Consider the following 115,343-nt stretch of genomic DNA (forward strand, 5'->3'; position numbering starts at 1 on the left):
CGCACCCTGAATATGGCCATGGCCGGTATTCGCGATCTATCGGTGATCGCCACCCCACCAGCACGGCGCCTCTCTGTGAAAACCTTCGTGCGCGAGCGCGATGATGCCTTGGTAAAAGAGGCTATCCTGCGGGAGATCTTGCGCGGTGGTCAGGTGTATTTCCTGCACAACGAAGTCAAAAGCATTGAGCGAATCGCGCGGGAGCTACAGGAGATGATTCCCGAGGCCCGTATCGGCATAGGCCACGGCCAGATGCGCGAACGGGAGCTGGAACAGGTAATGAGTGACTTCTATCACAAGCGCTTTAATGTCCTGGTCTGTACCACCATTATCGAAACCGGTATCGACGTCCCCACAGCCAACACGATACTGATCGAGCGCGCAGACAAGTTCGGCCTGGCCCAGCTTCACCAGTTGCGCGGTCGCGTGGGGCGCTCGCACCACCAGGCCTACGCCTATCTACTGACTCCCAACAAGCGCTCCATGACCAATGACGCCGTGAAGCGTCTGGAGGCGATCAGCGAAGCCCAGGATTTAGGTGCAGGCTTTACCCTGGCTACCCACGACCTGGAAATTCGCGGTGCAGGCGAACTGCTAGGTGAGGAACAAAGCGGGCAGATTCAGAGTGTCGGCTTCAACTTGTATATGGAGATGCTCGACAAGGCAGTGAAGGCCATTCGCGAGGGCCGCACACCGAATATTGACGAACCCCTCGAATCCCCTGCGGTGGACGTCAATCTGCGGGTTGCCGCGCTGATTCCCGAGGACTACCTGCCCGATGTCCACGGCCGTCTGATCATGTACAAACGCATTGCCAATGCCACTGACGGGCAGCAACTGAAAGAACTTCAGGTAGAGATGATCGACCGTTTCGGGCTACTGCCGGAATCGGTAAAACACTTGTTCCGCACCACGGAGATCAAGTTAAAGGCCGAGAGTATGGGCATCCGCAAACTTGAGGCCTCTGCGGCAAGAGGGCGTATCGAATTTGCGGAGAATACCCGTGTAGATCCGCTCACTTTGGTTAAGATGGTGCAAACCCAGCCGGGACGCTACCAGCTGGCCGGCGCAAACCAACTGAATTTCAGTCTCAATGAGGAGGGTACTGATCGCAAGCTCCAGGAAATTAACGAAGTTCTGGAAAAGCTTGCACAGTGATACCATCCGGCAGGCAGCAGCGGGAGCTGGCGGCAAAACTAATTAGTCTCCTACTCCCGCTTAAACGGCCTGTCGGCAATGACACCCTCGGCACCCAAATAGAATTGTTTAAGTGGTAAACCCATGAAAAGGATAATTAGCCTCTGCTCAACCCTGGCGCTCACGCTGGCAGCAACCAGTGCCCAGGCCGTCAACTACGCTGGCAATACTTTCGAAATAGAAATGATCGTATTCGAGCGCCCCCAGGGGATGGAAAGAACCGCAGAGACCTGGCCGACGGCACCCCGTCTTCAGTATCCATCAAAGTGGATCGACTTTGACACCCTGCGCACTCCAACTCAGCCAACAGAAGATGAGGTGTTATCGCTTGAAGACATCATCTCGAGCCCAGAAACGAGCGGCCCAGCCGATATTGAATCATCGGAACTTGAGGGCGACGTGTCTACTAGCTTGCAGAACTCTGAGCAAGCACCAAGAAACTTGCTGCTAAGACCTGTACCCAGGCTGCTGGGCAACAAAGCCGCCACAATTTCCAGGGCTGGTGACAGGGTCCTGTTTCACAAGGCCTGGCGCCAGGTTTTAAAAACCAAGAGAAACTCCCCGGCCATTCTGATTGATGGCGGCAGCCAGCTCAGCGGCCACAGCCAGCTTGAGGGATCTATCACCCTGAGTGTCGCTCGCTATTTACATATCAGTACTAATTTGTGGCTCAGCGATTTTTATACGCAACCCGGGGAACACAGTATTCTTCTTCCTCAGCGCCCACAAAATAAAATCGAAAAGCCACTACAAATCCTAACCGGTAATTACAGTGACATTGAAAATTCATATTCACAAAATAACGGGTTTGATATCGAAAATAGTCAGGGCGCAATTAACACAACTGAGCCACTCACACTGGGCGAGCCGGAATTTATAAAAGAAGAACCATTATATGTAGCCCAGGCTGCGAGACTGCAACACGAGAGACGTTTGCGTAGCGGACAACTTCATTATATCGACCACCCTGCATTTGGCATTCTTATTGAAGTGCGCACTGTAGCCAAACCCAAAGAAGATTCGCAAAATATGGATATGCTTAATTCCGACCAAGAAATAGATAACCGCACAGAAAGTTAATTTATTTAAATAATCGACTTTCGCCAATAGCCCCTGCAAATCTTGCCGGGGCTATTATTTTAAATATACCTTTAAAACTCTTCACCTCAAACGAATTAATTTCACCATCACTGCAAGCACACCCCATCCAGCCGATATTTAATCAATTTATCTTTAATCAAAATACAGCCAGCAAACAAGCAAATACCGCCACCCCACAACAACATAAAATTGCTATCAGTGGGGCAATATTCCGGAAGTATTAAAATAATAATTAGCACAGCGGTATTGAGCACAATAAACTCACTCATATACACACAATTACATTGGGGACTTTAGGTGGGGCGGGATATGACCAAATCTACAAAGAGGGACACAAATGCAACTTAAAGAAGAAGAACCTATATCCACTGCAAAGTAGCAAACAAAAAAGCGGATCATAAAGATCCGCTTTTCAGAGGCGCTGACAGGGCCGGCGTCAATTGAGCCGCAGGACCCTACACGACAACAGTTCTTTCAACGAGTGATCTATAAATCACTCACAGGGAACAACATCTTCCGCCAGCAGTCCTTTGTCACCTTGTTGCATTTCGAACTCTACCGCCTGCCCCTCATTAAGGGTTTTGTAGCCCTCGCCGCGAATGCTGCGATAGTGAACGAAAATATCTTCAGTTCCTTCTCCACAGGTGATGAAGCCATAACCCCGTGCGTTATTAAACCACTTCACTGTACCTGTAACGCGATCACTCATTGAGAAAACCTCATTATTGTTATTGCGCCTACCTCTTTTACCTCACTGCTCAATTCGGCAAGAGGGGCAAACGCCACCCCATTGTTAACAAACTGCTCCATGCAGAATGCTATCTTGCTTAATCCGATGAGCATATACCCAAAGGACGTACCCTGATTCTTAGATAAAACAGCGCCAGTGTCTAGTTTTCTATGTGAAATAAATACTACGTTTTTCCCAATATGCGTAATTAACCGTCAAAATCTTCAATAGTGCTCAATTAGAAACTAATCATTTGTACCTTATTGCACTCCCATTCCTCAACTGTCTAACGCGGCCTCTCGCGTTAATGAAGGTATATCGGCAATATGTAATGTTGAGGTTGGGAATGCACAAGATGCCCCATATCCCTCAATTATTTTAAGAATCGTTAATAGAACATCCTGTTTTACTTCATGATAACGAACCCAATCGGTAGTGCGGGTAAACGTATATATAAAGAAATCCAAAGAAGAGGAAGCAAAACTATTAAAATTAACAATAAGCGTACGATTAGAATCAATTTCCGGATGTTCCTGTAACATATTTTTAACATCCGCCACGATTGCCGCCATATGATGGGCATCTTCATAACGAATACCAATCGTTTCAAAAATCCTACGATTTAACATACGGGAAGGATTTTCTACCGCAATCTGGGTGAAGATGCCATTGGGAACATAGACGGGTCGCATATCAAAAGTGCGAATTCTGGTCAGGCGCCAACCGATATCTTCCACGGTCCCCTCAATCTCCTTATCGGGGGAGCGAATCCAGTCGCCCACCGCAAAGGGCCGATCCAGATAGATCATCAGGCCACCGAAAAAGTTTGCCAGCAGGTCCTTGGCCGCAAAACCGACAGCCAGTCCGCCAATACCACCAAACGCCAAAACACCACTGACGCTATAGCCCAGGAACTGCATGACCACAATTCCCGCCGTGATCACGATTGAGGCCCTGACCAGCTTGCCGATCGCACGTACCGTAGTGGCATCCATCGGCTTGCCCATATAGCGCGGATCGCACAGATTGTGTTCCACGCTGTGTGAGAACCGCCAGGCAAACCAGGCCATCACCAGGATCAAGCCTATTTCCCGCGTCGGTGCAGCCAGGGAGAATATCTCGGCACCAGTGGCGTCCCCCGCTCGCTGGGCAGCGACAGTCAAGCCCAACAGCCATACCAATACCTGCCCGGGAGGGGAGAGCGCCCCAACCAAGGCATCATCCCAGGGGTTAACCGTTTTTTCCGCCTTAATGGCCATGCGCTGCACGAACCGGCCAAATAACCAGGCCAACACCCCAGACGCAAGTACTATGAGGAAAACAGAAACTATCCAGACCCGGTTCTCACCAAGCCAGGACAACAGCACGCTCTCAACGGACTCCACTCGACCCCCTCCGCTTTAACCAACAATCAGTAATATCCGTACAGCGCCTTCTCAATAGACGACGGATTTAAACAACTTATTTCAGCGCATTATGGAAGCTAACCACTCCCTGGTTCTGTGCCACCGCGCACTCTTCTCAAGCTCCTCCCAGGAGCCGATCACCGGCCTGCCACCCATGGCCGACAACCGATGAGTGGACTCCGGTTTGGGCACAAAGGTATCCAGTGCCGCCAGCGCCTCAAAAGCGCCGACACGATTGTTGCATACGATACCCATATCACAACCGGCTTCCAGGGCTGCGCGAATCCTATCGCCATAGCCTCCGGCCGCACCCGCCCCTTCCATAGACAGATCATCACTAAAAATCACTCCATTGAATCCCAGCTGTCGCCGCAATACATCCTGCAGCCAATAGCGGGAGAATCCCACCGGCTGGCTATCAATGTTGATGAAGCGGATATGGGCCGGCATCACCGCAGTAAGTTCCTGGGTTCCAATACAATCGATAAACGGAAGTGCATCGGTTGCCAAGACCTGATCCAACGAACGCTTATCCTCTGGCAACTCCACATGACTGTCTTCCAGCACGTGGCCATGCCCCGGAAAATGCTTACCTGTTGTGGCCATGCCCGCTTCGCGCATCCCTTGGATAAAGGGGCGAGCCAGTGCGGTTAACTGGGCCGGATCGGGACAAAAACTCCGATCGCCGATCACCCTGCTGTGACTGTCATCCGCATCCAAAACCGGCGCAAAGCTAAAATCCACGCCTACAGCCAGCAACTCTGCGGCCAGCAGCCACCCCACATCCTGCAATTGCTCGTTACTGGCGACAGCACTAAGGGCCTGCATTGAAGGTATTCGCGTAAAGTCATCGCGAAACCGCTGAACCCTGCCACCCTCCTGATCTACCGCTAGCAGGATCTCTGGTCGCACCGCACGGATGGAGTTAACCAATTGGATAAGCTGCTGGCGATCCCGATAGTTTCTCGCAAAAAAGATCAGCCCGCCCACCATCGGATGCCGAAGCAACTCACAGTCTTCCTCGGTGAGTTCAAGCCCCTCGATATCCACCATGACCGGTCCGGGTGGTAAAGACATATTAAGTTCCTTATCGATTTAAGAGTGCGCCCACTAATTATCTACCTTCAACATGGCCGAAGCAGCGGGTACCAATCGCTCAAGAGTCTGGGTCAGGGTACTGTCAGAACCGAAATCCTCCCGCAGGATAGCCTCAATCGCATCGTGGCTCGACAGTGTGAAAATGGTCGCTCCCAGCATAAAGTAGAGGCGCCAATAGAAAGTTTCTGGGTCCAAGCCCGGTAACGCTTCAGCCAGCAGTCCGGCAAAACGGCGGTAAGTATCCCCGTATCGAGATACGATAAATCGACGCAAATGCCCCTGGAACTGGGTATAGGCCAATCCTAAAAGACGCATAAATCGCTGTGGATCCTTTCCCTCCAGCCCAAGGCTTCCCAACCCAACTCGATACAGGCATTCGATCAGCTCCTCCACCCCCAGGGGCTGCCCCAGGGCAATACGGCGATCAAGCTCTTCTTCCAGAGCATTAGTGAAAGGCGTTAAAAAGCGTTCAAATACCGCCTGTATCAATTCTTTCTTGGAGCCGAAATGGTAGTTAACTGCCGCCAGATTAACCCCGGCCGTGCTCGTAATTGTTCTCAATGAGGTTTCAGGAAAACCCCGTTCAGCAAACAGCACTTCTGCTGCATCGAGTATCCGGCTGACCGTATCTATCTGGCTCATAAGTATCAAACCACCATTTAAAACATACGTTTAATCGACGCCAGAGTAGCACATTCTCACTGATCTAGAGCCCGCCAGCTAAGCTCTCCACTCAGCAAGGTACAAGAGTAAAAATAACAGGGAAAAGTATGTCAGGCGGTAAGATCAATACTGCTGGAGTTGATCTCCCGCCAACTTGTGCAAGTACGCCACCCCATCAGCCTGCATAGCCTTTTAGTCCGGGGGCAGCTTTAACAAAAATAACTTTGAAAATTTTTCGGTATTTTAAGATCACCCGAATAATTATTCTTTCACCTGCATATATTTCATAATCAGGGCCGCAGCCTCCTCCACACTATCAACGATATGAAAAAGGTCGAGATCACTGGCATCAATACAATCGCGCTCTAACACTGTATCTACTAGCCAATCGTACAATCCACCCCAGTAACGCTTTCCTACCAACACAATTGGGAAACGCCGCACCTTCTGCGTTTGTACCAAGGTAAGAGCTTCAAACAACTCATCCAACGTGCCGTAGCCACCGGGAAGTCCAACGAATCCAAGTGCGTGTTTTACAAACATAAATTTACGTACAAAAAAGTATCGGAAGTTCAAACTGATGTCCTGATATGGATTTGCCGCCTGCTCAAATGGCAGCTCTATATTTAACCCAATTGATGCGCCGGGCTGCCCGAAAGCCCCTCGGTTACAAGCCTCCATCAGTCCCGGGCCACCACCGGTAATCACGGGGATCCCTTCAGCCGCGAGCAACTCTCCCAACTTTACCCCCTGCTGATATTCAGGACTATCCTCTGTAAATCTCGCCCCTCCAAACACTGTCACTGCACCACCTAACGCTATCAGCCTCTCTATCCCATCCACCAATTCAGACTGAATACGAAGCACTCTCCAGGCTTCCGGCATTTTTGCATCCAACATTATTTTTCCCTCTTTGTCAGTTCCTTCAACGCTTTCTTCTCTCCTTGCTTTCTCCATCAATGTAGCAGCTCACAAAGACTAAAACCTGAGGATTGCGCGAACAATAAATCTGTATATAATTCCAGCAACTGTATATAAATACAGAAAACTAGGTAAATCTATGACCAATCTCACCGCTCGTCAGTCCCAGGTTCTCGACCTAATCAAGTCCTACCTGGATGAAACAGGCTACCCGCCAACGCGGGCAGAAATTGCCCAGGAGCTCGGCTTCCGCTCACCCAATGCCGCCGAGGAACACCTGAAAGCGCTCGCCAGAAAAGGCGCCATCGAGATGGTTGCCGGCGCTTCCCGAGGCATTCGAATTCCGGATCACCAATCCGGCTTGCCGATTGTGGGTAGAGTAGCTGCGGGGAATCCCATACTCGCCAGCGAACATATTGAAGATTACTGCGACTTGCCCGCGAGCTTCTTCCATCCCCCCGCAGATTATTTGTTGAGGGTGCATGGTATGAGTATGCGAGATGCGGGCATTCTCGATGGAGACCTGCTGGCAGTACAAAAGACCGAGCAAGTGCGCAATGGCCAAATCGTGGTTGCCCGTATCGATGATGAAGTCACTGTGAAGCGCTTTCGCCGCAAGGGAAATCAGGCAACCGTTCAGTTGCTACCTGAAAATGATGACTTTGAGTTAATTCAAGTCGATATGAGAGATAAGAACTTTGTGATTGAGGGATTAGCCGTAGGGGTTATTCGCCAAACGCCTTAAGCCCCTAAAAACGACAACAGCGGCCATTGGCCGCTGTTGATAAGACTCGAACTAACGCTGATGTTAGTGAATAGTATGATTTACCGGCATTAAATCGTCTTCTTCCTCGAAGTAACCAGCCTCAAGATCGTCTAGATTTTGTACGGCTTCAATGCCCGCTTCCAACATAGCCCTTGCCACAGCAACCTTGTTCTTGCGCAGAAACTGAAGGCTTTCTGCAGAAAAAGAAATGCTTACCAAAGGGTCCTCTTTATGGCCAGCACGACGCAAAGCTACATCGCCATTAGCCAGCTCGATTATTTCAAAAGTTTCGGAGGACATTCGCTTTTCCTTCACGGCACAACAGTTTGCGCCCAGTGTACCACAGGCTTGCGATAAGTTTCATTCATCCAATTTGAGGGCTTCTGGCTCCTGACTTTCGAGGCAGTCTATTACTAGTACGCTATATCAAAGAATTACCTAAACCACTCAAGAGATCACAAGAGAAGAGTGAATTGCTTTGCACGTTGCACCGGTTGCGGGTTATGTCGAGTGGGTCGCAACTACTCTATTGTGACTCACTCAAAGGACAGCGGACTTTCCCGTAGAGGTGCACCTAATATCTACAACCTTCAAAATTCGCAGAAATATTACGAACCTATTCAGAAGTTCACCGAGGTCGAGTAAGCGTATTAGTTAACATTCATCCAAGTGAGCGCGCTGCCTCACCACCAACTCACTCAGCGAGCGATGCCACTGAAGCAATAACTCTTTGGACAAGGGTGCAAACTCGGGCTTGGCAACTTCGTTGTGTAGCGGGATTAAATTAACCTGTTGCTGTTTTTCATCAGCACCCACAGATATTTTCTGCTGCTCTTCCCAGGCGTAAAGCATATGGGATAACCAACTCTGCGGGTCGCCGACCAGGCCGGACAGCTCATTGGCCTCTGCACTAGCCCTACCCTGAACGCCCAGCGCATCAATGATCAACTGCGGAGACTCCGGTTCGAATCCCAGCTGAAGCTGGGCGGCCTGCTCTGCAAGAAAAGCCCGATAGGCCTTGCACAACTGCATCAACGCTGCCTCTTCCAGCGCATCGCGCTGGAGAGGCAAGTCCCACGGCTGTTGCAACAACAGCTGGCTCTTGCGTAGAGCCGAAGTGACATGAATCGTGTAAGAGTTACTCATTACCTACTTCTTTGCCGCTGTCTTTCTAGCTGCCGGTTTCTTGCGCTTGGCGGCAGTGCTCTTAGTGGAGGCCTCTACTTTCCAACCACCATCGCGATAAAAAGCACGCCAACCGGTCGCCTTGCCCTCTTCCTCAGATTGAACATATTGCTCCTGGGTTTTGCGGCTAAATCGAACTACGGTATCCCGCCCACTGTCATCTTGCGTTGGTGCAGAGAAGAGGAAACTGTACTTTGGATCGATCTCACTCTGGTGAGGCAGCAGCTCTTTAACCAGGGGCGCGCGGGTCTCACGGTTTTTCGGGAACTGGCTGGCAGCCAGGAATAGACCCGAGGCACCATCGCGCAGGATATAGTGATCCTCCACTTTGATACAGGCCAATTCCGGCATGGGAACCGGGTCCATTTTCGGCGGCGCCGGCTGCCCATTTTTCAGCAGCTTACGGGTGTTTTTACAGTCTTCATTGGTACAACCGAAGTACTTGCCAAAGCGACCAGACTTCAACTGCATATCACTGCCACACTTATCGCACTCAATAATAGGGCCGTCATAGCCTTTAATTTTAAAAGTGCCCTGCTCAATCTCGTAGCCATTGCAATCCGGGTTATTGCCACAGATATGCAATTTACGCTGCTCATCTAACAGGTAGCTATCCATAGCCGTGCCGCACTTGCCGCAGCGGCGCTTCTCCCGCAGCAACCTGGATTCAGCTTCCTCGTCCTTATCCGCATCGACCGCCTCATCACCAGAAACCAGGTTCATGGTATTGGTACAACGCTCTTTTGGCGGCAGTGCATATCCAGAGCATCCTAAGAATACGCCAGTGGAGCCAGTGCGGATCTGCATATGGCGGCCACATTTAGTGCACTCGATGTCGGTGTCTGTCGGCGTATTGCGACGCATACCTGCATCGGCAGACTGGGCTTTCTCCAGGCGCCCGGAAAAGTCCTGATAAAACTCATCGAGCAGTTGCTTCCAACCCTTATCGCCGTCGGCAACCGCATCCAGGGATTCCTCCAGGTTTGCGGTAAATCCGTAGTCCATCAGGTTCTTGAAACTTTCACTGAGACGGTCAGTAACAATATCCCCCATTTTCTCAGCGTAAAAACGACGGTTTTCCAGGCGGACATAACCGCGATCCTGGATCGTGGAAATAATGGAAGCATAGGTGGAGGGGCGGCCGATACCGCGCTTCTCCAGCTCCTTAACCAGGGCCGCTTCACTAAACCGCGCGGGCGGCTTGGTAAAGTGCTGCTTGGGATCCAGCTGTTGCAGGGATAGCTTTTCGCCTACCTTCACATCTGGAAGCACCAGATCTTCATCTTTTTTGCCGCTCGGTGGCGCAACTTTCAGGAAACCATCGAAACGAATTACTCGACCCCGCGCACGCAACTCAAAGTCACCTGCGCTGACCACGATTGAAGAGGAGGTAAATTGGGCAGGCGTCATCTGGCAGGCCACAAACTGCTGCCAAATCAGGTTGTATAACCTCTCCGCATCCCGCTCAACACCGGACAACATATTTGGGGCGATACGAACATCGGACGGGCGAATCGCTTCGTGCGCCTCTTGAGCACCCTCTTTACTGCTGTAGCTATTGGGGCTCTCTGGAAGATACTTATCGCCGTAATTCTCGGCAATATAATCCCGTGCAGATTCCACAGCCTCTTTACTGAGATTGGTGGAATCTGTACGCATGTAGGTGATATGACCGGCTTCATACAAGCGCTGGGCCAGGGTCATGGTCTTCTTCACACTGAAGCCGAGGCGGTTACTGGCCGCCTGCTGCAAAGTGGAAGTAATAAATGGTGCGCTGGGCTTGGAGCTGGTTGGCTTATCGTCACGGGCGGAAACAACAAACTCACTGGACTGAAGCTGCTTGGCAGCACTCATTGCCAGCTCTTCGTTGGTAGGACGGAAAGCCTCACCAGCCTGCTTTTTCACCTCGAGGCGCAGCTTGGAAGCCTTTGCCGTCGCCGTATCGGCAAACAAGGTCCAGTACTCTTCCGGGATAAACGCGCGAATCTCCCGCTCCCGCTCAACTACGAGGCGGACCGCAACAGATTGCACACGCCCCGCAGACAAGCCTCTGGCTACTTTTTCCCACAGTAGAGGGGACACCATATAGCCAACGATTCGATCGAGGAAACGGCGCGCTTGCTGGGCGTTTACCCGATTAATATTCAGGCGGCCGGGATCTTTAAAGGCCTCCTGAATCGCAGACTTGGTAATTTCATTAAACACTACCCGGCGGTAGCGATCGTTATCGCCACCAATTGCTTCACGCAAATGCCAGGCAATTGCCTCTCCCTCGCGATCCAAGTCCGTTGCGAGGTAGATATGATCGGCGCCTTCGGCGAGTTTTTGTAACTCACTCACCACTTTCTCTTTACCCGGCAATATCTCGTAGTGGGCTTGCCACTCGTGATCCGGGTCGATCCCCATACGCTTAATCAGCTGATCGCGGTTTTTCTTCCGCTTGTAAGCCTCTTTCGCCTCGGGGGAAAGCTTGCGTGTTTCCGCTGCACGACGGGCGCGCTCCTTTGCGTCAACCGGCTGTTTATTGCCCCCACCTGTGGGCAAATCGCGAATATGGCCGACACTGGACTTCACAACAAAGTCCTTGCCGAGATATTTATTGATGGTTTTCGCTTTGGCCGGTGATTCGACGATGACCAGTGATTTACCCATAAGCCTTTGATTTCAAATGAAAATTTACTGCTATTGCAAGTCTTTCAAGCCCTCTTATCGGGCTTGTGCTGCGCGAATATATAAGCCTCACTTCAAGCGCGGTCAAGCAAAGCTGACAATTTTCCACTCACAGTCACCAAATTTGGCACTGGGCAGTCCGCCTAAATGCGACTCAGTAGACGCTCTTTTACACCGCTAATACGGCAATCAAGACAGCCCCTCAGTCGCCGCGCGTGAACTCACTTTTCGAATAGCTTCTTCTATTAAGGGGGTGTACTCATCAAGCGACGCCATCAGTTTCTGGAAGGCTTGATTGCCTCCTGACTCCGGCCACTGAATACCGAGACCCACTGGTGTTGCAGTGATCGCACAGGCGTCCCGAGGGATTTTTTCCAGTAGCTCGCGCAAATATTTCCATGCCCCTTGCGGAGCTGGCTGGCCATCAGCCCAATCCCAAACACCGGAAAAATTCAGTTCGTGCTCAATCCGTTGCTTATCCAAAACCCACCCCACACTCAGTCCTTTGCGGTTCTGCCAGCGGTGATAATAGACAGCTGCGGTCCCATCACCCAACGCCACAGGCAGCGCTTGGATTTGTACGGTAATGCCAGCCTGGGCCGCCCGGCTACGCAAGTCTGCAAGACGGCTGTCACGGGCATTGGGCTTGAGCCACATCACCGGCCCCAGCACCAAAGCGATGGCAAATCCGACGATAATCACCGGCAACCAATCAGACATAACCACTCCTCATCAGTGGAAAAAAGTGACTATTGTGCGGTGTTCCGCGTGATCTATGTCAATCGGTTTTTTTTGCGGTAGACTCAAAATAGGTGTCACAAGGGTGCTTTTCACAGTCAATAAAAAGGGATAGGAGCAGGTAAATTATGGCGAAATACCGACACATCCTCGTGGGCTTGGACCTGTCAAAAGAGTCTTCCCAGGTGCTTGATAGGGCCGCTGATATGGCTGAAGCATTTGGTGCAGAGTTAAGCTTACTTCACGCCATTGAGCCCCTGACTTTTGCCTATGGCGGCGACATCCCAATGGACCTCTCCGAGGTACAGGACCAGCTACAGTCCCAGGCCAAGGAGCAATTGCAAAAAGCCGCCGATCGGCTGGATATCCCCGCAGATCGCCAGCACGTAATACTCGGCCAGCCATCTACTGAGATCCATCGCTTAGCCAAAGATATCGAAGCTGACTTAATCATTATTGGCAGCCACGGTCGTCACGGCTTAGCGCTACTACTCGGCTCTACCGCCAACGGCGTTCTCCATGGCGCCAAATGCGATGTTCTGGCGATTCGGGTACATATGGAAGACGAATAATCCTTCAAAGTTGGGGGGGGGGAAGCAGCAATAATTGCAGCTTCCCCTTCAACTTAGTCGTCTCCCCCCTCCAGCTCTGACCAGCGTTCAAATGCCTCTTCGAGCTGGGCTTGTCTTTCCGTCAGGGTGTTCAGCTTAGCCTGCACCAATGCCTGCTCCTGCTGATAAAAACTGGGGTCGGCAACCTCTTGCTCAATAGCCCCTATCTCTTCTTCCAAAGACTCAATCAAGGCGGGCAGGCTATCCAGCTCTCTTTGAAGCTTATAGCTCAGTTTCTTTTTCTTCGCTGGAGCCGCCTCCTGGGACTGGGGCTTTTCCTTTGGTTTACTAGCAGCTGGCTTAACTTCTTTCAGCTCAGCGACAAAGCTGCCACCTTGGCGCACAAAATCTCCATAACCACCCACGTATTCACGGATGCGGCCATCCCCCTCAAATGCGAGGCATGAGCCCACCACATTATCCAGGAAAGCACGGTCATGGCTCACCAGCAGAACCGTTCCGCCAAAGTCCAGGAGTAACTGTTCAAGCAGCTCCAGGGTTTCTACATCCAGGTCATTGGTGGGCTCGTCGAGCACCAAAATATTGGCGGGCTGGCTAAACAATTTTGCCAGCAAGGCGCGATTTCGCTCTCCACCACTCAAGGCGCTGACTTTAGTACGGGCTTTAACACCACTAAAAAGAAAATCGGCCAAATAAGACATTACGTGGCGGCTTTTACCACCAATAGTCACTGAGTCGCGCCCTTCGGCGACATTATCGAGCACAGTCAAATCGGGATTCAGCTGATCCCGGCGCTGATCGAAATAGGCCACTTGCTGCTTGGTACCCAGGCGCACACTCCCCCCCTGGGACTTTAGCTCTCCCAGCAGCAATTTGATCAGGGTACTTTTGCCGACACCATTGGGGCCTATTAGGCCAACGCGGTCTCCACGCATCAGCGTGAATGATAAATCCCTAATCAACGGTTGCTCATCGGGGTAAGCAAAAGTGACGCCCTTCAACTCAGCGACCAATTTGCCGGACATCTCACCGCTATCCAGGGCCATCTTGGCTATACCCTGCTGGGACCGGCGCGCTTCCCTTTGGCGACGCAGTGCTTGAAGCGCTCTTACCCGCCCCTCATTACGGGTTCGGCGCGCTTTAATTCCCTGCCGAATCCAGGTTTCTTCCTGCGCCAATTTTTTGTCAAACAAGGCCTCGTTTTTTGCCTCCTCTTCGAGAAGCTTCTCTTTTTCTTCCTGGTAACGGTCGAACTTGCAGCGAAAAGTCCGCAAGTGTCCTCGATCTAAATCCCATACACTGGTGGCCAAACGTTGTGCCAATGCACGATCATGGCTCACAAACAAAAGAGCGCCACGATAGCTGGCGAGGAAATTCTCAAGCCATTCGACTGCAGCAATATCCAGGTGGTTGGTTGGCTCATCCAGTATCAGCAGATCAGGCTCCACCACCAAGGCGCGAGCCAGAGCAGCACGGCGCTGCCAGCCACCGGAAAGGTCGGCAACCTTTTCGTCTGCATCGAGCCCCAAACGATCTAATACACTGTCCACTTTCGGCAGCAGCTCCCAACCGTAAGCCGCTTCGATTTTGGCTTGTAGCTCTGCTGTGGGGGAGTCCCTGTACGCCGACAAAACAGCGCCTATTTCGCCCAATCCCATAGCCACGTACCCGTAGACAGAATCGGGGCAATCGGCAGGTAACTCCTGCTCCAAAACCGCTTGAACCATACCGCTGGCACGAACAATCTCGCCGCTATCCGCGTCAACTTGCCCCGCGATCAAGCGCAACAGGCTGGATTTCCCCTCCCCATTACGCCCAACAAGGCATATACGATCTCCACGCTCAACTTTTGCGCTGACATTGTCTGCCAGTACCTGGGTCCCGTAACGAAGACTGACCCCATCCAATAGAAGCAACATAAATAGGCACTACAATTATCAAACCCGAACCTCAATCCCGCTGATGAAAGAAGCGAAGTCGGCTCTTTCGGGTTCTGTGAAAAATCAGCTATTTTACGCGTTTTTACCGTATAGTCAGTCATAGCTGGAAACACACGTCCAACTGAGGTAATTGAGATGTCAGCTGACGCAAAAGGAATCGCGCTTCTTTCTGCCCTAATCATCACCTGTCTCTGCACAGCCGTGCCCACAAATGCACAATCTGTTCAGGCAACCGCTATCGCACCGGAAGTATCCGAAGGTGATCGTGCGGCACAGAGAGAAAAGCTCCGCCAGGCCCGGCAGGCGATAAAATACAGGGATCGACGGCAACTTCGAGCACTTAAAGCTGAGCTCAAAGATTATCCCCTCGCTGCTTATATTGACTATTGGGCGCTCAGTGAAAAACTGCACCAACTGCCCTTAAAAGAAGTTGATCAATTCCTGGAGAGCAACAGAGGCACGGCTATTGGCGACTGGATGATGGTCAGGTTGTTGCGCCAACTCGGTAGTCAAAAAAAGTTCTCGACTTACCTGCGCTATTACCAACCTTCGCAACACAGTCGCACCTCCCTCCGCTGCTATTACGCCGATGCCCTATCGCGCCGAGACGGCTATCAGGCAGAAACACAGCAGTTGATATCAGAACTCTGGCTTGTTGGGCGGTCCCAAGTCGAGGAGTGCGACCCCGTTTTTGCCCGCTGGATGAAAAACGGCGGCTTGACGCAGGAACTCGCTTGGAAGCGGCACCTGCTGGCAGTCGAAGAAGGCAATCTCGATTTGGCACGTTATATCGCCAAAAAAATGACGCCAGCCCAAGCAGAGAAAGCCAAACTTCTACGCTCGGTCCATCGCAACCCACAGATGCTTCTCACTGACACCAAGTTCGCCTTCAACCCACTGGAATATCGCGATATCGTGTTGCACGGATTGCACCAATTGGCGAAAAAAGACGCGATCAAAGCTGAAACTGCCTGGCACCGCTATCAGGCCAGCTACTTGTTTTCCGATGCCCAACAAGAAGCCATGTTCAAGCACTTGGCGCGTCAATTTGCTCGCCAGGATAATATGCAGCGCTTGCAACAGCTGGTTGAACATCACACAGTGACAGATGGCCGCACCATCGAGTGGCTAGCCAGACAATCCCTACGTGAATTAAATTGGCAACAGGTCGCGTTCTGGATTGATCGCCTGCCTGAGGAGAAACAACAACTCGACCGGTGGATATATTGGAAAGCCCGCTCACTGGAAGAGCTTTATGGCACAGGAAGTTCTGAAGCCTCCTCCCACCTTTACCGCAAAGCCGCCCGTAATCGCAGTTACTACGGTTTCCTTGCCGCTGATACTTTGGGGCAACAGTACAGCTTTGAGCACCGGCCGGCACCAATCACCCCCATTCAAGTGCAGGAGATGGCAAAGCGCCCCGAACTGCAGAGAGCCCGAGAATTACAAGCGATAGGCGAACTCTTCCATGCCCGAAGGGAGTGGAGCTATGCCACAAGAACTATGGACCACCAGGAATTGCTTGCGGCCGGCAAAGTAGCTAGCGCCTGGGGCTGGTACCACAAATCAATCCAGTCAGTGCTTGCGGCTGACTACCTCGACGACTTGGAACTGCGATTCCCACTCGCCTTTTCCGATATTGTTCACGATGTGAGCAAACAGGTCGGTGCCCAGAGCTCGGCACTAGAACCTTATCTGATTTACGCTGTAGCACGACAAGAGAGCCACTTTAGTCACGATGCAAAATCCAGCTCCGGGGCCCTGGGACTTATGCAATTGCTCCCATCGACCGCAAAAGCTACTGCGCGCAGAGCGGGGGTGCGCTATCGACGCAGCTGGGACCTATTGAGCCCCAACACCAATATTGCACTCGGCAGCTTTTACTTAAGTAGCTTACTTAACCGCTTTGACAATAACCGTTTTCTGGCAGCGGCCGCCTATAATGCCGGGCCAACCCGCGTAGCGGGATGGCTAAAAGAGACCCGAAAACAGCTGCCCTATGATGTGTGGATTGAAACCATTCCATTCCGGGAAACGCGTAATTATGTGCAAAATGTACTTGCCTATTCGGTAATTTACGCCTACCGAAGCGGCACCAAGCTGCAACTATTAAGGGAGAGTGAAGCTGCGAGCCGGCTGTAATTTAAAGCCGCTCCTTCAGCCAATCTTGCAATTGCGCCTGGTCAAACGGCCAACCGCAAACATCGTCGGGGTCTCCAAGGCCAACCACCGGAATGCGGATAGAAAAGCGCTCCATTAACGCTTCATCCTCGGCGATATCCACCTCGCGAAGACGCAAGTTGAATTTTTCCAGCGCAGGCCAAATTTCAATTTTGGCTTTTTCGCACAGGCCGCAACCCAAAGTGGTGTAGAGCAAAAGCTCTTTTATATCGCTCATCCAAAAACCCCCTGGCTGCTGCCCCAGAGATATCCCGCAACACTTAGCGCAAGCCCCACTATTAAAAGCCACGTTTTACTTTTAGCCTTTGGCTTATCGACTCCCTCAGGTACCTCCTCAGACAAACTGGGTTGCACCGCATAGGGGACTGTATCGGCTTCTCCAGAGACAGAGGTAGAACTGGGCAATTCGAACTCCGGCAAAGCCGGGCGTACAGCCGTGCGGTTGTTATCGTCAGCTGGGCCGACAATTGAAAAACTTAAAGTGTCGAGTCGAAGCTCATCGCCCCTGCGCACCCGACTCTCACTAACCTTTCTATTATTGACAAAAGTCCCATTTGCCGAACCTAAGTCAATAACGAACAGTAAGCCCTCCCTTACTTCGAGACGAGCGTGCCTACGCGAAAGATGTGAAAGCGAAAAAGTTATATCACACTCATCGGAGCGCCCAATTACCGCACTCTCTTTCACAGGGAACACCTTTCCTGCAATAGCCCGGTGATTGGCTCTTAGCGCCCAGGCAACGCCCTGATTCGAAGCAGCCTTAGGGGGGCCAGACTTGAGCTTAGTTACCTTCGGGTCGATTACCTGGAGTAAACGGCTGCCCACTTTGACCTGATCGTTTATTTTTAACTGGCACGGTGTACCAGTTGGCTGACCATTAAGCAAAACACGGGCCGCGCCCGACAAATTGTGCAAAGTCAGAACATCGCCATTAACTGCAATTTTAAGGTGCGACTTCGCTACGGAATCATCGGCAATACACAAGTCACTACTCTGCGCCCGCCCCACAGTTACTCCCGGCGATACCAGCCATACGCTCTGGCTGAGATCATTGACATCACAAAGTTTGAGCATCGAAATCGCTCCTAAAGCCAAAATGGCCGTGTGAAATTGGCCAATTATTGAAGACAGTGAGCTTAACTAATGTTAAAAAGCAGCCGAAACACTCACTTTTATTGATAAAGTTGAGTTTATCATGGGCGATATCATTAGCGTGTGATTCGGTTTGCAGCTTAAAATGGCCCAAAGGTCTAGTATTTAACAGATTCAGCGATGACCTACAAAGTGATCGGCAACTTGAATAAGCCGAGAGCACAACAGGGAAGAGGCGTGTGATTACCGGAGGGTTATCACCGTTAGAAAGATTAAATAAATTACAGGTAGTTGCACGCCAGTGAGTGAAGCCAAAGTACGCGAAGTATCACGGCACAGCGGGATAGTTCAGCATAGCAAAGACGCTACACGCAGTGCCGGCGCAACCCATACCGGCTATAAGCGTGAACAGAACGAAGATGCCTATTGGGCTGCGGAAGACAAAGGTATCTGGGTTGTAGCCGATGGCCTTGGCGGTCACCACGCTGGTGAACTCGCGAGCAAAACTGTTGTTGAAGAAATCCAAAAGTCAGCGGAAACTGACAAGCACTACGAGCGTGCCTTGCAAAAAGCGCACGCCCTTTTACTGGGCGATGAACAAACCACAGCCAATATGGGCTCTACTGCGGTCGTTGTTGCTGAAGAGGGTGACTACTTTCATATCTACTGGGTTGGAGACAGCCGCGCTTACCTCTGGGCTCCCGAAGGCACAACAGGGAAGCTCACCCAACTAACCAGCGACCACTCCTACGTACAGATGTTGATGGATTCAGGCGCTATCAACTCCGAAGAAGCCGCAATTCACCCCAACCGGCATGTAATTACCCGATGTATCGGCGGTAGTACCAACCCCAAACTCGAAGTGGACCGAGTCTCCTATCGCTGGGCAGCAGGACAGAGACTACTCATCTGCAGCGATGGACTTAGTTCGGAAGTACCAGCAAATTCAATCAACCAGATATTGACAGAAAACAGTGATACACACAGAGCAACAGAACTTCTAATCGCTGCAGCATTGGATGCAGGAGGCAAAGATAATGTCACTGTTCAGGTCATAGATGCCCCATCCACAGCGCAACCTTCTTCTACCGCATCCCTCAACCCAATTAGCGAGCCCACCCTGCCCGGCTCCACACTCAGAAAGTATCGCCCCTTCATTCTCCTCTTCACTGTCGCTTTAGCCACCGCAGTTGCCTACGGACTTTCAACTCTGCTTTAAGATAGGGAAAGCACTTCATGGAAGTCGTCAATAGCGGCACCTCTTCACTGCAGATACCGGGCTACCGCATCCTCAAGAAGATCAATCAGGGGGGAATGTCCTCAGTCTACCTGGCTATACAGCGCAGTGTGGGCCGGCAGGTGGCACTAAAAGTTATGTCGCCAGTATTGAACGCTGATCCAATCTTCAGTGAGCGGTTCCAGCGGGAAGCAAATATCGTTGGGCAGCTGTCACACCCAAATATCGTCGGTATTCACGATATTGGCCGCTACCGCAGCCTGAACTATATCGCCATGGACTACATGCCTGGGGGCTCGGTTGCAGAGCGTTTAAGCAAAGGTGGGCTTGAGCCTCTTGAGGCGCTTAATGTTGTGCGCCAGATAGCCATGGCCCTAGACCACTCCCACAGCAAGGGCTATGTACACCGAGACCTGAAACCGGAAAATATCCTGTTTCGCGAAGATGGATCGGCCGTGCTCAGCGATTTTGGGGTTGCCCGGGCTATCGCGAGAACCACCCGTATGACTAACAGTGGGATGGTTGTGGGAACCCCTCACTATATGAGCCCAGAACAGGCTCGCGGAGCAGCGGTTGACGGTCGTGCCGACCTGTATAGCCTGGGAGTTGTTTTCTATGAAATGCTCACAGGAGCCGTGCCCTATCAAGCAGACGAAGCCGTCGCCATTGCAATAAAGCACCTCACCGACCCAATACCGCGACTGCCAGCCCGATACGCACTTTATCAGCCTCTACTTGATCACTTCCTGGCCAAAGATCCGGATAAGCGATTTCAACGCGGCCTGGATATCGCCGATGCCGCAGATGATTTGGTTGCAGCCCTCGCCGGAAAGCCGGCCAACCAAATCAGCCAGCTCAACAATTCAACTTTAAAAACTTCCAGCTTGGCAAAAGCACTTGTACTGACCATTTACGGCAGTGTGGCAGACCAACTCGGGAGAGTTGCTTCCAGTTGGAAACGGAAGGAAACGCCCGAGAAGCCAGAGCGTAAGGAGCAGGATACTGTTGTACGCCTGCGGCAGTTCCTCGCTGAGCCAACAAAACACAAGCGCTCCTGGCTTATGAGCAGCTTTATCGCTGTTGGCCTTACCTCAACCTGGGGCCTGTATAGCATCGTTGATCACAAGGCCGGCTGGCAACTTGGACTACCTATATTGGACGGCGCTGCCGATTTTACAGCTGCCACCCTACTAGGTACCGCGGAGCAGCCTGCCAATATTGCTCCAAATTCAAATACAGAGTCTGCGCCAACTGAATTAGCAGCAGATGCCCTAAACTCACAGGTACAAGTTACCCAGCTAAATCTACCTTCCTCGCTCAATGCAGATGCACAACTACCCCTCAGTGGTAATCAGGCACTGATTGCCAGGAGTAATATTGAGCCCCCAAAAGTTCTCACGCCTGAGCCTGCAGAGCCAAGAGCAGAGAACCAACCCAAGCTGTACAGCCTAACGATTAACACAAAGCCGTCTGATGCCCGTGTGCGGATTATGAACATAGCCCCCCGCTACCAGCCGGGGCTTGAATTGAGCCCAGGCAAATATGATGTGGAAGTGAGTAAACGGGGCTTCAGTAAAGTTCGCCAGTGGGTCTTGCTGGAAGAACAAAACCTCGAAGTGGCGATCGAGCTGGAACCTGCCTACTTTATCGGCAAGCGATTTCAATCTGAATTATCCTCCGGTGGCTTGGGCCCGAAAATGGTCGCAGTGGGAGCAGGCAGCTTTACCATGGGCAATAACCAGCGGCGATTGGCCAGCCCTGCGCACAGGGTAAATGTAGAGCAGGACTTTGCTATATCCATCTATGAGGTCACCTTTGCCGAATACGATCGTTTCGCCGAGGCCACCGGCAGTGCTAAACCCAGCGATGCAGGCTGGGGGCGCGGCGATAGACCGGTAATTAATGTGACCTGGCGGGACGCACAAAGGTATGTGAAGTGGCTGTCAAAGGAGTCTGGCAAGCAGTATCGGCTGGCAAGTGAAGCCGAGTGGGAGTACGCAGCCCGGGGAGGTAGTTCCCACCAATACTGGTGGGCTTCCAGCGACATCCGGGGAAAAGCGAATTGCCGCAGGGGTTGCTCTAGCGAATTTACAAAGCTGTTCAGTATCAGTACAGCTCCCGTAGGGCATTACCAGGCGAATCCTTTTGGCCTTTTTGACACTGCAGGGAACGTGGCTGAGTGGGTGGAAGACTGCTACCAAGCTGGATACAACCCAACAAAAACTACTTCAGCGCCTATAAAGATTAACGGCTGCCAACTTCATTCTGTAAGGGGCGGCTCAATGCGTGATACCTCTAGTAAGATTTCTTCTGACTACCGAAAAGGCCTCAATGAAACCGCGCGCTCAAAGGATGTGGGGATACGGGTTGTAATGGATCTGAATGAATAGATCCGAGCTTACAGCGAATCGGGTTTCTGTGGTTGTACCGTCAACTTTCGCTATCTTTTTATTTATGCAAAGTTCTAGCTGAAAGCCGCTGGCCCAAATTAACCTAGAATTGAATTACAAGTAAATTGACACTGGACGGCGATTTACCTCCAGCCTGTAAAATTCCTCAATTTCAATGGTCAAAACCTATTAGACCTTAGGTATCTTAGGCCGGCTATTAAATCAAGCCGGCCATAAATCACTAAAGCGTTAGTACCACCCTACTTCAGCCGGAGCTCCCAAACATTGTGAATTTTTGGGTTGCGCTGAAAGTCCTTATCCAAAAGGTTCAGCTTCTCTACCGAATATTCACTGGAAACGTCCTCGTCCATCTTAAAGCTGCGCAAGTTGTTGGAAAACACCAAGCGACCTTGAGGCGACAACAGGGACATACACTGACGAATCAATTTCCCGTGGTCCCTCTGAATATCTAATACCCCGCTCATCTTCGCGGAATTGGAGAAACTCGGGGGGTCCATGAATATTAAATCGTAATGGCCTTTCCTGTTCTGTTGAGCAGATTCAAGCCACTGTAAACAATCGGCCTCGACCAACTGATGGCGATAAGGATCCATGTTATTAGCACGGAAATTTTGTCCCGCCCAGTTTTGATAGGTTCGCGACATATCGACACTAGTGCTCTGCTTGCAACCACCCAGAGCCGCTTGGACCGTCGCACTGGCGGTATAGCAGAAAAGGTTTAGGAATGTTTTACCGGCAGAAATCTCTCGTAGATATTTGCGCACCGGGCGATGATCGAGGAAAAGCCCTGTATCCAGGTAGCTCCACAGATCTACCGCCAACTCAGCACCATACTCCCCAACCCAGAGCTCCTTTCTGGATTCCGTCTGCTTCTGGTACTGACTTCCACCCTTACCTCCGCCCTTGTGGCTGTGGCGACGGCGTTCTTTAATACTGATATTCGCGCGAGGCAATTCGAGCACGGACTGAAGGGCCCTTAACAAATCGCGCAAGCGCCCCCGAGCCTTCTCTTCCTCGATAGTAGCCGGCGGACGATACTCCTGCAAATGCGCGTACACGGCGCCATCCAGGGTTTTATAGATATCGATCGCCGCAGCATACTCAGGCAAGTCCGCATCGTAGAGGCGGTAACAATCCACGCCACTCCTCGCGGCCCATTTACCCGTAGTGCGCAGATTTTTGCGCAAGCGATTTGCTACCATCTCCGCCTGGGGTGACAACTTCGGCCCAGCAGCTTCACTCGCCGCCGCCCCACTTTGCGCACGAACCTCAAACATCAGCAACTGACTGGGGATACTGCCATTGTATAGCTGGTATTGCTTGTGAGAGCGTAAACCGGTGGCATAACCCAGTTCCGGATTGCCGGTAAACACACCGACCAACCAGCCCGGGAACTCCGCCTTTAACTGCCGCCCCAGTTCAAAATAGGTCTCCCGCAGAGCTTCCTGCTCACCCAAGCGCTCACCGTAGGGCGGGTTTGTCAAAACCAATCCCGCTTTGACTTCTCTATGGCTCGGTACCCTAAACCCTGCTACTGGGCGGCAACTCACTCGCACCTGGCGCTCCAGACCGGCCCGGGCAATATTAGCCTCAGCCGCAAACAAGACTTTCGCATCGGCATCGTAACCGCGAATCTCTGGCAGTTCGCGCGCCAGGCCAACGCCTTGACGCTGCAATGCCTCTTCGCGAAGCTCGTTCCAAATATCGCTTTGATGGTTCAGCCAGCGCTCAAAACCAAAGCTACCCCGCATTAATCCCGGTGCCATATCCGCAGCGATCATCGCCGCCTCCACCAGAATAGTGCCCGAGCCACACATCGGGTCGAGCAAGGCTCCACCCTGCTCAGCAATCTTTGGCCAGCCGGCTCGCAGCAACAGTGCTGCCGCAAGGTTCTCTTTCAGTGGGGCTGCACCGATATGGGTTCGGTAGCCACGGCGATGCAAGCTGTCACCGCTTAGATCGATGGCGATATCCAACTTATCCCGATGCAAGCGCAGGGCAACCGTCAAATCTGGATGATGTTTATCAATACTTGGACGGGCTCCCGACTGGCGGCGAAGGCGGTCGACAATGGCATCTTTTGCTTTTTGAGCACCGAACTGACTATTGCGGATCTCTCGATTGGTCCCAGAGAATTGCATCCACAGTTTGCCCGAGGGGCGAATGTGGAGTTCCCAGGGTTGCTCGGCAACTGCTTGGTAAAGGTCTTCAGCGGTGGCTACATGCACCTGCGCCAAACGCAACATAATGCGGTTTGCCAAGCGACTCCACAGACAGCAGCGGTAAGCCAGCTTCAGGGAGCCGGAAAAATACACTGCCGCCGGCTGCTCCCTTACAGACCCTGCACCCAGGTCGCGTAATTCATTAGCGAGCAGTCCCTCTATTCCCTTGGGACAAGTAGCCGTAAACTCAAATTCTTCGGTTTGTAAATCTGTCAAAATACTTACTCATTAAGCTCCTCCTGTGGAGGAAGTTTTGTGCGCCAATAAAGACCGCCCACTTAAAGCTGCCGGCAACGTCTGCGCCGCCAGTACGCACAAATAAAACTTGGAGGCAAAACCTTTACCGCCCCCAACTAGGGAAATTGAGCATTATCGCCTTGCCCAAAAGAGGACGATTATCCCATTTTGTGGCAGAAGAGAATACGCCCTGCCGTTAATTACTACCTGCCCCATAAGTCATACTGTCAACTAGAGATGTTTTCCGATTCCCACGCAGCCACTTTACTCTTACTAATAAGGTGGATTGGGTCGGTCCGTTCAAAGACTTATTTCCTTCACTAAAATTCATTGAGAGACACCCCCAAATAGAGCCGTTTGCGAACCTGCCGACAAACTGTCCACAGACCGACAAAGTAGAGGTGCCGTATACGATGAAACGCCAAAAACGAAATCACGCCGACAGGGCATTTTACAAGGGCTATTTGGCAGCCCTGAACAACAAGTCTATGGATAGCTGCCCATTTGTCGAAGAGGATCCTCATCAGGAGTGGATCAATGGTTGGCGTGAGGGGCGGGAAGATTACTGGAATGGCTTCGACAGAGTTACCAAGGCGCAAAAACTGGAAATTTATGGCGCCGTTTCTACCGACATCCAATACCCTGACGGGTGGAGTACCATTTAGCGATGGCAAGGGGGCTTATCGTCAAAAGCCCCCCCTTTTCCTAGCAGTCAGCAACCGATACAGCTTACCCTTGCTCTGTTCGGCGACGCTCCAAAGCAATTGCCTCTGCCGCCTCACGAATCAATTCAGGCCCCCGATAGATAAAACCGGTATACATCTGTACGGCAGTCGCCCCAGCACGAATCTTTTCAGCCGCACTGTCACCATCAAAAATACCGCCAACCCCAATAATCGGGATCTGCTTGCTCAACTCTTTCGATAACAGCTCGATGACCTTGGTGGATTGAGCTCTCAGGGGTTTTCCGCTCAAACCGCCCTCTTCGCTACCATGGGGCAGCTTGGCGACTGAAGACTTATCGATCGTCGTATTGGTAGCGATCACGCCGTCGATATCGTACTCACACAGCGCCTCAGCTATCTGCGCCACCGCATCGCCTTCCATATCCGGGGCAATCTTGACAGCGACAGGGACGTAGCGATCACTCTTTTGAGCCAGCTCCATCTGCTTGTCTTTGATGCTGCCCAGCAAGCGATTGAGACTGTCACCAAACTGTAGGTCACGTAGCCCTTTGGTATTGGGAGAGGAAACGTTGGCAGTGATGTAGTCGGCGTAGCGGTACACCTTCTCCATACACTGGCAGTAGTCATCGGCGGCCTTTTCCACTGGAGTATCAAAGTTCTTACCTACATTGATCCCCAAGACACCGCTATAACGGCGCTTTTTCACTCGTTCAATCAGGTAGTCAACACCGAGGTTGTTAAAACCCATACGGTTAATAATCGCATCGGCCTCTTCCACCCTAAACAGCCTTGGCAGCGGATTGCCAGGTTGGGGGCGCGGTGTCACGGTGCCTACTTCAACGAATCCAAAACCCAGGGCTCCGAAACCATTGAAGGCCTGCGCATTCTTATCCAGACCAGCGGCCAAACCAACCGGGTTGGGTAGAGTGAGCCCCATCAACTCGACCGGATCATCCGGCACCGACTTTTTGTACAGGGACATCAAACCGAGACGCTCTGCAGCGCCAATGGCATCAATCGACAAATGGTGGGCCCGCTCAGGGTCAAGCGCAAACAAGGCTTTACGCAGTGTTGAATACATACCTTTCCTTACGTGGGGAGGCGAACCCTTCAGAAAAACGAAGGGCTCTATCTTGTGATGACGATACTACAGGGACCTTTGAGCGGCCCCTGGGCTCTATTCCGCTACTGTTCTGCCAGGGTTTCCCGGTCCGCAGTGGCGTGGGCGAGATACATTAGCTCGCGCAAAGCCACAGTGAACATGGCAAAGTCACCGACAGAAGTAGACTTCAACTCGGCAATCATATTGTGCCAGCGTTGAATTGCGGGCGCCATGATAGCGCTCCAGCGGGACATTGCACCCTCTACATCAAGATTTTCAGCCTTGCCTAAGCGGAGAATGTTCACCGCCAGTGTCGACAACTGGCTGTCCAGGTCATCCATACTGGTCTCCCGGGCCTGCGCCTGCCAGAAGCTGTCTACCGGCAAGTCGACGATCAGATTGCCAAACCAATGCAGGTTCAACTCATCCGACAGCCTGAAGTAAACCGTGGCAACTTCCTCTACGGGCGTATCGCTAGCTCGCGCCGACTCAGAAATACCCAGTGCCGAGTAGAGGTAGGTGGGCGACGCCGACAGCAGGGCAAGGGCCTCTGGTACCCCTGCTTCCAGGAGTTTCTGGTAGCGCTGCTCCCATTCGTTAAGGGGCTCGCCACTCAAGACCTGCGGCAACGCTGTAATAACCCGCTGTACCGGCTCCTGGAACAGCTCGCAGTTGGTAGCTGGCTCCAACTCATTGCGGCGATTGCGCAGGAACCACCGGGTTGCCCGACGCACACGGCCTATCATCGAGTTCAGCAGTTCCGTTTGCAGCTCCGCTGGCACCTTGTAGTCCAGCGCAGCCAGCTGCTCCTGGAAGTCGTGCATCTCGTACACATCGCGAGCGCTGACGTAAGCAGCAGTTACATCATTCACATCGGCGCCAGTAGCTGTACCGATACGGTTGTAGAAGGTGATACCCATACTGTTAACCATCTCATTGGCAACCTGGGTAGCCACAATCTGGCGCAACAGCGGATGGTCATAGACTTGGTCGCGATAACGCTCGACCAATTTTTCCGGGAATGCAGACTCAACCGCAAAACGCACCCGCTCATTGTCGGTGATTTGTGCATTTTGCAGCTCTTCTTTCAACTTGACCTTAACGTATGAAATTAGAACCGATAATTCGGGGCGGGTCAGGGACTGCCCTTTGTGCTCGCGCTCAGAAATCTGCTCGTTGTCAGGAATAAACTCCAGCGCGCGGTTCAATCGGCCGTCGTCTTCCAAAGTGTTGATAGTTCTGCGGTACTCGTCCAGGCGCTTGGCAACCTGATATTCCGCCACACTGAGGGCAAAAGTCTGCTCATAGTTATTGTGCAGCACCAATTCACCGACAGCATCGGTCATCCCATCCAACAGCTCATTGCGCTGCTTTTCAGTCAAATCACCCTGGGCAACAACTTTATCCAGAAGGATCTTGATATTTACCTCGTGGTCAGAACAATCCACACCGGCCGCATTATCGATAAAGTCGGTGTTACAACGCCCGCCATTGAGAGCAAACTCAATACGTCCACGCTGGGTCATACCCAGGTTGCCGCCCTCGCCAAAGACTTTGGCACGCAACTCCCGACCATCAACGCGCAAGTGATCATTGGACTTGTCACCAACTTCGGAGTCCGTCTCGGTAGTAGCCTTAACATAAGTGCCAATACCGCCATTCCAGATCAAATCCACCGGCGCTCTGAGCAAGGCACTAATCAGCTCGTTGGGATTCAGTTGATCCTGTTTGATATCAAACGCTTCTTTCATTTCAGGCGTAATAGCAATGGCCTTGGCGCGACGCTCGAAAATACCACCACCTTTGGAAATTAATTTGCGCTCGTAATCTCTCCAGCTCGACCGGGGCAACGCGAACAAACGCTGACGCTCTTTAAAGCTGGATTCTGCATCCGGATTGGGGTCCACAAAAATATGCAGGTGGTTAAAGGCCGCTTTCAGGCAGATATGCTCAGACAGCAACATGCCGTTACCAAAAACATCTCCACCCATATCGCCAATGCCGACAACAGAGAAGTTTTCTTTCTGGACATCCACCCCCATCTCACGGAAGTGGCGCTGTACCGATACCCAGGCTCCACGGGCTGTAATGCCCATTTTCTTATGGTCGTACCCCTGGCTGCCACCGGAGGCGAAAGCGTCGCCCATCCAGAAGCCATACTCCCCGGCAATGCCGTTGGCAATATCTGAGAAAGTCGCCGTCCCTTTATCCGCAGCCACTACCAGGTAGGGGTCATCCTCATCCCGGCGAACAACATATTTGGGCGGTACAACTTCGCCATCTTTCAGATTGTCAGTGATATCCAAAAGGCCGCGAATAAAGGTTTTGTAGCAGGAAATTCCCTCTTCCATCATGGCTTCGCGGCTGCCATCGGCAGGCGGACGTCGAACGACAAATCCACCTTTTGCACCACTGGGTACAATAACCGCATTTTTCACCGCTTGGGCTTTTACCAGGCCCAGAACTTCTGTGCGGAAATCTTCCAGTCGGTCAGACCAACGCAGGCCCCCGCGAGCGACTTTACTGCCGCGCAAGTGCACACCTTCCACGCGAGGGGAGTAAACAAAAATCTCAAACTCCGGGCGGGGTTCGGGAATGCCGGGAATATCCCGGGGACTGAATTTGATCGAAATATAATCCTTGGGCTGCCCTTCATCATCCACCTGGAAGAAGTTAGTGCGCAGGGTCGCCAGGATTAATTCCAAATAGCGGCGCAGAACCAAATCTTCATTCAGGTTATCAACCGTATCCAAACCGTCGTGAATTTTAGCGATCAAGCGCTCGACACGGGGCTGCTCCTGCTTACCCGTGCTTAAACGGGGATCGAACATCGCCCTAAACAAGGCTACCAAGTTGCGGGTGATATCCACGTGGCTGGCCAGGGTAGCGGCAATATAGCTCTGGCTGGCACCGGACTTCGTTTGCTTCAGGTAACGGGCGTAGGCACGAAGCATGGATACTTCGCGCCAGTTAAGGCGGGCGGCCAGTACCAGGCGATTGAAGGCATCGCTTTCCGCCGTGTGATTCCAGATCGCCGCGAACGCATCCTGGAACAGGCCACGGGATGCCTGCGCATCAATTTTGGTGGGCAGACCAAATTCCAGATGGAATTCGTGCATCCACACATCGGTATAGCCACGGGGGCGAATCGTATAGGGGAATTCACCAATAACCCGCAAGCCCAGATTTTCCAGTACGGGAATCACGTCGGAGAGCGTCAGGCCGCTGCCCCAGTTGAATACCTTGAACCGCAGGCTGCCCTGAGCGGCCCCCACCGGCTGGTAGAAACTCATTGCCACCCGGTTATCTTCACTAAGGCTCTGAACGGCTGCTACATCCTGCACCGCAATACGAGGCTCAAAGTCTTCACGGTACCCCGCCGGGAAGGCGCGGCCAAAAGTACGATAGAGACGACTGCCCTCTTCTTCCCCGCTATTTTCAATTAGTGATCTTTGGAAAACATCTTCCCAGGAGCGGGTAATATCCACAATTTGCGCCTCCAGCAGCGCGACATCAAAATCAACAGGCTCATCGGGGGACACGCGGAAAACAAAATGAACCCGCGCGAGAATGGATTCGGAGAAGAAAGTGGTGAAGTCCGAGTCCTTCGCATTAATCGCTTTGGCAATATGCGCGCAAATCACCTCGCGCACATCACTGTTAAACAGCTCACGGGGAACGTATACCGTGGCAGTGACGAATTTACCAAAGGGGTCGCGACGCATAAACAGACGAAGGTGAGCCCGCTCATTTAACTGCAGCACCCCCATTACCACGTCAAACAGCTCTTTGGTACTGCCCTGGAATAGTTCATCCCTCGGGAAGGTATCGAGAATCCGGCGCAGGGCTTTGCCATCGTGCCCCTGCCCGGAGAGACCGCTAGACTCGATGATCGAGGCCATCTTGCGGCGAATAATCGGAATTTTCGCCGGGCTCTCGGTGTAAACCGGCGAGGTATAAAGCCCCATAAACGCCGCTTCACCAATCACCTCACCCTCGGTGTTGTAGCGCTTAATCATCACGTAGTCCGAATAGGCCGTGCGGTGCACCCGAGACTTAACGGAGGACTTGGCAAATGTGAGGTAATTGGGCCCTTGGTAGAAACGCTGCTTGCCCTCACTAAAAGAGGTTTCCAGCATCGGCGCGGCTTCTTCCAGCTTTTTGAAAATACCGAGCCTGCGGTCTTCAACTTCATTGAGGATTTTTTTATCCCCGACAACACTGAACTCGTATTCGCGATATCCCAGGAAGGTGAAGTTACCGTCGCGCATCCACTGCAAAAATGCACTGGCTTCCAATAGGTTGGTGTCTTCGTCTGGAAGTCCCGCCTGTAACTGCCCCTCCATTGCGCTGCAGGTTTCCAGCATCGGGACATAGTCGTCCACTACCAGCTCCACATCGCCGAGTACGTCTTTTAAGCCAGTCATCATGCCTGAAGCGAACTCAGATGAAGTGTCGTGATTAATCTCGACATAAATCATCGCTTCGTTCGTGATGCGCTTCCCTTTTGCCTGCGGCTTTTCACCCAGTAACTCTTCCTCTGGCGGCAACAGGCGAGTCAGTTTCCCCTTGGCATCGCGTTCGACTCGAACTACCGTACTCTTTATCGAATGAGTCACTGTATTTCGGCGATTGATCTCCATGCGAATGGAGTCCACCAGAAATGGCATATCCCGCTGCAGCACGCCAATGACCGTATGCGAGCACTCCCAACCATCGTCTTCGAGGCGGGGGTTAAAAACCTTCGCCTTGGGTAGGCCGCCCGGGCGCTGTTGAATAAAGTTCCACCAGGTGTATATGCAGCCATAGACGTCAACAAGACGACGACCGGCCAGATCCTCTAATGGGTACTGATTGAGGAACTGCTGGGCAAAAGCCACAACGGGTTCGGCTTCGCTGGTCAGCTTGTCACGAATCAGCTCGCAAATCTGCGCAACTAATTCTTCACGGCTGTCGGTAATAACCGTCGCCATATTCACGGGGAACCTCCCAATCTCATTTTTGTCACATCGAATCCAAACACTGTAGATCCGAAAAGGTCATCATCTCAGCCCATACGCAGCTGCAGGGTCGAGTCCTAAAAATTACACTTTCAGTCAGACAGTGAGGAGAAGTCCATTCCACCTCAGAATCTAGTCGGCTCGGCAGAGGCCTACGTCTCAAGAGTTGCCTCTTCATTTGGTGCCGCTAAAATCATCAGTCGCCACCTTCTCGGCGGCGACTATATATAGATGGTAGAAAGCCAGCCAGGTCCGTGCGGCGGCTAAATTCTCAGAAGAAGAGATACTATGGAAGCAAACCAGACTATTAGGGATCATATCGCCGCTTTGGGCGATTGGTTGGAAAAGCAGATTATCGGTCAAGAGAGATTGGTTAACCGATTGCTGATCGCCATGCTGGCCGATGGCCACCTTTTGGTGGAGGGAGCGCCAGGCCTGGCCAAAACCAAGGCCATTAAAACACTGGGCGAAGCTATTGAGGGTGACTTCCATCGCGTTCAATTTACGCCAGATCTGCTTCCGGCGGATATTACCGGCACCGACATTTACCGGCCGGAAACCGGAGAGTTCCATTTTCAACCAGGTCCAGTGTTTCACAACCTGATACTGGCCGATGAGATTAACCGCGCGCCAGCCAAAGTTCAGTCGGCGCTGCTCGAAGCTATGGCAGAACGGCAGATCAGTGTCGGCCGAAAAACTTATCCCCTTCCCCAGTTATTTTTGGTAATGGCTACCCAAAACCCTATTGAGCAGGAAGGGACTTATCCTCTGCCAGAGGCACAATTAGATAGATTCCTAATGCAGGTAAATCTTGCCTATCCCAATGCGGAGGCGGAAGCAAAAATCCTGCGCCTGGCCAGATCCGAGGCTAGCCTTGGCGAAAATCGCCCCACTGAAATTATCAGCCAAGAGACCATTCTTCAGGCGCGCAACCAAATTCTGGAAATGCAGATGGTTGAGGCCGTGGAAACCTATACTGTCCAACTTGTCATTGCTACTCGCGAGCCGGCGAAGTATGACAGCGAGCTGGCGTCATGGCTAGATTTTGGTGCAAGTCCGAGAGCAACAATTGCATTGGATCGCTGCGCGCGCGCTCACGCCTGGCTCGCCGGGCGCGACTACGTCACCCCAGATGATGTGATGAATGTCGCTCCCGATATTTTACGCCACCGACTCCTGTTGAGTTTTGAGGCGGAAGCGGCGGGAATTACTACCGACCAGGTAATTGAGCGATTACTTCAACAGGTGCCTGCGATCTGATGTCCGCTGAAGCATCCCCAACTGAGCTCGAACTGCGCGGGGCTTACCCTGAAGTAACGCCGCTGGTGCAAATGCGTTACGCCGCACGGCAGCTGCAATTATTCAAACCGCGCCTGGCCCGCAGTGATCAGGCCGGCAGCCTGCTCACTCGCTATCGCGGCCGCGGCATGAATTTTGAGGAAGTGCGGAACTACCAGGCAGGCGATGATGTGCGCTCCATTGACTGGCGCGTAACAGCTCGAACCGGCCAAACCCACACCAAACTTTACCAAGAGGAGCGCGAACGCCCGGTAGTTATCCTGTTGGATTTGCGCTCGCCGATGTTTTTTGGCAGCCAAAGGGCATTTAAATCGGTGACGGCAAGCGGCATCGCTGCAGCCCTGGGTTGGGCTGGCTTACAGCACAGTGATCGGATCGGGGCGCTACTTTTCTCCGACCGGGAAATAGATACAGTGCGCCCGCGCCGCAGCCACCACGCCGTACTTTCGATGATCCACAGTACGGTTGCCCGCGCTGCGGAACTGAACAGCCCCATCCCCGAACAGGGCAACCAAACACTGAAAACATTGCTGGAGGAAGCGCGAAGAATCGCACGCCCCGGTAGTGCGCTCTTTTTAATCAGTGATTGTCACGATCTCGACGAGAGCTGCTCACAGCCACTCTATCTTTTATCCCGCCATGCCGACCTCCAGGTACTGAGGGTATCGGACCCGCTGGAGCAACATCTGCCCGGCCAATCCCTCACTATATCTGACGGTCGCCAGCGCACATTCCTTCATGCCGGCAATCGGCCGGTACACGAACATTTTGCCGAAAAGCAAGCCCGCGCCCGCGCCGAGGTTGAACAACTGTGCCGGCGTTATCGGCTGCCATTGCTGGACTTTGATAACACCCAACCGCTTATTCCAGCACTGATGTCCGTCTACGGCTCGCGGCAAAGAAATAATGGCTGGCAAAATACGAGAAGGCCCAAGTAGTAATGAGTTTGAAAGTGCAGAAAAAGCTAGTCGCCAATGTTTTGGCGAACCAAGGAGCGAAGGCAAAACGCACTGGCAATTTAATTGAGGGCCAGTCGTGATAAAAGGAAGTCTTCTGGCAAAACAAATGCAATCCCCAACACCGCAAGCGCCTTCGCCCGAGGCCCAGGAATTGTTATCGCAACTCCGCGATATACAAGAGCCCAATGCGGTTAATTGGTGGCCACCCGCTCCAGGCTGGTGGATGTTGGCCGTATTAATTCTTGTCTGTGTGGCCGCCGCTGCCTTATGGTGGCGGCAGCGGCGCAAAAAAATTGAACGCAATCGCTATCGTGTTGAAGCAGCCTCACTGCTCGCCGCAGTAAATACTGAGGAGGCGGATGCAGTACCAGAAATTAATGAAATACTTAAGCGAGTGGCAGTTACAACCTATAGCCGTACAGAGTGCGGCAATCTTATCGGCACAGCATGGGTCGAATTCCTGAAAAAGTCAGCCCCACTCGAGTGCCCCTCTGATGCGCAACAAGCACTCATTGAAAACCTCTATCGCGGCAGCTGTGACCCAGACAAAAACCGAGTGCTACAGGAATATGCCATTTTATGGGTGAAGCAGCACGGACAACCCACCAAAAACAGCCCACAACACCAGGGCGGGGAGGCCGCGCATGTTTGAATTCGCCTGGCCATGGGTTTTCTTTTTAGCCCCACTCCCGCTACTCGCTCGCTGGCTGCTACCCCGCTCCAAACCCATGAGCAGCGCCCTGAAGGTGCCATTTTATTCGGAGCTATCCCAACGTGGCGGCGGTGAACAAAGCAATCTGCTCAATCTGTTTTTGCTGATTCTGATCTGGCTGCTTTTAATTAGCGCCGCAGCCCGCCCCCGGTGGTATGGGGAGCCGATATCTCAACCCAGCAGCGCAAGGGACCTCCTTATTGCCGTAGATATTTCAGGCAGTATGGAAACGCCCGATATGGTAATTAATGGCCGACCGGCGATGCGTATCAATGCAGTAAAACAAGTGGTTGGTGACTTTGTTGAACGGCGCAAAGGTGACCGTTTGGGGCTGGTACTGTTTGGTACTCGCGCCTACCTGCAAGCCCCACTTACCTACGACAGAGAGACGGTAGAAACTCTACTAAAAGAGGCCCAGATCGGCTTTGCTGGACAGGGAACTGCCATCGGCGATGCCATTGGGCTATCGGTCAAACGCCTGACCCAACGCCCCGCAGAGCAACGCGTGCTGATACTCCTCACCGATGGCGCCAACACTGCGGGGGAAGTCTCCCCACTCAAAGCTGCCGAACTGGCACAGCAAGCGGGCATTACCGTTTACACCATCGGTGTTGGTGCCGACGAAATGGTTCAACCCGGCCTTCTGGGGAGCCGTTTTGGCAGCCGCAGAATTAACCCTTCGCGAGACCTCGACAGCAAGACACTCAAGGAAATCGCCGACAAAACCGGGGGCCGCTATTTCCGCGCCCACAACCCGCAGGAGCTGGCAGAAATCTATGCCGAACTGGATAAGTTAGAGCCTGTCGAACAAGAAGCGGAAAGTTACCGCCCCATGAAGTCCCTGTTCACCTTGCCCCTTAGTATCGCCCTACTACTGGCTGGAATTTGGGCCTTGATTCCCCTGGCGAGCAATTTTCAGCTCCCTGCCAGACGAGAAGAGATAAGTCGTAACAATGGAGGTCAAGCCCAGTGAATATGCTCGACCTAATCCAATCCTTCCACTTCCTGCGCCCTGGGGTTCTGTGGCTGCTAATTCCCGCAGCACTACTCTGTTGGGGATTGGCAAAGATGGTGCTCAACAGCGCTCAACTGCAAAAGGTCATAGACCCAGATCTGCTGCCCCACCTTCTACTGCGCGGTGGCAGTAAAAGACCCTGGTTATTCGCATTAATATTTGCGCTGCTGGTCGCGATGATTATCGCTCTGGCCGGCCCTGCCTGGCGCAAGCTGCCAACCCCGGTGTACAGCAACCAGGATGCCCTGGTCATACTGCTAGACTTGTCACCGTCCATGATGGCGACAGATCTATCACCCAATCGACTAACCCGCGCCCGCCTTAAAATTTTGGATATTTTGCGCCAGAGAAAAGACGGCCTCACCGCACTCGTCGCCTATGCTGGAGAAGCCCATGTCGTCACCCCTCTTACCGAGGACACGGCTACTATCGCCAATCTGGTACCCGCGTTGTCGCCCTCAATCATGCCCGTCCCCGGCAGCAATATCGAAATGGCTGTCGATACCGGGATTCGCCTGTTAAAGGATGGAGCCGCAGGACGCGGGCAATTACTTGCCGTTACCGACGGCATAGACTCAATGGCCGCCGATGAGGTCGCCAAAGCTCTGTCCAACGCAAAAGTTGAGATGAGCATACTCGCCGTGGGCAGCGGCGAGGGCAGCCCCATCCCACGGGGGACTACCGGTGGATTTGTGACCGATAGTAAAGGGGCCATCGTCATCTCCAATTTCGATGCCAGTGAGCTTCGCCAGCTCGCCCAGTCCAGCGGAGGGCGTTTTGCCAAAATTACGGTAAATGACAGCGATATCGACTACTTACTGCCTCAAACTGACAGCCCGCAACAAGCGCAGCTCACTGAAAGAGAGTTCGACCAATGGCGGGATGAAGGGCCGCTATTACTACTTTTAATACTACCCTTTGCAGCTCTACTCTTCCGTCGGGGAGCTCTGGCATGCGCCCTGCCCTTACTGCTGCTAACTGGGATTTCAAGTGAAAGCCAGGCTATTGAATGGCAGGATTTATGGCAACGCAAAGACCAGCAAGGCCAGCGCCTACTGGAAGAGGGACAGCCGGCAGAGGCCGCACAAGAATTTCACAACCCCGAATGGAAAGGCACTGCCAACTATCGCGCAGGCAATTACGCAGAGGCCCAGGAAAATTTCGCCCAAAGTAATAATTCACAGAGCTTGTACAATCTTGGCAACAGCCTGGTGCAACAAGGGGACTACGACAAAGCTATCAAAGCCTACGATGAAGCCCTGCAAAAGCAGCCCGAGTTTGCCGATGCCGAGCACAATCGAGAAATTGCTGAAAAGTTGAAAGAGCTGCAAGAAAAACAGCAGCAATCCCAACAGCAGTCCGGTGAACAGCAGCAAAGCGAGCAGGAACAGAACCAGCAGGGCCAGCAGCAGAGCCAGGAGCAACAGCAAAACCAAGAGCAGCAAGCTGAGAACAACGAACAGCAGTCCAGCGAGCAACAACAGGGCAATAATCAACAGCCCTCTGGTTCACCAGAGTCCTCTGAGCAACAGCCCCAAGGTGAGGAGCAGCAGGGCTCCCAAGAAAAGGGCCAGGAAGAGCAGGAGAGCGAACAACAACAGCACGGTGAACAACAGGGTGAAGAACAACCGCCGCAAGGGGAATCGCAACCTACTGGCGCTGAAGAAAGCCCACTCGACCAGGAAACCCAACAAGCCCTGGACCAATGGCTCCGTCAAATTCCCGATGATCCAGCCGGCCTGATGCGCGAGAAGTTCAAATACGAGAGCCTGCAAAGGCGCCGTGCCTATCGCAGCGGAGAGTGGGAGCCACCGGAAAATGGGGCGACACAAAGATGGTAAAGAACAGTAGAACAATGTCGCTGGATTCAAGGACACTGATTTCAAAAATGCCTATGGACGCAATCATTAACAACCGAATAAAACTTTGGAGCCTCCCACTCAGCCACGCCTTCGCTTTGCTACTTCTTGCAATAGCACTTTGTCTGTCGACACCGGTTTTAGCAAGCGATCTCAGCGCAACGGTCGATAGAGATAAGATTGGAATTGATGAGACAGTCAATTTACGTGTGCGCTATTCAGGAGACAAAAGTGGTGGACAACCGGACTTTGACTTGTTGGAACAGGATTTCGATATTCTCTCACGCCAACAGTCCAACCAGTATCGCGTTATCAATGGCCGTGCAGAGAGTTTTGTCGAGTGGGTACTGGCGCTAGCCCCCAAACGGGAAGGCAAACTGTTTATCCCCTCTTTTAACTATCAAGGAGAGGTTTCCGATGCAGTTCCCGTCACGGTCACCGAGGCGCAAAGTGGACCTAACGGCGGTGAAAAGCAGGCTTTTCTGGAAGTAACACTCGACAAGGAAAAGGTCTATGTCCAAGAGCAACTGCTGGTAAAAATTCGCCTGTACACCACTATCGGCTTACACGATATCGCAACAGAGCCTCTCAAGGTTGCCGGCGCTCATGCAGAAAAAGTCGATGAGCAGCGATATGAGCGCAAGCTCAATGATGTGAGCCATGCGGTTTACGAAGTTACCTACGCCGTTTTCCCAGATAGCTCAGGCAAGCTCAGCATTCCCGCACTAACCTACGTGGCCATCGCTGGGCGCAGGGACCCCTTCTCCCTATTTAATCGCAACAGTCAAAGGCTTCGACTTCGCTCCCAGGAGAAGTCTATTGAAGTGCTGCCAAAACCCGCTGACTACTCTGGCAGCCAATGGCTGCCCGCTGCCAGTCTCGGCATTGTTCAAAGCTGGAGCCAGGACCCGGACACCTTTGCCGTAGGCGAACCTATTACCCGAATTCTTACCGTACGTGCCGAAGGGCTCAGGGCCGCACAGTTGCCCCCACTTCCCAAACTCAACGTGGATGGCCTTAAAACTTACCCCGATCAACCGCAACAAGAAGACCAGGTTGGGCCCAACGGCGTTACCGGAAGCCGTATTGAGACAACCGCGATTGTGGCTACACAACCCGGGGACTACGAGCTTCCTCCCGTCACTGTGACCTGGTGGGATACAAAAAGCCAACGACAACGCACCACTCAACTACCGGCATTTCGCTTCTCAGTTTCCGGTACTGCTGCTGCAGTAACCAGCGACAATGAAACCAGTGCTAAAGTACCTCAGTCAGCTACACCCACCGAACAAGTCGGTACTGTGAGCCATTTTTGGCGCAACCTGGCTATTATCGCGATTGCCTCTCACTTACTGTGGGTGCTGTACTTTTTCTTTCAGAGGCGCAAACCCGCCCAGCAAATACCTAGCAACCACACCCAGGCTCCCGACTTACAACGTGAAACCCGTGCCCTTAAAAAAGCTCTGGAGAGTGAGAACCCCATCCATATCCAGCAAGCCACTTTAAAGTGGCTTGCTGCAAAGTGGCCGCAAGTAAATGAGAAGAGCTTGGCTGAAACCGCGAGGCAACTGAACATCCCTGAGCTGGATCAGCTCCAAGCAGTTCTGGACGCCGCTATTTACAAGTCACCAGCTAGTCCTTTGGACATCAATAAGGTGAAAGCAATAGTCGACTTACTACTGAACGCGAAACCTGAAAGTGAATCCCGTGAAGCGGATAGCGCCCTGCCCTCACTGTTCTCTTAACAGGAGCCACTTCAAATCAAACAGGGAAAGGTTGGCCTTCACCGTCTATGGGTAAGGCCAATTCCTGTGTATTCGAGCAGTTTAAGAGGTACTTTAAATAGAATCAGAAAAAAGTTTGTGTAGATATGATTTTCTTTGCAAGCCCTAACAATTTCCAGATTTTGATGAATCCGCCCCCAAACACCCTGGGAACTAACACCCCCTTCACGCATTTTCACAATACATTTTGGCAAGCGTCTGAAGCTGATTTTATCCCGATGAAGAAAACGAGCTAGCAATTCAAAATCTGCTGCAACACGGTAGTTGGTTTTATATAAACCTAGCTTTTTATAACAGTCACGCCGTACAAAAAATGTAGGGTGGGGTGGCATCCAGCCCCAGCGAAATTTAGACACCCTAAATTTACTGGAGCCATAAAAACGCACTCTTTGGCTTAGATTATTGCGAGCCACAATCTCTAGGTCTGCATAGACAGATTGGGCTCCCGAAACTAAAAATTCGCTAACAACATTTGAAATTACACGACTATCAGAATAGACATCATCAGAGTTAATTGTGCCGACTATATCGCCAGACGCCAGGCATATGCCTTTATTCATAGCATCATAAATACCTGAGTCTTTTTCAGACACAACTGACGCGACCTGGTCTTTAAACTCAGATATTATCTCTAGCGTGCCATCAGTAGAGCCACCATCAATAATTATATGCTCAATATTTGCATAATCTTGAGCCAACACGGATAGTATTGTGTCGCGAATGGTGTCAGCACTATTTAGACAAACCGTTATCAGGCTTATTTTTATCACAAAAAGTCTCAAGTTGTCGTTTCGTGAAAAGTAAAACCTCTCTTGAGAACTTTAGTACAAATTACAATATCTGACATTCGATCAACGTAAAATACTTCTATACCAGTCGTACGTTTTCTTTAACCCTACCCCCAAGGAAGTCTGGGAATCCCACCCCAACTTCGATAGCTTTGAGGTGTCTAGCAACTTCCGCGGCACACCATCAGGCATTGACCTGTCAAATGTAATACTTCCCTCAAACCCAGTGATCTCGGCGATTAAATAAGCCAGCTCCTTGACAGTGCAATCCACCCCAGTACCCACATTTAGGTGGGAGCACATAGGCTCTGTCACGGATCGATATACTCGATCTTCCAAACCCATTACAAACACCAACGCATCAACCATATCCTCTGCATACAGAAATTCTCGTCGAACATCACCACTCCCCCAAATCCTGACATTCTGCAGCCCTTCATTTTTGGCCTTATGGAAACGATATATTAATGCAGGGATAACGTGTGAATTTGCAGAGTCAAAGTTGTCATGTGGACCATAAAGGTTTGTCGGCATAACACTGCGATAGTTACGTCCATACTGCCTTGAGTACGATTCGCACAACTTAATTCCGGCAATCTTGGCAATAGCATAAGGCTCGTTAGTCGGCTCCAGACTACCACCAAGCAAGTCCCGCTCCCGTATCGGCTGGGGGGAATTCCTTGGATAAATACAAGACGACCCAATAAACAGCAAATTTTGGATATCAGCCTTATGCGCCTCATGAATTACATTGCACTGAATCATCAGATTCTGGTAAATAAAATCAGCTGGGAGTTTGCTATTCGCCAATATGCCCCCCACCTTTGCCGCAGCCAAATAAACAGTATCAATCGATTCCGAATTAAAAAAATCAGAAACAGCATTAGCATCTGTCAAGTCCAGCGAATCTCGAGGGCAAGTAATGACCTCACAGTTTTTTACCGGTCTCAGCCTCCGAATTAATGCCGAACCAACCATGCCCCGATGACCTGCGATAAAAACTCTCTGGGAGTATTTCACTAACTACTCCTCAAAAATAGGCTCAGTGCGATAACCATTCCCAGCCAACAACAAATTCCGCTTCGCTTCCCTCAAATCATACTTAACCATCTCCCCAACTAAATCTTTCAAGGTTGTTTTAGGTGCCCACCCCAGCTCTTGCCGAGCCAATGAGGCGTCACCTACTAGTGACACCACTTCTGTCGGGCGAAAATAACGAGAGTCCACTTTAACAATTACATCTCCACACTTAACTGCTGGAGCATCTTCTCCCACAATTGAAGCAACAACACCTACCTCTTTCTGCCCCTCTCCATGAAACTCTATCGCTATCCCCAACTCTTGAGCACAATTACGAACAAAATCTCGAACGGAGTATTGCAGCCCTGTAGAGATGATAAAATCCCTAGGACTTTCTTGCTGCAACATCAACCATTGCATTTCAACATAGTCCCTAGCATGACCCCAGTCCCTCAGTGCATTCAGCTCCCCCAAATACAGGCACCGCTCTAAACCTTGGGCAACATTTGCCAAACCCCGGCTTATCTTTCGAGTAACAAAAGTTTCACCACGCCGTGATGACTCATGATTAAATAAGATTCCATTGCAAGCATATAAGCCATAGGCCTCGCGGAAATTGACCACAGTCCAATAAGCAAATAATTTTGCTATTGAGTATGGAGAGCGAGGGTAAAAAGGAGTGTTTTCATTCTGAGGGGTAGCTTTGGCAGCACCATAAAGCTCCGATGTTGAGGCTTGGTAAAATCTGGTTTTATCCAACCCCAGAAGACGCATCCCCTCTAGTATTCTGAGGGTTCCAAGCCCGTTCACATTTGCAGTATATTCAGGGCATTCAAAACTGACCGCAACATGTGACTGAGCGCCCAGATTATAGATTTCATCAGGCCGCACCTCCTGAAGAATTCGGGTCAAATTGCTCGTATCGGTAAGGTCTCCATAGTGAAGAAAAAACCTTCTACTGTCATCTTGCGGCCCTTGGTACAAGTGATCTATGCGGCTCGTATTAAATGAAGAGGACCTTCTTTTAACCCCATGAACCTCGTACCCTTTCGCCAATAAAAATTCAGCTAAATAAGAGCCATCCTGGCCTGTTACACCGGTTATTAATGCTTTTTTCATGCCTCAGCCTGTTAGAATTATTGGTATACAAGCGCACCACCTTTCCACATCCAATACCGTCCAAACAGTTACAAAGATCAATGTCGCTCAGGTTTCGCCCCTAACATCAAGCGAGCCATCTCCCGTATTTCAACCCCCCACAACCTTATCTGAACGAAAGTTGCCAACAATCTATAACCAATATAAATTTCCCTTTTCCGCCAAAAAAATACGACCGACCTTACCGGCGGAAGAAGGGTATATAGGATCAGCTTAAACCTCCCTGCCCCTTGAGAGAGGAAAAACTGCCCTCCCTTTATCCGCCTTGCCTTTGTCGCTACAGATTGCCAGGAGCATCTAACTCGATGATGAACAAAAGCAGATTTCAGAAATAAGACTTGGTATCCTCCCACCCTCAACCTTCTGCAAAACTCAAAATCACCACTCGAAAAGGAATTCTCACTAAAGCCGCCAAACTTCAGGAACAAAAACCGATCAACTACCATATTTGCTGTAGCCGCAACTCCTGCAGATACGTAAACCTCTTGTGGTATCCCTCTCATAAAGTCATAGACTTCATAGATATTGGAAAATCCATGTTGCTTTTGACTTCGCACATCACCGGCAAATAACTTTACACTCCCCCCCCAACACCCAACCGCCCTATCAATTCCGGCTATCCACTTTGAATCCGGCAGGCAATCAGCATCCGTAAATATAAGCCAATCTCCTTCAGCTAACTCTGCCCCTCTGTTTCTTGCCGCATAAGATCCAGGCTTTTTGCACTTTCCTCTCTTAACCTGAAAACTTCCCCCCTCTAAAAAGGATGGAGAATTCCCGTCATTTGATATCAGTACAAGTTCAAAAAGGTCTCTTGAAATGACCTGAGACTCCAAACAACAAATCAACCCCTCAATGAATTGCCACTGCTGATAGACCGGAACAATCACGGAAAATTTAACCCGCATAGCAGCACCAATTGCAGATATTGTTAGACATTTGAATCATCACGCACTGACTAAACGATTAGCACAACACTTGGAATTAGCAACCTACAATATTGGCCAACAAACATGATGGGCGGGGATTTCAACAACTGGGTCAGGAGAGAGATAGATGGGAATTTCGATAGGAACCAGGGCAGTTAGAACCTGACAACCTCAAAGGAGGACCGAAACAATCAATAAGAAAATAAATTTGGATAAGCCTTAAAGCCCCACAAACTTGAAACTACAGAAAACAAATATACAGTGAGAATTAGCAAGAGGCCTACCTAAATAGAGAATGGTGTAGAAGCTAACGCTAAACCAAAGCCAGCTATCCGTTGATAGCAGCCTCCTCCAACACCGTCAAGGTGGCTTCCGCTGCCCGATCCCAAGAAAACTCATTTACCCTAACGCATGCAGATTCCTGAAGACTATGGACCAAATCCAAGTCTGAATGCAGCTGATGGATACCATTAGCCATACCAGAAACCGAAAGAGGGTCGACTAAAATAGCTCCACCTCCAGCCACCTCCCGCATAGCTCCAGTATTAGAGGTCAAAACCGGCGTGTTCTGCGAAAATGCCTCAACAATAGGCAGCCCAAACCCCTCATAAATCGAAGGGATAAGCAAAGCTCTGGCATTATGATACAAGCCACTTAACTCGTGATCAGGCACATAACCCCGCACCTTTACCATTTCCCCTAAACCCAGCCCCTCAATAACTTCACTTAAACGAGGCAGCCCCCAGCCTTGTCCACCGCAAATATAAAGTGGCAATGCTCCTTGAGTAGCCATATCCAAGTAAGCTCGATATGCGGCTAGCAAGCGCTCCAAATTTTTCCGGGGTTCCAGGGTACCAACGAAAAGGAAATACTCCCCATCAATACGGTCGCCAGTATTTTCCAGGAAAGGTGCTTCGGGAATAACAACGGTCTTACTCACAGACTTTGGCATTAGTTCTGTGAGCTCATCGGCAGTAAATGCTGATACTGCAATAACCGCTTGCGCCGAACTCACAGACGGGGGCATCAACCCCCGTTCGAGATATTTACCAAATACAGACATGGTTTCAGGAAAGCGCGCCCAAACCATGTCGTGAACAGTCACAACCCGGCCTATCGAAGATGGCATCATCAGTGGTAAATGATGCCTGGGGGACCAGAACACCTGCAAGTCATCATACCTAGCCCAGGATGGGAAGCGGGCTTGAGCAAAAAGAGTACCCAATGATTTACGCCCAACCTTCCCTGTCCGTACAACCACATTAGCTGCCTCACAGAACCTCTCAGGGAGCGGCGCATCACTATAAAGGAACCATTCATGCCCGCTTTTTACCATACGCTCAATGAGGGCTTCCGTATAACGGCCTATACCTGTAGTGACAACTGACAATGGCCTGGCATCAACACCAATCCTAAGCACAGGAACTCCTGTCGGAGTCAATCACCTCACTACCAACATCAGACCCTAGAACTTCCCGATAAAGCTCTTGATACGATTCTCGCATCTTCTCGCCCGTGAACAGGGTCTCATAACGCTGGCGGGCTGCAGCCCCCATCATCTTAGCTCTTTCAGGGTTGGAGCTGAGGTCATTCATAGCCGCCCGGAGCGCGGAGCTATCCGCTGGAGGTATCACGTGGCCAGTTACACCATTCTCATTTACAAAGCTTGTACCGGTGCCTATCTCACAACTTATTAGCGGCTTACCGGCCATAAGTCCTTCAATCAAAGTGACCCCGAAGGCTTCAGAACGGAGATGGGAAGGAAAAACTACAGCACCACACAGTCTATACAATGCGGCCTTTTCTTCATCGGATACAAACCCCAGAAATTCAATGTTATTCAGACCTAGCTTAGAAACAAGAGCGCGCATACGCCCTTCTTCTGGTCCCGCCCCTGCAATCAATATGCGGCAGCCGGCCCCCTCAGCTGCGCGAACTAGGTATTCAAGGCCTTTGTAGTAACGAAGAACACCAACAAAAAGCATGAAACCCTGGCCATAGGTGTCCTCAATACGCTTCAAGTCGTCTTCACGCGGGGGCGGCAAGGTATCCTCATCAACCCCCAAGGGAATCACAGAGACCTTATGCTTCCAGCGCTGCAAAACAGGGCTTGTTGCCACATACTGCTCAGAAGTAGCGACGATACGATCCGCTTTGGCAAAAAAACGATTCATGAGAGGGGTATAAAGCTTCAGCAGCCACCTCTGCCTCACCACATCAGAATGATAAGTCACAACCAAGGGGCGCCGCTTGCCTGCAAATAGGTAGGCAAGATCACCAAAAGGCCAAGGAAAGTGCAAGTGCAACACTTTCGCTTTGCTACGCCACATATCCAGTAGCAAACCCGGTCCAAAACACATTGAATTGAAAGAAAACCAGCGGCGACTAGCCCGAACTTGCAAGCCGGGCTCAATCTCATAAGAGCCGGGCTTGCAAGAGAGGGCTAATACCTCACCTCCGGATCGAGCCATCTGAAATATGGCCTGTTCCAGCCCTCCATGAGTTTCAGGAAGGAACGTCCTATAACAGTGAGCTGCGGTTACTTTTTGTACCAAAACATACGGCCTTTACAAATTCAACGTACTAGTTTACAGCATGTAAGCTGTTGTTTCTAAAGCTTTTACTGTATATTTGGCGCTGCTGTGCCTTTATAATGCCACTCCTATTTGTAACCGTAACACCTGGATGCTTAAGAATCATTTCAATATTGTTTGGCTCAGGGGCGTAAACGCCTTAAAAGCGGACATGGAAAATACCTATCTAGGAACTGTCTGGTGGGTAATGGAGCCACTTCTTCTCACAGGGCTTCTCTACTTCGCATTCGCATCTGGATTCCGCGGCAACCAAGCTGGGCCAGAGTTTTTAGCATTCCTGCTGTGTGGCATGCTCCCATTTAAATGGTTTGCGTCATCCATCAGCAATAGCGCCGAATCGATAGTTAACAACAAAGGGATACTTGGCCAATTTTACTTGCCCAAGTGGATATTTGCTTGCTCGATCAATCTATCTATGCTCTTGAGGTTTGTATGCGTCCTACCAATACTCTTTGGTGCGCTATGGCTCTCAGGGTTTGCCCCCTCCGTCGCATGGCTAGGACTTATCCCTGTCATTTTCTCCCAGCTTGTCATTAATCTCGGGCTAAGCTTGTTAGCTGCGGCTACTATACCTCTAGTACCCGATTTACGACATCTTGTACCCCTATCCGTAACTGGCGTACTTTTCACATCCGGTATTTTCTTCGATATAAGTAGCCGCCCCCCAGAGGTTCAGGAACTTCTGTTTCTCAATCCATTTGCTGAAATTTTTGCTAGCTACAGAAAGGTTCTTCTAGAGAACCAAATGCCAGCAACTTGGGATCTAGCCTACCCTCTCATCGTTGGAACTGTATCCCTTATCTCCGCACTGGTCCTGATGAAAGCGCTGGATAGAACTTACCCAAGAGTGTTGCTATGAGTTCTCCAATATTAACATTCTCAAAAGTAGGCCTTGCCTACCGTGGGCGGTTGAGTCTATTCACAAAGCCGAACTGGGTACTCAAGGATATCTCATTTGAACTGCTACCTAGCGAAACACTTGGCGTTATTGGGCGAAATGGTGCTGGCAAATCAAGCTTGCTTAAACTACTTGCTGATATTATCGCTCCCAACAGTGGAAAAATTCACAGGCAACCCCAAATTAAGTCGCAACTACTATCACTTGGATTAGGATTCAATAAAAAACTGAGCGGTATTGATAATGCTCTTATGGCGCTGGTAACCCAAGGAAGCAGCATCCGTGATGCTAAAGAGTTAATTCCAGTCATTATAGAATTTTCAGGTCTTGGCGACACAATCAAAGAGCCCGTTGGTACATTTTCTGCTGGCCAAAAAGCTCGCCTCGGATTTGCCACGGCAATTCACGCAACGCCAGATATATTACTACTTGACGAGATCCTAGGGGTGGGCGACAAAGATTTCAAACGGAAATCAACAAAAGCGCTAAAGGAAAAAGTGCAGTCAAATCAGACTGTAGTTCTAGTATCCCACTCCATCCAAACATTAAGAAAACTTTGTGACAGAGTGCTGTGGATAGAGAATGGAATGGTTAACGCAATTGGGGGAGCCCAAGAAATCCTAGATATGTATGAAACTGAGGCAGTATCCGCATGAAGATTTACGTACATATTGGTTCGGATAAAACCGGGTCAACCGCTATTCAAACCACTTTGTACCAAAATCGAGAAGCACTAAGAGCACAAGGTATAGAGTACCCTCAACTTCTAAATCAGGAAAACCACCACGAATGCCTGTTTCGAGAGCTCCGATCAGGCAAAAAAGGCGAAGGCTGGATTGAGCTGGATAAAATAATTTCCAGCAATCCCAAACACCTAATCCTTAGCGCGGAAGCTCTCTGCAATTTGAGGACCTCAGAGATAGCCCTATTTAAACAATGGCTAAACCACTCTGAGACCTATGTAATAACTTACATTCGCAGAGCCGATGAGTATCTAGAATCAGGGGTAATGCAAAGACTAAAAACCGCAAAATCATATACAGCATTTAAGTGGCAGTATATAGCGGCGAAATATGTCCCCACCTTTCTCGACCCTAACGTCTATAACGCCGCATTCAAAACGCTATTTGTTAAGCGCTGGGAAAAAGAGTACTCCGGTAAGGTAACTGTCCGCCCATATGACAAAAATCAGTGGGAAGACCAAAACCTTATCTTAGATTTTTTAAGTAGCTTAGGCCTTTCGAGGGCTCAAAATTCAATCCGAACCGACAAAATTAGCAGAAATGTTACTCCGAGCATTGCGGGTATTTACGCAAGCTCAATTCTAACCCGAAATAAACTTTTTGGACTAAGACAGCAACTATATCGAAGCCTTGCAAATGATCCTTTACGCAAAAAGAAAGGCGCATTTTTAAGCTGGAATAAACGTGCATCTGCGCGACTGATCTCCCAAATCTTTAACCACTTAATAATTGGCGCTCAAGGGGTCAGCTTTTCTAGCGAGAAAACCCCTAAATCGCTTGGGCTTCCAAGCCTGCCCGAAATAATATCTGCTTCCGAAGATACTATTGCGGCCCAATTAGCTGAAATAAATAAAAAACACACCAATCTTCGACGCCGATTAAAAAACAACCAATCTGTGCTTAACGAATAATCAACGGCTCATTCCAACTTAAGGCTAATATTAAAGTTAGCGGATTTACATTCGGTAATTTAGACAAGTGAGCTTCTGAATAATTGAATAAGATTAAATTAAAGATCTCTGATCAAACGGTATAGTTATACAAGAAATAACACAGTGAACACTCCTATACCATCCTAGAGAGGCACACCCCATCACTCGTATCGATATGACAGACAAATACACACCAAGGTCGACAATCCTATATTAATGGCGACATAAACGTCAATTATAATAGACTAAAAGGCCTCAAGGAATATAGTAGGAAGCCCCAAAGAGTTTTTATAATTAATTAGATAAAGATGCCCACAAAGTATAAATTAAGCCCTATTTATGCCGCCAACCCTTACCTAAAATATTTTGCAAAATGAGGCAGCAAAATAATACCTTTTGTTATTTAAAGCACTTAAATGGTCTAATCCTATACTCAAATAGAACCTGAGTATAAGAGCTCGATCAACTCTACGGAAAGATCTAAGTAGAGCTTTACTTCAAGCTTTAAATCTAGCTCTTACCACAGAGTCTATGAAATGAAAGTATTGACAATCCCTGAATTTGCAATGTAACCAGGCCTTTTACATTCGTGAAAATTCATATACATATCGGCTCAGATAAGGTTGGATTTATAGCGATTCAGTTTGTCTTAGGTCAAAATAGCCCCCCCTACTTCAACAAGGAGCCTCTTACCCAAAACTTAAGGGAAAGTACATTAACCATGAAATTTTAGTAAAAAAGTGCAGAGCGGAGAGAAGGGCCCCAGCTGGCTGAACCATTAGGATACTGGAATAACTAGCTTGCATACGTAGTTCAGGCCAGCACTTAGAGTTCGGGGTACTTCAACGCTTAAAGGGAGCCTCATTCAAGAGAGAGTATAGGTTGTCATTCTACACTCCTACACTATTTGACCGAAATATCTTTGCAGCAGCATACAAATCCAAGGCTTCTTGCTAGGTGGAATTTAGTATTCCCATATTCAGTGATTTCGCTCCCCTACGAATGATCACAATGGGAAAAAACAAGACATTGCTAAAGATCTCTTAAACAGCTTTCTCCCTCCAAAAGCTGCTAAAGAGCCACCTACCTTCAAAAATAGAAATAATGTGACTCCAAATATGTCCGGAATATACGTTTTATCAATATTGAATATAAATCAACCACCTGAGTTACAACACTCCCTACAAGACAGCCTCGAATCTTTTTTTGGTAGAAAAACTAGACCTATCTTAAACAAAAGAATAATTACAAGGGCTTTAGCTAGGCTTTACAATTAACGTTACCTACGCTCGCTAGTACCAATAATTTCACCTCCGCCAATAGTTCCCAAGGTCACCCAGCTAAACATGAATACCATAACCAATGAAACAGAGAATCTCTTTATTTAATAATTATCCAAAAAATAATACTAACAAAAAAGCAGAAACCGAAAATAAAAAATTGGGACACCAACCTGCCCCCTAGCGTCCGCTCTGTTTTTTATACACATCATTTAAAGCCTCCGCTGCCTCCATATAATAGACTGGTATAGCGTGTCCCTGCCAGACAGCTTTAACTACGAGTTCACCATCGCCGCCCCACCCCAGAAAGTTTCCAAGGCTTACCAGCATACGAGCTACATCTCTTATATTTGGAAGTTAATTTGGTGGGGGAGTTTTAGCCTGTTTTTTCCCTTCATTCTTGACCCAGCCCTGTACAATTCTCCAGGAAAATCTGTAACTCTTATTACACGCAAAATACAACCCATTGATTTTTATTAAAAGGTGGAAAAAATGTATAAAACCTAGTAGCCACCTATATCGCTACACGGGGAGCAACCTGCTTATCAATATTAACTTCCCAAGAAACTCAAAAGCTAGACCGCTTGACCCTTAATGTACAAAGCAAGCGATCAGAAATAATCCAGCTGCGAAATTTAAAACAAACTGTAACAACTAAAACGAAAATTCTAGGAGACAAGTTTTAGAAAAAAATTCCTAATCCTGGATAAAATTCTCATAAAGTGAAACCCGACCCCCAACCTAAACCCTAAAGGCTGATTAAACTCCTGATACCCCTCTATTTTTAACGAATATATCTCAGCCATATCCCGCAACGCAGTTCCTTTCTCTGCTAGCAGAGACGAATGGCGGGAAATCACTGGCAACTGATCAAAAGAATATCCACTAAAATGAAAACACCGAATAACCATGTCACCAATTTTAAACACACCCTTCATAAACTTGATTTCGTCTACCTCACCCAGTCTCCAGTGGCCCACATTTAAGCCCCCGTCATCAGATATCTTTACCCCAGAAAACAGGGTGGGCACAAGATCTAGCCATTTCTGATCAGCATTCATGTTTCTAAAATAATTTATGGAACAATCAGTATTTACACAATCTATCCAGTAATTACAAAAGTCCTTGCCAGTCTTTCCTACTTTCACCGCAAAGAGGCCGGCATTATAAGTACCTGACTTCATCAAGGTAACCCATTCAGAGATATCTCTTTGACTGGCCGGCGTGAGATGAGGAGTAAGTAATATGTCCCAATCACCCTCTAAAAAATCAAGGTTGTCGTTGAAGAAATATATATCTGAATCCGCATAAAGTAGGGAGGTATTCTTATTGTCACTTAGGTTTAACATATACTTGAGGGCATACACCTTCAAATAACAACACTGCTCAGTTAAAGAAAGAAGCTTATATCGTCCTCGATAATGAACCCCACCCTCTATCACTTCTTGGGATGAAATAAATTCTACTCTTGGGTCAACTTCAAACCTAAAGCCAGACATATCACCAATATAAAATACATAAAACTTTGAAAAGCTAGTATCTTTCAAAGAGTCAAATAATGCCAAGGCGCCATTTAGGCGATCCGTGGTACACACTGTAAAAACTTGCTTATCCATTAAACCTTATACTCAGGTCAAGCGCAGTCAAAAAACCACATCCCCAGACTTCCAAAATGATTCGGCAAGGGTGATTTCACCAAAACCATGGGGGACAAAAATTAAGAATCAAAATACGTGTAGTTACTTACCACTTAGAAACATGCCTCCAAAAAACCCTAAGCGACCCTGCCAGTACTCCATAATTTTACGATCAGAAAAAATCAAATCACCTAAAAATGGCATGCTTTCGATTATAAACCTCTCTAGATGCGAATCTGGAAGTTCTTCACAGAGATTTCCCTCTCCAGGAAAATAGACAGCTACTTCTGAAAAGTTATTTAAAGTTCTAATTCTATGTTCCAACAGACGCCAACATAACAAGGAGCTTACAATAAAAATTTTTTCGGGCTTAAGCTGTATTAGCAAACGTTCAATTAAACACCCCAGATCAACAAGACCCAAATGCAGGCTACCAATATTAATCACATCAATCGAAGAGCAGGAAGAAACTAAATGAGGGCTTTGTTCCTTCTCCATCACCAAAAATAAAGTATCGCCACTTTCAACACCCTGAACCTCACCCCTACAACATTTTGATGATAAATCAATCGCCAACTCTAAACTTGGGGAAATAAAAATATAAGTGTATGATTTTTTTTTCAAAGACGACTTCAGAAAAAAATAATTACGCCCGACCTCTTTATCATATAAGGGTAAATCGATATACAATATAGAAGAGGCACATTTTCCATTTCCTGAAACACTTATATCAATCTCTTTAGATACTGACATGAGATCAACGGCAGCCCACTCTGGAATATTTTTAGAGAATCTCGCTTGAGCCGCATAATAAAAACTCCTTGTATAACTGAAAAGCCTCTTAACTCTATCCTTTAGCATCTCTACAACTCTAAAATAACCAGAAAAGTTTACTAATTCCAACCTTCAAGGAATCTTACTACCTCAAAACTACACATTATAGCCTTAATCAAATATTTTTGATTTTTTTATGGTGGCCCCTCCTTCCTCGTGGGACTTACAGAGCGATCCAGTCGCTTTCCTCCTCTCATACCTAATCGTCTTTGGGGGCGTACGGTGAATTTTTCCTAACGCCATAGTTTCAGCATTCCAATGCCAATCTTCAAATCCAAAACCTGACTCAATCGCAACTGGTTGGTATGGAACCTCTTTTGCTAATGCCAAATTAGTTACCATGCAGGCATTCCAAGGGTTGAACTTAAGTAGAACCTCTTTTTCAACGCAATCCGAAAGCTGGTCAGGTTGACGCCACCATTGTCGTTCTTTACCAAATGTTATGATAATCTCCGGGTGACAAATATATAGCTCATTCATAGCTGCTAACTTAACTGCCTCAACTATCCAGTTTTCTGAAAAATAATCATCCCCATCAAATGTACCAATGAAATCAGTTTCAGCAGCACCAACAAGATAATTACGAGATTCACCCAGGTCTCCCAGGTCCACCTCCACCACAGAGTCCTCCCCTCTAAGAAAAGGAGAGGAACGAAGAGTCCTTACCGTTAAAGCATCTGCCTTGTCAGCCGAGCATAAAATCCTACATGGAATGCCATGATCCTCAGCAAACTGTCTGCACCGATCAATCGATTTGAGGGTTTTATGGGCAAACAAACCCTCCCTATGGAAGGTAACTAATGCCGTAAAACTGGCAATAAAATTTCGCAAAAAATCACCATATTTTAGTTCTAATACAGGGTCGCACTAACGCCGAGGTCATATCGCCAACCTCACACAGCGAAGACTATATTCATTCGCCTTAAAGTTGAACATCTAGGTTGACTCTCATACACTTCAATGTGTCAACCAATTGCTCAATTACGCTTCTATCCACTGTGGCCTAAATTTGAGGACCACAATTCAGTTAAAGTGGCAACATGGTCCTCAGTAACGTCCGAGTTATAACTAATACAGTATTAGTATGCACCTAAAACTTTCTTTTCAAACTCATCCGAGGTCTTCCTTACATAACTAGCGGCATCAAAGTTCACGAAGGAGCTTTTACCTGCGAGGGCATCCTTAATCCCACTCGCAACTCCTGAAATAGTATTCTCAACCAAAGTGCCGTAGTGATCCCCGAGTACGCTGCGGTTACCCGCAATATTAGTTGCAACTATTTGTTTGCTCAGAGTTAAAGCCTCAAGTAAAACCATGGGCTGCCCTTCATAATTTGAAGGCAATACAAAGATATCAGCTCTATTCAAAAGTGGGAACGGATTGGATAACTGCCCAATAAAAAAAACATAATTCTCCAGGCCTAGCGTATCACGTAAAACCAATAACTCTTCACGCAAAGGGCCCTCTCCAGCAATAAATAACTGTATTTGTACCCCATCTTTAGCCAGCTGAGCCACCGCATGTAGAAGCTTCTTATGATCCTTTTCTCCTGATAAGCGTCCCATAGTAAATACGACTGGCAGAGCCTTGTTAATGCTTACTCCGTCCAATGCGGCTCGCCTTTCCCTATCACCCAAAGAGTCAGAGTTACATGCAAAAAATACACGTTCATCATCAAGCTGGAAACTAGAACCTTTCTTTGCCGCTTCTCTAATTTCCTCTGGAACAATAAAATTCGGGATAAAATCAAATTTCTCTACCAGCCCTTCATATAAAGGCTCTAAACTGCTTTTATTTAGCTCCATAGTCTCTTTAGAGACAGAAAGGATTCTGTCGAATAATCGATAACTTGCAAACACACCAAATAGGGATCTATACCTTATATTTGCCTCAGATAGCAAATCATTATGCTGATAAATAACCCGCCTCTTGGCTAGTATCGATCCCATCAGTAAGGACCAATAAGGAGAATAACCGCTAAAATCTACGGCGACATCACAACACACCCCTCCTAAAAACCTTTCAGCTTCCCGTTGGAAACAGGCTCTTAATATTCTCTCCGCTTCCTCGTCCAATAGGTTATTAGATTGGAATTTACCCCATGCAAACTTCTCTTCGTCTGTAAATGCTATCGGACCTGCTTGATGTAAAACATGAGCTCTAGTGTCAAACTTTCTTACTATATCCCTAGCGGCATCAGACTTATCTATAAAAGCGCCCGACGTTAAAATAATCAGATTATATTTTGAGTAATCGAAATTTCGAGTGAGATTAATCGCAGAAGTTGATATACCATTTGGGCGCAATCCACCCAAATAAACAACAATATTTTTCCGCCTATTCAGGGCACTATAATTCCCTTTTATAGTATTTCCTTCTAAAAAGATATCCAAGATCAATTCTTTTGTACACTTCAAAGATCCTTCGAGAGAAAAAGCTTCAAGCTCGCTAGGGCCAGGATAGTTTTCGCCTTCCTGGTCTAAATTTTGGTTTAAAGCTTCAACTAACTCATCAATAGAGTGACAACAAGGGAAAGGTAAGTCATCAAAGTTTAAGTAGCACCCTCTTGTACTTAAATATTCAGCCCGATCATATACGTATAAAAGTGTCTTCACACCCAAATTGGCCGCATCAAACATTATGCTGGAATAATCTGTAATTAAAACATCGCACAATGCAAGAACTTCATTTGAATCAACCCTTCCATCCAAAATGGATAATCGCGGAGAAAGTTGAATATCAGCGGAAGCCATATTATGCACAGACAAAATTACATGGTTTGAAGGCTCATTCAATAAAGCTTCGACCACTTGGCCAATTTCAGACGACTGAGCCCTCCCTGCCCCTAACTCTCCGCGCCAGGTGGGTGCGTAAAAAATAACTTTTTTCTCGCCGGATATTCCAAGATATCTTCGTAACTCATCAACATTCGCTAAGGATGCCAAACATTGCCTGGCAGGCACGCCCAAATGAATTTGAGCAGAAACAATCCCTTCTAGCCCGGATGACCGCAATAGCTTTTCCGCAGTATACTTGTTAGGTAAAAGGAGATGTGTCGAATGGAGAAAATTCTTTGCTGAATTCCTATGTAGGGTAACCTTTTTACTTTCATCCATAAACATTTTCTTCAAAGGCACGCCATGCCAAGTATTAATATATACTTGCTCAGACCTTCGATTAAAATACGTAGGGAATGTAGAATTGTTTACCAGATATTTGGCTTTTGCCAAGAGCGAAATATATTTTTTGCTTCCAATCCTAACAAAGGATACTTTGTTCAGATTAGCAAGATTTCGTGGGATTTTCACAGAAGGCTTAATGGCAAATACATGCTTGAAACCCTGACAACCAGACTCGTTAGACAGCACTTTAAATATACCGTATGGGCTACACCCTATTGAACTCCCATGAAATGATTCATATAGAATGGTATTCTCTTCTATAGCTTCACTTTGCCTAAGTTTTACATAGAGATCTTGTGGGTACTTAATTTCATTATTAAAGACTATTGAGATTATCTTTTGCACGAGGGTTTTACCATAAACCTTTCTTGCCAAGGGTAGCAAGCCGGCACTTGATAATACAGATTTTAATAGACTTCTAAATTTATAATATTTCATCACAACACCAAAAACCGACAACAATCTGCAGCTAAATTAAGCACACTCTTCAACAAAATTCTCGCCATACTTCAGCGTATCAAGATCTAAATTTTCAGCCACAATTTTCTTAAGCTCTGACAACTGAATTTCATCCTTGTTTATAGCAACTGGCGTATACCCAAAAGCTTCAAAATCCATCTGATAAAAAGACTGCACCAACTCTATCGTCTCTCGCGTTAAGGTAAGCTGCTGAAGCTTAGATTTATTTTTCGCCTCAACCCCGACTGAATCATCCCAGTATATATTTAGTGCCTTGTAGGCAAACTTAAAAACATCGGACATACCCTTCTCCAAATAAAAAACTTTTGTTTTCTCCAGCAAAAACTCTACTTGCGGACGAATATGATTATCACAGGCATAAGAATTACGCTTGTATTTATCAAAAAAACCACATATAGCTTTATTTGGCTCCGGCAGTTCCTTCCCCTCGGAAATACACTTTCGGTTCTGCCAGAAATATTCAGATACAGCCCTCATTAAAGGATGCCTAACAACCGCAAAACTTGTCATGTTTTTAGGTCTCTTGAGGGAGACTCTTAATAATGGAGCATGAAAATGCTGCGGACAACATGGGAGGTCTCCCTTTCTAGGGTTAAATAAGTGCCCACCAGAAGCCACCTCAAGCAAGTGTTTTTCTATCGTGCTGCCGCCACACTTAGGAATGTGGATAAACAATAGTTCTTTGTCGCCCTTGAAATAAATTGGCATTTTTTAACCTCTACAAACGATAGCAAATAATACTATTAGATTTCAAAATCGACCTACCTAGCCGAATCTGAACACTCATAAAAAATAAGCCTCTGGCAACGAAATCAATTAATTAAAAACATAGAAAATAGATATGTAAGCATACTCAAACAAAACCCCATCTTATTTTTATGCTGCCAACAATCTATCTATCAAACCTTTCACTCTATTTACAGCCAAACCATCACACTGAGTAAGAAAAAGTTTCTTAAATTCCTCATAATCCTCGCTATTAATATCAGCCCCTCTTATGGCGTCTAGGAAAAAGCTTGCCTCAGCCTGTTCAACAAGCTGGCAAGGTAATTGATTCCTATAATCATAACTAAACCCTCGCTCTAGTTCGAAGTAATCTATATCCTCAGCAAACAAAACAAGTTTCTTATTTGCCAAAATGCAATCAAAAATAATTGAAGAATAATCTGAAATCACCACATCAGCTGCTGCTATTAATTGATCGATAGAAATGCTGCTGGCATCTATTATTTTCTCATGTATATATTTAATGTTATGCTGCCCACTATACATATTTAATGACGGGTGCAACTTTACCAAAAAGCACTCATCATCTCTCAGCAAATCCGAGAGCTTATTGAAATCCAAAGCAGTATTATAATAGACGTCAGCCGGCCACTCTCCCCTAAATGTAGGCGCAAACACATATATCTTTTTTCCTTGCAAATCTGGATTGCTTTTGAAAAAGATATGCTTCAAGCAGTTTTGACTATCTTTGCGCAGCAATATGTCCGTTTTGGGGACCCCCAAAGCGAACACGCGCGCTAGATCAACACCGAAACTTTGGGCATATAGCTTTCTCTGGTTCTGTGACGGTGCAATAATATAATAATTTGTATCGACGCCAGCATAAGAGCGGTCAGCAAACTTCTTGACGGCCCCACTGGCATGCCACAATTCGATACGGGCTGCCCTCTTATTTAGGTTTAATTTTGCTGCGCCTCCTGCAGTCACGATTACTTTCGCTCTAGCGATTCGAAGGCTATCCATAAAGCCAAGTGGTGAATCTTCAAAAAAATATTTTGAAGCAACCTCGCCCCCGAAAACAGACCTCATATCGTTGAAACCTGGAACATCAATAAAAACAACATCCACGCTTGGGAGGGGCTGAGCGATTTTTTGGATTGCCACCCATTTCACACTAGAAATTTTTTCTCGCACGATCTGTTTAAGCCGAGAGGTGGCCTCTCGGCTGCCGAATGATTGCATCAAAAAACAAGCAATAGCCTTACATCGATTCAAAAGCCTCACCGCTTTAATGAGCCTGTAACGCCTCAATGTTACTAAGGTAGACTTCCAGTTATTAGCATAACGATTTTTAAGCGAGACCCCCCATAAAAAGGCTTGATCTGAAGCTATCTGACTCAGTTGATAATCCAGTTGTTCTCTTTGTGTAAGGTCTTTAGTACTATCAAGGCACGTACCAGAATCTTGAGCGCTACGAACTGTTTCCCTTATAAGCTTATCCCACTTATCAAAGATATCCTTCCTATTATATCTGTTACTACTTGTTAGCGATCCTTTCGATAACTTTGAAATGTAAGCGGGGCTGTCAAATAAGGTCCCTAGAGACGCGGCCAGGCTTTCTGGGTCTCTACGCTGGACGAGAAGTCCATCTCGCTCATGTTCAATCATTCCTCGAATTGCGCGGCAATCAAAAAAGCCTATAGCAGGCAAGCCTATAGCCTTGGCCTCAATTAATGTTAAAGGGCAACCTTCAAAAACCGAAGGGATACAGAAGATCTGACCTTCTCGCATAGCCTTTTCGGGGGTCTCCGTGAGACCCATCAAAAGTACAGTTTCTTGCAAACCCTCTTTTTTTATTAGCTCCCTATAGTAGTTTCTATCAGGACCATCTCCGTATATAAAAAGCCGCCAATCCTTATGCTTTGACTTGAGCAATGAAAATGCCAAAATAAGGTAAGAGAGTCCTTTTGATGCCTCCTCCAATCTTCCGATAGAAATTACAACTTTAGCTTTAGGCAACCCCTCTAAATTTTGCTCAAATCCAGCAGGTAAAGGGTTCTCTATACAAGTTACTTTCTCTCTAATGAAGCCCGGCAGCTCTTTTACATATTCAGGGTTCAATACATGCAATTTATCTGCTGCGTGAAAGCAGACCAGCCTTCCATTCGCCTTCTCACTCAAGGAGGACCCTAAGTACCACCACTGCTTCAAATAATGCTCAGGATCATTATGTTCTGACAATAAAAGGGGAATCCCTAACCCTTTAAGAGCGGATATAAAAATACTAACTATCGAATTACTAAATAAGGGAAGAACCAAATCTGGATTTTCCAGACAAATAATGTCACGAAGCCTGGCAACATTACTACTCCGGTAACTTTCTAGAACACTATATACTCTTGTAGATGCATCTAAACCTAAACACTTGCTGTCAAGCTTGCCCGGTGTGGTAATAAAGAAAACTTCATATCCTCGCACCTTCAGCTCGCTACATAAATCGACCGCAAACTTATCTATCCCTGTAACTTGCCGTTTAAGGCTGAGAGTAAATATACAAATTTTCATACTGCTCATAGCACCACAGAAAGTAAGTTATACATACAAGCGTCAATGACACCACCCTTGATCAATAAGTATGACTACTTTACTACCATCTAAATTCAATTAACATCAAAGAAAAATCTAAACCTTGTGTATGGTCACCATATATTTCCAGCACTTAAAATTAAGCTAAATCTTTTACCTGACTAATTACTTCCGTCGTCGAAATACCTTCTGTCCTTGGGAAATATTTTACAGAGCAGATACTGGAAAATTGATCAAATTTCCCTTTCCAATCATCCCCCATAACAAGAATGTCCGCCTCATAAGTATTTATATATTGTCCCTTTAAATCCAAAGATTCTTCAATAAAAACCTCATCGACACAATGTAGGGATTCGACTATCTTCAATCGATCTTCTTGACTATAAATAGGGGGACGCCCCTTCTTGCTAATATTTAAAGCATCCGAAGAAACACCCACTATCAGATAATTCCCCATTTCCTTAGCCCGCTCTAATATATTCACATGACCAATATGAAAAACATCAAAGGTTCCAAATGTAATAACTCTCATTCTGACCACTCATCTAATAATTTGTTTTAAAGTTTAACTTTCTATTCTGCCCAGCCCAATTTGGAGCGACATGTTTCATAAAAGTTATGATCTATTGGGTGAATTAGTGTAAGCCGGTGGGGTTTCTTATGGATTCGGATGATATCTCCCGGTGCAGTAATAACTTGCTCATGACCATCACAGGTCACATGTGGTTTTGCAATATTGGAGTGACCTATTACAAGTTTAAATTCACTGCTCCCTTCGACAACAATCGGCCTGCTGCTAAGAGTGTGAGGGTTCAACGGAACCAAAACGATCGCGTCTAATTTGGGGTGCATTATCGGACCGCCGCCGGATAGCGCATACGCTGTAGAGCCTGTCGGCGTAGAAATAATCAAGCCATCCGATCGCTGGGTATATACAAATTGCCCATCAACATAAAGATCGAATTCGATCATTCTTATAAACTCGCCCGGATGTAGTACTACATCGTTTAGCGCTGACCCATGCCCTATAGGCCGCCCATCGCGAGTAACAGACATATCCAGTAAGAATCGACTTTCGGCCATATACTTACCGACCAAAACCTCACCAACCTTCTGCTCTACTTGATCAGGTGTAATATCAGTGAGAAACCCTAAACGCCCCCTATTAATCCCCAAAACTGGAACGCTATATCTGGCTAAAGCTCGTGCGGCCGCCAAGAGGCTCCCATCCCCACCTACCACAATTACAAGATCACAAAGCTCCCCAAGTCTGCTTTTGGCTGAAACCTGCATATTGTGGTTTGACACAGAGGCAGCTGTATCCTCCTCCAAAATGACTACATAGCCTTCATTTTCAAGAAAAGCCATCAAGCGCTTCAGTGAGACAACTGCGCTCTCGCTCTCTGTTCGACCAATTAGTCCAATATTTTGAAACTCTGACACATCTCCCCCGCATCACACTGACTGCAACATCTCCGCATGGCAGCAACCGAACCGCGTCCAGCACTACTTGTAAAGCCTGCTATTATGCCGGACAGCAGCAACTGAGTCGAATTCACGACAGATTTGTGACCACTTGGTGCAGAGGGAAGTCAAAAAGGAAGGTTGACTTCAAGGATATCCACGCCTTCCCTGAAGCCCGCCAGAGTGAAGTACGAGCACTTTACTGCCCCTGGGGACCCACCCCTTCATCACACACTGAGATAGCGCCAGAAACAACTTGCTTGTATAAATCGGGTCAAGAGGTAGTCCCGTCTCTTTTTCCATATCAGACTGAAATTTTTGGAGATATTCTGGACGCTTGGCGTAACCACCACAATGGAATCCATTTAACAATGTAGACCTAGCCACACCAGAACACTCAAAATTTCTAAGCTCACGCCCTCCCCCCCTTACTGCAGCATCCGCTGCTCTCCCCATTTGACACTGCCACCTCGAAAAATCGGTTGATATGCTTGTTCCCGCCTTCAGTACTTCAACGCCGACCAGAAGCCCCTCTTGAAGGCCGGCGGCCAACCCTGAAAAGGTGGTGCCAGTACCACAAGCAGTCCAAACTTGATCGAATTTAACAGGAGAGCTTTGGTTAACGACTCTCCCTAGTAGTCTCCCACCATGAACCCCCCATATGTTTGCGCCACCCTCAGGAACGAATAATGTTTTATTTACATCAATACCTACCTCATCTAAAAAACATGGCAACTTTCGCCGCCGATATTGATCCCGACTTACAAAACATAAATCCATCCCGAAGCGCCGGGCATCTTCCAAGGTGGCGCTCAAACTATCCGAACGCTCACCCCGAATAATTCCGACCACATTAACACCAAAGCGCGCCCCAGCTGCTGCTGTTGCATGAATATGATTCGACCAAGCACCACCACAAGTAACGACATGATTTAACCCCCGCCGCCCGGCTTCTGCCAAGTTCGGAATTAGCTTATAAGCCTTATTCCCAGAAATTAGGGGGTCAAGTAGATCATCTCGGCGCACCCATAGATCGATACCTGGAAAAAAAACACTAGCGACCCGCTGATAAGGAACTTTTAAGGCTAGCATCGCAAAAGCATCAACTTCCACACAACCAATGTACCCGGACATCACTTCCTACAAATACTCGACAACATTTATTCCAACTTAACTCATATACTCATTAGACTCTGAGCAAACAACCTTCATAGGGTAATACAGATAAATGCCGACCATACACCCCCCGCTTCTCCCTAAGCTATAACTTCAAGCTTCTATCAAATAACAGTACGTCTTGAAGACACCTATATTAAGAGTCTATTTATACCCGCAATCGCTGGATCATAAGGGCTACAGGGCGAGAAAATCAGGAAAAATACGATTTAATAAGAACCCTTAAATTAGAAAACTCAGTCGCAATGGATGTAAAAGACCCTCAGCAGGTTCTAGTCCGCCTTCCGATCCAGAGATTAGCACCCACTATATTTTTTCTAAGCGGGGCCTACCAAATCAATAAATAACACAATCTACCTGAACAAACATCAGAAAAATGTGTCATGACACACAAGTTTACTTGAGGCAGCCGTCTAGCACATTAGCCCATTAGGCAACAGCCTCATTACAACCTATGATGAGGAGGTGAAACCAGAGCTACCCACCACGCAAACAGCAAGGTTTAAACTATAAAAGATCTAAGAGTTGCCCGAGGTCGACGAAAAAACTAACGGCTAAATGACGGGTTTGCCAACGGGAATTGAAAAGGGCCTTAGGTTAATCCACTCTAAAAGAACCGCAAGATCCAATAAAAAACAACCAGATACAAAAAAGCCCTCACATGTGAGGGCTTTTTTGTATCTGGCGGACCGGACGGGACTCGAACCCGCGACCTCCGGCGTGACAGGCCGGCATTCTAACCAACTGAACTACCGGTCCTCGGTAGTAAACTTCCTCTATGGAAGTTGGTGGGTGGTACAGGGGTCGAACCTGTGACCTACGGCTTGTAAGGCCGTCGCTCTCCCAACTGAGCTAACCACCCGGTGCTCTTTGCTATAGGGGCCGTGCCCCCTTGAGCGAGGCGCATATTACCCGACTGTAGATTCCTGTCAACAATTTTCACGCCAAATAATCACGTCCGATCAATTTCCATCCGATTCGTCTGGTAAAGAGACAGGAACCCCCCTCATTTCAGCCTCTTCAGTACTTGCTCCCTGCAAGACCTTACCCTGCCGATAGTCTGGGTCTAGCAGATGCCCAGCTATCTTCACTGGGATCCCCCTCGGTATCAGCTGCTCTTTGGGGCGGGCCAAGTCTTGCTCGTTGTAATTACACACACCGGTAGGAAATATTTTCTTTAGATCTGCCACACGACTGGAAATTTCCTCAGTGAATGGACCGTAGATCCCCTTCGCCAACGCCCGCTCAACCGGCTGTAGAGCGCACTTAAAGACATCATCGGTCACCGGTGCCCCCGCCACCTGCCTTGATGTACTATGAATTGGGTATACCCTCATACACTTCCCGGGAGCTTGGCTATTCCAGGGGCCATCCCAAACCTTATCTCCAGACGCAAGTAAATTTCCTTCTTTGTCGAAGCATCGGTCATTGGCATCATCCGGGCGGTTTTCCACTACACCTTTACCTGGGTTTTCTATGATGTTCTGCATCCAACGGTCGACTAAATCCAGCGCCTCATGCAATGGGTTGTAGCCTTTGTCACTCATCCAAATCAGTTGGTTCTCCGCATGTCCACGGGCACGCCGAATACGCTCGCGTGCGGAAAAAGAGGCTGAGCTGTGGTGCATATCAGGCTCTTTATCGAGGTAGTGCCGCAAATCAATAATGGGGATCTCTACATCCCCCAGGAAAACGTGCCCGGAACGATATATTCCATTAATAGCCTCCAGACTTGCGCGACTGCGCTTCGCCGGCTTTTGGAGGGTTCCCATATTGAGATTTTGCTCACTCCAAAGGGACAAGCGAACCGGAAACATATTCCCATTCATAAACCACAACTGCTCTTGGCTCTGGTCTTCTGGTGCTTTCCAGCCACCTACAGCAGCATTGACACGTAAAAATGTATCTATATTGATTTCGCCGTTCACCAGGGCTTTCAGGCCGTACTGCACCCCCTCATTGTCCCAAGAACTATTTGCGTACCCTGATGCGTTTGCACCATAAAATTGGCGAAGGTCCTCCCAGTGCGTCCAATGCACTTTTGGGACAACCTCAGCAGCGAAACTCTTAGCAAAGTGAACAAAGTTAGGGTTATTAACCAACGGTACTAAGCCTCGCCACCCTTCGACGCATTCAGTGGTTCCCTGCATCCTATCTCGGTAGCGACTATCAAAAATCCCAGCAAAAAAGCTCAACACTCCAAATTTACTTGAACCATTCTCACTGGCAGCTAACCCCTGGATAACCGTGCGCTCCTCTGCTTTTTTCCAGCGTTGATTCTGCCTATCCACAATGTCAAAGAAGTACTCCAGTGGCTCACAGTCGAAGGCATAGATTGTTTGGGACACCATATCTGGGTAGGAATACAAGGGGATAGCGGCATCTAAGACGCCCGGAGCATTCTGCGCAAATAGATACTGCTGGATCGCTCCACCTGACCCCCCAATGCCAACGGTGTACATTGGATCCCCGTATAACGATACAAATTGCTTTTTCACCCTACGAGCAGTGTCTTCTGCCAGCCACATGTTGTAGTGGTTTCTAGTCTGATTGGCGGTCGAATAGACAATCGCATAACCGCGCGCAAGCTCATCCATTCGCCGCGTGGTGATATCTCCTTTGTTGATTTTTCCCTGGCGCCCTCCAATGCCTACGCCACCACGAAACTGATAGATCAGCCGCTTATTCCAGTTACTACCACTTGGCCCACCTGCAGACTCACCCTCTCCCCTTAATACTGCTATTGCATAAAAGTGACGGTTGATCGTGCCTGTCTCTACACGAACAATAAAATCTACCTGCTTCCCGTTTACCGTCACCTTATCGATATCATTTCTGGCCTCATGCAGATAGTGAAACTGGCCATCAGTGGTACTACGGTAAAAATAGGTAACCTCTGTAGCGTGACTGCAATCCCGGCTATACCCAATAACCTCTTTTGTCTTCCTGCCCTTATCATTTAGAGCAAAGATAGGCACCCCTTCACCATCCTGGTTGTCTACCAGGGGCTGCTTATTTGTAATATTGTTTTTCCCGCAATATAGAGGGTACCTGGCTGGGCCACTGAATAGAGTCTCTACAGGCCCGACTTCTCCCAAGCCAATAGGAAATGGGAAATATTCAGGCGGGCGGGACATCATTCGGGGGTGAGGGCCGGAATAAGCTGGCGCAGGTTGATAGTCCAGCACCCCTTCAGGAACCTTCAACACCGGAGCATCTACGCTCCCGTGGACTTTTGGCAGCTGGTTATACCCATACCAAGCTGCTGCCCCCAGGCCCACTAGCACCAAGAGCAAAATAGAGAGTATCCAGCCTCTCCTAACGGACATAAGCGCCTCCACAGGAAACATCACTTTCTGTACAGCTTGAGTATATGAACGGATGTCCCAGGCTACTGGCAGTTGGCGCCAAGGAAGACTTAAAGAGAGGCAGGACTTGTAGAGCGGTGCGCAGAAGCGCAAATATCTTTAGGACAAAAACAAAAAAAGGGGATCTAGTGATCCCCCTTTCGAAAGCAGTACCGCCTAGTCTTTAGCGATAATGCCTTTCTCCTGAAGAGTGGAGAGAATCACTTCTACTTCCTCTTCAAGAATCATTTCAGCAGTATTCAGGTGCAATTCTGGTGAAACAGGTGCCTCATAGGGATCATCAATACCAGTAAAACCTTTGATCTCACCTGCACGAGCTTTCTTATACAAGCCTTTGGGGTCGCGTGCCTCAGCCTCTTTCAGTGGGCAGTCTACGAAAACTTCCATATACGGAAGATCACCTGCTTCATGCATCTTTCTTACTAAATCACGATCTTCACGGTACGGACTGATAAAACTGGATAAAACAACCACGCCAGTATCCGCAAACAACTTGGAAATTTCGCCTACACGTCGGATATTTTCCTGGCGGTCCTCAGCTGAGAAGCCAAGGTTAGAATTGATGCCCAAGCGGATGTTATCGCCATCCAAACGGTAACTGAGCACGCCACGAGCAGCCAGAGCCTTCTCTACGGCAACAGCCACAGTGCTCTTACCAGAGCCCGAAAGGCCGGTGAACCATAGGGTCACGCCTTTGTGGCCGAGGATACTCGCCCGGTTTTCGCGGGTCACATCACCCTCATGCCAATGGACATTGGTCGCTTTTTGCTCAACTGTAGCTGTCACTGATTACTCCAAGTCTTGAATACAATCCTAGTGTCACAGGTGTCAAGCATTTCATTGCACTTTGTGCCAATGCCTGCCTGTGATATGGGCGCTAATTATCGAGTATTTGGGCGGTAAGCGTAAAGCCCTCTGTTATAACGTGTCTATTCAACTCAAAGTCTTGAGTGCATAAGCAGCAAAGTGGCATTGTTCTAATAGCGGGGCAGAATGGGCAAAATAACGCTATAGACAGGACTTTTTTGCTTGGAATCTGCTCCAGTGGTACTACTGCAGGCAGCATCATTTTAACCATTCTGCCACTACCATCCCTTCGTTACGCAAAGGCTGAGTCAGACATCAGGGTGTTACACTAATCTATCTGTAACTAGGTACTTCTATTAGCTATTGAGTGAAATAAAGAATGAAGCAAGAAGTATCACTAGTCACAAACGCTCGGAACCAATACCCATCTACATATTTTATAAATCTATAAATTCTCACCGGAGATGTAAGCTCCTTCCGTCAGCTCCTTTTACTCGCTCCAATGAACAATATGCCGTTGAATCATCATCAGCTGAGAAGCCAAAAACAGGTAGGAAAATTTGGCAAGGAGGCTCCTATGCAATGCTACTCTCCTTGACCTCAAGCAAAGAAACTTAGGAGCATCGCTACCCTATTGGACTAGCTAAGCAAACTAAAGTAGACCATTCAAATCCATAGACAATTGATTATTACAGTTAACACAAAAAACTATTATTCCTTACAACCCGAATACAATAAAATTGCATGAGCTTAGACTTGCTCTTGTCACCTGCCGATAAAAAGCGTCATTTAATTTCAAATCATCGATACTCTCAACTTTCTCACACGAAGCAAATAACCCCCCGACAACTGCGCAGGTTTTCTCATTCATCATATTTGCGGCCGGCTACCGAGTGACGCGCTTTAATCTAGTTAAAAATACAAGTTCCATGGTAATCTGTGAACCGGAATTGAGAAAAAACAGCCCTATATTTCTTAGGGTTTATAGCCAGTAAAGGAGGATGCTCAACGATGAGTAAAGGGGTTTTAAATAGATTTAAAATTCGCAAAGGAAAAATTTTTGAAGCCCCGCTAGAAGAGGCATTTGGTCGCCTGGTTACTCCTTTTGAGGAATTTATTCATCGTCAAAGCAGCAGTGGTATATTACTAATGCTCTCTGCGCTTATCGCTTTGATTGTTGCTAACTCTCCCTTGCAAGAGGCTTACAAGCACCTACTTCATATGCCTATTGCGATAGGTGCAGGAGACTGGACATTTTCCCTTTCCCTACATCACTGGATCAATGACGGCCTAATGGCCATCTTTTTCTTTCTAGTCGGCTTGGAATTAAAACGAGAGTTTCTTGTGGGAGAACTCTCAGATCTCCGCCAGGCAGTACTACCTGTGATGGCCGCTATCGGCGGCATGGTGGTGCCCGCCCTACTATACAGCTCCCTTAATTTAGGTACCGAAGCCGGTCCAGGCTGGGGTATCCCGATGGCAACAGACATTGCCTTTGCGGTAGGCTGTATTGCACTACTAGGCAACCGTGTACCACGAGCAGTAGTGACCTTTTTGGTCGCACTGGCGATCGTAGATGACTTAGGGGCAATTCTCGTTATTGCCATCTGGTACACAGAGCAAGTAAACATGACAGCGCTCATCGCATCAGGTGGCCTGGTTGTAGTGCTCGGGCTGCTCAATGCTGCGGGTATTCGCCGATCCGCAGCCTATGTCTTTGTTGGAGGTCTATTGTGGTACGGACTTCACTCAGCCGGTGTCCACGCTACTCTCGCTGGTGTCATTACCGCTATGGCATTACCTGCCAAGCCAAAATACGATCCTGTAGCATTTAGCACCTTCGTAAAAGATATCATTCGCAGCTTTGACCGCTGCTTCCGCCCAGGTGACAAGATTATCGCTAACGATGATTTACGAGCTCGCGTAATGGGCTTGGGTAATGGCGTGAACTTAGCCCAATCTCCGCTACAACGCATGGAGACTCGCCTACACATACCGGTCGGGTTTGTAGTGATACCCATCTTTGCACTAGCTAACGCGGGAATTCCGGTCGACAGCTTCAGCAGCTCCGAAGCAGTACTCAACCCGGTAACTCTCGGGGTTATCTTTGGCTTGGTGGTCGGTAAGTTACTTGGGATTGTAGGGGCCACTTGGGTAGGTTGGAAGCTAGGCTGGGGCCAATTACCCAAAGCGGCGAATTTCCAACATATTGTCGGTGTAGCATTGCTCGCAGGTATTGGGTTCACCATGTCCATTTTTATCGCAGAACTAGCATTTAGCTCACAAAATGAACTGCTTATTCAGGCGAAAGCCGGCATTCTGCTTGCATCGGTTATCGCTGGGACAGCTGGCTTTTTGGTGCTGCGTAATGCTCCCGCCTCAGAAGACAATGAAGCCAATGAAGCCAAAAGCGAGGAGTCAGATTACCCGGCCCAAGCTACGTCCAACTAAACAGCAACATTCAAAGTAGGCCGGGCAAACTCCGGTTGCCCGGCCTGCAAAAAGCGTCATCACGAATAAGGAACGAATAGAAGGCAAACTTTGAGTCAACTATGTCCCTATAATTTAGATTCGAACCAAAGTTACATCACAATGTGCATAGTTCACTATGCTATTAGCGGTAGAACCAATCAGGGAACTCAAACCTTTCTTGGAGTGAGTTCCCAGAACTATCAGATCCACCTTCCTTTTTTCAGCTTCCTTACAGATAACCTCATAAGGCTTTCCCACTTTAAGGGCCCGATTTCTCTTGCTAACCCCAAAGTCTTCCGTAATCTCCTCAAACTTCGGAATTGCACTCTCTTTCAGCTCTTTTTGATAATCCTTGGGCAGGAAGCTATAAGGCAGTACATTTAAAACTACTAGCTTGCTATCAAATTTCTTAGATAATTCTACCGCTTTAGACAACACATGCCTCCCTTCTTGAGACGCTTCTATAGCGCAAAGGATAGTATTGTACATATTCCCCCTCCAGTATATTTGACTAATAACAACTGAACTTATCGAGCACCACTTCCACCACAGCTTAAATGAAAAGAGTTCGAAGCACAAAGAGGGAAAATTAAAAAATCAACCTAATACCACCTATTATCTATTCAACCCGAATGGACTAAAGCCTCGATTATGGCACAACTCTCAAACAGCCATAGGAGGTCAGAAGTTATCATTTTCTTGACTAAACCTCCTGCGAGCTCTAAAAAATTAATACTAAACGATGAACATCTTTATCCGCGCAGATGATATCAATAAAAGAACTATCAACTTCAGAAAAATGTATACCTATTAACATCTCATTTACAGCCCTAGTTCTCTCCTATTTTGACACAAGACAATCGCACAAAAAATCCATTACCAGAAGATATCAATTACAGGGCTTTCTGTTATTTTTAAACTGTCAACTTATCGCTTTCAACAAGTCTCGCCCATAGATCTTACTGTATAACTTAAGGCAACTATGACATTACATTCCCAGCCCTGCACCCGAAACAAAGCTTCATTTCAGAAGCCAATTGTTTCTCCAACAGGATTTGCATTACAAAGCACGGTGTCACTCAAAGGCCGAAAGAAATCTGACATGAAAGCCTCATGTGTGGCGGCTATGACTTTTTGTTAGCTGTCTACGCGTTAATGAGATTTACTAGAAAGAAAGGGGGCTCTTTTGGCTTGCACAATGGTAGTAGTAAAGATTCAACGTGGTAGTTGCAAATATCCCTATGGACTAGAAGCCACTCCCAATTCCCTCTCGACTGTATATGCACGCGGTAATATTAGCTTACTTAAGTAGCCTAGCATTGCAATAATTAGATCCAGAGATACGACAAAAACGGAATGAAAATAGCTCAAAAAATGGTCAGCCATATTACTTCTAGAAACAATGTCATCGTCAGTGGGATAATTCTAGGGGTTGACACAGCAGCCTGCAGGAAACGCTAGCTTCTAAAGGTGGAACAATTGCAACCTCACCTACGGATTGCATACAGCAAACCCAAGGTCAAATTATCAACTAGCAATGTAAGTATTAGAAGGTGGAGGCCTGTGGATATCAGAGCACACCTCCCCAACAGCACTTTTTGTATGCCGGAATAGATTGCAGCTAGGCCTTTCCCAACCCTCTCTAATTGTTGAATCTGAAGCTTCGGGAGGCTCAATGAAGTATGTAGATTTCTGTCTCCAGGCTAAACACAAACTCTTTGCGTCCTACTTTTGCCCATAAAGAACAATATTACCTTCTCCTAGAACCTTAAAAAGCCAATAAAGCACTGACTTTTTAAGGTTGAAATTATCAAGTTATCACTAATCTCACTATTCTTTTACAAGAAAATTTTTGTACTCGGCAATTCTGACCCACATCTAGAAAAATTACCGTTCTCCAGCACTCTCAAGTAGTTGATAAACTCGCCCAGGGAAATCGCCAATAATCCCATCTACACCAAGGGATATACTCCGCTCAATATCATCTGTATCGTTAACTGTCCAGAGATCGACGGCCACACCTTTACTCTGAAAAAAGCGAACATAGGGCTTAGTGGTAATACTGTATGGCAGTTGGGCAACTTCAAAGTCCGGTCTGAAAGCCCATCCAAAGCCTGAACTCCAGGCTAGACTGGCCTCTATAAGTTCACCGATTGTTGCACTCGTTCTAATCTTTCCCCCACTGATATCACGAAAATGCCCCATAGCCCTATTGTACTGGCTAGCCACAGTAACTTGCTGTTCCATTCTGTAGTCAACAATTACTTGCCATAGTATTTCTGATAAGACCTTATCATTTGGTTTAATTTCAATGTTAAATATGGCATCAGGATAGCGCTCAAATAGTTCATTTAATGTTAAGAGGACGAGCCCTTGGTTTCGGAATGGGTAACTATCACCATTATCTAGGGTAAACTCATATCCAGCATCCAATGCTTTTATTTCTCCCAAAGTCAAATCTTCTATTTTATCCGAGACACCTGCATTTTTTTTAAGGTCTGCATCGTGATTGATAATAATGAACTGATCTTTCGACAAATGTATATCCAGCTCTAGAATATCTGCCCCCTGCTCCAATGCCATATCAAAAGCCAGGGTGGTACTTTGAGGGTACTCACCAGAAGCTCCTCTGTGAGCAAGGATATCAATAGCCAAAACCTTATTGTAAGCCATCATAGATAAAACCAGACAAGTAACGATCTTGAGCACGTTGTTCATTTAGAAGTTTCCTATGTTTTAAGAGAAGAGCTATTACTCAGACACAAACAAAAGCCAATCCAAAATAGATACTACAGAGAAATAGTATTGGGTATACTATTTCTCACACATATAAAGCACGAATTAACTCATTTAACCTACTTAAACTATATAAGAGATACAAAAGTAACTCTTACAGCCTTCAGGGCTCTTTTTGTTCACGTATACCCAACCAAAGAATCAACCATTAAAGTACTTAAATCTGATTGATAACCCACTCTAAATGCACCCATCTATTTTAAGCAATATAATACATTTAAATATTAAGCACTAATGCACAAATCTAGAAAATATCGCCACCAAATTCATTAACTAAACAAAGCTTCCATTATCAATTAAGGAAATATCGATCAAGCTTCTGGGTTGGAAATTCTATCCTTTAAGCTAAAACAAAACATTTAGATCAAGCAAGGAAGGTTAAGAGCGGCCGAGAGGGCCTGAAAATCCTCCCCCTTCATCTATACAGGCAAGCAAAAATAAAAATATATCGAACAATATAAAGCCTAGAGGAATTTAGGCCTATTATTCTTGCACAAACATGTTGCAGATCACGACAAAAACCCTCCTCAAAATGCAAAAGCATATACTGGTTAATCTTCTATACATAAACAAAAGGGTTAGATTAGAGTGCATGGTTAGCATGTAGGTTTTTAAAAGATAAAACATACTTCTAGCCAGGCAATTAGCCAACGGCACTTCGGCGTATTTAGCCGACAGCAACTACTCAAGGCTACCGACTCGAAGCCTAGATTTATAAATTTGGAGAATCCCATGGAAAGATACGCATTATTTACCGGTACTTATAACCTACTTATGGGTGGAATAAAGGACTTCAAGCGATCATTTCACAATGAGGAGGACGCCTATAAAGAAATAGAACAGATTGCCAAAACTGACCCATTTACTCACTGGGCACAGATATTCGACAAGAGAACTGATAAGGCAAGAATTTTTAATATTGTCGATGAAAATGTGGTTGAGAGTAAAATCAATGACTGCCCGAAACAATCTGCTAAATCAATGGTGAAGGCTGTAACTAAGTTTTGCTAAATAGTATTCAGCCAGCTTGTGAGCCCGCGTAAAGCAGGCTCGCAAACCCTCGCATATTTATTAGCAGTATCGAATAGCAGATACCTATGTGGCTATTCAGTGAATAAAGAGGTTCTTACTTTCCAACAATACCTGTGCGCTATCAATTCTGCGGGTATCTCTACCCCAAATTACTAATAGCAGCAAGTATAAAGAAGAAATTACTCCGATCTTAAAGCTACTCATATGATTCGGAAGGGTAGCTTCGACACAGGCGTATCCCAGTCTACAAAAATTTATAGCGCTAATAGTAAAACTGCGCTGTCCATAGGTGTATCTCGGTGAAACGGAAACTTCATGAAAAACCACTTACATGGACTAGCTCAATCTTAATCTGAAACACCCTATGAAAAGGAAGTGTTTACCGGTTTTGCTGCAGGAACCTAGACCTAAAACCAAAGATAAGCCCGATGATCCATACTAATAATCGCATTATCAAAGAGGCTCAATCCAGTAAAAGAACTCGGAAATATATCCTAAGCTGGTATGATTCAGAATGTATCGAGAGACACCTTGGAAACCGTTTCAATTCGCGACGTAGACGCCCATCTTGAGAATAATCGATGGGTATCCAACCGTAAGAACCATATTGACACAGCCGTTAAAAAAACAGCCTTGACTTATGCCCTCCTCTAGGAGCCTACCCATCGACAGATTCGAGTCATCAGTGAACTACGTAAACGCGGTTCACTTGTGTGTCCTCGTGGCGTTCGAAGCATTTGGCTAAGATCAGACTAAAAGATTTCAAACTGAGATTAAAAGAGCTTGGGGCTAAGATGGAGAAGGGACTCACCCTCACCGAGCCACAAGTTCAGGCCTTGGAGCGAAAGCAACAAAGGAACAGCGATTAGAAATTTCTATCTGAAGTTGGATAACCAGCTTGCTTCCAAGCTACCCATAATAAATCTTCATATCGTATGACAAAAGGGAGCAGGATCAGTTGAGCTTCTTCCCAGTCTCTCTCTTGACAACAAATTCTATCTGCTACTCTTCACTGCCTACCATCATACTCAAAAGCTCTATGATCGGCTCCAGTATACACACCTAACTAATATTTGAATCTTTTAACGGGATACCGAGAAACAAAGCATTAATATAGATTAAGGCCCAAATTGCCACACCGAAACAGAAACGAAAAAATTCGTATAGGTGACTTTGTAAGTCCTTAATAAACAAGGACGAATCTGGGATGGCCGACGGGGATCGAACCCGCGACCAAAGGAGCCACAATCAAACCTAAATCCATTTAACTATCATATAGTTACCGCCTATCGTGTGCAAAAGGCAAGATAGTTTACCTCCGCTCTAAGCCCCGTGGTTACTCAGCTCCTCAAGTTTTGGCACACACAAAGACTGTATATTTTCACAGAGTTCATATTCCGATCTCCAGCAGTTGACCCCACTAAAAGGTACAGGCTACAGAACAAAGTTCCTGCCGCATCTTCCCTTTCACATGGGTATCTTCGGCACCAAGAATAGAGCCCCTGATCGAACTTGTGGTATCCGAAAGGGATAGCTGGGACACGAAAGCATCCCAACTTACCGGCAGCTTAAAACTTAGTCTGCACTTTTAGTGAAATACAGGCTATCTTTTACTCGACTACCGGTGCCTGGATCAGTGATATACCAAATTAGCTCATAATCTCCAGCTTCGAACCAAGCAGGTATGTTTAGATAATTTCTAGTGTAATCTTTCGCCTCAGAATAATTTAACACCACCTCCCTTGAATTATGAATGGGGTAACTATCTCCGTTGGGGAACTTGAGTACACTCCACTGCTCGAACGTAACCAATGACTGCGTAGAGTCTAAATTACGAATACTTGCATCATAATTGACTCTCCCACCATAGGAAGGAACTGTGAACTCAGTAGGTTCGTCAATATCAATCGCCAACTGAATATCAGAAACGTCTCCCTCAACTACTAGCTCAATGCCCCAGAACTCTACATAGCCAGCCAGTACACCGAGCTCGATTTCACTTTCTCCATCAAGAAGGTTCTTTAGCAACAAAGCATTTCCTTCTGCACAGATGCTAAAATTTTGCAACTGAGGAATAGGATTGGGATTTTCCGGAGTTGGCAAAATGTCGTCATAAATCAGAAACGCCGGATATAATTGCGCGTCTCTCCTAGGGGGATCTACAAATTCATTTTCCACCACAGAATGCGCTGAACTCGCATTTCCATCTTTAACCTCAGCATTAATACAGACCCTTTCAATACTATCGAATTGATAACCAATATCTACATCTACGTGATATTTAACTCTATCTTCCATTATGAAGGGGTACAGCTCAGCCAAGTCTATACTTGTAGTAATCGTATCCGCCTGAACCAATGGCGATACCCAGATGAAGGTGATACTAGCGATAAAATTTTTCAACACAGCCCTGTGTAGAGGTTGATTTATAGTCAGCTTCTTCAAAGTTACAGTCCATTACATATATTATGGGGTACAACAACCCTTATTAATTGAACGGTTAAGATACGAGAGCGGCTCGACCTACCAGCAGCCTAAATTTAGTCAGCGCTCTTTATAAAATACAGGCTATCTTTCACTCTATTCCTAGTGCTTGGATCAGTGACATACCAAATTAGCTCATAATCTCCAGCTTCGAACCAAGCAGGTATGTTTAGATAATTTCTAGTGTAATCTTTCCCCTCAGAATAATTTAACACCACATCCCTTGAATTATGAATGGGGTAACTATCTCCGTTGGGAAACTTGAGTACACTCCACTGCTCGAACGTAACCAATGACTGCGTAGAGTCTAAATTACGAATACTTGCATCATAATTGACTCTCCCCCCATAGGAAGGAACTGTGAACTCAGTAGGTTCGTCAATATCAATCGCCAACTGAATGTCGGAGACATCACCCTCAACAACCAGTTCAATATCCCAGAACTCTACAAAACCACCAGATACAAAGAGTCTAAACTGACCCTCCCCATCAAGGAAGTTATTTGCAAAAAAACTATCCCCATTTTCACAAAAATCGATATCTCCAATTTGGGGTACTGGATCAGGGTTTTCTGGTGTTGGAAGGTCGGTTAGCATCGACATTTTCATAAATTCGTTAAAGAAACCGTCAGGCCCGACTGTTTCACTTCTAAACCCATAGCCTGCAAATGAGGCATCACCATCTTTAGGCTCAGTGTTGATACAAATTTTCTCGATAGAATCGAACTTATAGCCGATATCTAACTCCACCTCGTAATCAAATCCACTCTCCATCTTAAAGGGGTATGGTTCACCTAGATCTATTTTAGTACTTATCGTGTCTGCTTGAATCAATGCCGATGCACATACTAAGGTGACACCAGCGATAGATTTTTTCAACACAGCCTTGTGCAGAGTGCAGCTTGCATTCATTTTTTTCAAAATCACATTCCATTAGATACATTGAGAGGCACAACAATACTTCAGACAGTTTTTTTTAAATTCAGCCCTAATAGTGCAAAGCCCGTAGCTATATAGGGACAACTGGGACACATAAGCACCCCAGCCTGCCGGGAGCTTAAGGCTTAATCGGCACTTTTAGTGAAATACAGGCTATCTTTCACCCGAACCCCAGTGCTTGGATCGGTGACATACCAAATTAGCTCATAATCTCCAGCTTCGAACCAAGCAGGTATGTTTAGGTAATTTCGAGTGTAATCTTTCGCCTCAGAATAATTTAATACCACATCCCGTGACTTATGGATGGGATACTTATCCCCGTTGGGAAGAGTGAGTACGCTCCATTGCTCAAATGTAACCAATGATTTCGAAGAGTCTAAATTACGAATACTCGCATCATAATTGACTCTTCCTCCGTAGGAAGGAACTGAAAAATCGGCAGATTCATCAAGCACGATCGCCAGCTGAGCATCAGAAGGATTACCTTCAATAACCAGCTCAAAGTCCCAAAAATCTACATAACCACCGGACACAAAGAACGTAAATTTACCTTCTCCATCAAGAAAGTTACTCGCCAAGATACTGTTTTCACCTGCACAGAAGCTGATATTTTTCATCCGTGGAAGCGGATCGGGATTTTCTGGAGTTGGAGCATCGACAAAATAAACCATGGGCGTTCCAAACGATAACTGTACACTTTCAGAGCCAGGAACAGGTTCACTTGCCACACGATAGAATGCCGCAGAGGCAAAGCCTTCTTTAACTTCAGTTTTAATACAAACTTCTTCAATGCTATCGAATCGATAGCCAACATCCAAATCTACCTCGTACTCAATTCCATCTTCCATCCTGAAAGGGAACGGCTCACCTAGATCTATTTTTGTGCTGATTGTATCTGCCTGAGCCAGTGCCGATGCGCAGATTAAAGTGATACCACCGATAGAATTTTTCAATACAGCCCCGCAATGGGAGTATTTATTAGTTAACTTCTTCAAAATCACATTCCATTAGATACATTATGAGGAACAACACTACTTCGGACAGTTTTTTAAAATTCAGTCCCAATAATGCAAAGCCCCTGGCTTGAGAAAGGGAAAACTGGGACACATAAGCGTCCCAGCCTGCCGAGAGATTAAAACTTAGTCGGCACTTTTAGTGAAATACAGGCTATCTTTCACCCGAATCCCGGTATTTGGGTCAGTCACATACCAAGTCAGCTCGTAATCTCCGGCCTCAAACCAAGCAGGTATATTTAGATAATTTCGAGTGTAATCCTTCGATTCAGAATAATTTAATATCACATCCCGTGACTTATGGATGGGATAGTTATCTCCATTGGGAAATTTAAGTACACTCCACTGTTCGAGTGTCACCAAAGATTGTGTAGAATCTAAATTACGAATACTTGCATCATAATTGACTCTTCCCCCGTAGGAAGGAACTAAAAACTCAGCAGGTTCGTCAAGTACAATCGCCAACTGAGTATCAGAGACATCACCCTCTACAACCAGTTCAAAGTCCCAGAAATCTACATAGCCACCGGACACATTGAATGTAAATTTACCTTCTCCATCGAGAAAATTCTGTGCCAAGACACCATTTCCATTCCCACAGAAATTTATGCTTTTTTGTAGCTGTGGTTCGGGGTTTGGATTTTCCGGCGTTGGGCTAGGCATGCTAATTGCGAGCGTTTGCGCAACAGACTCAAAACGTGGGAAAGTGAAAGGCCCTGCAGGTTCACTTTCTGCTGAATAAAATGCTGAGCCAGCATTTCCATTTTTAACTTCAGTGTTAATACAAATTTCTTCAATGGTATCGAATTGATAGCCAATATCTAAATTTATCTCATGCTTAACTCCATCTTCCATCCTAAAGGGGAATGACTCACCTAAGTCTATTTTTGTACTAATTGTATCTGCTTGGACCAATGCCGATGCGCAGATTAAAGTGATACCAGCGATAGAATTTTTCAACACAGCCCTGTGCAGAGGGGAGCTTATAGTCAGTTTTTTCAAAATTAAAATCCATTACATACATTATGAAATACAACTTACTTCGGACAGTTTTTTAGAGCCGAATCCTGATAAAGCAAACCCAGTTCCTTGACAATCAAGCATTTATCAAATGTCTTGGTAGTTTCAATCTGGGAAAAATAACTTTATCGGTTTGCTAGGCTATAACTGTCCGAAGCATTGTATTTTACCCTTTCCCATCCCTACAAAATTTTTTCCTACCTAATCGTACCAGATACAATAAAAACTGAAGGCGACACTACTAATCAATCTGAATATCCCAATAAATATCTTTACGCGAATAAAAATTGCGTAAACACCTCAGCCAAGTTTATGCCTACATCCCCGACAACCATCAGTAATAACTCCAGGCGGTTAGCTCCTAACTGTTTTAGTCACCCGCTAGGAGTCGCAATAGAACCATGAAAGGCTAGGTGATTCGCTTATCATACAACCTAAATAGGGCAGCCAGGACGCAAGAGCATCCCAGCCCGCAAAAAATCTAAATTTTAGTCAGCACTTTTTGTGAAAGACAGGCTATCTTTCACTCGAACCCCGGTATTTGGGTCAGCCACATACCAAGTCAGCTCGTAATCTCCGGCCTCAAACCAAGCAGGTATATTTAGATAATTTCGAGTGTAATCCTTCGATTCAGAATAATTTAATATCACATCCCGTGACTTATGGATGGGATAGTTATCTCCATTGGGAAATTTAAGTACACTCCACTGCTCGAGTGTCACCAAAGATTGTGTAGAATCTAAATTACGAATACTTGCATCATAATTGACTCTTCCCCCGTAGGAAGGAACTAAAAATTCAGCAGGTTCGTCAAGTGTAACTGTTAACTGAGTGTCAGAGATATCACCTTCAACAAGCAATTTCAAACTCGACAACTCTACATTGCCACCGGATACACTGAAATCAATCTCACCTTTTCTGTCAAGAAGATTCTTTGGCAATATATTATTGCCATCCATACAGTGATTGAAGTCTTGCAACCGGCTAATAGGATCAGGATATTCTGGAGTTGGGATAAAAATGGGATAAAGTAAAGGTATCGAAATCCATTGACCAGCTATAGGCGGGAAACCTGGGGATTCATTTTCTGCTTTGAAAACTGCATAGTCCGCATCTCCACCATTAACTTCGACTTCAACTTGAATACAAAGCCTTTCAATACTATTGAATTGAAAGCCAATGTCTAACTTGACCTTATGAGTAATTCCATCCTCCATCATGAAAGGATACGGTTCATCTAGGTCTACTTCGGCATGGATCATGTCTGCCTGTACGGATGCCGATGCGCAGATCAAGGTGAAACCAGCGATAGAATTTTTCAATACAGAATTGTACAGAGAGTGGTTTATAGTTAGTCTTTTCAAAATTAAAATCCATTACATACATTATGAAACACAACTTACTTCGGACAGTTTTTTAGAGCCGAACCCCGATAAAGCAAACCCAGTTCCTTGACAATCAAGCATCCATCAAATGTCTTGGTAGTTTCAATCTGAGAAAAATAACTTTATCGGTTTGCTAGGCTATAATTGTCCGAAGCATTGTATTTTACCCTTTCCCATCCCTACAAAATTTTTTCCTACCTAACCGTACCAGATACAATAAAAACTGAAGGCGACACTATTAATTAATCTGGTTAGCCCAATAAATATCTTTACGCGAAAAAAAATTGCGTAAACACCTCAGCCAATTTTATGCCTACATCCCCGACAACCATCTGTAATAGCTCCGGGCGGTTAGCCCCTAACTGTTTTTGTCACCCGCTAGGGATCGCCATAGCCGCAATAGAACTATGCACGGCAAGCCGATTGGCTACTTCAACAATACAGTCAGACACTAAATCTGCGGCCTCATCAACGACGCTCACGGTCTGACCAGAATCCGTGGTTAACGTCTTTGTAGTGACATAAACGGTATCCATAGAATCGCCGGCCGCATCAATCTTCACATTATTCTGGCTATCAATTACGGCAATAACGCACTTGAGCACGGCCACAGCCTGGGCTTCGGCGTTCGCAGGATCTGTTTTTTGAGTAATGGTTGCTCGCACAATAGTGCCGGCGCTATGGCCATCATCAATGGTGTAGGCGAACTGCCAAGCCTCAAGGCTGTCGATAGTTATTGGGGAAAAGCTGGGCATTCCACTCTCCTTAGGGTTTATAAATTGCATTATGGGTCGCGATGGTTAGGCCTGATTTTCGCCCAGCAAAAAACATACGATTACCAAAGTCGGGCTTTAGTACTCGGCGTACACCGAGCTTTTGCAGCTTAGAAACAACAGATAGCTGGGCAGAGCCACTACTAAGTACGTACACCGGTTTACCTAGCATTTCTGAGGTGTGCACTATGGAGCCGTCCGGCAAATCCATAGGAGTGGACTTTGACTGCCATATCTCGGCACCTTCGGGAGCTCGCAGGCTATAACACTCTTCCTCACCTTCGCCCATCGCACGCAGCGGAAACTCACCGCGTTTCCCAGTGCGCACATCTATGCACTCGACTAGTTCTCCCGGTTGCAGATCTCGCACGTAGCGGCCGTCAGGTAAGACGGTGTCATAGTCCACGCAAAAGGGATCAGTTGGGTTTGTCGTTCCCCCACCATCAGCAGGAGTAGTGATAGTACCGATTGCTCTACGGCCAATACCGGCAGCCAACTGCCAAATCTGTGTAGTTGCGTAGTAAGTAACGCCGCCACCGGCATAGCTGGCATCATCCACGTAGACATAATAGGTGGTAGAAAAATTCAGCCCGGTAATGGAGCCGCTGTTATAAGCAACAGTGAAACCTGCGTACTGAACAGTGTGAGCAGAGATAGATATTTTTGCAGAAGAGCCGTTGTCAGAAGCGGACAGTACGGAGCTGCTAGTTGGCAGACTGGCAATGCTACCCATGTTTTGCTGTAAGCTGCGCTGGTCGGCAATCTGCCCGGACTCATTGAGCCCGCTCATGTATTGAGCAAAGCCAATTAGCGGTCGAGGATTTTGGTAAACGCCACCACTATCAACCACCTCAGTCGCCGAGAGATAAATCTCCCCGACAATCAAATGCTTTTCCGTTGGTGTAAATGGAACGCGCTTGGTGGTAGACCCATCCCAATAGTGATATTGGTACTGTCCGCGCTCAATAGATACCGGCAGCGCTGAGCGGCTTGAGGTCCAGGAGCCATCCGTATCTGTGACAATATAAAACTGCCCCGACAAGCTTGGATTCAGCTGAACAGCCGGAACGGCCACCCTCTCTCCATCCCAGATAAACCAGCCTGGCAAATTGCCACCGGGATTGCCGTTGGAATCAAAGCCGCACAATTGCGCCTCGCCCGGGTTCGCATCATCCCCCAGGGTCGATCCACTATTTATTTTCAGGTAAAGACCACTCCCTGTAGGCTCAACCTTATCAATGCGAACATAATCCAGTTGCGTTCGCCCTACCTTATCGCCACCATGATTGGCAATAACAAATGGGGAAAAATAACGCACATCAGCATGTAGCTTTGCAGGCTGCGCAATCGTATTTTCGCCCGTCGCATTTATTTCAGCATCAGCGCTAGCATTACCTTGAAAATAACCGGTGTACTCCTGCCAACCGTCCCCCGCCGCAGATACTCCCGAACACGCCACAAAGTGCTGGTTATCATATGAGTCGGCTCCCGTGCGGTTACAGCTGGAGCCGTCAGTACGATAGCCGCTGAGCCCTACATACAACTTCCTGTCTGTATCACCCTCATTGCCTACCCATACTCGCGCCTTGATACGGTAGAGGTCACCGGGATCAAATGGGAAGCGCTCGATGTACTCAATCCATGCCTCGCCATCAGAAGCAAAATTTCCGCTAGCATCTCCACCAATACGCAACACATTGCCGCCAACTCGCGCCCCTGAATCATTAGTATGCAAATAATAGATATTGTCCGAGGAATTCCCTCTAACAATGGGCCAATCATTCTTTGCTGTGGTATCCAGAAATGCATCAATAAAAACTGAAGCGGATGCCTGCTGCGCACGCAGCTGGGCACGGCGCACGCTCTGCATTGAACCAATCAGTATGCCCTCATCGGTAAACTGTCCAGTGGTCTCATCGTATCCGATAACATTGCGGGTAGCGTAAAAGGCCTGCTCACGATTTGCTTCGACAACAGCTTTTAAAAGTGCCATTTTTTGATCATAGGCATACTCCCAGTTGCTATCGAAAATGGTGCGGCTGATTGAGGTATCGTCCTGACGACTATCCCAAGCCGGCACCAATCCCTGCAGGTAACTAGTCAGCGCAGTTAAGGCATTCGTAAATGCCGCACGCTCCGCATCGAGCGCAGTGCCGAAATTACTGGCCAGCGTATCTAATTCGGTTTGATCATTGACCAACTGGTTATATTCGCGGATGAGCTGCAGCTTTTCGTTCTTGTGAAGTACACCGTCGGCAGAGATATTGCCAAGATCTTCAAGTGCGGCTTCTGCATCCTGAGAGGCCTCTTCTGCTGCATCCAGTGCGGCCTGAAGATCAGGATCTATTGCCGGGTCTTCATGATCCGGGTAAGCAATACGGGATTTGGGCGCAAACAGCAGGCGCACAGCGTTAGCACCTAGACAGGTGCTCCCCAACCCTGCGCGCCCGGGACTATCCGGGCTATCGCCATAGCAGGCAATGATTTTGCTATTGGTAAGCACCGGCATCGGGTTATCAGTGCCGTCCACTAAAAGAACAACTCCACCCGGTGCGCCGCCACCACCACTTCCACCATAGTCTCCAGGAGTGCCGGATAACTTTGTGCCTGAATCGCCATCTTCGCCAGAGTTATCTATTTTTCCGCTGACACCCAGCGCTATACCACGGGCAATAACTACTATCCCCGCACCACCGTCGCCACCTTCTCCCCCTATCCCGCTGTCTTCATAAGTCCTGTCTCCCCATTGGTAGTAGTAAGAGGCTCCACCCCTAGCGCCACCGCTTCCCCGCAGGTCATCGGGAATACCCTGTAAATCACCACCATAGTTTTCAATATTGAGCTGCGGCATTACCTCGTTGCGACCAGTAACCACTTGGCCACGGCAAGCCTTTGAGGTTTGGCTAGAATAAGGATCTTTACCCGATAACTTACCGGATCCACCGCGACAAGAGCCTAAAAACCCTGCGTTGCTATTACTTGGGACACCGCGCAGTTCCCCCTCAATCTGCAAAACACCGCGAACACGCAGCTCTACATTGTCACTAACAGAAAGGGTTCGCTCTGCTGGAATTGTGAGGTCACCGGCATGGAAATAAATCACTCGGCTGTTAGTGTCGCCAGTTAATAAGCCGTCGGCACTTAAAAAACCGCTGGCATCAATGCTGAGGCCGGCAGCCGCCATTGCAGTGCCCTCACTCTCATACCACTCATCTGGCAATTCAGCGCTGGTGCTTTCGGATTGATCGGCAATCATGCCGGCAGGTTGGTAGCTTCCGAACAAGTCAACACTGACTGCACCCGTCACCTGATTAATGCTAACTCTCTGAACCTCCATAGCCCGGTCCAGACTGTACTCATCTAATCCTAAAGTGGGGACTAGCCGGATGTAGTCCAGCTCATAGCTATAGTCTGCTGTGTGGTCATGCCCTATATCGATACGGATTGGCTCGATATCACCGCCGGTCCAGTCATTCTCTTGGGATAGATCTAATACAAACTCTTGCCATTCATCTTTAGCACTGTTGAGCCGCTCGATAAAATCGAACATCTCATCAGCGCCCGCAGAAATATAACTGCTACTCCCTGTGTGTTTGAAAAACAGTTTACTGCCGGTGCCTGCAGCGATCAGCTCGTCACTAGTACGACGTGCGCGCATTTTTATATAGGGCAAATCTGCACCGGAAAAAGCGGGCGAAAAATTGCGGCTAATCCAGGGATTCTCACCAACGACATTAACCGCCAGCACTCCATCTTTCACACTGGATGAGGTGATACCATCGCGAGGTGTCCAACCCTCGTTATCACTGGTAAAGTTAAATTCATAGGGGCGATCCCCTCGAATCGAGTGATCGCGCAGCTGCGGTAAGCTCACCCGCACTATATCCCCTACTTCCAGGTCATTCTTACTTGGGAGTAAACCCAAGCGCAGACTCAGCGGCGGACCAGCAAAGCGATCCCTAAGCGCATCAAAAGTGTTTTTAATCGTAGTGTAGGTATGGCGTGAATTATGGAGCCCTCTAAATGCCAAAGTGTGCTGTTTTGCCTCACCGTGTACAGCGATTGAATCAGCATCAAGTACGTGGTTTGTACGCAGATACTTGCCGTCAAATCCAGGCTGCTCAAACCAACTCCACTCAACAGAAAATACATTCCGCACACCCGCCAAGCTATATTTCAGTTCACCAAGGCTGGTAACATCATCAGGACCAATTGTCGCTACACTTCCAGAATCGGCGAGTACTCCAGCCATACGACGAAACCCCAACTGGCCAGCAGCATTAACTGGCATAAATGCACCGAGCAACAGATTGATTTCAGTCTCGATAAACTTCTTGCCATCCGTTTCTTCGAGTCCGTCGAATCTTAAAATCTTACCTTTGGAGTGGTCGCTGGGCTTGTACCAGTCTGAACCTATATTTTCGAACTGATCGCGGACCACATAGCTAGGATCTATCCCTAGATGCCAATTGCTGGGCAGTGCATCATCGGTACCTAAGATAGTGCCAGTAAGGAGCGCATACGCCAGCTGAGGGCCTGGACCTTCCAGGTAAACAAACTCTTCTACTTCTAACCCGCTTTCATCATCGCTGTCTTCTGGGAGTATATGGTCACGGGCATAGGTACCGAACAGACCTCGAGTACAGCCAGTAAAGCTACTATCGGTTTTACCGGTAGCCCGAACAATTTCGAAACCATCCTGATATTTAATTTTCAGGTAATAAACTGATTGATTCGGGGCATCGCCATAGGCTGAGGTGTGCGGGCTTGGTTCGAAGCTGCTTGCATCGTAAACTTGTAGGATAACGTCAGATTTAGAGAAGTCTGCAGATAAGCGCGTACTGTTAAGTACAAAAATATCACTGCGCATTTCCCGCTGAATATCCCGGCAACGCACACGGTAAATACCGTTCGTGTAAGAAATAGACTCCTCAGCAATCTGAGTCTGCTCAAGCCTAAAATTCTCCCAAGCAAGGCCAGCAAAACCTTGATATAAGCGGACTGTACTTCCCTTAATACCGCGCCCCTGCTCCAGCTCATCACGCAGTACATAGGATAACTGAGCGGCGATATCGACCACTTCAAAGGAGATTGCTCCTATCTGTGCCAACCCCTGCTCAGGAATAATTTTTTGGCTGGTGGAACTGCACTTCTTTAAGGTCCCAAGAATCGCATTGGCAGGAAGCCCGGGAATATCCGTATGACTACTGATATAGAGCGGCATGTCATAGCCAATCTCAATCACCAATCGCAATTGCCGCTGCGGAGCCTGGTTATGCAAATCAAATATTTCAGTGTTGTTGCGCATAATTAAGCAATCACTTGAACCGTGGTAAACGAGAAGATAAAGCGACCATCTTTCTGCCGCTTTTCTTTGAAGGATTTAAATTTGAGCTGCACTTGTTGGGGATCATCAGCAAGCGCTAACGTTCCGTAAGCATCGAAAGTAAAGAACTCACCGAACGCGCAGCTTCTTTTGAACTCACGCCAGCGTACGAGTTCTGTACTGGTAAGCTTGAGCGGCACTGTCTGGCAAACGTATTCCTCTTCGAGGCGATAGACCGTGTACTCGCTTTGTCCACTGAGCGCTTTATGTTCTTTACCTTCAAGCCGGTCACTGCTGTCATAGCGCTTCAACTTCGCTTCAATCTGGAAGTCACTACCATCACCAACTAGTGAGCGAGTTGGAGTGTATTGAATCAGCATGAGCTACTCCTTTATCCAGTAAGCTCTAGAGCTTGACGGCTGTTCTTATCGAACAGCACCAGTTCTCCCTCACTCATCTTGGTTTGAATTTCTTCTATAAATCGTTCACCGCTATCGCCAACGACATCTCCCTGAATCTGGATAATCACTTGAGAAGCTGGTTGTTGCGATTCCCCTTCGACTACCTCATCAATACCAGACACACCGGGGCTCTCCACGGCTGAACCCGTTGTGCTGATACTGGGTGCGGCAGCACCACCTGAAACGCCTCTGGGCGCTTGCAAATCAGACAGCATCCCAGCTATTTGAATGCCCTGACCAATAGCCCCGGCGATCATGGGAATATTTTGTGGGTATCCAATTTCAGAAGCTTTTGCGATATTTTTTACAAGGGAAACCCCGGTAGAGAAAACGGCCATTGCCATCTCTGCTTTCGCAGCTTTTTGGTTATAGGCCGCTGCTGCAGATAGCACTTGGCTAGCTCCAGTAACAAACAGTTGAAGTCTGCTTTTATTGGATGCCTTCTCGAACTTTTCACGCTGCTTTCGATGTTTGTTTTCTAAAAGGGTGAGATTGCGCTCATAGGTATCGTGCGCAATTAACTTGCTGGCGAATGCCTGATCCAGCAGTGCCATTTCTTCATCTTGTTGTACCTGCAGCTGTTCCATTTCGGTAAGCCAGGAAAGCTGCAACGTCTCCAAGCGGGCAACCATGCGTTGGCGTTCTGCTTCAGTTAAACCATCCTCACCGATCAGCCCCTCTTCGCCTTCACCACTGGCTGTGCGTGCCTGCTCTTCAGCCATGGCCAATTGGAAGCGCTCTTTCTCACGCTCAGCATATTCAGTACGAAGTGCCTCAATGGATTCAAATCCTCGCCTGGTAAGCTCTTCCTCAGCAATTTGCAATCCAGCTATTTGCTGGAGCCGCTGTTCATGATCCAGCTTAATTTTGCCCTGTTGATTGGCCAGGAACTGATCCAGCTGTATTAGTTGAGAAGTGCCGGCCTCCTCTGCCATTGCACGCTGCTGAGCTATACGGTCACGCTCAGATTGCTCTCTCGCAGCTGCCTCGGCTTCTTCGGCTCTCCTCTCTTCATCCTGCCGCTTTTTTTGCGCGGCTATTTGTTCACTCTGTAGCTCAGCAAGTTGGTCGCGTATCATTTCAGATCTGTTGCGATGGATTTCGACCTGAACCTGAATGCCTTCGGCTTCTGCCTTGGCTAGCATCTGCTGATGCCAAACATACTGCTCATGCAGTTCAGCAAACTGATTGCGCTGCTTTTCCTCATCGGTAGGCGCGAGTCCGCGCCGCAGGGTATCCACGGCACCGGTTAACTTATTAATACCGGATGTCGCAATACCGGTGGAGCCTGCAGTTTCACTGAGCCCCTCCAGAAACTCCTGCCAGGACTGCGCCAGGGAATCGGTAGCACCGGTGAGACCACCCGCTTCAGCAGCACCGGCACCGCCCACCTGCTGCTCAAGCTTTAACAGAATCATGCGCTGAGCTTCGGCGACACGTCCCGATTGCTCCAGAGTCCTGATCTGCTCCTTTTCTGCAGCCGTGAAACTGACACCGGCACGCTTCAGTGCGGTGATTCCGGTTGAGGGTTCCTCTAACGCTTTACCTAACTGAAGTGCCGCGTTCTTTGCATCGCCTCCCATCACCGCTGCCATATCCTGGCTGAGGCGAATAGCATCATCGAATACCGGGCCTTGAACACCTTTAAAGGTGAGCAATATGCCCTGAGCTTCACGGATACCAGTAACACTAGCCAGGGTTGCGCGGGCCACTGAACGGGCTTGTTCATCCAGCTGCTCTGCAGTTCGACCACTGGCACTACCGGTCGCCTTCAGCAGTGCCTCAATCTTGAGCTGACCCCGCTCCATTTCTTCACCAGCACGAATACTTTTGTACATCACGGCTGTGACACCAGCGATCGCGACACCAAAAGTCGCCCATGCCAAGTTCCCACTGGTAAGCAATCCATTAAGCGCACCGACTCGACCAGAAACACCCCCCAAGGGACCATCGATAGCGGCGACACCCTGTGCAGCTCCGCGCATGGAACGGCCAAACATATCCCCCGCTGAACTGGTGGACTTCAGTTCTCGGGTTAGCTTTTTATTGCGTGCAGTAGCTTGGTCCATCTCCCGCTTATATTGAGTGGAGCGCAGCTCCAAGTTGGCCACCATCGTGGCCATGGATGTTTGTTTAGCCATTGCTCAACTCATGGAGTTCCAGAATGCGATTTGCTGCTGCACGGTTTTAGGTTTGTGCGTCTGAGGTAGGTATTGAGAGACTTTGCCTCCCAAGGTGCCAGCGGCGATATGGGCGAGTTGCCATTGCTGGACTTCGGTCTGTAAGGGCCGCTCGGAGTGGAATTCATACCAGTGATCAAACTCGGTAGAACTCATCGAGCGCAACATGTTGAAATAGTCAGGGCGATTAAAATCCCGCGCGAGCTGCCGGGCAAAGTAGAAACCCGGCACTAGCCTTTTTTTTCGGTTTCCTCGCTTTCTGTTTCGCTATCCGCCTCTTCAGTTTGGACATCGACAAACAGCCCGGATAGCTTAGCTGCGGGAATATAGAGCACGTCGATTAATTTAGGCGTAACACCGCGGATCAGTCGCTGATGAATATCTTCCAATGAATCCTGACAGTCCGGCTTCATCCAGATGGCATAGGCAACCAGCAGCAGTTTCTTACTCACCTCCCCCATGCGAAAAGCCCAAAGCTGGCCAAAGGTCTCCAGCTGAGTTTCCGGCAACTCTTCATCTTGGGGCAGTGGAATATCTTCAGTAGTTTTTTGCAGATACTCACAGCGGTGGTAGGCACTCAGCTCAAAAAGCTCGACTTCTTGTTGACCGAAAGGCACGGTTTCGGATTCTAAAATAGGCGCAGGAACAAAACTCATGGTTAGCTACCTGCGGTCACTGAGGGTTTACCGGAAATCTTAAACTTCACGGTGCGGGTGATCTTGTCATCCTTGGGTACCGCCTTACCCCAGCCGGTAATATGGCCGATGAATTCCACGGTAGTGCCTTCTGGGTATTCAACCTTGTAATGCTTATTGGTATCGGAGTCGTAATCTGCGCGCAGTGCCTGCTGGCCGCTGTCGGTCTCTTTCCAGATCAAGGTAATTGAAACCTCGCCGGCATCACGCAAGCCGGAGGGGTCGTAGTCCATATAGCCGCTGGTGCCATCCATCGGGGTCATGTCGACAGAACCGCGGGACTCTTCACCGGGTTCAAGATCCAACATGCCCGCCACCGGGGAATAGGAGCTGCCATCATCACTGCGATAAAACTTGGTTTTATAACCTTGTGCCATAGTCATAACCTCATCGGGTTGTTTCGTTAAAAATCTGTAGGTTCAGTGGAATACTTGGCGCTATACGTCAGGCGCACTTCACCTAATGGGTGATCCTGGTCCAGCGCAAACTCGGTTTGGCTGAGCAGGAACAAATCACACACGTCCTCCAGAGAAGCATCCTGCAAAGCCCTTTCAATATCTGCTGCTGCCTGGTCTAACGCGGCATATACATCACCGCTAGTTTTCACTACCGCAGCAACCGTCAGATCCAGTTGCCGCTCGGTACCGCCATGCATTTCGTGTTCGGTGTTCTCAGTTGCAAAGCCCACAACAATCGCCGGCAGTTTTTTTGATTCAATTTCTTCTGTGGTGCCAGGAGGTGGGAACGTGTAGCCGGATAGAATTTGCAGCTTGTTTTGTACAGCATCGCGGATTGTGATGCGCTGGGTCATTGGATAGTGCTCTAGAAATTTCGGACATAAAAAAACCCGCTGGTGCGGGCTTCAAGGTATATTTTTGCGAAATTCTACCTCTATAATTACAAATTACGCTCTTTCTATCGTATCGAAATTTCTGATGATGAAGAATTAGAGTGAGGAACGTAGTCCAAAGCAGTTAAAAAAAACCTTGAGGCACCCCATTTACAGGAACAATCTCTAGTTCAAAATTCCCATTGTAATAAACATGATACATAGGGCTAAAAGCCTGCTTAACTTGAACATTAAAATGAAGTACATCCGCTTGGGCCCAAACCTCAAAATTAGCATGCCAAGTTCCAATAATCCTAAAACCAAATCCATAAGGGTCAACGTATGCTCGATTAATTATTCTCTCAAGAAGACTTTCGTCTACTGGATCTCCATTCTGGGGCATTGGGTATGCTTGAGGCTGATTTTGTGGTGGAACAAAGACCGCTGCATTGGGATTGAGTAGTGGCGCTCCATTGGGATTTTGTGGTGGAACAAAGGCCACTGCATTAGGATTGAGTGGCGGCGCTCCATTGGGATTTTGTGGTGGAACAAAGGCCGCTGCATTGGGATTGAGTGGTGGGTTTTGTGGGTTTTGTGGGTTTTGTGGGTTTTGTGGGTTTTGTGGGTTTTGTGGGTTTTGTGGCCCTATTTGAGAGGGTAAATTATTGTTCACCAATTCCTCCTGCCTATTCATTATTTCCTATTCTAAGCGGACTCTTAATTAAACTTTAGTCGACCAGACCTATAGTGAGCAACGAGAGGCCCGCATATCAATATAAGCCAAAATTAATAGAATATTTTTCTTTATAATTAGATCTATTTGCTTAAACTATTTTCACAGCCTTCGGTTACCCAACCACCAGTGCCCACCAAACAAACCCATCATCCGCCAACCGCTTGTGCACCGAATACTCCACACCATCAAGGGTAACCACCGCCTCTGAGTTATAAGCCCCCACCTCACTCAACTCAATACGCGGCTCCTGCACAAGCTCATCAACCTCCTGATCTTTTATCACGCGGCAATCAGTAGGCTCAGCACCGCTACCATCATCATAGGTAGCGGCTTTGCCCTATTCCGCACAGAATGAGCAGAGCATTGGGCGTCCCGCTGAGGCTCGAAGGGCCAGAGAATTTTGCTTGCGATTGTTATGAATTGCGCTGGCACTTATGTTTGGGCTTAAACTCCAAGACTTTGTTGTACGTCTCACCTACAACGTAAGATCCTTCTTTAAACCGATATTTACTTAGTGTTTTGATAGCAGCCCTATTGAATATTTCCGTATCTGCCTCGACGACCTTTATGTTTATAGCTACTCCAGCTTCGTTAATTTGATAGGCGAGCTTTACCAATCCTGATAGTTCTCTACAAACTGGAGACATTGGGGCAATAGGCTCTATCTCCTCAACTGCCTCTTGCGCAACCGATATCGCTGTAGAAAGGACCAAACTAAGTGTAAGTACGAATTTTTTCATTATTGATGCATAACGCCTTAATAACGGGCAGACAAACCGAAGGGTTGGCTGTCCAGCTGCAGGCGATCGTTGATTAATTTGTTAAGCCCATTTTTGATAACCATTGTTGATAGCTTAGCTCTAGTTCATTTGGCTTACGACAACGAAGGTATGAAATTGCAGCATTCGTACCTTCCTTATTGTAAATTTCCCTCAGTTTAGTTCGGATCTTATTGTAATTCTTTATTTGTGCTTCTATATTTGTTTGCCGCAAAGGTATTCTGCTAAACGGTAAGCGAGCTAGATACCCTTCAAATTCTCTTGCCTTGGCAAATAAAAGATCATTGCCTTGACTCTTTTTTCGAAGCCTCATAATTGCGGCCTTAACACTCCATTGTTCTGAACTTCTTCCCTCCACTCGCTTAAGAAATTTAAGCATGTACTTTTCGGGATAAGGTGTTACTAGAGCAATCCATGCTGCCCAGCTTATCGACCTCCAGCAATGGCGAACCAGATCCTCATAAAGATACTTATCCATTGCGCATATTGTTCTATGGGTTTGATATAAAAACTCTAATGGCTCGCATTTAATACCTGGGAAATACTCAATAAATTTTTCATAGGGAGTAATTTCCGATAGTTTAAACGAGAGAAACGACTCACCACCTCTCAATCTTGAGAGAGACATATACGGTGTGTGAACCATATAGCAGTGTGAATCCATGTAGTGAGGTGTATACATTAGCACTATATGGGCTTAACCCCGCTAGCAGCGACCGTAGTATAGGCGCGAAGCGCCGAAACGGAGGTCCAGCCCACGTAGTGGGCGATACTGGCTAGCCTTGTTAAAGATGGGTTCAATCCAAACCTCCTGAGCCCGAAAAATCGTTGCTAGAATCTAATTCTAATCCGGTAGAATCGCTATTATTCATGGAGATGACAACAGATCCAATCTCTTTCCTAGCCTCGATTGAGGTAAGGCTTATGTTAGATTCTGTACAATATTTATCAAACTGCTTTTTTTCTGACCACATGTATATTGCGTACATTTCATACTTAGATAATTTGGGGTAGTGGCTTTGAACACTATTAGTTACTTCAGAGGCCAAATATTTCCTCTTGTTACCCCAATCATCTGACAATTTACGCCTCAAATCCCTTTTGAAGATCTGTATGGCCTTGCGCTTACTTGTAAATTTTAAGAGCCACACTATTGAGTACCTTTAACGCTTCAAGCACCGGCACGCTTTAGCGTGTTGGTGTGCTTTGACTTGTTAGGCGATTCAAACGGCACATCAACTTTGTGTGTAAACCCACCCATTTGAAATATGAAACTCTCCAAATCAAATTCATCTTCCGATCCACCATCCTTACTTAGCTCCTCGTATAGAGCCTTATACTCAGAAGTACTCTTGAACACTTTAAATTGACGCGTTTTAAAATCCAGGTATTCATCAGAATTCATTTGAGCTGACTCGACTATTCGCCCACTTTTTATGCGAATTACAAGATAATTTTCATAGCGAGACGCATATGAAAGATGAACATAGCCTGTTCTTTTACCAAGAGGAACGACGAGCAAGCCTGAAAACCAATCCATTTTCCTGGCAGATTGATTTGGAAATACCTTTTTAAGCACTGACTCCGTCAAATAGTTATGCTCTTTATCTGGATCACGTTTTTCGATAGTGATATCACTAACAGTTAAAAATCCTTGCTTGATTTCAAATGTTGCGATGTATCCTCGCCAATTGCCCGTGGACATTACCCCACCTTTAGGCCTCAACTCTTTTTTCTTTTGAAACAGCTCTTCAAGTGGATTTACATGCAAACGATGCCGCTCTTCTTTGTAAATCAGATAGTCCGGTGCCTGCGCCGTGGCGAATACGCTGATAGGAAGCAATACAGATGAGAGTAATATTATTATCCGAAGCACTTCGATTTCTCCTTCGCCTAACGCCGCAAGTAACTGCGGCTTTGTAGTGGATTGGTTTGCGGTAGCGTAGCGTTAAACCGCAAAACAAGGAACGAAAAAACCGTCAGGCTGGCTTGTATTGTTATGGTCTAGCATATTCGAACTTGGATACATCTAGCTGTTGAGATTCCAAATTTATTAAAACTGTGTAGTAATCAGTGTACCAAATATTACCCCTAGAAAAGCCTTCAGTCGAAGAGATCTTTACTATGAATAGATCACTGGAAAGGGCATCCAATTTGTCGAAAGGCGTGTTTTCTGATCGATATATCTCATGGCCGACAAATACAGAAGAAAGATCTACACTTTTTAGTTTTACGAGCTGCTCTTTCGGCACCGAGAAAGTAAGAGCACCGACATTTATTTCAGCTTTTGAAACACTGCGATTACCTTCGAGTAAAGAAATGCTGACCTTAAATGAACCGTAAGGCATAGGCAGCGATCCACTGAGATAGTTTTCATGAACTTCAGCAACTTTAGTTTCACTAGATATAGCAAGTTGTGAGAAAACCAGTAAAACTATAGCGAGATATTTATTCATAGTTACCTTAGCCATAATCGGGATAGGGAGGCACCTCACGATGCCCCTCCTCCCACACCACCAGGCATACGGGTCACGTACCATGGCGGTTCAATTCTATTCCCCTTCCTATCTGCCAATTCCGGCAGCCCCAAGTTCCTAAAGTATCTATTTGGCAATGCTCTGTAAAGGGCAGGACTTTTGCTTAGCCTCCATGGTCCATGTGCTGATTTGGCCGTGTTCCACGCTAAAAAACGATCAACGCCCAGCCTTCTTAATCTGCGGTAACCACTACGTCCCCATTGCTTCCATAAATAACATCGCAACTTCCGCCTTATCCACTTGTCCAGATCTTTCAGAGGGCTCAGTACTTCACTGATGTCAAAGTACGCTTTCCAACCAAGCAGGGACTTCTTTAACTCTTCTATGATCTCAGTAAACTTACGGCCTCGTGTTCGGCGGGTGATCATTCTGATCTTTGCCTTCAATTTATTAATCGATGATTCTGATACCTTTATCCGGGCATCCTTCTTCAGCAATCTAAATCCTAGAAAGCTCCGCTTCCAGAAGTGATCCTCTGCACTCTTCTCAGTATTTACTGTGAGCTTCAGCTTACATTTGATGAAGTGCGTAAGGCTTACTTTTATCCGCTCTGCAGACCGATGACTTCCCACCAGTATTTGGAAATCATCGGCATATCGTACAAAACTGAGTTGCCGCTTGTGCAGCTCCCAGTCCAGTTCATTAAGCACAATATTCGCTAGAAGCGGAGATAACGGCCCACCTTGCGGGACGCCTTTTGTTGTAGCTATTACCTTGCCATCGACTACCGTTGGCGCTTTTAGGTATCGGTTTATCAACCCCAGCACATCAGCCGGTATTCCGCTTTGCTTCAGTGTTAGCATGAGCCTGTCATGATTCACTTCATCAAAGAAGGATTTCAAGTCCATATCGATCGTCCAGCGCTTTCCTTGCCGGACAAAGTTTTGGACCTGTCTAATCGCCTGGTGTGCCGATCGATTTGGTCTAAAACCAAAACTAAGAGCATGAAACTTCGGCTCCCATTGCTCACTGAGTATCTGTGCGATAGCTTGTTGGATCAACCTATCTTGCACAGTGGGTATACCCAATGGACGCAGGCCTCCATTGCCTTTTGGTATAAAGACGCGTTTCACCGGTTGAGGACGATAGATACTACTTAACACCTTTTGTCGGGTAGCAATCCAAGTCTGCTTAAGATGTTCCGGCAACTGTTTTACCGTCATACCATCGAGACCTGGCGCACCCTGGTTACGAGAAACTTGTTGTAATGCTCGAAACAGATTATTCCTATCTAGAATTCGCTGCATTAAAAGAGATGGGAAATTGGACAATGTATGATTAAGTTTCCAGTTTGATGTTCACCCAGAAAAAAAATATTTTTTTCCTGGCAACTCAGTTACTTGTCAGATGCAGTCATCAAGCTCTGCATTAATAATACTGTCCAGAATTGTTCAGGCCTTCAGTAGCACGAAATCTACCTACTATGCCCTCTGCTGACTTCTATGGGTCGGTCAAAACCAATCTCTCAGTTTTCAGTTACTCCATTAACAACCCATAGACCTCCCAGGGTAAGACATTTAACCTTCTTCACGTAGATGCTGGATTTATAAAACGTAGGCCAATTGTGGATGGAGAGCTTTATGGTCACGTGCCCACTGGCTCCGCCTACGTCACACCTCATATCCAGTTCTTGTTCATCACCCCGTGAATTTGCGTTGAGCTTCCTCCAGCCAATACCTCGCGACATTAACCTTGCCCTTTCGCTAACCTTCGGCTCCACGAATACCTGGTAAGAGGACTTTCACCTCTCTAGTTAAATGCCATGCCTGGCACACACGCTCTAATAACCGGCAGCCGAAGCGCCGCGTAGGCTGTCCGGCGCGCGCCTTTCGCGCGCGAAGTTCATTAGCTTGTTAAGCATGGCTACCTAACAAGCTCCAATGCTCGACGGTTATATGCTTCTGCAAAATGTACATTCTCAGAGCACGTAGATGGATCCAAACTTAACCCTAAAGATTTACACCCTAGAGGGTCCGTGACATACCCGATTTTTACAGAGCCACCTTCCAGTGAGCGTAGAAATTCGAGCGCATCCTTACGATCCAAGCCATAGAGATAGAGTCGATTACTTTCAATACGGCCTTTGAATACTATGAAGCCTTGATCGAAATCTGATTTAGCTTCCTCAGCGCCCATCTCGGCACCAGCTTCATTAGAAGAAACCTCCTCAATAACCTTCTTACTACTTTGTATTTGTGTAAATAACACAGCCGAAAGAGTAAGAAGAACCGCTACCCCCAAAATCACTATATTCTTGGACATATGCTTAACGCCCGGCTTAGGGGCGGATTTGTAGCAGCGAAGCTGCGGAAAAGCCGTCCCAGCCATGCAAAGCATGGCGACTACAGCCGCTTGTTATACGTTGCGCTTTGTAACATGTAATGTACGTCTTTCTTTTGCGCTTATTACCACGTTGTTAAACTCAGCCTTCCAGGCTCCGAACTTTACGAAATTGCTTCTCGCTTGACGAAGACTCATATCATCGTTTAAATCAGATGCCGCATCCCAATCTGGGTTTTCTGGATCAAGACAGTCGTCTTCCCAGAAGCAGACTGGACATACTAGGCATTTGCCTCGCTCCGCTAGTGAATAATAATCACAGCACGGACACTGCTTCATATTTTCACTCATGGGGAATTCCTTTAATTCCATCGCTCGGTCTCGACTTACGTATAATCGGGATAGGGAGGCACCTCACGATGCCCCTCCTCCCACACCACCAGGCATACGGGTCACGTACCATGGCGGTTCAATTCTATTCCCCTTCCTATCTGCCAATTCCGGCAGCCCCAAGTTCCTAAAGTATCTATTTGGCAATGCTCTGTAAAGGGCAGGACTTTTGCTTAGCCTCCATGGTCCATGTGCTGATTTGGCCGTGTTCCACGCTAAAAAACGATCAACGCCCAGCCTTCTTAACGCGACATTAACCTTGCCCTTTCGCTAACCTTCGGCTCCACGAATACCTGGTAAGAGGACTTTCACCTCTCTAGTTAAATGCCATGCCTGGCACACACGCCTCAATAACCGGCGCAGCTTTACTGCGTCCGGCGCCGAAGGCGCGTAGTTGATTGCCTTGTTATACCTTACTCGTATATTTTTCCAGCGTGTAATATTTGGGCCATACGTTTCCAAGGATTAACCTCTTTAGGCATGAGTGGCAAACCATTAATTGATGAGTTTGCCCATGCAGCGGACGCATCAAGATACTGCCCAATAGTCTCATGCTCCCATCCATTATGACCTCGGCCATATGGATTACTTGGACTGGCCTTCTCATGTTCTTCCTCATCTAGTCTGTCAGCAGCAAGGGCTTCCAAGAATAGAATGAAAGTTTCTTCGTTTTGTACTTCGTCTTCGAGCTTAGCTAAATCTTTCATAAGGTATAACGCCGTTAGCACCGGAGCAGCGTCAGCTGATTCCGGTGCCTGACCTGGTTATGTGTTTTACTTGAGTAACGCACTTTTTAGCTGCTCCTCGTCCTCGCCATATTTTTCTACGAGATACTCTACCAACTCTACAACACTAGCGCCAATTCTTTTAATGGAATTAATATCATCTATATAGTAGGTGATAAAAACTGGACTTGCGTTTTCTAAATAGAATCCCGTAATACTGTAATCACTCTCCCAAAGAGGAATAACATCGATACCTTGGGGAGAAAAGTCTTCGTTTTCTAGAGAATACTTTAAGGGTGCGAATCTATATTCCAAATCTTCGTGAACGAACTCACCATTCATAAGACTATGAATAGCATCAGGGAAATCAAGATTTTTGATTTCCTTATCTCTTTCTTTTCCGATGATTATCATCTGATCTATTCCTTACACATAACGCCCGCATTTGCGGCTGGTTTGGAGCGCAGCGGAAAACCAGTCCGACAACATGCGCTTGTTACGTGTTTGCTTGCATTTGAGACAGTAAGTCATATTTCAGTTCCAGTGCCTCTTTAATAGGTACAAAACCTCTATGGCTAGAATTGCAGTTACCTTGCTTAGACCATAGTGGCGGATAAAATGAAATGCACTGATTAGTTGTGATGTTTTGCATATCACTTTGCCAGCCATCCCATCTAAGCCCTTCATAGAAACTGCTTAAATCTCCTGAAAGGAGCCAACCCAAAAAATCTGAAAACAATAAATCAAGTGGCTCCCACTCCATTGAGTCTGGTGCCCAATAGTGAACAGAATTCATTTTCCCCGAAAAAGCACCGCCATTAATTGCATAGAAACCACCAGCTGCATCATCAGCTACCAAATAGATTCCTTGCCTAATAGGCTGGTTCCAGTTATGGACATCCCTAGTAAAGTGCTTGCTTCCTGACCCCAGTATTCTGATCCACCCGTGATCAATCAGCACTCCGCCAGTATGATAAATAAGTGACCCAAGTATTGAGTGTGTTGTTACTTGAACATCCAATAGGATTTGATCACGGTTCCCGGAGGGCGGAAGCATTTCTACATGATTCTTAGCTTTAGAAATCCATTCATTCATAATATTTATGAACGGCTCTTCCCTATCAATTAACTCTTCCAATGTTTTCATGTCGTGTACACGTAACGCCCTACGCACAGGCGAGCGAAACATAGTGTAGCGAGTCCAGCCCACGCTTTTTGTGGGCGATTTTGCCGCAGCTTGTTATGAGTTTGACCTAGCTGCTCACTTCGCACCCAGGTACTAAACAAAGTAGAACCAGTGCTATCCTGCAGTACCGATACGATAGAACTCCAAATATTAGTGCGGATACGACCCCCCAAGGTAAGTACTGCCATAGAATTTCCTCGATAGATCCTAGCTCTGTTGAAAATGAAAATGCACGGATTATAAGACCTACAAAGAATCCGATTATGGAATAAACGAGTACTCCAAGAAAAACATTAGCTGTGTTTACTGCTCCATCTGAGTGAGCTTTGCGAGTATCCTTTACTGACTTTTCTGGTTCCATAGTTTTACTCATAACGCCTGGCACAGCGGGCGACTTGGAGTGACAAAGGAACGGAAAGGAGGTCCGCCTGCTGCCACTCGTTTAGTATTATTCTGCCGGTTCGATTTGCCATGTGATCTTACTAGTACCTTCACTCTCTGAAATAGTGTAGATAAACCCAAATTTGTAACCTACCGGCCGATTTTTAAGGTAATCACCAGATTTTGATATATATACCTCGGTCGGATTTTCTTTGACTGACTGGCCATAAAAATATACTCGGTGGATTGCACCAGCTTTCATGGTTCTGAAGCTTCCCTTGCATTGAGTACCCTCGGCAACTTTTAAATCGATAAATCGCTCATTGGTAGCAACCACATATCCTTCGCCTAAACAAACTGCGACTGTGCTAGCAGAAACCGATGATGTATATAGAAAGATTAAAAGTGCTATCAGTTTATACATAAGCTTAATACTTAACGCTGGCCGCACAGGCGAGCCACGCAGTGGCGAGTCCAGCCGCCAGAGGCGGCGAGGTGCCGGCCCTTGTTAGCTCTGTATCAGTGGGCATGGATTTTCTATGCTCGAATCAATCAGCGTGGCGACCTCTTTGAGATCTCTATCTATATTCGTATATGCAGATTCATTTTTGTAAATGTAACTTTCCAGAGGAATTTTATTTTCCTCTACCCCACGCAATACATCAGAGTATAATTCAACCAGGAAACACTCCAGACCTTCTTTCTCACTTATATGCTTGTTTATGGCGCTAGTGCGATAAAAATGTACAAAATCAACTAAATCAACTAACACATTTCTCCTAGCTCCCTCATAGATTACGATTTCTCTCTTCTCTGCAATATTCAGGTTGGCTATATAAGTAACTGCCCCACCTAAAAGGAGGCCGGACAGAAATGTAAAGGGTATTGCGTATCTCATAAATCACTACTTGGGGAGCTAACGCCGGCCACACAGGCGAGCGCTTTTCGCGAGTCCAGCCAAATGCGTTTTTCGCATTTGGCGATTGTGCTGGCCCTTGTTAAGCGCTACAGGTGGACACATTACTAAACCTCGCTTTTGTAATGATTCCAGACAAAACACCTAATATTGATTCTTCGTCTGAAAGCTTATTTTTTCCCGTAAGCACCTGGACAATAGAGCGAGGCTTTGTGACCATAACACGCCACTCACCATTATTCTTACCCTCAGTCTCTGGTGTGCCACCAAGGCCTATAAAGTATTTATTACCTTTGAAAGAACAGCTGATTTCCCAGCCCCAATCCTCCTGGTAGGTATCAAGAACCTCAATGCCGGCTGATTCCATTTGAGGTTTAAACCAGTCAGCAGCATCTTCGCCAAAGCAGCAAGGATTAATAAAGTTATCCTTCTCTTCAGTAAGATTGAAAACATCAGTTTCAAACGTAATTTCTTTCATGGGATCGCTTAACATTTATATAGTGGTCATCATGACCACTATTATCTTGACTACTATTTCTGATACAAATTTACGCCAACACGCCATCTTCTTCCACTAAATCAATAGATTACGCTTACTTGGCACCAACGCCCCATCTAGAAAAATGATCAACTTGACCACTATCCCCATTTTCAACCGATCTTTTAAGTCAAGGATTTTAAAGCATTTTCCTGTATGTTTGAGCAACTCAAAAAAATAACAATCACAATGATCATAAATCCTGTGCTGACCTACCAACTCAGGCTACACATCCACCAGCACTCGCCAAACAACCCCATCATCCGCCAATCGCTTGCGCACCGTATACGCCACACCATTTAGCGTAATCATCGCCTCTGAGTTGTAAGATCCAACCTCACTCACCAGCAGGCTCAATTCAACACGCGGCACCCGCACACGCTCCTCATCATCGAAGTCATCAATCTCCTGATCTTTTATCACTCGGCAATCAATAGGCTCACCGCCGCTACCATCATCATAGGTAGCGGCTTTGCCTGGAACCCGCATTCTCAGCGGCAAAGGCCGTTGCACCGGTGATATCGCCAGTAGTTACAGTGGCTGCGTTGTTATCGAATGAGCTGGAGGCAACCACCCAGGTGAGAGTTTCACCCTGATCGATCTCTGCGGCGGATACCTTGGGCACAGTGAATACGCCATCAATAGCAATCACACCGGACTCACCCACGGCGATATCATCCATTGCTACACCCAGCACCGCACCGACCGGTACCACCTGGCCAGAGGTGATATCCGCGCTGGTGATGTTGGTGTAATCCAGCATGCGGCCGTCTTGTACAAAATTAGTAGCCATTCTCTTTCCCTCAATTGGGTTTGTAACTTAAAGCAAAAAGGCCGCGCGATGCGGCCTATTCAAAGAACATTATCGGAGCTAACGGTTAGCTGGTTTTTGGGGTCTTCACCATGCCTTTGGGGTCCCAGGCTTTGGCTGCGGCATCCAGGCGCACTTTGAATTCCACCCCATCAATACTCCAACCATTCTGCTCTTCCAAAACTGGAGCTTGCTGACCATCCAGATAGAGTACCTCGATAGTGTCATACGCTACTGGGTCGGCATTGAGGTACCACGCATTGTGGCCACTAAGGCGCGCATCAGAGAGCACTTCGGCAATGTTGCGTACGCTGTTCGGAGTGGTGTTATTTTTGGTGGATGCACCCACTTCGAATTCAGATTCCAAGGCAACCTTTGCGCTGCCTTCATCAGCAATATCACAAAGCAGGAACTTGGGCCGGATATTGAGCACCGCATCGCCATCCTTTTGCTTGCCCATCAATACCCGCGCAGCATCAATACTGGCGGTATTGATAGTTGCAGTGCTGGCTAGGTTTTTATGATCTGCATGGAACAAGGTTTTCCCATCTGCCATCTCGGGGTTGTTAAGCAGAATGCTAAATACCAGATCACCCACCGTTCGCACGGCGGCGAGGCCCATCTTTTGTGGGATTCGGGTAAAGGCCCCCAGGTCGTCATTAATAATCGCCTGGCGGTTAATAGAGAAGAGTTCCCCGTATGTGGCCAGAGCGGCAGTCTCGGCCCGTTCGCCGATACTCACATATTTAAATTCTGCCCCGGGTGCGACTTGGCGCAGTGAGGGGAAGCTGCCCAGGTCTGTGCGGGTTGTTAGTTTAAAGTCACTGAGGTTGCCGACACTGGTAAAGCGCGGGAAGATTTCCTGTGCTTCTTCATAACCTTTGAGCATGGATTTATTGGCGATATTGCCGAGCACCGTTGCGAAGTCACCCGAGCTATGGGTAAAGGCTGCGGCAACCACACCCATTCTATCCAGTCCGGACAGGCTTTGGCCGTGGGCCTGCATCAGAATCCGGGCAATTTCCATCATGCTGTAGCCGCTGAGTTCATTGCCCTCCGTGCGTTTTTCACCGAGGGCACGTACAGCAATCGCATTTTCTGCACCGGCTTTCATTCGCTTAATGCCTTCACCTTCCTGTACCACCACGCTGTAGCTTTGCACGGGGGTTGGGGTTTGGCTGCCGAGGGCTGTGAGCAGTTTGTCTTTGGCTTTTTCGGCGGTGCAGTCCATATCATTGAGACATTCCTGCATCACAACACTATGCGCGTCGAAGCCTTTAAATACGGCCTTGATATCGTCTTTGCGCTTTTTCTCATCGGCGGCAAATTGCGCTTTGGCATCGGCAGCAATCTGCGCTTTCATTTCTGGGGTAACCTCGGGCGCAGCGGTTGCAGCTGGCGTGGTGGAGGTGGTTTTAGGCATGGCTTGCGCTTCCTTGGTTTGGGTTTGGGTTGGATTGCCTGCAACCGCAGACGGGAATCTAAATTCAGTGGGCCCCTGCATAACCAATGCACTAATGGCTTGCGGGGTGTTTTTGAACTGGGTTAAGTGATCGGCACTGAAGCTGGCAGCCATCTCGATGGCTGCGGTGGTGTCGGTGGCGAAGCCGGCCTCTACCGCTTCGGTGCCGGTATACCAAGTCTCGTCATCCATCACTTGGCTGATGTCCTCATCCGACATTCCGGTGCGTGAGGAATACAGGCTTTTCATGGTGGCTTTAACTTTGGCCAGCAGGCTCTTGGTTTTTTCCAGAGCGCGCTCATCACCGCGAACACCGGCACTGGGGTTGTGCACCATGTAATAGGCGTTCTCAGCGATATGGACAGTATCCCCGGCGAGGGCGATCACGCTCCCCATACTGGCTGCGATGCCTTCAATCCAGGTTTCCACTTCGGCTTTATGGTCTTTAAGCAGGTTATAAATAGCCGTGCCGTCGAACACATCGCCGCCGGGGCAATTGATATGCAGATTGATCTTGCTGACATCCCCGAGCGCTTTCAGGTCTCGGGCAAAGTCTTTTGCCGTCATATCCCAGTAGCCGATGTAGTCATACAAATAAATATCGGCTTCACTGGTATTGGCGGCAGCGGTGATGCTGTACCAGGATTTATTCGGCATGGCTGCCTCCTATTCAGATTCAGTTTCTTGCGCGGGTACGGCTTCGCGTTTGGTTGGGGTGGTAATGTCGTTTTGTTTGAGCTTTCGCTGCCAGGCAGCGGTTTGCTTAATCACATCGTCCGGCTTTTTGCCTCGGCGGCGGATGGTCTGCTGTGGGCTGGCCAGTACATTTTCCAGCAGGGTTTCATCGGCGCTGGCTTCATGAACCGGATTAATCCAGGGCATCACCGGGGTAATAAAATCGACGTGCATTAATGTGGATGGATCGACATCACTCGGCACTTTGAAGGCATCCGCCAGTAAACCCATCTGCACCCAGCGGCGGGTGGCCGGCTCTACAATTTCCTCACAGAATTCCAGGCTGAGGGTTTCGTAGTTTCCCCACTGCTCTACCAGCTCCTGACGTTGCGAACTATAAGTACCGTTGTAGTTTTTGCTGATGCTGCTAAAGCTGGCCATGGTTCCGGCGGCAGTCATGCGGTGCATGGTTTCTAAAAATGGCGTTAGTAGACCACTGGGGCGATTACTTTGAATGGTGCCGACAGATTCCCCAGGGCGTAGATTGTCGTAGATAGCACCAGCGCGAATATCCAGGGTCCGATTTCCTTCATCATCAACGTCGTTCTGCGAGTAATCATCTGGACTGCCCTTTTGAATAAAGCCGACCATGGCTGAGGCAATCTTGGCGGCAACACGCTCATTTTCTTCATAGTCTTTAATATCAGTAAGGCGATTCATTACCGCTGCAAAGATGGAAGCCCCTCGGGTCTGGTGCAGCCTGCGTACAAATTTCAGGTGCTCGATATTTTCCGCGCTGTGGAGCCTGCGTTTCATGCGCCAGTTAAATGGGGCCCCGGGGTGTTCGTCGTACAACCAAAACCCTGATGGCTCGCCCCAGGCAGATTTTTGAATACCTTGCACAATACGCTTGCTAGGGTCGTTGTAATCCACCGGCAGGAAATCTGGCTCTAGGCATTCGATGGTGTAAGGCACCGGGGTGCGGTGTTTTAAGCCGGGCACTGTGCCTTGCAAGTGCCGCATTAAAGTTTCACCATCGCGCAGCCAGGTATTGCACAAAAGCCGCTGGGCTTTGCCCCAGCTGAACTGCCGGGTGCATTCCGGGCGCCGCGCCCATTCCTTGTGAGCGTCATTCATTTGGCTGGCAAAACCATCGTGGATATCGCCATCCCAGGTTTTGGGTTGGAACTCCACATCGATGCCGCGTGGGCCGACGATGTTGTTGACCAAGGTGGTGAGAATGCCAAAGGCAAAGTCGTGGTTTTGCTCCAGGTGTCGGGCTTGGCCGCGCAGGGTTTCCACACTGCCTTCCAGCACCAGATCACCGCTGCGGTTATCACCGGGGTTTTTGCGCAGGCGACTGGGGCGCGCGGCTTCATAGGCGGCGGCGATCTCCAGGGCACGCCGAGCTTGTACACGGCGCAAGGCAGCCTCGGGTGCAAAAAACCCGATGACAGAATCTAATTTATTCATTAATTAAAGTTCGCGTAGGCGGGCCCTGGGCGTTTGCCGGCGGCCTTTAAGGTTTCAGCAGTTGCGCGGCGCTCCCACTCCTGACGGCCCGCGCGGATTTCCTGCAGGTTCTCGGCAGTAAATTGGCGGCCATTAATCACCGTGGTTTTTCCGGCGAGCACGTCTATCTCGGCCTCGATATAGAGGTCGACCATTTCTTGAGGCGTTTTAGACATTTAACTATCCAGTAAGGAACCAACAGGCTGTGCTGGCCGGAGTGGCTTTTTAGTGGTGTGCGTTGATTCAGAGCCCCGATCAGACTCACTAAACAAAGTGCGCTGACCTAAACGCGCTTCAAGAGTTGACCATTTTTTCTCAGTCTTTTTGTGTATTTCCATGGCGTAAGCTGCGTGTAGGGCATAAACCTCGGTATCTGTGCCCTCATTCGGTCTCCCGGGTCGCTGCTGCCAGGTCTCTCTACCTTTGTGTTTTTTACTCGGTGCTTTTACTTCAGCAGTTACCTGCTCCCAGTAATCCTGTCGCACATGCTTACAGCTGTGCATATAGGCACTGGTGCCTAGTAGTCGCCTGGCAATCAGATCTTTGGCCTTGTGAGTACCTACCATGTATACCTTCACTTCATGGCGGTCTGCTTTAGTAGCGCGCGTAGGATTGTTAACTTCAGCTTTCTTTGGATGGGAAAATATTTCTTTACTACCAAAGTCTCTACTGTCGCCCTTAATCGCCATCACAAGAACGCGACGATATTTTCTTTTTCTGGTTCTTACCCACTCATATACCGCGCCGCTGGTAGTTCCGTCAGAGGAATCGATACTCACCGCAGATGCGTAAATCTCACCAAATCGCTCATGCTTAAAGCTTTGAAAAACTAACTTATCCAGTGCATCCCAGCAGCTATCACGCTTATCAACCGTGTCGCCATCAATTTCGCCCCAGTACATTTGCCAGCTTTCTTCATTGCGACCAAATGCGCGGATGGTGATTGCCAGTCGATCGTGCTGGACATCGACACCGGCAGTCACCAGCAAACCTCCAGCAGGACAAAACAGTTCTGGGTAGTCTTCAGCAGCTTCTTCCAGTTTCTCGTGGTCCAGTAACCGATTGGCAGCATATTTATAAGGTCTGCCTAACTTGTTGTTTTGGAATACGATGCGTGCAGATTCATCGCCGCTTCTGGCTTCGTGCTCAGCCTCTAAGAAATCCCTAACGACCTCCGCCAATCCTGTGCCAGGGATACACACATAAAGCTCCGATAGCTCCATAAACGTCTCTATCGGCTCTATCTCATCCTGCTCATAGTCTTCGCCACATTGGGTTTTAACCCAGCCGGCAAATTCATCACCGTTTTCACGCGCTGTTTTACAGGTCTGCAATATGTTGGCTTGGCGGCGGTAGTCATCCCATTCACTGCCACACTTGGGGCAACCGTAAATTGCGGTTTCTGGCTGATTCAAGCCGAATACCGGGTGCGGTGTGCCTCCCTCTTTTTCCAACCAACTGACGTTTTCCCAATCCAGTTCATGAGAATCACCGCAGTCATGGCAAGTAACCGGCAATACACGCATGGTGCCAAGTTTGGTGTAGTGCTCCACCTGGGAAAGATCCGCAACTGCAGGGGTGCCGCCGATAATTAATTTCTTATTGCGCATTCGCTTGAGGCGTTCGCGGAGGTGGCGAATGGAATCGCCCTGATCACCAACGTCTTTATTAGTATCGTCCGGTTCCTCCACATAGCCGCGCTTGGCGGTCGTGGATTTAACATTGGAGACGGAGTTAGAACCGACTGTACGCACTTCCCCACCAGGGAATACTTTTCTGGTAGATCTGTTGCCTAGCTTGCGACTAGTGGAGACATCAATCACACGCGCTACATTCGGCGAGCCCTCAACAATCTTCACGAACTTTTCGTCCATGAAGTTCTGGCCTTTTGAATCCTTAGGAAAGAGCATCAAAACCCGCGCGGGATCAGTCACCGCCACCTTACAGATATCTGCCGCTAACAGTACCGTCCAGCCAATCTGCGCCGCTTTTTGCATTACCACCATCCAGGAGACTTGGCTATCGAGCGCGTACATTACGCCCCAGAAATAGGGCACAAAATCTACTCTGTAATATCCTGCGTTATCGCTATCTTCGGATGGCAGTTTGATATTTTCTGGCAACCACTCAATCAGCGGGATTTTAGGCTGCGGTATCCAGGTCTGGCGTACCTCCTTCACCAGCCTCTGTAAATTCAATCTCGTAACCGCCAATAGTTCTGAGGGCAGCTTCAATGTTTGGCTGTAGGGGTTCTCTGTCGACGGTAATGGCATACTGACTTTCGATAGCAATAATGATGCTCTCTACCGCTCCTATAAATTCATTCTTTCCAACGGTGGACCACTCCACCATCGCCTTGCGCGTTGACTCAACATCAAGGATTAATTGATCCTCTCGATACAGTTCGCGCATTTTTAGTTTTGCATTAACTTCAGACTCAATCGCCTGGGCCATATCGCGACGATTTCGGGCCTCATTCGCCTGGCGGCCTGCGGCCTCGGTTCGCAGTCGCTCGCAATATTCATGAAGCCAAACTTCGTAACTGGCGCCTACGGTAAAAACCTCAGCCTTGAAGTGTTTGGCAATAGCAGGTTGAGTAGCACCAACCAGGCGAGCAAAACCAGACTGAGTGGCCTGATCATCAAGTGATAGGTTGTCAGCCAAGGTATAACCCCCTAGGAAATTTCAGATATCTGTTAAAAAAACACGGTCCGAATTACCCGTGTGCTACCCCCACTCAGGAGGACCCATTCAGCGCCTCTTCGCGGTCGCAATCGCATGATCCATGGCTTTATCAAGTTCTAATGGCAAATGCCTACGAGCTATGCCGTCAGCAATTCGAAAGAAAGGAAAGCGCTTGCGGTAGTCTGGCTTTCCCTTTAGGAAAATAAGAATGGGCTTTACTTTAGGACGTCTCTTACCCCCAGCCCTTTTCCAGACACCCAACACTCCGTTTACCTTTCCTACAAAGTGCTTGCCTGTGGGCCCTTGAGCACTATTTGCCCCGCCCTTCTTGGTACCTGAACCAGCACGGAGTTCTGCCAGAATCTTCTTATAGGTACCGACCGAGATATTCCCATGCCGGTTTAGCCTTGCTGCTTTTCCATGCACGGCATACATACCCGCAGGCAGTACACCTAAATGCCGCAGGGCACGCTCAAATCTCTTATCGTTGCGCTTTACATCGATAACCGACGGTGCCAATTATTAACTCGGTGCTGTGCCGTTGGTTGCTTGATCACGGATAAAGATCTTCGCAACACCTGAGCGCTTAGTGGCTTTCTTCACCAGTACAGAGTTCTGTGTTAGCTTCGCTGGACTTGTAAAGATGCGTCCAATTGCTGCGCGCTCCTCTCCGCGTATACGAAAGGCCACGTTATTTAAGGCAACCGAACTGGCATAAGGTAATTGCTTCTTCAGTTCAGCAGCTGCTCGATCGAACTTTGAGGTATCGAGCTTTACATTAACGTCCATCTGAAAAATATTCCTACGTTATTTGAACCTCTAAATTATTTCCTTAAAAACAAGCAAACCATATAGAAACCGTATCACCTAAAATAAAAAACCCGCACTAGGCGGGTAAAATTAACAATAACTTAATTAAATCTCAGAACCTAACATCTATTTACAGAGATGATGCATCCCCATAAGCATCATTCAACAACTGCTGCAAAGGTAAAGTATCCGATATAAATTCTTCACCGTCCTGGTTTATTGCCCGAACACTAACAAAGTATTCATCAATTTCAGAACCAGCATCTTTTGATATTATAAGATCAACAGGCTTCATATAAAAATCATAAACCCATTCTGTAGGAATAACCAACTGTGCCTCTCCCTTTCCAAACCACAGAGAATCAATAATAATGCCGCTATCACGACTGGTTGGCAGACCAGAAATATGATTCCTTAGGGATAACTTTAGTGTACTATCATTAACTTTTAGTTTTTCTATATCAACTATCTTACTTGGGGTCACATCAATAAGGCGACCCGAAATCTCAAATAGCGGTTCACCTAATTCATCTGATCTACCCGCACCTGTGAAACTATCACTTTCTGATACAAAAGCTATAAACTCAAAGTCATCAAAATGCGAATATAAAGGTTCCAAATGAGGTATCTCAAAATTAAGCTGTCGATACACCCAAGCATTATTTACAGATCCTCGATAGTTTCCAGCAGCCCCGCCCCAATGGTATTCATGCAGCCTGAATTTTTTCACTACCAACTTGGCTGCTTCAATAAAGTCTATTTCGAGAGACACAGACGCAGACGCAGAATCAGACTCTGGATGCTCAACATCTACCGTCAAAACTACAGAGTTAATATCATTTCCAAATGGTAGGTGATATAGACCAAAGTTGGATACACGCGCGTCCTGCACCTCATACTTAAATGTTTTTGCTTGTACATTTACAACTAACAGGGCTGCAAAAATTGCCGCAACCTTCATGGCTTTTATAAGAATCATAAAATCTATTCAATATCAAAAATAAAAAAACACACAAATCAAACAAAACCACAAAAGAGTAGTTTTATTTAATTTAAACCAAAATAGAGCAAAAAATCTTACATTAGATTATGAATTAAGTACACATTGTTTTTTTGGAGGATTACTTGGTACAGAATCCCAAAATACGGATAATCCTTAACAAAAAATACGTATTCGCAAATAGAAATACTGCATCTAAGAAGAAAAACACAAACCCTCAGATAACATCATGATTCTCCACACTCTCTTTCCTGCAGCTTTAAACGCTTGTGGTTGTAATACCAATTAACCATCAGGCCCGCCGCAGCTATCAGCACTCCAGCAAGGCCTAACCAGTTATCCGCGAGCCAACCAGCGAGAGTTCCAGCACCAATGGCAGTCATATAGCCAGCCTTATCTGCTAATTCTCTTAGGGTATCGTGAAGTGTCATGACTGCTTCCAGGCAATAGTTGCCTTCTCAACGCTGCGCCCCACGACATAACCACCGAGGCCGATTTTTACTATTTCCAGAAGGGCGAGAGTCTGGTTCTCGCTGAGGTTTGGCGCTGTCCACCCCAACCAATGAAAGACGATCAGCCCCACGAACGTGAGCATTGTTACTGGCCGCCAGTTTCTTTGTAGCCATGACTCTCCTGAAGCCTCTGAAGTAATTACCTGAGTAGCTGCTTTCAGCTCCTCCAGATCCATCACAATCAGCTGTGAATCTACTTGAGCTTTTAGGCGGTTGGCCTCAGTCTTGTCTGGAAAGGCTTTGTCTATGACTTTGCCTATCAAATTGGAAATGGCTGAAATCATTAGTAACTCCAGACAGTGGGGCGTATACACTTACCAGGAATTGAATCAAGGTCATCCAAATGTATAAACCGCTTTTTGATCGAACCCTTTTGCTTCACTCCTATCCCAGTGAAGCCCTCCTCTAAGGCAATATTCAAAAGCTTATGCGCCCCACTCAAAGCCACTGAAACATCAACAGCTTGTCCGGTGGCGTGGGTCATAGTGGCATTTAACCGAGTGTTTTGTGCTGGACAACGATAACCGGAGTTGACGATCATCGGATTACCATAAAGCTCTCTGACTCGAACCAAGCGCCTGAGGGTTTTATCTTTGAAATTGTTTTTGCCACAGCAGCGACAAGACAATTCCGCTTCTGTGAAATAATCGTTATCAAACATGAGAGCACCAGAAACAAAAAAACCCGCACAAGGCGGGTTAATTTTTATGAAATAAGTATCGCTACTGAGCGACTATCTAAGATTTCTTAACTGATTTTAGCATACAGCACATCTTAAACCTTAAGTCAAAACTTAAGGATGCGTTTAGAAGTCGTAAGCTTCACTCAGCATATCTTCAAGATATACATCATGAGTTTCAGACTCCACACCTTCCGCGTCTTTAACTTTAATAACTATGGATGTTTCATCACCATCAGGACCAGGTGATGTTGAAGCTTCTAGCTTATATGCTTCATAAAATTTTGATTCACCACCAAAAGGTGCGTGAAAATAGTAAACTTCTTTCCCTTCCCCAAACCACAGCAATTCGACAACAAATGCCATTTCAACATTATCACCACCGTTTGAATTTGGATCAAAAGTTGGGTTATCTCTTAGAGATAATTCAACCTGCTTACCGTCAACTGTGAACGATGCAACATCAACAATCGTGCTTGGAGTCGCATCAACCAACTGCCCATTAACGGTAAATAGTCTTTGGTCAAAGTTCAGTGAACGCTCTGCCCCAATAAAATTTTCAGCCTCAGAGACATAACCCTCAATGCTGATCATTGTATCAATTGAGCTTTCGGCGTCCAGGCCATCTACTACAACATCAAGCTGACGATACACCCAGACGTCATCAACGGTCGCTTCATGTCTCCAACCTTCGTCATCCACCTGGAAATTGCTTACTGACAGACTGGGTGCATTAGGAAAGTTAATTTCCAACGAAGTAAGTATAGCGGGGGACCATTGATCCTCCTGATCAACAGTCAAAGTTACAGAGCTAGCGCCTTCTAAATCTAGGCCAGGGTACTGTATTTCACCACTAGATGAATCTAGATCTTGAAGTTCGTATTGGAACGTTTTAGCTTGCGCGCCGAAGGCCAGCAGGGCCACAGAAACAGCTACTGTTTTGACGGTATTTCTAAAAAACATAAAAACTCACCAAAAAATATATTGAATATACTAGTGAAAAAGGAAGTAAAACTTACAGTACACCTTAAACTAAGTAAATTAAATTGAACTTAATTTAACATCCTTTTCCAGTACGATATTACCAAATAAAGAAACTCAAAATTTCACAAGCAACATCTTTCTCATTCACTCGAATTAATACAAACAGAGCGCATAAAAACCCAGCACCTGATCACACTTTGTAAAACAGCCACTCAAAAAAATACATAAAGTGCGATTAAAGCTTGAAGAAACTTACTGAGCTGACCAACTTCCAGGCACAAAAAAACCGGCTCAGTGGCCGGTTTAATTTTGCAAAGCAGAAAAACTGCACGCTAGGAAATTTATACCCCCTCAGGACAAAGCTGTCAACGAGCGGCTTTAAGCCGCCCTCTGTACTCCTGTACAACTTCAGAAATAGACCCTAAAGCCCTTGCAGGTAAAGGGTCCAAGCGCCGTTGCAAACGTTTCCAAATTTTTACCCACTCCCTATCCCACCGCTTTTTGTCACACCCTAAAATTGTCCGCGCTTGGCCCAGGTCTATTAATCGGCCATTTACATCACGCAGTGCACACGCATTAATACAAAATAGCGCTAGCTGGATAACCTTTTCTCGCGGGTGCGGTTCCTGCCATTTGTCGAACTCACTCATCAAGTATTTCAGTAGTGCCGCTCGCTCTTTGACTCTTGAGGCTGGCGGGGCGTAGGCGGCCATGCCCCAGCAGTATGCCAACGGATCACTCACTCTCAACTTTGCGACTGTATCTTGGATTAATCCCTTTTCACAGGCATCCATGATGCGGTTGCCGCTGTCCTTGGCACCGGGGGTTTCTTTTGCAACTAGTGTTGGGGCTGCAACCCGGCAAATAACTTGGTTGGCCCTACCCTGCACTTCTCCGCGAATTACAACTTTTCGCCCTCGCCCAGCTGAGGTAACCGTACTTCTGCCGCCCATGGCTTCATAATCAAATGCAGCGGTGGAGCTATCAAAGGCGTCGTGCCACGCTTGTCTAGCACTTTCGAATTTCATGTCATGCCCCCCAAGCAATTTTCAAGCAACCAAAAACCAACCAGACACCCCGTCAAGCAGCCTTCGGCATACTCTCGTAGTAATCCTGAAATCGCCTTTCAGCTGCGTGCAAATTATCGCGGTGATAGGTGCCCAGGTAATTTATGTGGCCCTGGTTTATCCAGAATTGGGTAACCACCGTATTCGCGAACACAACCTCCTCAAGGTGAGCGGACTTGGTTATGAGAATCGTAATCTGAGCGCAGAGCCTTTTGGCCGCTGTCGCTCTCTTTCCAGATCAAGGTAATAGAGACCTCTCAGGCATCACGCAAGCCCGAAGGGTCATAGTCTATATAGCCACTGGTGCCATCAATGGGAGTCATATCAACAGAACCACGAGACTCTTCACCGGGCTCAAGATCCAACATGCCCGCTACTTGAGAATAAAAACTGCCATCATCACTGCGATAAAACTTAGTTTTATAACCTTGTGCCATAGTCATAACCTCATCGGGTTGTTTCGTTAAAAGTCTGTGGGTTCAGTGGAAGACTTGGCGCTATACGTCAAGCATACCTCACCTAATGGGTGATCCTGGTCTAGTGCAAACTCGGTTTGGCTAAGCAGGAACAAATCACAGATGTCCTCCAGAGAAGCATCCTGCAAGACGCTTTCAATATCCACCGCTGCTTGGTTGGTCTAACGCCGCATACATATCGCTGCTAGTTTCCACCACCGCAGCAACCGTCAGATCAAGTTGCCGCTCGGTACCGCAATTCATTTCATGTTCGGTGTTCTCAACTGCAAAGCCCACCACAATAGCCGGCAGTTTTTTGGAATCAATTTCTTCTGTGGTGCCAGGAGGTGGGAATATGTAGCCGGATAGATTTTCCAGCTTGTTTTGTACGGCATCGCGGGTTGTTATGCGCTGGGTCATTGGAGTGTGCTCCAGGAATTTCGGGCATAAAAAACCCGCTGGTGCGGGTTTGTGTGTCAATAACACAGCAACGCCTTACTTTACCAGCCATTTTCGTTTGTTTCGGACTCAAAGAAGCTTAGGGGTATATCTTTTTATCGCTATAGCATTAACAGCGTGATCTACGGAGATTTAGGTATACTAATATAAGATTTATTAGACACACTTAATAAGATATTTTAAATAGCTACACATGCATAAAAGCTAAGAAAAATCCATCACATCAGTTTGTAAGTCTTTCACCTGTCTACTCAAACGTTTTTTGAACTCAAAATTGATCTCATCTTCTTCGAGCTTCCCGATGTCCAACTCAAAATAATCAACAAGAACTCTCCCCTTCTGCTCAATATCATACCTATCAAAATTGGGGATATAATTCGTTTCATATTTACGATGGGTTAGCTCCTTAAATGCTCTTACAAACTTTTTAGGTTTAACATTAACTTCAAATCGCCCTGACAACCTTTTAACATAGTGATCCAAAGTGTGCAAGAGACTCTCATCGCTTATTTCTGAAAAGAAAAACAGCCACCCCTTACTCTTGTTTTCATAGATGCACCCAGTAATCCTAAGATTCAACCTCCACAGCAAAAACCCTTTACTTTTTCTTTTTGAATATTTGTAGCTTGTAAATATTGAAACCAATGACTCTTTAAGTCTTTCAACTGATGCTGCTCTGGCAGTTACTAAATTGGGAGAGAATTTATAGCCTAAATATTCAAAGCCATCACTAATCGGACCGATACTAGATTTCTCTGGAAACTTCTTAGGATCATGTATTTTTAAGCCAACTCTTTTGAATTTACCAACAACAAGATCAATTATTTTATAAGCGTCTTTTAGCGAGCAGAAGATTAACACATCATCGACATACCGATAATATTTAACCCCCTCGATAGAACGCAGATTTTTATCAATATTGGATAAATAGATTGCGGCCAAAATATTAGAAACAGCTAAACCTTGAGGAATCCCTCGCTCCAAACGAAGATCTGACGGCCTGGAAACACTAACTGTGGGGGACGATATTGCTGAAGCAATAATTCTTTTTATATTTTGATTTCGTATCTTCCTTCCTAAACGAGAAATCAACTCAGCATGCTTAACTGATGGGTAAAAATTAACCACATCCAGCTTAATGCATGCTTCATAACGGTTACTTTCTATATCAGCTTTCACCTTCCTTACTACGTTCTGAGGTAGGTCAAACCCAACACTATCTTTAAATATTTCCGAAATAAAACCACACAGTGTACGCAGAGCAATTCGATCTCGCACAGTGGGGATTGATATTTCTCTTGGAAGTTTTCCACGACCTTTACTTATGAGCTTTAATTTATACTTTGTGAAAGTATAATTCCCAGATATTACCTTCCTTGAAAGAATTTCAACCTGCTCATCCAACTGGGACCTAAAGGCATACTGATCCAAATTATCTATCCCTGTAGCCCTGGAATAAATAATATGATCTACAAATACTTCTTTAAGGTTTTCTTCAGAAAAATACCACTTAAATTTATCGCTAATATTCACTTTAGGAGCACTTATTATCTGAAACAAAAAGCAACAAAAAAATAAAAACAGGCAAAGCGTATAAAAGTGAAAGCAAAATCAAGCGCAGCGTAAACCAGCAACCAACTACCGACCAATGAAACCAAGTAGGGCATCGATCTAAACCTTCCTTAAGGCCAGATTCTTTATCTGCCTTTCCTTTTGTTGAGATATGCTCTATGCATAATGCCCGATAATAATCTCTACTTAAATGGTTTTCGCAAACGCCTAGAAGTTGATCATATTCATCATTCAACTTAGAAATATCTGAATTTTGGTTTTTCGATTTTTTATATAGGCTATTTATCTTCTCATAGCACTCTTTTATTAGCCCAGCCCTTTTCTCAAAAGAGAGACCATTAATAAAGCCTGACATACACAGAACTAGCACTGAAAATACAACCCAGGCTATTTCAGAAGTTTCCGAGGCACCATTAGCTGATTTTAAATAATATACTGCTGAGGCGACACTAGAAAATGAGTACCACAACAACAGAACCCGTGACTGAAAAGCATTAGATAAAAGCCGATTTTCAGCTTGAATTTTAGCCTTTCTTGTCCACCACATATTATCTGAAAATGCCATCCCACCTCCATTGTAAGATGTCCCAGGGTGTCATCGAGTTACATAGAGTTAACACCCAGTTTTGGGCAAGCCACTAAGGCTAAGAGGCGAGCCTCTTCAATATTAGTTGCACTCACAAGTGAGTGGACAGTATAAACTGCCACACCCTAGGACCAAACCAGTTTATCATCTAAACCTTGATTACAAAACTAATCCATAACAGTTAATTCAAAAATAGTATTTCTGTGCATTTTTTACCCTTCCAGAAAATTTTAACAACTTATTCGCTGCGAAGCTCTATCTTGACCTGAATATTTTAAAACCATTCCGGCTTCGATATTGAAAATAGACCCTCTACCCATATACATTCACCCGCCAAACAATCCCACCGTCCCCGAGCCGATTGCGCACCGTATACGCCACACCACCAAGCGTAATAATCACCTCAGAATTGTAAGCCCCCACCTCACTCACCAGCAAACTCAACTCGATACGCAGCACCCGCACACGCTCATCTTCCTCGAATTCGTCAACTTCCCGATCTTTTATCACGCGGCAATCGAAATGCTCACCACCGCTACCATCTTCATATGCTCCATTTGCGAAACGCGCGCTCTGCAGCCCTCTGATCTAAGCCCATGATGAGTTAGGGCTTCACTATGCCCGGTACGCCGGTGAATTTAAGCGCAAGGCTGGCAGCACCTGCGCCGGCAGCTTCAGCGGCAAAGACCATTTCGACGGTGATATCACCAGTGGCTGCAGTGGCTGCGTTATTATCAAACGACTTCGAAACAACCATCCATGTGAGAGTTTCACCCTGATTGATCTCGGCGGCGGATAGCTTGGGTACGGTGAATAC

General features: G+C 47.4%; 106 protein-coding genes and 2 tRNA genes (2 of these 108 cut by a window edge). 20 read left to right on the plus strand and 88 right to left on the minus strand.

The window, feature by feature from the left end; all coding sequences use genetic code 11:
* Positions 1–1,158, plus strand: the end of a protein-coding gene (gene mfd / locus ACJJI1_RS22030; RefSeq protein ID WP_444958032.1) for a transcription-repair coupling factor. 2,322 nt of this gene lie to the left of the window's left edge; the window shows 1,158 of its 3,480 coding nt (coding positions 2,323–3,480); its start codon lies off the left edge, out of view; it ends in the stop codon at positions 1,156–1,158.
* 123 nt (positions 1,159–1,281) lie between these two features.
* A complete protein-coding gene (locus ACJJI1_RS22035; protein WP_444958033.1) occupies positions 1,282–2,277 on the plus strand; it encodes a CsiV family protein in 996 nt (331 codons plus the stop codon).
* 514 nt (positions 2,278–2,791) lie between these two features.
* Here the strand turns inward: ACJJI1_RS22035 and ACJJI1_RS22040 are convergent.
* The 5 genes from ACJJI1_RS22040 to ACJJI1_RS22060 all read right to left on the minus strand — a co-directional run bounded on the left by ACJJI1_RS22040 (position 2,792) and on the right by ACJJI1_RS22060 (position 7,095).
* Positions 2,792–3,007 (minus strand): cold-shock protein, encoded by a 216-nt coding sequence (locus ACJJI1_RS22040; RefSeq protein ID WP_020413094.1) that lies wholly within the window; start codon positions 3,005–3,007, stop codon positions 2,792–2,794.
* 299 nt (positions 3,008–3,306) lie between these two features.
* Complete coding sequence (locus ACJJI1_RS22045; protein WP_413662432.1) at positions 3,307–4,413, minus strand: mechanosensitive ion channel family protein; 1,107 nt, start codon at positions 4,411–4,413, stop codon at positions 3,307–3,309.
* Between the two features lie 81 nt (positions 4,414–4,494).
* Complete coding sequence (gene nagZ, locus ACJJI1_RS22050) at positions 4,495–5,511, minus strand: beta-N-acetylhexosaminidase (protein ID WP_444897698.1); 1,017 nt, start codon at positions 5,509–5,511, stop codon at positions 4,495–4,497.
* Positions 5,512–5,544: 33 nt separating this feature from the next.
* Entirely contained in the window at positions 5,545–6,174 is a 630-nt protein-coding gene (locus ACJJI1_RS22055; RefSeq protein WP_282932323.1) for a TetR/AcrR family transcriptional regulator, read from the minus strand.
* 282 nt (positions 6,175–6,456) lie between these two features.
* A complete protein-coding gene (locus tag ACJJI1_RS22060; RefSeq protein WP_444958034.1) occupies positions 6,457–7,095 on the minus strand; it encodes an LOG family protein in 639 nt (212 codons plus the stop codon).
* Positions 7,096–7,255: 160 nt separating this feature from the next.
* Here ACJJI1_RS22060 and lexA point away from each other — a divergent pair, with 160 nt between their 5' ends.
* On the plus strand, positions 7,256–7,861 hold the full coding sequence (gene lexA, locus ACJJI1_RS22065) for a transcriptional repressor LexA (RefSeq protein ID WP_444893501.1): 606 nt from the start codon (positions 7,256–7,258) through the stop codon (positions 7,859–7,861).
* Between the two features lie 63 nt (positions 7,862–7,924).
* Here the strand turns inward: lexA and ACJJI1_RS22070 are convergent, their stop codons facing one another.
* From ACJJI1_RS22070 to ACJJI1_RS22085, 4 genes are all read right to left on the minus strand, one after another.
* Positions 7,925–8,182, minus strand: coding sequence for a hypothetical protein (locus tag ACJJI1_RS22070; RefSeq protein ID WP_282932320.1), 258 nt, complete (start codon positions 8,180–8,182; stop codon positions 7,925–7,927).
* A 354-nt stretch (positions 8,183–8,536) separates the two neighbouring features.
* Positions 8,537–9,028 (minus strand): DUF6586 family protein, encoded by a 492-nt coding sequence (locus tag ACJJI1_RS22075; protein WP_444911030.1) that lies wholly within the window; start codon positions 9,026–9,028, stop codon positions 8,537–8,539.
* 3 nt (positions 9,029–9,031) lie between these two features.
* Entirely contained in the window at positions 9,032–11,719 is a 2,688-nt protein-coding gene (gene topA / locus ACJJI1_RS22080; RefSeq protein ID WP_444958035.1) for a type I DNA topoisomerase, read from the minus strand.
* A 207-nt stretch (positions 11,720–11,926) separates the two neighbouring features.
* Entirely contained in the window at positions 11,927–12,457 is a 531-nt protein-coding gene (locus tag ACJJI1_RS22085) for a hypothetical protein (protein WP_444958036.1), read from the minus strand.
* A 146-nt stretch (positions 12,458–12,603) separates the two neighbouring features.
* Here ACJJI1_RS22085 and ACJJI1_RS22090 point away from each other — a divergent pair, with 146 nt between their 5' ends.
* Positions 12,604–13,047, plus strand: a complete 444-nt coding sequence (locus tag ACJJI1_RS22090) for a universal stress protein (protein ID WP_282932316.1) — start codon at positions 12,604–12,606, stop codon at positions 13,045–13,047.
* A gap of 53 nt (positions 13,048–13,100) precedes the next feature.
* Here ACJJI1_RS22090 and ACJJI1_RS22095 read toward each other — a convergent pair whose 3' ends face one another.
* Positions 13,101–14,966 (minus strand): ATP-binding cassette domain-containing protein, encoded by a 1,866-nt coding sequence (locus tag ACJJI1_RS22095; protein WP_444958037.1) that lies wholly within the window; start codon positions 14,964–14,966, stop codon positions 13,101–13,103.
* 156 nt (positions 14,967–15,122) lie between these two features.
* Here ACJJI1_RS22095 and ACJJI1_RS22100 point away from each other — a divergent pair, with 156 nt between their 5' ends.
* Positions 15,123–17,129: a transglycosylase SLT domain-containing protein gene (locus ACJJI1_RS22100; protein ID WP_444958038.1), complete on the plus strand. Its 2,007-nt coding sequence runs from the start codon at positions 15,123–15,125 to the stop codon at positions 17,127–17,129.
* A 1-nt stretch (position 17,130) separates the two neighbouring features.
* Here the strand turns inward: ACJJI1_RS22100 and ACJJI1_RS22105 are convergent, their stop codons facing one another.
* Positions 17,131–17,385, minus strand: a complete 255-nt coding sequence (locus tag ACJJI1_RS22105) for a glutaredoxin family protein (RefSeq protein ID WP_444941402.1) — start codon at positions 17,383–17,385, stop codon at positions 17,131–17,133.
* Positions 17,382–18,242, minus strand: coding sequence for an FHA domain-containing protein (locus ACJJI1_RS22110; protein ID WP_444958039.1), 861 nt, complete (start codon positions 18,240–18,242; stop codon positions 17,382–17,384). The genes ACJJI1_RS22105 and ACJJI1_RS22110 overlap by 4 nt, the downstream gene beginning before the upstream one ends.
* A 319-nt stretch (positions 18,243–18,561) precedes the next feature.
* Here ACJJI1_RS22110 and ACJJI1_RS22115 point away from each other — a divergent pair, with 319 nt between their 5' ends.
* Both ACJJI1_RS22115 and ACJJI1_RS22120 read left to right on the plus strand, forming a co-directional pair.
* Positions 18,562–19,479, plus strand: a complete 918-nt coding sequence (locus ACJJI1_RS22115; protein ID WP_444897702.1) for a PP2C family protein-serine/threonine phosphatase — start codon at positions 18,562–18,564, stop codon at positions 19,477–19,479.
* A gap of 17 nt (positions 19,480–19,496) precedes the next feature.
* The gene (locus ACJJI1_RS22120; protein WP_444958040.1) at positions 19,497–21,887 is read left to right on the plus strand and encodes a bifunctional serine/threonine-protein kinase/formylglycine-generating enzyme family protein; all 2,391 of its coding nucleotides are present in this window, start codon (positions 19,497–19,499) and stop codon (positions 21,885–21,887) included.
* A 260-nt stretch (positions 21,888–22,147) separates the two neighbouring features.
* Here the strand turns inward: ACJJI1_RS22120 and rlmKL are convergent, their stop codons facing one another.
* Positions 22,148–24,346, minus strand: coding sequence for a bifunctional 23S rRNA (guanine(2069)-N(7))-methyltransferase RlmK/23S rRNA (guanine(2445)-N(2))-methyltransferase RlmL (gene rlmKL, locus ACJJI1_RS22125; RefSeq protein WP_444958041.1), 2,199 nt, complete (start codon positions 24,344–24,346; stop codon positions 22,148–22,150).
* Between the two features lie 434 nt (positions 24,347–24,780).
* Here rlmKL and rmf point away from each other — a divergent pair, with 434 nt between their 5' ends.
* On the plus strand, positions 24,781–25,032 hold the full coding sequence (gene rmf, locus ACJJI1_RS22130) for a ribosome modulation factor (protein WP_108733677.1): 252 nt from the start codon (positions 24,781–24,783) through the stop codon (positions 25,030–25,032).
* A gap of 64 nt (positions 25,033–25,096) precedes the next feature.
* Here rmf and ACJJI1_RS22135 read toward each other — a convergent pair whose 3' ends face one another.
* Both ACJJI1_RS22135 and ACJJI1_RS22140 read right to left on the minus strand, forming a co-directional pair.
* Positions 25,097–26,134 (minus strand): quinone-dependent dihydroorotate dehydrogenase, encoded by a 1,038-nt coding sequence (locus tag ACJJI1_RS22135; RefSeq protein ID WP_444958042.1) that lies wholly within the window; start codon positions 26,132–26,134, stop codon positions 25,097–25,099.
* A gap of 104 nt (positions 26,135–26,238) precedes the next feature.
* Positions 26,239–31,128 carry an NAD-glutamate dehydrogenase gene (locus ACJJI1_RS22140; RefSeq protein WP_444959410.1) on the minus strand — a complete coding sequence of 1,630 codons (4,890 nt, stop codon included), beginning with the start codon at positions 31,126–31,128 and terminating at the stop codon, positions 26,239–26,241.
* A gap of 315 nt (positions 31,129–31,443) precedes the next feature.
* On the opposite strand from ACJJI1_RS22140, the gene ACJJI1_RS22145 reads away from it, so the two are divergent.
* From ACJJI1_RS22145 to ACJJI1_RS22170, 6 genes are all read left to right on the plus strand, one after another.
* The gene (locus tag ACJJI1_RS22145) at positions 31,444–32,415 is read left to right on the plus strand and encodes an AAA family ATPase (protein ID WP_444897706.1); all 972 of its coding nucleotides are present in this window, start codon (positions 31,444–31,446) and stop codon (positions 32,413–32,415) included.
* Positions 32,415–33,392, plus strand: coding sequence for a DUF58 domain-containing protein (locus tag ACJJI1_RS22150; RefSeq protein WP_444941396.1), 978 nt, complete (start codon positions 32,415–32,417; stop codon positions 33,390–33,392). Before ACJJI1_RS22145 ends, ACJJI1_RS22150 begins: the two co-directional genes overlap by 1 nt.
* A gap of 127 nt (positions 33,393–33,519) precedes the next feature.
* A complete protein-coding gene (locus tag ACJJI1_RS22155) occupies positions 33,520–34,065 on the plus strand; it encodes a DUF4381 domain-containing protein (protein WP_444941395.1) in 546 nt (181 codons plus the stop codon).
* Positions 34,058–35,098: a vWA domain-containing protein gene (locus ACJJI1_RS22160; RefSeq protein WP_444941394.1), complete on the plus strand. Its 1,041-nt coding sequence runs from the start codon at positions 34,058–34,060 to the stop codon at positions 35,096–35,098. The genes ACJJI1_RS22155 and ACJJI1_RS22160 overlap by 8 nt, the downstream gene beginning before the upstream one ends.
* A 2-nt stretch (positions 35,099–35,100) precedes the next feature.
* Positions 35,101–36,981, plus strand: a complete 1,881-nt coding sequence (locus ACJJI1_RS22165) for a vWA domain-containing protein (protein WP_444959411.1) — start codon at positions 35,101–35,103, stop codon at positions 36,979–36,981.
* A complete protein-coding gene (locus ACJJI1_RS22170; RefSeq protein ID WP_444958043.1) occupies positions 36,975–38,744 on the plus strand; it encodes a BatD family protein in 1,770 nt (589 codons plus the stop codon). The genes ACJJI1_RS22165 and ACJJI1_RS22170 overlap by 7 nt, the downstream gene beginning before the upstream one ends.
* Positions 38,745–38,782: 38 nt before the next feature.
* On the opposite strand, the gene ACJJI1_RS22175 is transcribed toward ACJJI1_RS22170, so the two are convergent.
* The 6 genes from ACJJI1_RS22175 to ACJJI1_RS22200 all read right to left on the minus strand — a co-directional run bounded on the left by ACJJI1_RS22175 (position 38,783) and on the right by ACJJI1_RS22200 (position 45,149).
* On the minus strand, positions 38,783–39,553 hold the full coding sequence (locus tag ACJJI1_RS22175; RefSeq protein ID WP_444958044.1) for a glycosyltransferase family 2 protein: 771 nt from the start codon (positions 39,551–39,553) through the stop codon (positions 38,783–38,785).
* A gap of 81 nt (positions 39,554–39,634) precedes the next feature.
* Positions 39,635–40,591 (minus strand): GDP-L-fucose synthase family protein, encoded by a 957-nt coding sequence (locus tag ACJJI1_RS22180; protein WP_444958045.1) that lies wholly within the window; start codon positions 40,589–40,591, stop codon positions 39,635–39,637.
* Between the two features lie 3 nt (positions 40,592–40,594).
* Positions 40,595–41,710, minus strand: coding sequence for a GDP-mannose 4,6-dehydratase (gene gmd / locus ACJJI1_RS22185; RefSeq protein ID WP_444958046.1), 1,116 nt, complete (start codon positions 41,708–41,710; stop codon positions 40,595–40,597).
* Between the two features lie 77 nt (positions 41,711–41,787).
* On the minus strand, positions 41,788–42,657 hold the full coding sequence (locus ACJJI1_RS22190) for a glycosyltransferase family 2 protein (protein ID WP_444958047.1): 870 nt from the start codon (positions 42,655–42,657) through the stop codon (positions 41,788–41,790).
* Positions 42,658–43,006: 349 nt separating this feature from the next.
* Positions 43,007–44,098 carry a glycosyltransferase family 4 protein gene (locus ACJJI1_RS22195; RefSeq protein ID WP_444958048.1) on the minus strand — a complete coding sequence of 364 codons (1,092 nt, stop codon included), beginning with the start codon at positions 44,096–44,098 and terminating at the stop codon, positions 43,007–43,009.
* Positions 44,091–45,149, minus strand: a complete 1,059-nt coding sequence (locus ACJJI1_RS22200; protein WP_444958049.1) for a glycosyltransferase — start codon at positions 45,147–45,149, stop codon at positions 44,091–44,093. Before ACJJI1_RS22200 ends, ACJJI1_RS22195 begins: the two co-directional genes overlap by 8 nt.
* Before the next feature lie 214 nt (positions 45,150–45,363).
* On the opposite strand from ACJJI1_RS22200, the gene ACJJI1_RS22205 reads away from it, so the two are divergent.
* Genes ACJJI1_RS22205 through ACJJI1_RS22215 form a run of 3 tightly spaced genes read left to right on the plus strand, consistent with a single transcriptional unit; the run spans position 45,364 to position 47,824 of the window.
* On the plus strand, positions 45,364–46,131 hold the full coding sequence (locus tag ACJJI1_RS22205) for an ABC transporter permease (RefSeq protein ID WP_444958050.1): 768 nt from the start codon (positions 45,364–45,366) through the stop codon (positions 46,129–46,131).
* Entirely contained in the window at positions 46,128–46,826 is a 699-nt protein-coding gene (locus ACJJI1_RS22210; protein ID WP_444958051.1) for an ABC transporter ATP-binding protein, read from the plus strand. The genes ACJJI1_RS22205 and ACJJI1_RS22210 overlap by 4 nt, the downstream gene beginning before the upstream one ends.
* The gene (locus ACJJI1_RS22215; RefSeq protein WP_444958052.1) at positions 46,823–47,824 is read left to right on the plus strand and encodes a hypothetical protein; all 1,002 of its coding nucleotides are present in this window, start codon (positions 46,823–46,825) and stop codon (positions 47,822–47,824) included. The genes ACJJI1_RS22210 and ACJJI1_RS22215 overlap by 4 nt, the downstream gene beginning before the upstream one ends.
* A 1,969-nt stretch (positions 47,825–49,793) precedes the next feature.
* On the opposite strand, the gene ACJJI1_RS22220 is transcribed toward ACJJI1_RS22215, so the two are convergent.
* The 13 genes from ACJJI1_RS22220 to cysC form a co-directional block, all read right to left on the minus strand.
* The gene (locus tag ACJJI1_RS22220) at positions 49,794–50,741 is read right to left on the minus strand and encodes a hypothetical protein (RefSeq protein WP_444958053.1); all 948 of its coding nucleotides are present in this window, start codon (positions 50,739–50,741) and stop codon (positions 49,794–49,796) included.
* 123 nt (positions 50,742–50,864) lie between these two features.
* The gene (locus tag ACJJI1_RS22225; protein WP_444958054.1) at positions 50,865–51,665 is read right to left on the minus strand and encodes a hypothetical protein; all 801 of its coding nucleotides are present in this window, start codon (positions 51,663–51,665) and stop codon (positions 50,865–50,867) included.
* A gap of 42 nt (positions 51,666–51,707) precedes the next feature.
* Positions 51,708–52,427 (minus strand): glycosyltransferase, encoded by a 720-nt coding sequence (locus ACJJI1_RS22230; protein WP_444958055.1) that lies wholly within the window; start codon positions 52,425–52,427, stop codon positions 51,708–51,710.
* 248 nt (positions 52,428–52,675) lie between these two features.
* A complete protein-coding gene (locus ACJJI1_RS22235) occupies positions 52,676–55,216 on the minus strand; it encodes a CDP-glycerol glycerophosphotransferase family protein (protein WP_444958056.1) in 2,541 nt (846 codons plus the stop codon).
* Positions 55,217–55,252: 36 nt separating this feature from the next.
* Entirely contained in the window at positions 55,253–55,966 is a 714-nt protein-coding gene (locus ACJJI1_RS22240; protein WP_444958057.1) for a sulfotransferase family 2 domain-containing protein, read from the minus strand.
* Positions 55,967–56,134: 168 nt separating this feature from the next.
* Positions 56,135–58,558 carry a CDP-glycerol glycerophosphotransferase family protein gene (locus ACJJI1_RS22245; RefSeq protein WP_444958058.1) on the minus strand — a complete coding sequence of 808 codons (2,424 nt, stop codon included), beginning with the start codon at positions 58,556–58,558 and terminating at the stop codon, positions 56,135–56,137.
* 151 nt (positions 58,559–58,709) lie between these two features.
* On the minus strand, positions 58,710–59,102 hold the full coding sequence (locus tag ACJJI1_RS22250) for an FAD synthase family protein (protein WP_444958059.1): 393 nt from the start codon (positions 59,100–59,102) through the stop codon (positions 58,710–58,712).
* Between the two features lie 41 nt (positions 59,103–59,143).
* Positions 59,144–60,013: an NAD(+) kinase gene (locus ACJJI1_RS22255; RefSeq protein WP_444958060.1), complete on the minus strand. Its 870-nt coding sequence runs from the start codon at positions 60,011–60,013 to the stop codon at positions 59,144–59,146.
* A gap of 168 nt (positions 60,014–60,181) precedes the next feature.
* Positions 60,182–61,168 (minus strand): 1-aminocyclopropane-1-carboxylate deaminase/D-cysteine desulfhydrase, encoded by a 987-nt coding sequence (locus tag ACJJI1_RS22260; protein WP_444958061.1) that lies wholly within the window; start codon positions 61,166–61,168, stop codon positions 60,182–60,184.
* Positions 61,169–61,892: 724 nt separating this feature from the next.
* Positions 61,893–61,969: transfer RNA gene (locus ACJJI1_RS22265), tRNA-Asp, on the minus strand.
* A 27-nt stretch (positions 61,970–61,996) separates the two neighbouring features.
* Positions 61,997–62,072, minus strand: a tRNA-Val gene (locus ACJJI1_RS22270).
* A gap of 100 nt (positions 62,073–62,172) precedes the next feature.
* Entirely contained in the window at positions 62,173–64,539 is a 2,367-nt protein-coding gene (locus ACJJI1_RS22275) for a DUF6351 family protein (protein WP_444958062.1), read from the minus strand.
* A 195-nt stretch (positions 64,540–64,734) separates the two neighbouring features.
* Positions 64,735–65,364 carry an adenylyl-sulfate kinase gene (gene cysC, locus ACJJI1_RS22280; protein ID WP_444958063.1) on the minus strand — a complete coding sequence of 210 codons (630 nt, stop codon included), beginning with the start codon at positions 65,362–65,364 and terminating at the stop codon, positions 64,735–64,737.
* Between the two features lie 1,032 nt (positions 65,365–66,396).
* Between cysC and nhaA the strand changes: the two genes are divergently transcribed.
* Positions 66,397–67,836, plus strand: a complete 1,440-nt coding sequence (nhaA, locus tag ACJJI1_RS22285) for a Na+/H+ antiporter NhaA (protein WP_444958064.1) — start codon at positions 66,397–66,399, stop codon at positions 67,834–67,836.
* Between the two features lie 114 nt (positions 67,837–67,950).
* Here the strand turns inward: nhaA and ACJJI1_RS22290 are convergent, their stop codons facing one another.
* Complete coding sequence (locus tag ACJJI1_RS22290) at positions 67,951–68,295, minus strand: universal stress protein (RefSeq protein ID WP_444959412.1); 345 nt, start codon at positions 68,293–68,295, stop codon at positions 67,951–67,953.
* Positions 68,296–69,472: 1,177 nt separating this feature from the next.
* Here ACJJI1_RS22290 and ACJJI1_RS22295 point away from each other — a divergent pair.
* Entirely contained in the window at positions 69,473–69,598 is a 126-nt protein-coding gene (locus ACJJI1_RS22295; RefSeq protein ID WP_444958065.1) for a hypothetical protein, read from the plus strand.
* A 146-nt stretch (positions 69,599–69,744) separates the two neighbouring features.
* Here the strand turns inward: ACJJI1_RS22295 and ACJJI1_RS22300 are convergent, their stop codons facing one another.
* Positions 69,745–70,575 carry a glycerophosphodiester phosphodiesterase family protein gene (locus ACJJI1_RS22300; RefSeq protein ID WP_444958066.1) on the minus strand — a complete coding sequence of 277 codons (831 nt, stop codon included), beginning with the start codon at positions 70,573–70,575 and terminating at the stop codon, positions 69,745–69,747.
* Positions 70,576–71,385: 810 nt separating this feature from the next.
* On the opposite strand from ACJJI1_RS22300, the gene ACJJI1_RS22305 reads away from it, so the two are divergent.
* Positions 71,386–71,664, plus strand: coding sequence for a hypothetical protein (locus ACJJI1_RS22305; protein WP_444958067.1), 279 nt, complete (start codon positions 71,386–71,388; stop codon positions 71,662–71,664).
* A 1,596-nt stretch (positions 71,665–73,260) separates the two neighbouring features.
* On the opposite strand, the gene ACJJI1_RS22310 is transcribed toward ACJJI1_RS22305, so the two are convergent.
* The 52 genes from ACJJI1_RS22310 to ACJJI1_RS22560 all read right to left on the minus strand — a co-directional run.
* The gene (locus ACJJI1_RS22310; protein ID WP_444958068.1) at positions 73,261–74,130 is read right to left on the minus strand and encodes an RbmA family biofilm matrix protein; all 870 of its coding nucleotides are present in this window, start codon (positions 74,128–74,130) and stop codon (positions 73,261–73,263) included.
* Between the two features lie 95 nt (positions 74,131–74,225).
* Positions 74,226–75,080: an RbmA family biofilm matrix protein gene (locus ACJJI1_RS22315; RefSeq protein WP_444959413.1), complete on the minus strand. Its 855-nt coding sequence runs from the start codon at positions 75,078–75,080 to the stop codon at positions 74,226–74,228.
* Between the two features lie 152 nt (positions 75,081–75,232).
* On the minus strand, positions 75,233–76,102 hold the full coding sequence (locus ACJJI1_RS22320; protein WP_444958069.1) for an RbmA family biofilm matrix protein: 870 nt from the start codon (positions 76,100–76,102) through the stop codon (positions 75,233–75,235).
* Between the two features lie 144 nt (positions 76,103–76,246).
* Entirely contained in the window at positions 76,247–77,122 is an 876-nt protein-coding gene (locus ACJJI1_RS22325; RefSeq protein ID WP_444958070.1) for an RbmA family biofilm matrix protein, read from the minus strand.
* Positions 77,123–77,628: 506 nt separating this feature from the next.
* Positions 77,629–78,504 (minus strand): RbmA family biofilm matrix protein, encoded by an 876-nt coding sequence (locus ACJJI1_RS22330; protein ID WP_444958071.1) that lies wholly within the window; start codon positions 78,502–78,504, stop codon positions 77,629–77,631.
* A gap of 392 nt (positions 78,505–78,896) precedes the next feature.
* Positions 78,897–79,280, minus strand: a complete 384-nt coding sequence (locus ACJJI1_RS22335) for a hypothetical protein (RefSeq protein ID WP_444958072.1) — start codon at positions 79,278–79,280, stop codon at positions 78,897–78,899.
* A gap of 10 nt (positions 79,281–79,290) precedes the next feature.
* On the minus strand, positions 79,291–84,606 hold the full coding sequence (locus ACJJI1_RS22340) for a hypothetical protein (protein ID WP_444958073.1): 5,316 nt from the start codon (positions 84,604–84,606) through the stop codon (positions 79,291–79,293).
* 2 nt (positions 84,607–84,608) lie between these two features.
* Entirely contained in the window at positions 84,609–85,004 is a 396-nt protein-coding gene (locus ACJJI1_RS22345; protein ID WP_413662480.1) for a hypothetical protein, read from the minus strand.
* Between the two features lie 11 nt (positions 85,005–85,015).
* Complete coding sequence (locus ACJJI1_RS22350; RefSeq protein ID WP_444958074.1) at positions 85,016–87,226, minus strand: phage tail length tape measure family protein; 2,211 nt, start codon at positions 87,224–87,226, stop codon at positions 85,016–85,018.
* A gap of 3 nt (positions 87,227–87,229) precedes the next feature.
* Positions 87,230–87,496 (minus strand): hypothetical protein, encoded by a 267-nt coding sequence (locus ACJJI1_RS22355; protein ID WP_444958075.1) that lies wholly within the window; start codon positions 87,494–87,496, stop codon positions 87,230–87,232.
* On the minus strand, positions 87,496–87,921 hold the full coding sequence (locus tag ACJJI1_RS22360) for a phage minor tail protein domain-containing protein (RefSeq protein WP_444958076.1): 426 nt from the start codon (positions 87,919–87,921) through the stop codon (positions 87,496–87,498). The genes ACJJI1_RS22355 and ACJJI1_RS22360 overlap by 1 nt, the downstream gene beginning before the upstream one ends.
* A 2-nt stretch (positions 87,922–87,923) precedes the next feature.
* Positions 87,924–88,337 carry a phage tail tube protein gene (locus ACJJI1_RS22365; RefSeq protein WP_444958077.1) on the minus strand — a complete coding sequence of 138 codons (414 nt, stop codon included), beginning with the start codon at positions 88,335–88,337 and terminating at the stop codon, positions 87,924–87,926.
* 26 nt (positions 88,338–88,363) lie between these two features.
* A complete protein-coding gene (gpU, locus tag ACJJI1_RS22370) occupies positions 88,364–88,771 on the minus strand; it encodes a phage tail terminator protein (RefSeq protein WP_444958078.1) in 408 nt (135 codons plus the stop codon).
* Between the two features lie 163 nt (positions 88,772–88,934).
* Positions 88,935–89,462: a hypothetical protein gene (locus tag ACJJI1_RS22375; RefSeq protein WP_444958079.1), complete on the minus strand. Its 528-nt coding sequence runs from the start codon at positions 89,460–89,462 to the stop codon at positions 88,935–88,937.
* Between the two features lie 175 nt (positions 89,463–89,637).
* Complete coding sequence (locus ACJJI1_RS22380; protein WP_444958080.1) at positions 89,638–89,808, minus strand: hypothetical protein; 171 nt, start codon at positions 89,806–89,808, stop codon at positions 89,638–89,640.
* A 130-nt stretch (positions 89,809–89,938) separates the two neighbouring features.
* Positions 89,939–90,265 carry an energy transducer TonB gene (locus ACJJI1_RS22385; RefSeq protein WP_444958081.1) on the minus strand — a complete coding sequence of 109 codons (327 nt, stop codon included), beginning with the start codon at positions 90,263–90,265 and terminating at the stop codon, positions 89,939–89,941.
* Positions 90,266–90,338: 73 nt separating this feature from the next.
* Complete coding sequence (locus ACJJI1_RS22390) at positions 90,339–90,932, minus strand: hypothetical protein (RefSeq protein WP_444958082.1); 594 nt, start codon at positions 90,930–90,932, stop codon at positions 90,339–90,341.
* Positions 90,933–91,101: 169 nt separating this feature from the next.
* Positions 91,102–91,455, minus strand: a complete 354-nt coding sequence (locus ACJJI1_RS23035) for a DUF6559 family protein (protein ID WP_507019931.1) — start codon at positions 91,453–91,455, stop codon at positions 91,102–91,104.
* Between the two features lie 20 nt (positions 91,456–91,475).
* Positions 91,476–92,180: a hypothetical protein gene (locus tag ACJJI1_RS22395; protein WP_444958083.1), complete on the minus strand. Its 705-nt coding sequence runs from the start codon at positions 92,178–92,180 to the stop codon at positions 91,476–91,478.
* Between the two features lie 121 nt (positions 92,181–92,301).
* Positions 92,302–92,760: a hypothetical protein gene (locus ACJJI1_RS22400; RefSeq protein ID WP_444958084.1), complete on the minus strand. Its 459-nt coding sequence runs from the start codon at positions 92,758–92,760 to the stop codon at positions 92,302–92,304.
* Between the two features lie 35 nt (positions 92,761–92,795).
* Positions 92,796–94,088 carry a group II intron reverse transcriptase/maturase gene (gene ltrA, locus ACJJI1_RS22405; RefSeq protein WP_444942540.1) on the minus strand — a complete coding sequence of 431 codons (1,293 nt, stop codon included), beginning with the start codon at positions 94,086–94,088 and terminating at the stop codon, positions 92,796–92,798.
* A gap of 218 nt (positions 94,089–94,306) precedes the next feature.
* A complete protein-coding gene (locus ACJJI1_RS22410; RefSeq protein WP_444941031.1) occupies positions 94,307–94,528 on the minus strand; it encodes a hypothetical protein in 222 nt (73 codons plus the stop codon).
* A 176-nt stretch (positions 94,529–94,704) separates the two neighbouring features.
* Positions 94,705–95,103 carry a hypothetical protein gene (locus ACJJI1_RS22415; RefSeq protein ID WP_444958085.1) on the minus strand — a complete coding sequence of 133 codons (399 nt, stop codon included), beginning with the start codon at positions 95,101–95,103 and terminating at the stop codon, positions 94,705–94,707.
* Between the two features lie 93 nt (positions 95,104–95,196).
* Positions 95,197–95,493, minus strand: a complete 297-nt coding sequence (locus ACJJI1_RS22420; protein ID WP_444958086.1) for a CPCC family cysteine-rich protein — start codon at positions 95,491–95,493, stop codon at positions 95,197–95,199.
* Positions 95,494–95,924: 431 nt separating this feature from the next.
* A complete protein-coding gene (locus tag ACJJI1_RS22425; RefSeq protein WP_444958087.1) occupies positions 95,925–96,218 on the minus strand; it encodes a DUF7660 family protein in 294 nt (97 codons plus the stop codon).
* Between the two features lie 66 nt (positions 96,219–96,284).
* Positions 96,285–96,650, minus strand: a complete 366-nt coding sequence (locus tag ACJJI1_RS22430) for a hypothetical protein (RefSeq protein WP_444958088.1) — start codon at positions 96,648–96,650, stop codon at positions 96,285–96,287.
* An 82-nt stretch (positions 96,651–96,732) separates the two neighbouring features.
* Positions 96,733–97,383, minus strand: coding sequence for a DUF2625 family protein (locus ACJJI1_RS22435; RefSeq protein ID WP_444958089.1), 651 nt, complete (start codon positions 97,381–97,383; stop codon positions 96,733–96,735).
* Entirely contained in the window at positions 97,380–97,610 is a 231-nt protein-coding gene (locus tag ACJJI1_RS22440; protein WP_444958090.1) for a hypothetical protein, read from the minus strand. The genes ACJJI1_RS22435 and ACJJI1_RS22440 overlap by 4 nt, the downstream gene beginning before the upstream one ends.
* 260 nt (positions 97,611–97,870) lie before the next feature.
* Positions 97,871–98,227: a hypothetical protein gene (locus ACJJI1_RS22445; RefSeq protein WP_444958091.1), complete on the minus strand. Its 357-nt coding sequence runs from the start codon at positions 98,225–98,227 to the stop codon at positions 97,871–97,873.
* A gap of 84 nt (positions 98,228–98,311) precedes the next feature.
* Positions 98,312–98,701 carry a hypothetical protein gene (locus tag ACJJI1_RS22450; RefSeq protein ID WP_444958092.1) on the minus strand — a complete coding sequence of 130 codons (390 nt, stop codon included), beginning with the start codon at positions 98,699–98,701 and terminating at the stop codon, positions 98,312–98,314.
* A gap of 100 nt (positions 98,702–98,801) precedes the next feature.
* Positions 98,802–99,197 (minus strand): hypothetical protein, encoded by a 396-nt coding sequence (locus ACJJI1_RS22455; protein WP_444958093.1) that lies wholly within the window; start codon positions 99,195–99,197, stop codon positions 98,802–98,804.
* Between the two features lie 285 nt (positions 99,198–99,482).
* Complete coding sequence (locus ACJJI1_RS22460; RefSeq protein ID WP_444958094.1) at positions 99,483–99,746, minus strand: head-tail joining protein; 264 nt, start codon at positions 99,744–99,746, stop codon at positions 99,483–99,485.
* Entirely contained in the window at positions 99,715–100,050 is a 336-nt protein-coding gene (locus ACJJI1_RS22465; RefSeq protein ID WP_444958095.1) for a capsid cement protein, read from the minus strand. The genes ACJJI1_RS22460 and ACJJI1_RS22465 overlap by 32 nt, the downstream gene beginning before the upstream one ends.
* Before the next feature lie 85 nt (positions 100,051–100,135).
* The gene (locus ACJJI1_RS22470) at positions 100,136–102,187 is read right to left on the minus strand and encodes a ClpP-like prohead protease/major capsid protein fusion protein (protein WP_444958096.1); all 2,052 of its coding nucleotides are present in this window, start codon (positions 102,185–102,187) and stop codon (positions 100,136–100,138) included.
* Positions 102,188–102,196: 9 nt separating this feature from the next.
* Entirely contained in the window at positions 102,197–103,678 is a 1,482-nt protein-coding gene (locus tag ACJJI1_RS22475; RefSeq protein WP_444958097.1) for a phage portal protein, read from the minus strand.
* Positions 103,678–103,893, minus strand: a complete 216-nt coding sequence (locus tag ACJJI1_RS22480) for a DUF6148 family protein (RefSeq protein ID WP_444958098.1) — start codon at positions 103,891–103,893, stop codon at positions 103,678–103,680. The genes ACJJI1_RS22475 and ACJJI1_RS22480 overlap by 1 nt, the downstream gene beginning before the upstream one ends.
* Positions 103,894–105,897 (minus strand): terminase gpA endonuclease subunit, encoded by a 2,004-nt coding sequence (locus ACJJI1_RS22485; RefSeq protein WP_444958099.1) that lies wholly within the window; start codon positions 105,895–105,897, stop codon positions 103,894–103,896.
* On the minus strand, positions 105,860–106,381 hold the full coding sequence (locus tag ACJJI1_RS22490) for a hypothetical protein (protein ID WP_413662497.1): 522 nt from the start codon (positions 106,379–106,381) through the stop codon (positions 105,860–105,862). Before ACJJI1_RS22490 ends, ACJJI1_RS22485 begins: the two co-directional genes overlap by 38 nt.
* Before the next feature lie 87 nt (positions 106,382–106,468).
* Entirely contained in the window at positions 106,469–106,921 is a 453-nt protein-coding gene (locus tag ACJJI1_RS22495; protein ID WP_444958100.1) for a hypothetical protein, read from the minus strand.
* Positions 106,922–106,924: 3 nt separating this feature from the next.
* The gene (locus tag ACJJI1_RS22500) at positions 106,925–107,191 is read right to left on the minus strand and encodes a hypothetical protein (protein WP_444958101.1); all 267 of its coding nucleotides are present in this window, start codon (positions 107,189–107,191) and stop codon (positions 106,925–106,927) included.
* Positions 107,192–107,342: 151 nt separating this feature from the next.
* Positions 107,343–108,191 (minus strand): hypothetical protein, encoded by an 849-nt coding sequence (locus ACJJI1_RS22505; RefSeq protein WP_444958102.1) that lies wholly within the window; start codon positions 108,189–108,191, stop codon positions 107,343–107,345.
* 248 nt (positions 108,192–108,439) lie between these two features.
* On the minus strand, positions 108,440–108,643 hold the full coding sequence (locus tag ACJJI1_RS22510) for a holin (protein ID WP_444933593.1): 204 nt from the start codon (positions 108,641–108,643) through the stop codon (positions 108,440–108,442).
* Positions 108,640–109,008: a 3TM-type holin gene (locus tag ACJJI1_RS22515; protein WP_444958103.1), complete on the minus strand. Its 369-nt coding sequence runs from the start codon at positions 109,006–109,008 to the stop codon at positions 108,640–108,642. The genes ACJJI1_RS22510 and ACJJI1_RS22515 overlap by 4 nt, the downstream gene beginning before the upstream one ends.
* Positions 109,008–109,385: a D-Ala-D-Ala carboxypeptidase family metallohydrolase gene (locus ACJJI1_RS22520; protein ID WP_444958104.1), complete on the minus strand. Its 378-nt coding sequence runs from the start codon at positions 109,383–109,385 to the stop codon at positions 109,008–109,010. The genes ACJJI1_RS22515 and ACJJI1_RS22520 overlap by 1 nt, the downstream gene beginning before the upstream one ends.
* 144 nt (positions 109,386–109,529) lie before the next feature.
* Positions 109,530–110,366 (minus strand): hypothetical protein, encoded by an 837-nt coding sequence (locus tag ACJJI1_RS22525; protein ID WP_444958105.1) that lies wholly within the window; start codon positions 110,364–110,366, stop codon positions 109,530–109,532.
* Positions 110,367–110,752: 386 nt separating this feature from the next.
* Positions 110,753–111,415 (minus strand): hypothetical protein, encoded by a 663-nt coding sequence (locus ACJJI1_RS22530; RefSeq protein WP_444958106.1) that lies wholly within the window; start codon positions 111,413–111,415, stop codon positions 110,753–110,755.
* Positions 111,416–111,711: 296 nt separating this feature from the next.
* On the minus strand, positions 111,712–111,891 hold the full coding sequence (locus tag ACJJI1_RS22535; RefSeq protein ID WP_444958107.1) for a hypothetical protein: 180 nt from the start codon (positions 111,889–111,891) through the stop codon (positions 111,712–111,714).
* Between the two features lie 174 nt (positions 111,892–112,065).
* A complete protein-coding gene (locus ACJJI1_RS22540) occupies positions 112,066–112,329 on the minus strand; it encodes a hypothetical protein (RefSeq protein ID WP_444958108.1) in 264 nt (87 codons plus the stop codon).
* 243 nt (positions 112,330–112,572) lie between these two features.
* The gene (locus ACJJI1_RS22545; protein WP_444958109.1) at positions 112,573–113,901 is read right to left on the minus strand and encodes a reverse transcriptase domain-containing protein; all 1,329 of its coding nucleotides are present in this window, start codon (positions 113,899–113,901) and stop codon (positions 112,573–112,575) included.
* A gap of 1 nt (position 113,902) precedes the next feature.
* The gene (locus ACJJI1_RS22550; RefSeq protein ID WP_444958110.1) at positions 113,903–114,505 is read right to left on the minus strand and encodes an SLATT domain-containing protein; all 603 of its coding nucleotides are present in this window, start codon (positions 114,503–114,505) and stop codon (positions 113,903–113,905) included.
* Between the two features lie 333 nt (positions 114,506–114,838).
* Positions 114,839–115,036, minus strand: coding sequence for a hypothetical protein (locus ACJJI1_RS22555; RefSeq protein WP_444958111.1), 198 nt, complete (start codon positions 115,034–115,036; stop codon positions 114,839–114,841).
* Positions 115,037–115,130: 94 nt separating this feature from the next.
* A protein-coding gene (locus ACJJI1_RS22560) for a capsid cement protein (protein ID WP_444958112.1) crosses the window boundary here: on the minus strand, positions 115,131–115,343 show its 3' portion. Its footprint extends 159 nt past the window's final position; only the last 213 of its 372 coding nucleotides appear in the window; its start codon lies beyond the right edge, outside the window; its stop codon occupies positions 115,131–115,133.

The sequence above is a fragment of the Microbulbifer maximicatervae (SeqCode) genome (assembly GCF_052467065.1).

Coding starts and splice junctions, on each gene's coding strand:
- gmd (WP_444958046.1), bottom strand. CDS start 41,710: ATGAAAAAAGCATTAATAACCGGTGTAACAGGCCAGGATGGCTCTTAT.
- ACJJI1_RS22440 (WP_444958090.1), bottom strand. CDS start 97,610: ATGGCAGTACTTACCTTGGGGGGTCGTATCCGCACTAATATTTGGAGT.
- ACJJI1_RS22535 (WP_444958107.1), bottom strand. CDS start 111,891: ATGGCACAAGGTTATAAAACTAAGTTTTATCGCAGTGATGATGGCAGT.
- ACJJI1_RS22055 (WP_282932323.1), bottom strand. CDS start 6,174: ATGAGCCAGATAGATACGGTCAGCCGGATACTCGATGCAGCAGAAGTG.
- ACJJI1_RS22095 (WP_444958037.1), bottom strand. CDS start 14,966: ATGTTGCTTCTATTGGATGGGGTCAGTCTTCGTTACGGGACCCAGGTA.
- ACJJI1_RS22215 (WP_444958052.1), top strand. CDS start 46,823: ATGAAGATTTACGTACATATTGGTTCGGATAAAACCGGGTCAACCGCT.
- ACJJI1_RS22345 (WP_413662480.1), bottom strand. CDS start 85,004: ATGCTGATTCAATACACTCCAACTCGCTCACTAGTTGGTGATGGTAGT.
- ACJJI1_RS22315 (WP_444959413.1), bottom strand. CDS start 75,080: ATGAATGCAAGCTGCACTCTGCACAAGGCTGTGTTGAAAAAATCTATC.
- ACJJI1_RS22210 (WP_444958051.1), top strand. CDS start 46,128: ATGAGTTCTCCAATATTAACATTCTCAAAAGTAGGCCTTGCCTACCGT.
- ACJJI1_RS22435 (WP_444958089.1), bottom strand. CDS start 97,383: ATGAAAACATTGGAAGAGTTAATTGATAGGGAAGAGCCGTTCATAAAT.
- ACJJI1_RS22505 (WP_444958102.1), bottom strand. CDS start 108,191: ATGATTCTTATAAAAGCCATGAAGGTTGCGGCAATTTTTGCAGCCCTG.
- ACJJI1_RS22365 (WP_444958077.1), bottom strand. CDS start 88,337: ATGGCACAAGGTTATAAAACCAAGTTTTATCGCAGTGATGATGGCAGC.
- ACJJI1_RS22170 (WP_444958043.1), top strand. CDS start 36,975: ATGGTAAAGAACAGTAGAACAATGTCGCTGGATTCAAGGACACTGATT.
- nhaA (WP_444958064.1), top strand. CDS start 66,397: ATGAGTAAAGGGGTTTTAAATAGATTTAAAATTCGCAAAGGAAAAATT.
- ACJJI1_RS22470 (WP_444958096.1), bottom strand. CDS start 102,187: ATGCCGAATAAATCCTGGTACAGCATCACCGCTGCCGCCAATACCAGT.
- ACJJI1_RS22035 (WP_444958033.1), top strand. CDS start 1,282: ATGAAAAGGATAATTAGCCTCTGCTCAACCCTGGCGCTCACGCTGGCA.
- ACJJI1_RS22460 (WP_444958094.1), bottom strand. CDS start 99,746: ATGCGGGTTCCAGGCAAAGCCGCTACCTATGATGATGGTAGCGGCGGT.
- ACJJI1_RS22360 (WP_444958076.1), bottom strand. CDS start 87,921: ATGAGTTTTGTTCCTGCGCCTATTTTAGAATCCGAAACCGTGCCTTTC.
- ACJJI1_RS22415 (WP_444958085.1), bottom strand. CDS start 95,103: ATGTCCAAGAATATAGTGATTTTGGGGGTAGCGGTTCTTCTTACTCTT.
- ACJJI1_RS22385 (WP_444958081.1), bottom strand. CDS start 90,265: ATGAAAAAATTCGTACTTACACTTAGTTTGGTCCTTTCTACAGCGATA.
- ACJJI1_RS22235 (WP_444958056.1), bottom strand. CDS start 55,216: ATGAAATATTATAAATTTAGAAGTCTATTAAAATCTGTATTATCAAGT.
- lexA (WP_444893501.1), top strand. CDS start 7,256: ATGACCAATCTCACCGCTCGTCAGTCCCAGGTTCTCGACCTAATCAAG.
- ACJJI1_RS22085 (WP_444958036.1), bottom strand. CDS start 12,457: ATGTCTGATTGGTTGCCGGTGATTATCGTCGGATTTGCCATCGCTTTG.
- ACJJI1_RS22445 (WP_444958091.1), bottom strand. CDS start 98,227: ATGTATAAACTGATAGCACTTTTAATCTTTCTATATACATCATCGGTT.
- ltrA (WP_444942540.1), bottom strand. CDS start 94,088: ATGCAGCGAATTCTAGATAGGAATAATCTGTTTCGAGCATTACAACAA.
- ACJJI1_RS22060 (WP_444958034.1), bottom strand. CDS start 7,095: ATGTTGGATGCAAAAATGCCGGAAGCCTGGAGAGTGCTTCGTATTCAG.
- rmf (WP_108733677.1), top strand. CDS start 24,781: ATGAAACGCCAAAAACGAAATCACGCCGACAGGGCATTTTACAAGGGC.
- ACJJI1_RS22510 (WP_444933593.1), bottom strand. CDS start 108,643: ATGACACTTCACGATACCCTAAGAGAATTAGCAGATAAGGCTGGCTAT.
- ACJJI1_RS22525 (WP_444958105.1), bottom strand. CDS start 110,366: ATGTTTTTTAGAAATACCGTCAAAACAGTAGCTGTTTCTGTGGCCCTG.
- ACJJI1_RS22135 (WP_444958042.1), bottom strand. CDS start 26,134: ATGTATTCAACACTGCGTAAAGCCTTGTTTGCGCTTGACCCTGAGCGG.
- ACJJI1_RS22350 (WP_444958074.1), bottom strand. CDS start 87,226: ATGGCTAAACAAACATCCATGGCCACGATGGTGGCCAACTTGGAGCTG.
- ACJJI1_RS22150 (WP_444941396.1), top strand. CDS start 32,415: ATGTCCGCTGAAGCATCCCCAACTGAGCTCGAACTGCGCGGGGCTTAC.
- ACJJI1_RS22410 (WP_444941031.1), bottom strand. CDS start 94,528: ATGTCGCGAGGTATTGGCTGGAGGAAGCTCAACGCAAATTCACGGGGT.
- ACJJI1_RS22075 (WP_444911030.1), bottom strand. CDS start 9,028: ATGAGTAACTCTTACACGATTCATGTCACTTCGGCTCTACGCAAGAGC.
- ACJJI1_RS22465 (WP_444958095.1), bottom strand. CDS start 100,050: ATGGCTACTAATTTTGTACAAGACGGCCGCATGCTGGATTACACCAAC.
- ACJJI1_RS22165 (WP_444959411.1), top strand. CDS start 35,101: ATGCTCGACCTAATCCAATCCTTCCACTTCCTGCGCCCTGGGGTTCTG.
- ACJJI1_RS22110 (WP_444958039.1), bottom strand. CDS start 18,242: ATGCTCAAACTTTGTGATGTCAATGATCTCAGCCAGAGCGTATGGCTG.
- ACJJI1_RS22550 (WP_444958110.1), bottom strand. CDS start 114,505: ATGGCATTTTCAGATAATATGTGGTGGACAAGAAAGGCTAAAATTCAA.
- topA (WP_444958035.1), bottom strand. CDS start 11,719: ATGGGTAAATCACTGGTCATCGTCGAATCACCGGCCAAAGCGAAAACC.
- ACJJI1_RS22335 (WP_444958072.1), bottom strand. CDS start 79,280: ATGCCCAGCTTTTCCCCAATAACTATCGACAGCCTTGAGGCTTGGCAG.
- ACJJI1_RS22455 (WP_444958093.1), bottom strand. CDS start 99,197: ATGAAAGAAATTACGTTTGAAACTGATGTTTTCAATCTTACTGAAGAG.
- ACJJI1_RS22205 (WP_444958050.1), top strand. CDS start 45,364: ATGCTTAAGAATCATTTCAATATTGTTTGGCTCAGGGGCGTAAACGCC.
- ACJJI1_RS22515 (WP_444958103.1), bottom strand. CDS start 109,008: ATGATTTCAGCCATTTCCAATTTGATAGGCAAAGTCATAGACAAAGCC.
- ACJJI1_RS22190 (WP_444958047.1), bottom strand. CDS start 42,657: ATGCGGGTTAAATTTTCCGTGATTGTTCCGGTCTATCAGCAGTGGCAA.
- ACJJI1_RS22400 (WP_444958084.1), bottom strand. CDS start 92,760: ATGAATAAATATCTCGCTATAGTTTTACTGGTTTTCTCACAACTTGCT.
- ACJJI1_RS22200 (WP_444958049.1), bottom strand. CDS start 45,149: ATGGCTCGATCCGGAGGTGAGGTATTAGCCCTCTCTTGCAAGCCCGGC.
- ACJJI1_RS22500 (WP_444958101.1), bottom strand. CDS start 107,191: ATGGACGTTAATGTAAAGCTCGATACCTCAAAGTTCGATCGAGCAGCT.
- nagZ (WP_444897698.1), bottom strand. CDS start 5,511: ATGTCTTTACCACCCGGACCGGTCATGGTGGATATCGAGGGGCTTGAA.
- ACJJI1_RS22275 (WP_444958062.1), bottom strand. CDS start 64,539: ATGTCCGTTAGGAGAGGCTGGATACTCTCTATTTTGCTCTTGGTGCTA.
- ACJJI1_RS22430 (WP_444958088.1), bottom strand. CDS start 96,650: ATGATAATCATCGGAAAAGAAAGAGATAAGGAAATCAAAAATCTTGAT.
- ACJJI1_RS22240 (WP_444958057.1), bottom strand. CDS start 55,966: ATGCCAATTTATTTCAAGGGCGACAAAGAACTATTGTTTATCCACATT.
- ACJJI1_RS22420 (WP_444958086.1), bottom strand. CDS start 95,493: ATGGAATTAAAGGAATTCCCCATGAGTGAAAATATGAAGCAGTGTCCG.
- ACJJI1_RS22475 (WP_444958097.1), bottom strand. CDS start 103,678: ATGAATAAATTAGATTCTGTCATCGGGTTTTTTGCACCCGAGGCTGCC.
- ACJJI1_RS22070 (WP_282932320.1), bottom strand. CDS start 8,182: ATGTCCTCCGAAACTTTTGAAATAATCGAGCTGGCTAATGGCGATGTA.
- ACJJI1_RS22520 (WP_444958104.1), bottom strand. CDS start 109,385: ATGTTTGATAACGATTATTTCACAGAAGCGGAATTGTCTTGTCGCTGC.
- ACJJI1_RS22480 (WP_444958098.1), bottom strand. CDS start 103,893: ATGTCTAAAACGCCTCAAGAAATGGTCGACCTCTATATCGAGGCCGAG.
- ACJJI1_RS22090 (WP_282932316.1), top strand. CDS start 12,604: ATGGCGAAATACCGACACATCCTCGTGGGCTTGGACCTGTCAAAAGAG.
- ACJJI1_RS22540 (WP_444958108.1), bottom strand. CDS start 112,329: ATGACCCAGCGCATAACAACCCGCGATGCCGTACAAAACAAGCTGGAA.
- ACJJI1_RS22100 (WP_444958038.1), top strand. CDS start 15,123: ATGTCAGCTGACGCAAAAGGAATCGCGCTTCTTTCTGCCCTAATCATC.
- ACJJI1_RS22105 (WP_444941402.1), bottom strand. CDS start 17,385: ATGAGCGATATAAAAGAGCTTTTGCTCTACACCACTTTGGGTTGCGGC.
- ACJJI1_RS22220 (WP_444958053.1), bottom strand. CDS start 50,741: ATGGATAAGCAAGTTTTTACAGTGTGTACCACGGATCGCCTAAATGGC.
- ACJJI1_RS22140 (WP_444959410.1), bottom strand. CDS start 31,128: ATGGCGACGGTTATTACCGACAGCCGTGAAGAATTAGTTGCGCAGATT.
- ACJJI1_RS22040 (WP_020413094.1), bottom strand. CDS start 3,007: ATGAGTGATCGCGTTACAGGTACAGTGAAGTGGTTTAATAACGCACGG.
- ACJJI1_RS22530 (WP_444958106.1), bottom strand. CDS start 111,415: ATGAAATTCGAAAGTGCTAGACAAGCGTGGCACGACGCCTTTGATAGC.
- ACJJI1_RS22390 (WP_444958082.1), bottom strand. CDS start 90,932: ATGTCTCTCTCAAGATTGAGAGGTGGTGAGTCGTTTCTCTCGTTTAAA.
- ACJJI1_RS22250 (WP_444958059.1), bottom strand. CDS start 59,102: ATGAGAGTTATTACATTTGGAACCTTTGATGTTTTTCATATTGGTCAT.
- ACJJI1_RS22120 (WP_444958040.1), top strand. CDS start 19,497: ATGGAAGTCGTCAATAGCGGCACCTCTTCACTGCAGATACCGGGCTAC.
- ACJJI1_RS22450 (WP_444958092.1), bottom strand. CDS start 98,701: ATGAGATACGCAATACCCTTTACATTTCTGTCCGGCCTCCTTTTAGGT.
- gpU (WP_444958078.1), bottom strand. CDS start 88,771: ATGACCCAGCGCATCACAATCCGCGATGCTGTACAAAACAAGCTGCAA.
- ACJJI1_RS22145 (WP_444897706.1), top strand. CDS start 31,444: ATGGAAGCAAACCAGACTATTAGGGATCATATCGCCGCTTTGGGCGAT.
- ACJJI1_RS22305 (WP_444958067.1), top strand. CDS start 71,386: ATGGAAAGATACGCATTATTTACCGGTACTTATAACCTACTTATGGGT.
- ACJJI1_RS22260 (WP_444958061.1), bottom strand. CDS start 61,168: ATGTCCGGGTACATTGGTTGTGTGGAAGTTGATGCTTTTGCGATGCTA.
- ACJJI1_RS22425 (WP_444958087.1), bottom strand. CDS start 96,218: ATGAAAGATTTAGCTAAGCTCGAAGACGAAGTACAAAACGAAGAAACT.
- ACJJI1_RS22300 (WP_444958066.1), bottom strand. CDS start 70,575: ATGAACAACGTGCTCAAGATCGTTACTTGTCTGGTTTTATCTATGATG.
- ACJJI1_RS22245 (WP_444958058.1), bottom strand. CDS start 58,558: ATGAGCAGTATGAAAATTTGTATATTTACTCTCAGCCTTAAACGGCAA.
- ACJJI1_RS22160 (WP_444941394.1), top strand. CDS start 34,058: ATGTTTGAATTCGCCTGGCCATGGGTTTTCTTTTTAGCCCCACTCCCG.
- ACJJI1_RS22155 (WP_444941395.1), top strand. CDS start 33,520: ATGCAATCCCCAACACCGCAAGCGCCTTCGCCCGAGGCCCAGGAATTG.
- ACJJI1_RS22340 (WP_444958073.1), bottom strand. CDS start 84,606: ATGCGCAACAACACTGAAATATTTGATTTGCATAACCAGGCTCCGCAG.